We start from the raw sequence: 85,447 nt of genomic DNA, 5'->3' as shown, positions 1-85,447 counted from the left end.
AGTTTTTCAAAGGGAACGATCTTAACGTTGAGCCCAAGGCTTTGAATCGCTGAACGTACTGCAAAAACCTTCCGCAGGTTACCCGAAGTTTCCTGGAGAAACGCGTATGGATCACCGATTGCTCCGGGACAATTCAAATCGATGAAATTCTGTATCACTCTTGAGTCGTGGAGGTACATTTCTGTGTTTGCGAGATCCGTCCGAAACAACACTGGACAGGAATTCTCGATGCCAATTGCGTAGTCGCAATCAGCGTCTACAACGACAGCAAACTTGCATTGTTGATGATTCGCGACTCGCTCCTGCAATTCCATCGCAAGTGCAATTGCACGGCCTCGGTTACCGGGAGTCTGACCGTGATTAGCCAGTAGTTCGGCAGGCAGGTCAATGTCTCCGGCTTCGTAGGTGCTAAGATCGATATCTCTTCCGAAATACCACGTGATCAAACCGCGATCTCGCTGCCCCTCGACATAAACATCTCGCAGTTCAGGCTCTTGCTCATAAATCACGCTCAGTTCGTTCAATGAGCGTCTCTCGTGATCCATGATCAGTCAAATCTCATTTGATTATCAAGTCGCGCAATGCTCTCTTTGTAGTTGGCGAGAATCTCAAACGAGTGGGTCGCCATAACGAATTGAACATTGCCGTTGGCAGCTATTTGCATCAATGCGTCCAAAATCGAACGCTGCCATTTTATGTTCAATGAAATTTCAGGTTCGTCCACTATGAAAAGGGATTCCCGATCCGTTGCTACCATTAAGTTGCAGAACAGCACAAGCAGCTGCTTTTCTCCCGAGGATAGCATCCGTGCACTAAGCCGGTCCCCCCGCCTGTCGTAAATCCTGATTCCTTCAGGAACTGATACTCGAATCTTCTTCTGGTGTCCGAGAAACTTATCCAACGACTTCGCAAATGAGGTCAATAGCCGTTGAAGTTCATCAAGTGCATTCATCTTGGCTAACAAGCTATCGACATACGGTTCTAACACTTGGACAACAATAGACAATCGATTAGGGTCTGCGTGACGCAGAGCATTCAGAATTGGCTCAACGGGGACTGGCGAGGCGAGTCCAAGGTTGACAAACGATTCGCTAAATTCACCGGCGTCGTTAACAAGCTGGGTGATTCGTTTCAGCCGATTTTCATAGTCGTCTGAGCTGTCGCCTCCTGAATGGGATAGACCGCTCAGAATATTTTTGTAGATTTCGGACGTATTGTTCTCGCCGGTGTTGGATGCTTGAATCGCTTTTCGTCTCATCCATTCTTCAGCACGCTCGACCGACGCTTCTGCTGAAACCACATTTCTTTGGCTTTGGGTCTTCCCCAACGTGAAGAATCTTTCATAGGCAGAGGCATCAACTATTACGTCATCATCAATTAAGGTCCGTCTTCTCTCGGTATAACGAAATGCATCACTTTCCAGCGTGCGGCTATCAGAAAGAAAGTACGGGGTTACCCGATTGCGTTTCAACCGTTTGAAGATGTTAGATAGGCGATTGTCGTCGAGATCCCCGGTCTTCACCGAACCATCGTCACTTACCTTAACTGAAACGGACTCGATATCGCCATTCGAGAATACAGCGACCAGATCGTAAGGTCCGGTATCACACTTGCCGCGACGCGCCGAAAACGTACCGCCGTCGGTAAATCGAATTTCGAATTCCTGGAACTGCGTTTGTGCGATATAGCTTCGATGGCCTCGAGAATCCTGAACGGAAAGCATGTGAAAGAGCAATTTAAGCAGCGTTGTTTTTCCGCTACCATTGTCTCCATAGAGCAAGATGAGTCGACTGTCTTTGTTGTCGGCGGTTGCGGGTTCTAGCTCATAGGAAAACGTTCCGAACAACTCCGCCACCCGCACAGAGTGAACTTGGCTCCTAATTCGTTGGTTTCTTGATACCACTAGTGTTGTGTACCTGCCATGAATAGACTGTTTCGGTTTTTTTCGAGGGTGTGATCGAGTTGGTAGCTTATCTTCCGTTACCAACCGTGTCACGATATCCAGTTGTTGTAATCGATCCGCAGAAAAAATTAGGTGACTCTACGCGCCAACCGCCTTCTCAACCAGAACGGAGTAGGAGTATAGCGGGCGGGCAGTGCGACATGTGGCTTCTCGACGGTGGACAGCTTCAGCCGTACGCATAGCATTGTCGGTGCTGGGTGATCAAATGGCCAGTATCTATGGGCCTCGTAGAGCGGCGAGGGATGCAATTCCAAATCAGGATGGGAGATTCCTCACGGGCTCCCTCCTCTAACACCACAGGACATACGGATCCGTCCCACGGCGGTTCAGCTGGTTAATCATGCGTGGAAAATGTTTGCAAAGGTGAAGAAAAGCTACGGCGAAGAAATCACGAACTCGCTAATCGCCGGGGCTGTTCCCCGGTGGCCGACTCTGCTTGCTTGCAGAAATGTTCCAGTTTCAACGACTGCGTTCTATTCTGCCAGGTTGTGCCTGCGACGGTGCATTGCGTATCTACGTGGACTTTTGGTGATCGGGTAACCGCGTTTGGTCATAGATACACGCCTACAATCAATGCCCCTTCGGACGAAAAGCAGTGGACCTGTGCCGTTGTGTCTGGCTTTCGCCCCAGAAGTGGTGAGAACCAATAGGCGACATCGCGTTTGAGATAGCCGAGTTGGTGTTGTGTTGAATCGTAGACTGCGACAGCGTGCGGATCGTGCTCGTTTGTTGGCTCCCGAACGAGCACAATCGGATCCCCAGTGTGGAGCTTGCGGATGTAGGACTCGCGATTCCCGACGAAATCACCTACGACTCGGAATGTGTATCTGGGATCTGTTCCCGATTGCTGGATCCTTTGTGACTGATTAGGAACGGGCGCGCCGGCATCGACAGTGGCAGTCTTGGGAATGAATGCCGCTGATGGCATCACGCCAAGTACCGGTTCACCGCTGCATGCGTGTTCGGCAATCAACGCGAATCTCGCCGGTGCCTCAGAATCCATCGGCATTTTGACAAAGACGCTTTTCCCGGAGGAACGATTGAACAAGACGCCGTCGGTGTACCGGGTCACGCGCTGCACCGATGACAACGTGAACTTCTTCGACTGGAGCGCACCGACCATCGAGACTTGCTTTGTGGTCAAGTAGGCAACACCAGATCCGATTTCCTTGAGGTAGTTGTCACCTCCCAGCGGAATGCCAGCTGGCCGCTTCAGCGTCACAATCTCGTGCCAGTGCACCTTGGATTGGGCCAGGAGTTCCTCCTTCGCTCCCATCTTGAACGGAGCTGAACCAGAAACTTGCGGCACAAAGTTCCCTGAGTCCAATTCATAGGCCAAGCGACAAACCGAGATTCGCAGTTCGTCCTCCTTTGCAAACTCCAGGTCAACGCCTAGCGATATCGCCAATTGGCTTAGCTGCTGCTCTTCTCTCGGCTCCAGAATCCCGTCTTCCAGGGCTTCTTCAAACACCTCCCTGACAAGCTGTTTGCTTTGAGACGCGATCGTTCCCTGCACTTCGTCTTCGGGAATCCCCGCTGCCAATGCAAATTTTTCGATCGCCTGTCGATGTTGCGATGAAATGCGGCCGGATTCGATCGCAGACCGAATCCCGCGTTTTAACTTGGCACGGTTTTCTTGATCAGCCTTTTGTCGACGGACCTGCGCGTTCGCCCTTCGCTTCCTTTCGGCGTCACGTTGGTTGATTCTTTCGTTTACGACCACGAGTTTCAATTTGGAGACATCAACCCATTTCCCCTTGGTCAACTCGGGGCTCTTCACTTCATCGCCCGCGGCAATGTGCCCCTTTTTCACCATCTCGAGAAATTCAATGTCCGAGATCGGCCCAACATCCTCACGACCACGGAGAAGCCGCATTCTTTGGTAGAACCACGTGCTCGACAGAACGTCATCCACGACTTTGCTTTTGTTATCGACCAGCACAATAGGCTTTTCGCACTTCGGGCACTTGCCGCGACGCCCTTGTTGGGCCGCCTGATACCGAATCGCTTTTTCGCAATACGAGCAGATAAAGACCAGCATTTCCTCTGACATCGACGGACACATCCTCGTTATTCCTGACCAAGCTTGATCATTAGCTTTTCCGCCTCCAAGACATCCGACGATTCAATCTGGTGGTGATCCTCGAGGTCGGCAATGGTCCTTGAGACCCGTGCTAGCCGGTCTGAAGTCCGCGTGGTCACGGAACTTTCTTCCAGCACTCGTTTGTATTCCGCGAATCCTTCTTCGGAAAACTCACAATAATCTGCGACTGCACCACCTGGGATCGCCGCATTGCAGCTGATCATGGTGTTTGCGAATCGTTTGGTTTGCTTGTCGCGAGCGGCTTGAACGATTGTCCGCAGTCGCTTGGATTCACCATCTTTCGTTTTGGCAAAGCGTTCGTCAGTCGTCAGAGGCCGCATCGCAACCTGCAAGTCAATTCGGTCAAGTAGCGGTCCACTGATCTTTTGCTGGTACTTGTCGACTTCTTTCGCCGCACAGGTGCATCGTTCGCTGCCCGCGTATCCGCACGGGCAAGGGTTCATTGCGGCGACAAGTGTGAATTGGGCTGGGAATTCGAGGCTTGCTTGAACTCGGGTGATCTGAACGACTCCCGACTCAAGTGGTTGCCGCAACGCCTCAAGAGTCCGTCTCGAGAATTCTGGAAGTTCATCCAAGAATAGAACGCCATGATGAGCAAGCGTGATTTCGCCAGGACGAGGGACGCCAGAACCTCCACCGACCAGCGCGGGCATGGAGACGCTGTGGTGCACGTTTCGAATCGGTCGTCGCGTCACCGCATTGCCGTCGTCACCCAGCAAGCCGACCGCTGAATAGATCCGTGTCAGTTCAACCATTTCGGATTCCTGCAATCGGGGCAGGATACCGGGGATCGCCGACGCAAGCAGCGATTTCCCCTCGCCCGGCGGCCCGACCAGAAGCAAATTGTGCCCGCCGGCGGCTGAGATGACAGCCGCCCGTTTAGCTTCCTCTTGGCCACGGATCTTCCCGAAGTCGACGGGCTTATCAATCACGGGCTGAAAACGAATCGGCTCTCGCAATGCATTTCGCAACTTGCTCTTACCGCGGAAGAATTCGAGGACTTCTTCAAGCGTGTCCGCTGGATAGACCCCACAGCCCTCATGTCCCGGTTTCGCAAGAATCAGCGCACACTCCTTTTCATTGCCGCCAGGAACGATCAACGACTGTCCGGTTTGGGCTTTGAATGCAAGTGAGAGCGCGCCGGGGACACGACGGAGCCCGCCGTGAATCCCAATCTCTCCGAACAAAACAAATTTGTCCTCTTGCTCTTCCGGTAAATCGGGCAGCAGGCCGGCGACCTGAAGCATCAACACTGCCAAGGGCAGATCAAGCCAGGCACCGCCCTTTTCGAGTGCAGCAGGTGCCAGGTTCACCAAAATTTCGACCGGCGAGTTCGGGATTCCCAACTTGCGGAACGCACCGCTAATCCGCGTCACGGCCTCGATGACAGGACCACGCGTCATCCCGGTTACCTGGACACATTCTGCGACCGGCCGAGGAGATCGTAAGACCTTCGTCGCTCGGCCCTGCAGCTCAATCCGATGGCCTTCGATGCCAAATAAGATTCCACCGTGTAGCGTGTGATCCCGCCGAAGAAGATGATCGTGAAAGTTGAATCGATTCAATGCCTAACCCCAATGAAAAACAAAGAGCCCCGGATTCTAGCATGGGGTATTAGCCGAATAAATCAGGATGGTCCTTGTTGCCCGCCCGGACCCACCAGAGGAAGTAGGGCATGGGATTGGTACGTCACGATACATAACGATGTTGCTTTGAAGGGCAGCGAACAACGCATGCGCAACCCTCCAGCAAAAAATGCTGGGCGTTCAATCTGCTGAGGAGAATATCGCCGCGACCTCAGAAATCGTGCCCTGTATCGGAGATGGTTCCGATGCACCAGAAACGCAATTCTGGTGGCGGATGACACGAACGCGTTGAATCAAGCATCATCAAGTGCGCCGGGTGCTACCTCAACGTCTCGACATAATTCTCGAACAAGTTGCTTCGCAACGCATCGGCATACTTGGCGGCAAATCGCATCTCGTAGTACGCACCGCTTGCTCCGCCGTTGGGGTTGAAGTGCAAGTGGTCGTTGGTCTCGTTTCATTCGGACCCACGGGCCAAATAGATCGCGGGCTGCTGACCTTCGGTCAAGCGGACGGCACACAGCAGGTAGTCCGAACTGGAAATGAACTTGTCTGCTTTGACGAATGGGTTCGACGTCGGATCCGTTGACTTGACCTGCACGGAAAAGAACTTTCCCGATCGACTACGGACCACAAAATCGACACCGCGGTCGTCGTACTCCGAATCGTAAACCTCAAAGCCCTCAAGCGTAAAAGCCATCTTGGCGTAGGCCTCTCCGAAAGAGCCTTTTTGGATCGTATTTAAGTGCTGGTACGTTGTCTTCATGCCACTCGAAACAAAGCGAAGGAGGATTCACGAGGCAGGATCGACGTCAACTGCCACAAATCGCGAAATTACGGTTGTCGACTTAGGCTGGAAAGACACCTTGCGGCTCCAGTGAGAAAACTTGGACGACGTTCATGCAATCTTCTCACGACATCATCCAAACCGTCACCAATCGTTCGTCTCGAAACGCTTTCACGCCTCGAACTCGACCTATTCGAACCAAGCCTGGCAGGTGACGTTTCACCGCGTCGATCGAGAGCGGATCGGTTCCGCACTCGTTGATCCAGCGATGAATCTCGACGACGGTGCCGCCGTCGCGAAGGGATTCGATCGCCTCGATGATTTGCAGATCGATTCGGTGGGTTTCAAGCATGTTGCGCTGCCCCTTCTTCTTGCGTCGAGGGGCTGCCCATAAGGACGTCGGATGAGTGAATGAGCTCGACGGAATAATTCGGGCGATGGCGAATTGACGCGGTTCTTCGCGGCTGATGCAGAGTGCCAGCAGGTTTTGGTTTTGTGCGGTCCAACGGATGGGGCTGATTAGGCGCGTGGTTTGTTTACCTGTGCGGTCTTGGTAGGTGATTTGGCAGACCCAGCGATCGGGATCTTGCATCGCCAGCGAAAGTTTCTGACGGGGCGTCAGGCTCCGCTTTCTTCGACTCGTATCTCGCCGCTCGCGACTCGTTACTCTGTCCATCAGATCCTTTCTGCGTCGGGGGCGAAGCCGGCGGCGACGAGGGCGCGCTCGAGCTCGGGGCGGATTTGATCGTCGCTCAGGCCGGCTCGGCGGCGCGGGCGGACGACCCGCATGAACACGTCGTTGGGTGTTTGCGCCCGCGACGGCGGGGCTTTGGGTGTCTCGACCGGCCAACGGCTCGAAGGTTCGACTCGACGCCGTTGTTAGTCGTCCAGCAGGTCCAAGTCTCCGATGACGTCGTCGAGGAGGTTCCAGCGGGTGTTGCGGAGGGATTCGGTGTCGATGCTGAACGAACCGGCTTGGGCGTTGTAAATGCCGGCGCCGTAGCCGTTTCCGCCGTCACCCTCACCACTTCCCGTGCCGCCGCGGGATCATTCTGTGCGGCTTTGGCGACGTTGCGGGTAAATTTGCTGTCGGTGACCACCGCCGCGGCCGGACGGGTGCCGGTGCCGTCGAGCGTCGGCCCGACGTCCTGGGTGATCAGCACTACCCGTGGCTCCAAGTTCTCCGGCCGAAGGGCACGCTTCCGGACTCGGCAACGTCGCTGTCTCATCAATCGATCCTCTGAAGAGTTTAGAAAGGGGGCCCGCAACAGACTGGGCAATTCCTCCAGACGAAAACGCGACTGGTTCGACAAGCTGAAAACGGAAAAATAAAAAAGATCGACGCCGGAGCGGTACAAATGCTTCTCGCGCGCGGACCGGTGCAACTCTACAATCTTGACGACGACATCGGCGAACAGAAAAGCGTGATCGAGTCTCATCCCGAAGTTGTGAAACAGCTCAACAAACGCTTCGCCGATTTTGCGAAAGACATCGCAGCCAACAGCCGACCGGCGGCGTTCGTCGACAACCCGAAGCCGCTGTCAAAGTGAGTGGGGCGTGATGAATGCAACGCGTGGCACAGCCAGAAATTGTTTTGCCCCCATTGTTTTGCCGTTCCTCGGTTCTACTTTTTGAAACGCCCCAGCGGGGATCGGACGACGCGGAAGGCGGCCAACTGGACGCCTTCTTCGGCCAGGCGTTCGGCTTGGACGCTGGGGTTGCACGGGGGCAGCTGGCCGTCGCTGTAGACGACGCGCCACCAGGGTAGGGTATCCATCGATTGAGACAGCATTCGTCCAGCGGCGCGCGCGGCCGCCGGGCGGCCTGCGGCAGCGGCGATGTCGCCAAAACTGACGACTTCGCCGGGACGCAACCCGAGCACGGCCTTTTCCATCTTGAGCTGGAATTCGGTTAGCATGAGTGGTCTGATTTCCCTTGATTGCTCCAATCCCCAGAGGTCCCACCCGTGAAACGTCGTGATTTTGTTGCCGCCCATTTGATCGCCGCCGCCGGGGCGGCGTTGGCCCCGACTCGTTTGCTGGGCGATGACACGACGGCCGGTGACGGTCGGATTCGACAATCCATCATGGGCTGGTGCTTCAACCCGATGGACATGCTGAAACTGGCCGCCGAGTGCAAACGCATCGGATTGGAAGCGATGGAGGGTATCAATTCCAACCTGTACGACCAAGTCACCGGGATGGGGCTGAAGATTTCGCTGGTCGGCAGCCACGGATTCGCCACCGGGCCGTTGGACAGAGACAATCACGCCCTGGTCGAAAAGAAACTTCGCGAAGGAATCGACTTGGCGGTCAAATACGGTGCCCCCAACGTGATCACGTTCACCGGGATGCAAAAGGCGGGGATCAGCGACGCCGCGGCGCGAAAAAATTGCCTGGACTGCTGGAAACGCGTCATCCCCTACGCCGAAGAAAAAGGCATCGGCCTGGTCCTGGAGCATCTCAACAGCAAGGCCCACCTGAATCCCGACGGGTCGGTGCATCCGATGAAGGGGCACCCCGGATACTGGGGCGATGACATTCACCAGTGCGCCGAATTGGTCAACGCGGTCGGCAGCGAAAAATTCAAACTGCTGTACGACATCTATCACGTTCAAATCATGAACGGCGACCTGATCGCGAACTTGCAGAAGTACCAGTCGATCATCGGTCACTACCACACCGCCGGCAACCCGGGCCGACGCGAGTTGGACGGCCGCAACGAAATCAACTACCCCGCCGTGATGCGTGCGATCAAGGCGACCGGCTACACCGGCTACGTCGCCCAGGAGTTCATCCCGACCAGCGACGACCCGATCCGCTCGCTCGAAGAAGCGTTCGCGGTTTGCGATGTCTAGCGGACGACGCTACTTTTTGATCCATCCAAGCTCGTAGCGCAAGCGAGAGAGCGACTTCTGTCGAGGGGAAGTCGTGCGAACGCCAGTCCGGAAGGGCCGTCGTACATCGAGACAGTTACAAATGCCTATCGAGATCGGTTGAGCCACTGGGTGAGGATGCCACCGGAGCGTTTGCGCGAGGGCGTCGTTTGAATCCCCGACGACTCGTCGGACAAACGTGTGGAGACGGCTTGATCCTTCGACGACGTGCGGCCGAAGGTCAGCTTCTTTGACCAGCCGACAAATTTTTCGGCCAGCGACGGTTTGGGATCATCCGCGTCCCGGTCCGAATCCGATGCGTTCGATCGAGCCGTTCGAGCGACAGCCCGTTCGTCTGTCTCCATCGCCACTGGATCGTTGCCGTCGGGGCTCGCCTCGGCCCGAATCGCCTCGGCTCGTTTCGCCTCGGCCCGTTTCGACTCGGCACGCTTCAACGGCGGTTGGTGCATCGCGACCTCCATCGCCGGCGTACCGGCAGGCTGATCCGGCGATGACACGGGGCCTTGCCCGAGCACTTTGAGTGATCGGGCGATCGCATCGCGGTGGGGCAGATCTTGGTCCGTCGCCGCGGTCGGCGACGGCAACGTCGGCAAACGGTCTTCGTTCAAGTTGTCTGTGTCGATCGCGCCGAGTTGTTCCCGGAATGAACTGACCGTGCCCGTTGTGTGAGACCCCAGCGGCTGATTGAACTCCCGCGACTGCGCGGGCGAGGGCATCACCAGGTCGGTCGCGTAACGCCCCAGCGGCGGATACTGCATCGTGTCAGCGGAGGAGTCGGATTGATCGAGATGGCCGCCGATTTGATCGATGGCCAGTGAACCAAACCCATGGCCCCGCGCGGCCCCAAGAATCGCCGGCGCGTGATTCGTCTCGACCGACAAGGCGTCCAGGGCATCGTCCAGGTCCGCGGCCGGTTGCGACGGCATCGCGTGCGTTTTGCCTGAAACCGGCGGACCGGCCGAAACCGGAGGACTGATCACCAGTGAACCGTCGCTGGGAAACCGCGAGTCGCGTGTCGACGCCACGGACAGCGGCGGCTGGACGGGAAATTGACGCAACTGGGGCGGGGCGTCGGCGACCAGGGGGTTTCGGTGAAGTTCAATTCGCGGAGCCGGTGTCCGCTGGGGCACCGCCGCCGAACGGGTGGGGGCCATCTCGGCGCTGCCGGCGACCGCGGCGACGCGGCCGAGCGGCGACGGATTTGGCACGACATGTCGGATCAGGGCCGACCGCTTCACCGAGCGGACGACGTCGGCCTGGTCGGCCATCGCGGTCACCGAATCGACGCGGACGGGCACGGTGGTTCTGACCAGGTGGGGCACGTCGGCTGCGTCTGCCGACGACGTCCCGGTGGAAAGAACGCACAGCGCCGCAAGAACACACAGGGCCGCGGCAAGTTTTGCGACCGAATTGCCGCGTCGATTGCTGGTTGACATCTAACGCTTCCTTGCTTGTTTGCCGAAGTGCGAGCCGTCCCTGGATCGCGCATTGCTGCTTCCTTGGGTTCGGCCAGGCGTTGCGGCCAGCAAGAATCGAAGCATCGATTGCCGTCGAGAATCGGATCGCCCCGACCGACCAACGCGATTGACCCGATGTAAATGAACAAACGCTTGATTCGGTCCAACGTGGTGCAGCGGAGTAACCCGCAGAACCCGAACGCGAACCATGGCCAGGCGCGTTCAAGCGTTCCGGTTATTCCGCTTGATCGGCCCCGCCGACTCCATCGGCTCGACTCCATCGGCTCTACTCAATAGGCCCCACCGTCGGCATCGCTGGGCATCCGCCAATCACCGCGGGGCGACAGGCTGACCGAGCCGACTTTGGGACCATCGGGCACACAATTACGTTTGAATTGGTTGCGAAAGAACCGTGTGAGGAACTGGTTTAGCGTTTCGGCGATCGTCGCCGAATCGTACGGTTGGTCGAACGTCGCTTGGGAGGCCAGGTAGAGGATTTTTTGACGGGTGAAACCGTTGCGAACGAAGTGATACAGGAAGAAATCGTGCAATTCGTACGCCCCGATGGAGCTTTCGGTGTTCTGGCGAATGGTGCCGTCGCTGGCCGGTGGCAACAGTTCCGGCGAGATCGGCGTGTCGGCGACGCGATGCAACAGATCGCCGAGCCTGCCGTCGAAGTAGTGATCGGCGGCGTAGCGGACCAGAAACCGCACCAGCGTCTTGGGGATCGAGGTGTTGACGTTGTACATCGACATGTGATCGGCGTTGTACGTGGCCCAGCCGAGCGCCTGCTCGCTCATGTCGCCGGTTCCGAGCACAAAGCCACGGTTCATCAGCAGCATCGTCCGGATGCGTGCCTGGACGTTTTCAAACGTCAGATCGGAGGCGTCATCGGGCAACTGATTCAGTTGACGCTGTAAGGATTCCACCGACGTGCCCTCGTCGATGTCCAATCCCAGCGGACGATGATCAAGCGATCGAAAGGTGTCCAAGCACAGTTGGCGGATATCGATGCAATCGCCGGTCACGCCGGTCGCTTCGATCAATTGATCGGCACTGGTTCGGGTGTGATCGGTGGTCCCGAACCCCGGCATGGTGATGGCGTGGATTGATGTTCGCGGCCAGCCGGCCGCATCGACCGCCTTGAGCGCGACCAACAGCGCCAACGTGCTGTCCAAACCGCCGGAGATGCCGATCGCCAGCGGCGTCGATTTCGAGAGACAAGAAAGTCGCTTGATCAGACCCGCCGATTGGATCGCAAAAATCTCGGCACAGCGTTCGGCCAGTTCGCCTTCTTCTGACGGAACGAAGGGGTGCGCGTCGACATAACGCAGCAATGTTTTCGGTGCCGGATGATCTGAGGCACGTTCGCCCAATTGAATCTGTCGAAATTCAAGTTCGGTGTGTTCGGCGACATCGTCAAAGGAACCCACGACGCGGCGGTCGTGCGCCAGACGCTGTAAATCGATGTCACAGGTGACCGACGTTTCGGCGACCCATTCGGGTGATCGGCCGTCCCCGATCCGACGCGACTGGCCGATCAGGGATCCGTTTTCGGCGACCAGACAGTGACCTCCGAAAACCAGATCCGACGTCGATTCGCCCGGTCCCGACGAGACATAGGCATAGGCGGCGATGCAACGACCCGACTGTGATTTGACCAAATCGCGACGCCAGGCGGCCTTGCCGATCGTTTCGTTGCTGGCCGAAAGATTGACCAACACGTTGGCCCCGGCGACCGAGGCGCTGCTGCTGGGCGGGATCGGCGTCCAGAGGTCCTCGCAGATTTCGACCGCGATGACGGCTTCGCCGATTCGGAACAACAAATCCGTGCCGAAGGGAACTTCCTGGCCCGCGATGACGACCGTTTCGGGATCCGCCAGACCGGCGGGGCGGAAGTGGCGTCCCTCATAGAATTCGCGGTAGGTCGGCAAAAATGACTTCGGCACCACTCCGGCGATCGCCCCGTCGCGGATCACTGCGGCGACGTTCATCAACGAATCACCGACCACCAGGGGCAGCCCGACGACCACCACCCCCGGGCGGTCGCCACTGGCTCGGACGATCCGCAGCAACCCCTCGATGGCGCCGCCCAGCAAGGAATCACTGCCAAACAAGTCACCGCATGTATAGCCCGTGAGTGCCAATTCAGGCAGCACGACCAAATCCGCATCGGAGTTTCCGATCGCCGTCAGGATCGCATCGGTGTTGGCCGTTGGGTTGGCCACGGCAGTCGGTGGAGCGACGGCATGAATGCGAAAGATTCCGTGCTCAAAGGTTTCGGTCGATGTGGGCAATTCGGTTGGTCTGGGGTGAGTCGGTCTGGGGGGAATCAGGTGTCTACGCGAAGGTCACACGATCCACGCGCGAAGTTCACGGAGAACGCGCTCGACCGTCGGATCGGCGTTGCGATTTGCCGTGTGATCGGTGTTTCGATCGACGGATTCATTGTAACCTGCAGGGATCGATTCGCCCTCCCGACTCGTTTTTCGGTCGATTGCCGGGGATATTCCCAATCCGACAAGATTCCCCTCGCCACCGCATGCGTGTCGCGGTCTATAATCGCGCCTGATCGGGTTCGACTTTGCACCACCAGCCCAAGCGGCGGACCGATGGCGCGAGCGAACGATCTGTGTCTATGAATTAGAAGAAACGACTTGATGAGAGTGAACGACATGACCCGAATTCTGACTGCCACCTTTGCGCTGCTGATCACCGCCTCGATCGCGATGGCCCATTGCCAAGTTCCCTGCGGAATCTATGGGGACCAAATGCGATTTGAACAAATGCTCGAAGACGAACACACGATCTCGAAAGCTCAATTGCAGATCAATGAGATCACCGCGGGCCAAATGTCCGCCCAGTCGGTCAATCAGGCTGGACGTTGGGTGCTGACCAAAGAAGAGCACGCGACGAAGATCCAAAACACGATTTCGGCGTACTTCCTGGCGCAACGCATCAAGCCGGGCAGCGAAGGTTACACCAAGAAACTGACCGCCGCGCACGCGGTCATCATCGCAGCGATGAAGTGCAAACAATCGGCGGATCCGGAAACCGCCAAGGTGCTCGAAAAAGCGATCTTTGATTTGTACCGAGCGTACGAAGGCAAAGAGCCGGATTTCGAACACGTGCACTAGTCGAGAGCCGCACCGTGCTTTTCAGGTAGCGGAACTCGCCAAGAGTTTCGCACGGGCGCGGCGCCGAGTTTCGCACGGGTGCGGCGGCGAGTTTCGCACGGGCGCGGCGGCGAGTTTCGCACGGGTGCGGCAAGAGTTTCGCAGGGGCGTGGCGGCGCCGCACGGGGGGCCGAAAGCCTTGGCGGCTTCCGCTACACCAACACCTCTCGGATCGGTTCGCCTTCGCTAATTCTCAGCGGGCGGCCGATCGGCGTTTGTCTTTCTTCGTGATAGGGCACGCCCAGTGTGGATAGAATCGTCGCGTGCAGGTCGCCGATCGTGAGCGGATTGGCGACGTCCGCCAATGGCTTGTCGGGATCCAGTTTGGGATCGGCCGCGGTGGATCCGTAAACGCCGCCCTTGCGAATGCCACACCCGGCCAGGAAGGTCGAAAATCCGTGCGGCCAGTGATCACGTCCCTCGGCCGGATTGATTTGTGGCGTGCGTCCGAATTCGCCGCCGCAAACGACCAGCGTCGTTTCCAGCAACTCTTGTTCGACCAGTCGGTCCAACAGCGCCGCCAAGGCCGCATCCAGGATCTCACAGCGCGCCGATTGCAACGAATGGTTGGTGATGTGCGAATCCCATCCGCCCAGGGTGACCTCCACGCAGCGCACCCCGGCGGCGATCAACCGCGTCGCCGCAAGGCAACCGCGTCCGAACGGCGTGTCGCCGAATCGTTCCAGCGTCTGCTTGGATTCACCGGAAACATCAAACGCATCGACCTGCTCGCTGGACATCATGCGGAGCGCCGCTTCGGTGGACGCCTGGTGCAGGGTTCGGTTTTCGTCCATGTCACGCAGTCGTTGTCGCCGGAATCGGTCTTCCAACCATTGCAGATCCTTCATCCTGCGATCGAACCGCTCCTCCGCGATCGGTGATTTGAGATCGGGCACGGGGTTCTGCGGATCGCCGATTTTGAAGGCGTCGTAGATCGGCCCCAGGTAACCGCCGCGCGCCGGTGCGTTCTGGGGCAGGATCGAGATGTGTCGCGGGATATCCAACGCTTCGGGAAACTCGTGACACAGGATCGAACCGATCGACGGGTGCACGAGCGTGGGATCGGGACGGTAGCCGCTTTTGATGTTGTAGATCGCGCGTTGGTGATCACCTTCTTTACTGGTCACGCTTCGGATCAGCGATCCCAAATGCATTTTTTCGGCGACCCGTGGCAAGGTGTCGGCGATTTTCAGATCGGGAACACTCGTCGCGATCGCGCCCACTTCGCCACCGATGGTCGTGCCCGGATGGGGATCAAAGGTCTCCAGTTGACTCGGTCCTCCTTCCAACCAAAGCAGGATGACATTTTTGGGCCGCGAGGCTTCGGTCGCTCCGGTCGCGTCGGCCCAGGCGAGTTGGTTGGCGATGGATGAAAGCATGGCCCCACCGGCACCGGCTCCCAACAGCGTTCGCCGCGAGAGATGGGCGTGGGGGTCGCAGAGGGGTTGGTTGTGATTCATGGGGTTGATTGGTATGGCGGAAATCTTATTGGATTGAAGTCAGCGCAGGTTGGTGTTTCATTAATGATTCCAAGTGAATTCGGTGCTGTTGGCGAGCGTCCAATAAAGGTCTTCGAGGGCTTCGCCACGATCCTGACGTTGGGCCAGTCCGTTGACGAAATGGCCTCGTTCTTCGTCATCGGGATAACGGTTCAGCAAGCACAGGTACATCGTCTCGATCGCGCGAGCGTCGTCGCCTGCGAACAGGTTGATGTGTCCGGTTGCGTTCAAGACCGGGTTCAGCTCGCCGGCCTCACGCAACATTTTTCCGTTGATCATCAACAACCGCTGCGGGATCGTGATGCCGTCCTTGGAGAATTCATTTTCACCCAAGTCACCGTATCGCTGCAAAAAGTCATTGATCGAACCGAATCGAATCAGTTGAACCAACAGGGAGGAATCACGCGTGATGGCCTTGATCTTAGACGCCTGGACGATCGATCCGGCCACCTGTTCGGCACGCAATCGCGTCAACGGAAACACCGCATAGTGGTCTTCATGTTGCGGTGTGATGTCAAACGACGCACGACTTGACGTTCCAAAGGCATCGCACTGGGCAATGATTCGGATGGTTCGTCGGACGTTGCGGTGTTGCACAAAGTCATCGATGATCGGTTCCAACATCGGCGGCAACGGTTCATCCAGGGGCAGGTTGTCGACCGCCTCGGTCGGCGAGCGTCCGAACATCAACGCCCAAAACCGGGCGACGGCCGCGCGAGAGAATTGGCGATTGTCGGCATGAGTCACCCAAGTCGCCAACCGCGAGCGGGCGTCGCCTTCCGCGGGCAACAGGTCCGCCGCGTAGGGCACCGCCGGCGTCACGTCGACCTCCTCGTCTTCCTCCAGATACTGGTACTTGTAATCGGCTTGCCCGGTGCGAATGCCTTGCAACCCATTCGTTTTGGCACTGCTATAGAACGCCGCCAACTGGTGAAAATCTTGCTGCCGACCTTCACGCGCCTGCACCGGGTCGCCCAAGTTGACGTTGCCCAGAAAATCGTGGTGGCATTGCAAACAGTCGATTCGTAATCCCAGGAACGCACGGCTGGTTCGCGCGGCCAAGCGGATCGGGTCCGGATTGCCATCGTTGCTGTCAAACGTCACCGTCAAAAAGTTGACCTCCGGTCGATCCGTCCACAAACCTTCGGCGGTGATCAGGTTGCGGACGATCTGGTCGTAACGCCGATTGGCGGCCAGCTGATCGGACAACCAGTGACGGAATCGACGCCTGCGGTAAACGACAAACGGCCCCTCGTCGGCGCCCACCAAAAACCGGGTCCAACGTTCCGCCCAGTAGTCATGAAAACGCGGGTCACGCAGCAAGTTGTCCAAGTGCGTCGATTCGCGTCGGTCTTCGGGCAGCGTTTCGAGCGCACGGATCTCCTCCAGCGACACGCCGCTGCCGACCAGGGCCAACGACATTCTGCGGCACCGGGCCATCCAGTCGGCCGGATCGGCACTGGCCAAACCCAGATCGCCCAGTTGTGCGTTGCGGGCCGCATTGACCGCTTGGACGACGCGCCGAATCGATTCCTCATGCGACGGATCACTTGCCGGCGGGGCATCCGCAGTCGCCTGCTCGCTGGACAACCGAACCGGTCGGGCGTCGTGTTCACCCGAATCGCTCGCTTCACCCGAATCGCTCGCGCCCGGCGGCTCGGACAGTCCCGATGCCATGTATCCGAACGCGACCAGCACCAACAACCCGAACCAACTCCACTTGGCGACAGAGACGAAAAACTGTTTCATCGGATCGTTGGGGGCAAGGCACTTCTGGTACAACTGCTGGACGACGCGCTATTATCCACGCGGCCGCCGGAGGGGCGAGCGATTCTTGGACGATTCGCCCCGGAACCCGCGATCTTGGCCATCGGAAGCGAAAAAAACAACGATTGGATTTTACATGCCAGCCCCCACCGACCCGTTTTTCGAACCCTACGATCGTGACGACATCGCTTACGGAGATGTGCCGTCAGCACCGTTGGCGGCGTATCTGGAGCAAGTGGACTGTGGCGGCCGCGCGCTCGACTTGGGGGCCGGCGCCGGGCGTGACACGATCGCACTTGCCCGGGTGGGCTTTCACGTCACGGCGGTCGACTTGAGCCCCCGTGGTGCCCAGCGGATCCGGCAGCGGGCCGAAACCGCCGGTGTCGGCGGGCAGGTGGAAACCTGTGTGGCGAACGTCTGTGACCACGAGATCCCACCGGGGGCCTTCGACGCCATCTGCGCGACGACGGTCTTGGATCACATCCCCGCCGAGGACGCTCGGCGGGTTTGGAAACGCATGACCGCCGGGCTGTGCGCCGGTGGCGTGCTGTATGTGGAAGTCCATTCGACCGAAGATCCCGGCAGCGATCGACACCCGGGAATCGAAAGTGATGCCCCGAAAAGCGAAACCGCAGACGCGGTGATCAACTACTTCGCCCCCAATCAACTCGCCCGCTGGGCCGTGGCCGAGGAAGCCGAATTGCGGATCCTGCGTTACGAAGAACGTTTGGAATGGGATTACACCCACGGCCCCGAACATCTGCACGGCAAGGCCATCCTGCTGGCCGTCAAAACGGGCGCCCACCCAGCTTGGTACGGCCAACCCGCTGCATTCCCGCGTCGAAAGAGCGGGTGAATGGTAGGACCGGCGCCTACGCAGCGTCCGTCGGCATCGAGTGAAAACAAAACCCACTTTGGAAGCATTGATGTCAACACAACCTGCAGTCAACACAACGTGCAATGGCTTCCTTCTCCCGGGCTTTGCGGGGGGAGAAGGGCTGGTGAAAATCAATGGAACTTGGAACGTTGGGTAGGTTCGGAGACCTTCAACGATTCTGCTGGATCCCCCGATTGCAAATTGCAAACTGTTCATTGCAAATTCAAATTTGCGGGAATTGTCGCTCAAATCATTTCGCAATTTGCATGGTTCATTTTGCAATTTTCAATCGTTGCCGGTCCCCCGCGCTCACCAACCGCCCGGTTGCTCGGTGGCGGTCCGCTGGGTGTCGGCATACCAAGCCTTCAGTCGTTTCAGCATTGCGGAAGCGCGCTCCGCATGCCGCGCCGACAAGTCGGTTTGCTCGGCCGGGTCATGATCAAGCCGATACAGTGCGACGGTCTCGTTGTCGAAACTCCCCGGTGCGGCCTTGGGATGCCGAACGACCAGTTTCCACGGTCCCTCGCGCATCGCTTCGCTGCGTTCACCACGGTTGCTGAGCGATGCCCAGAATAATGGGCGCGATGGCAACGCATCGCGGTCCAACAGCAACGGCGAAAGATCGATGCCGTCCAAGGGTTTCGGCGGAGCGGCTTTTACGCCGCCGAGTGAAAGCAACGTCGGCATCACGTCCAGCGTGATCGCCGGCGCATCGCTCTGGCCGCCCGGCCGGATCTGGCCCGGCCACCATGCGATGAAAGGCACCTTGTGACCGCCTTCGTAAACCGATCCCTTGTCGCCTCGCAAACCATCGCTGCCGCTGGGGAAATCTCTTGAGGCGCCGTTGTCGCTGAAGAACAGGACCAACGTGTTTCGATCCAAACCCAGCCGCACCAATGTCTCACGAATCTGCCCCACACCTTCATCGATCGGCAACGTGATGCCACGGAACTTTTCGATCCGTTCAGCTTCGTCCTTGGGCTTCCAGCGTTTCCAGCCTTCCGACTCCGTCCGTCGCACCGGGTCACCGCGAACTTGCACCGGGTTGTGAATCGCCAAGTGCGACACGTACAAACAGAACGGCTTGTCGCGATTCTGCTTGATAAAATCGATGCTGTAGCGGTTGATCAAGTCCGTCGCATAGCCCTCCTCATCGGCCTCCGTTTTGCCGTGCCACCAGTCGTACTTGTTGTGGTCACCCACGTGGCTGACGAAATCGATGTTGCCGCTGTGGTAGCCGACGAAATCGTCGAAGCCGTGATTCTGGGGATGGTAGTCATCGGAGTTGTGGGGATAACCCTGATGCCACTTGCCGACGATTCCGGTGGTGTAACCGGCGGATTGGAGCATCTCGGCGAAGGTCGTCTCGGAGGGTTTCAGCCCTTTGCGGTGCTCGGGATGATCTGCAACCGGATGGATCACCGCTTCGATTCCCGATCGCTGTTGATAACGTCCGGTCAGCAGTCCGGCGCGGGTCGGAGAACAGACCGTGCCGGAGGAATGGAAGTCGGTCAGCCGCATCCCCTCGGCGGCCAGCCGATCGATTTGCGGCGTTTTGAAATAGGGATTGCCGAAACAACTGACGCCCGCATAGCCCATGTCGTCGACCATGATGACCACGAAGTTGGGCTTGGCAGGTTTTTGGGCCGGTGCGACGGTTGCCGCTGAAATCAGGGACAGGCATCCCAGCCACGCGATGAGTTGCTTTTTCATGAAATGCTCGAAAGTGGGATCAGGTTGGCTCCGCACGCCGTCGCGCTCACGGGGACGGGTTCGTCGCCGCCTTATTGTAGGCGGTCGCGCAGTTGTGGGTGTCTCGCCGGAGAGGGACCGTCCAGCTTAGGGCGATCGCTCCGGCGCGTACGATGGCCCTTCCGGGCGGTCGATTCAATCGCCAGCCCGTTCAGCGCGAGGACCTGGAAAGGACGTCGTACTGCTCGACTCGCCTGCGTTTACAATGGGCCGCTCGAAACGAATTCGTCTTCATCAATCGGTGCTGAAAATCTCACCCCATGGTCTATCGACGTGCCCCCCTGGCGATCCTGTTGTGCATCGCCGTCATCACAGAGTGCTTTGCCGAAACGCCCACGAACCTGCGCGACGACAATCTGGTCGCCTGGTGCATCGTGCCCTTCGACGCGAAAAAGCGAGGTCCGGCCGAGCGTGCCGAGATGGTCCGGCGACTCGGGCTGCGCCGCGTCGCCTACGATTGGCGTGCCGAGCATGTGCCGACGTTTGAAGAAGAGATCCTGCAATACAAAAAGCACGGGCTGGAATACTTTGCGTTTTGGGGATCGCACGACGACGCCTTTCGGTTGTTCGAAAAGTACGACATGCACCCCCAGATCTGGCAGATGCTGCGACCGGTCGTGGGGCAAACCCAAGCCGAACGGGTGAAAGCCGCCGCGTCACAGTTGCTGCCACTGGTCCAACGGACCCGCAAGTTGGGCAGCAAGCTCGGGTTGTACAACCACGGCGGCTGGGGCGGCGAGCCGGAGAACATGATCGCCGTCTGTGACTACCTGCGCGAACATCACGACGCCGGTCATGTCGGCATCGTCTACAACCTGCATCACGGTCACGGGCACCTCGACGATTTCACCGACGTGCTGGAATCGTTGAAGCCGTACTTGTTGTGCTTGAACATCAACGGCATGACCCGCAACGGTGACCAGCGTGGGCAAAAGATTTTGCCGCTGGGTGAAGGCGAATACGATGTCCAGCTTCTGACGGCGATCCGTGATTCGGGCTACACAGGCCCCGTCGGGATTTTGGGGCACACGCAGGACGACGTGGAGCAACGGTTGAGGGATAACCTAGACGGCTTGCATTGGTTGTTGCCACAAATCGACGGTCGCCCCGCCGGGCCGAAGCCGAAGCTCCGTACCCATTCACCGCAACAACCGCCGCCGCAATCGTCTTCAATCGGCCGGCCAGGGCTCGGCGGAACACTTCTCGATGGCAGCCCGCAGTATCGTCAACCGCCGATCACGGTCCAGTGTCGCGTCACGCTGCCCGATGCCAACGGATACAACATCCTGGTTGCCAGTGATCCCAAACGGTCGGGCGACCACTGGGAAATCTTTTCCAACAACGTTACCGGCAACTTCACCGCCTACCTGCCCGGCATGCAACCCGATCACGTCCATAGCGATGCGATGATCTGTGACGGCAAGCCCCACACCGTGACGATGATCTACCAGCCGGCCAGGGTGCGGTTGCTGGTCGATGGCAAACCGGTCGCAGACCAAGCGATCCAGTCACGCGGTCGAGAGGGAGTGGCCGGAAAGCTGGCGATCGGCCGGTTGGTCGAAGGGCGGATCGGGTGCCGCGGCACGATCCACTGGGTACGGATTTCGAAGGGCGTCAGAACGATTTCCGCCGATCCCGTCGTCGAGGTCCAGGATGATGACGCGACACGGTTGATCTGGCGTGACGAGACGCCACCACCCCGTGATGAGACGAACGAATCGCAATCCCGGCAAACGCAACCGGTTTCTAAGAACCGAGACTATTCACCGGAGCGGGTGTCCACTCTGGTTGACAATGCCCTTCGCGGCGGCGATCCACAGCGTGGTCTGCAGACGTTCGCCGATGCCAATTCCGCGTGCCTGTCCTGCCACCGCATCGGACAGCACGGCGGCACCGTCGGTCCGGACCTGACGTCGATCGGCAAGCAACGAAAGCCCGAGGAACTGGTCGAATCGGTGTTGTGGCCCAAGCGACACATCCCGCCGGAGTACCTGGCCCATCTGGTTCTGGATGAATCCGGACGCACACACCAAGGCTATCTGGTTCGCCAAGACGACGAAGCAATCGTGCTCCGCGATCCCGCCGCCGATCCGCCAAGCGAGACGGCGATCACGATCGACGAGGTCGTTTTACAACGCGAGGTCGGAACGCTGATGCCCGACAACCTGGCCGGCGCGATGTCCGACGAAGACCTGAGCGGATTGCTCAAGTTCTTGTTCGACTTGGGAACCGATCGGGGGCTGGCGATGGGCGAGATGGATTTGCTGCTTTCCCACGCCCAGGCCCACTCGCACGGGCCGGTGGAGTTTCCGATCGAACGACAACCGCTCGTGCCGGACGATTGGCCGAGCTGGCAGCACCCGGTCAATCGTGACCGCGTTTATGACTTTTACGCCAAACAAGCAAACTTCTTCCGCGGTCATCCGGCCAACCCACCGTTGCTGGCGGAGTATCCCGGTCTGGATGGCGGCGACCAAGGCCACTGGGGCAACCAGAACGACACCACCTGGGCCAACGACCGATGGAACCAAACCGAACTCGGCCAGGTGATGTGCGGTGTGGTCCGCATCGGCAAAACAACCATCCCCCGCGGTGTGTGTGTGCGATTTGGGGAACAGGGCCAACTGGCGGCTTGTTTTAATCCAGACACGTTGACCTATGACGCGGTGTGGCAAGGCGGTTTTGTCCGTTTTTCATCGCACCGACACGGGTTTCTGGACGGACTGAAGATCGACGGTGATCTGCTTCCTACACCCGAACACTCCAAACCCGAGCAGCCGTTTCAGTACCAGGGCTTCTATCGACTGGCGGATCGTGTCGTGTTCGCCTATCGCATCGGCGACCAGGACTTCTTGGACGCACCGGATGTAAAAGACGGTCGCTTCGTTCGCGTCGTCGCGCCAGCGGATTCACACCCGCTGCGCGACCAACTCAAACATGCTCCGACGCGTTGGCCGCAACGAATCGAAACCGAAATCAACTTCGGAAGCGGAACGCCCTATGCGGTGGACACGATCGGATTGCCGTTTAAGAATCCATGGAACGCGTTGATGTTTTGCGGCGGTCACGCGTTTTTGTCCGACGGTTCGGCATTGGTTTGCACGATGCAAGGTGACGTCTGGCGGGTAACCGGTTTTGAATTTCCCTCAAAGACGTCGACCTGGCGACGGTTCGCGTCCGGGCTGCACCACGCGTTGGGCATCGTGGCCGATGACGACGGAATCTTCGTATTGGGACGCGACGAAATCACTCGCCTGCATGATCTGAACGGGGACTTTGAAGCCGACTACTACGAGTGTTTCAGCAACGCGTACCAAACTTCGCCGGCCGGTCATGATTTCATTTGTGGACTGGAGCGTGATCCCGAGGGGAACTTTTACCTCGCATCGGGAAACCAAGGTTTGGTTCGCATCTCAGCCGACGGACAGCGGGCCGAAACCATCGCGACCGGTTTCCGCAACCCCGACGGTCTGGGGCTGCTGCCCGATGGAACCGTGACCGTACCGGCGTCCGAAGGCAGTTGGACGCCCGCGTCGATGATTTGCGCGGTTGAGCCCGAGCCCACCGCATCAGTCACCAAACGTGCTGCGGTCCCACACTTCGGATACCGCGGCCCGCGAGACGGAGCGACGCCGGAGCTGCCGTTGGCGTACCTGCCGCGTTCGCTGGATAATTCCAGCGGCGGCCAGGTGTTCGTCGACAGCGATTCTTGGGGACCGCTCTCACGCCAATTGTTGCACTTCTCCTTCGGCAGGGGGACGCATTTCGTGGTGCTTCGCGATCGAGTGGGCGGGCAAGCCCAAGGGGCCGTGGTGCCGCTGCCGGGTGAATTCCGATCAGGTGCCCACCGCGGACGATTCCACCCGATCGACGGCCAGTTGTACGTGACCGGCATGCAGGGCTGGGGCAGCTACACGCCGGATGACGGCTGTTTCCAACGCGTCCGATTCCGCGGCGGTGCTGCCCAATTGCCGACCGGATTTCACGTCCATGAAAACGGGATCGCGATCTCGTTTTCGATGCCGTTGGATGTCTCGGTCGCCGGCGATCCCGGCAGCCACTTCGCACAAGCGTGGAACTACCGCTACGGCCCCGGATACGGATCGCCCGAGTTTTCGACGCGTCATTTCGGCGTCCGCGGCCATGACAATTTGCATATCCACTCCGCCCACGTTCTGCCGGATCGTCAAACAATGTTCCTTGAGTTGCCGGACTTGCAAAAGGTCAACCAGTTGCACGTCGCGCTGCAATCGGCGCCTGATCAATTCCATCAACTGTTCGTTACCGTTCACGAACTCGACGAACCGTTCACTGGGTTCCCAGGTTACGTGGCGCGTCGAAAGACCCTCGCACCGCACCCGATCCTTGCGGACCTTGCCATGGCAACTCGCAGCATCCCGAACCCGTATCAAACGAAGCTTGCCGGGGCACGTGCGATCACCATCGAAACCGGAACCAACCTGTCCTACGCGACGCGAACGCTGCGGGTGGCTGCTGGCGAGCCGATCGCATTGACGCTGTCCAACCCGGACGTGGTGCCACACAATTGGGCGCTGGCCAAACCGGGAACCATCGATCGGGTGGGTGAGCTTGCCGATCGACTGATTTCGGATCCCGAGGCGGCACTTCGTCACTACATCCCCGCCACCACCGACGTGCTGGCGCACACCGACGTCGTGCTACCGGGCGAGCAGTTCACGATCTACTTCAATGCTCCGTCGCAAAAGGGGCACTACCCCTACCTGTGCACGTTTCCGGGGCACTGGAAAGTCATGAACGGGATGATGATTGTGGAGTAGTTGGAGGAGACGGACCGGCCCTTCAAAGGTTTCATCCCGGCACTGTAAGACAGCGTCAATCCTGCGGTATTCCTCCGTAACGCTCGCTTTGGCAGCCGGTCGTGCCGGTTACCCCATCACGGGGTTGTTGGCACCGGATGATTCCGCCGTCGGCCGAAGCCGCAACCCTTTGAAGAAACCCAACCATCTTTCGTCGGAAACGATCATGACAACTTCCAACACCAATCAACCGCCAACGAACCTGCTTTCGTCGCTGACCGTCGGGGATCTGACTTTGCCCAATCGTGTCGTCATGGCTCCCCTGACACGTGCCAGAGCCGGTGAACGCCGCATCCCCAATGACTTGATGGCAGAGTATTACTCTCAGCGAGCATCCGCCGGCTTGATCATCAGTGAAGCAACGGTGGTGTCACCGCAAGGAATCGGTTGGCCCAACACGCCGGGGATCTATAACGATGAAATGACCGAAGGATGGAAGCAGGTCGTCGATGCCGTTCATGCCAGCAACGGTAGAATTTTTTTGCAACTTTGGCACACCGGTCGCGCTTCGCACAGCGATTTCCACGACGGAGAATTGCCGGTAGCCCCGTCGGCGATCGCGATCGAAGGGGACGGCGTCCATACGCCCAGCGGCAAGAAACCCTACGAGACACCGCGGGCGTTGGGGACCGAAGAAATTCCCGGCATCGTCTCTGACTACCGGCAAGCCGCCGAGAGGGCAAAGCGGGCCGGTTTCGACGGTGTCGAAATTCACTCCGCCAACGGCTATCTGCTCGATCAGTTCTTGCAGTCTAAAACCAATCATCGAACCGACGCTTACGGCGGCAGCATCGAGAACCGGTATCGGTTGCTCGAAGAGGTCGTCCAGGCGGTCACCTCCGTGTGGTCATCGGATCGTGTCGGTGTTCGAATCGCCCCCAACGGTTCCTTCAACGACATGGGGTCGCCCGATTATCGCGAACAGTTCACCTACGTCGCGCGACGATTGGACGAACACAACCTCGGTTACCTGCACGTGATGGATGGGACGGGGTTTGGCTTCCATGAACTCGGTCCGGCCATGACGCTGGCTGACTTCCGCGAGGTGTACTCGGGTCGCTTGATGGGCAACGTCGACTACACGCGCGAGTCCGCCGAAACCGCGATCGCCGACGGCGACACCGACTTGATTGCGTTCGGTCGACCGTACATCAGCAACCCCGATCTGGTTGAACGCTTCGCCAACGGCTGGCCGCTGGCCGAGACGGCTGACATGTCGCTGTGGTATTCCGATGGTGCGCACGGCTACACCGATTTTCCGACCTACCGCGAAGCGGTCACCGCGTAGTGTAAGAACGTCGGAAATCTTACTGAGCGATTTGGCAATCGATCGAGATTCTCTCCCTCAGGGAGAGCCGGCGTTTGCGGAGCAAGCAGAATTCCGCTACTGCTAAATCGAGGAAATGCGTTGAAGCTGTCGGCCGTCCCCTACTCTTCAAAAACAATCGAATCAACTTCCGCGCCGAGCTCCTCCAAAGTACCCTTCAAATCATCAACCATCGACGGAGGCCCGCAGACATAGAACGGTTGGGAAAAATCATCGACTCGGCTTTCCAGCCAGGCTCTGTCGATTCGGCCGTGTTCGTAGTCGTGATGGTTTTCTTGCGTCAGGGTGCACACGACGGCGCGGCCCATCATGCGGAATAACTCCCCCTGTAAGAAAACGTCTTCGCGTGACTTGTTCGAAAAGAACAGCCGATTACCGTCTAATTGACCGCCCTGTTCCAGCTTTCGCAGGATCGCGATGAATGGTGTGATGCCGGCTCCGCCGGCGATGAACACCCCAGGTCCTTTGTACTCGATCGTGCCCCAAGGATCGCTGAAAATAACGCGGTCGTTGACTTCGATGTCGCGGCCCAGATGTTCGGTCACGCCCTCGTGCGAGGGAAACTGCTGGGTGGGGTAGGACTTAATGATGAACTCTAAACGCGGATTGTTCGGCAGGCTCGTGATCGTGAACGGGCGTGCTTTTTCTCGATAACGGACTTCGTCGATTGCCAACTCGACGGCTTGGCCGGGCCGGAAATCAAATCCCTCCGGCTTTTCCACCACGTACAAGCTGACGTTCTTGGCGAGTGGCTCTCGGTGCAGGACGCGGCCACGGTGTTCGCCGTAGTGATCCCAATTCGATGTTCCACTCTGGGGTTGTGTGTTCTGGGAATGTGTTTCTGTCGTGCTCATACTGGCTCCTGTTTGTCGTCAATTGAGAGAAGAGAAAATCGAGTGCACACACAGTGCCAAAGCTTGCGCAAGTGATTTACACGGGGCTGTCCACCAGTTGCCCCGCCGCCTTGGTTGGTGATTGATCAGTGCAGGCAAAAACCAGTCAGATCTGGGTCGCGAAATCGCATCGGGAATCGAGTGTGACCGGCCGCGTCGGCACGCGACCGTGCTACACCGTTACAGAGGGACGATCCCGGACATTCCCCCGTCGACGCCGAGGGTTTGGCCGGTGATCCATCGACTGCGCTGGGAGAGCAGGAACGCGGCCATCTCGGCGATGTCGTTCGCCGTGCCGTAGCGTCCCATCGGGTACTTTTCCGCCATCGCCTTTTTCTTCTCGTCGGTCGATAGAAGGTTGGCGGACAAAGGCGTCTCTATCAGCGCGGGCGCGATACAGTTGACGCGAATCTTCGGTGCCAATTCGGCCGCCCAAGTTTTTGCCAATGCCTGCAGCGCGCCCTTGGCGGCCGCGACGTAGCTGTGCATCGCGATTCCATGGTTCACCGCGACGGTCGAAAAGAAAACCGCGCTCCCCGATCCGGATTGCCGAAGTGCAGGGATCGCCGCCTGAAAACAGTTCATCGCCGCCACGACGTTCAGCTCAAAGTCCTGGCGAAGCAACTCCGCTTTGGCCGACTTGACCGGCCCCAAACGGATTGAACCGGGGCAGTAAACAAAGCCGGTCAAAGACGTCGGCAACTCGACTTTCGACAGGTCGCCGTTGACGACGTCGCACTCAATGTGTGTGACCCCGTTTCCCGCGAAGCGATCATCGCCCAGTCCCCCTCGGGTCCGGGAGACTGCGGTGATTTGGCAGTCTCGCTCGGTGAGAAGCCGGACCAGTTCCAAACTGATCCCATGGCTGCCGCCGATGACGAGGACATGGTCTTGATTGCTCATGTGTTCCTGCTGCGTTGTTGGGTGTCGAAGTGTTGCCGCGGCGTGACCGTTTGCGTGACGATCGCCGGCGATGGTCTCAGGAACTGTAGTCGTCTGGACAGGGACGGCGGGCTCGCATTGCGGCGCGCCTGGTAATCTGCTCGGCGCTGCGAGCGAGAAGATTCGTTGCGATTCCGATCAGAAAGCAGCCAATCGCGTAGGCAAGCGGCATGAACGAATACGATGCGTCTTTGGGGTTTAGCAGAACAAGCAGGAACAAGGCACTGGCCATAAAGGCGGTCAAGGAAACTCCAAGCCATGCCAGGTACTTCGCGTCATTCATCACAAACTCCGTTGGGAAAGGATCAGGGGTGAGAGGATGGGTCGGCGGGGTCGTCGGGATTGAAGATCGTCGCCGCAGTGTGACTGCAAACCGTGAGCCAACTGACCGGAAATCATTGGATCGCTCCTGATGAGAATGAACGGAGGAATTGAATCGGGCGCAATCCGACCAGCGTCGGTGGACATCCCACCACAATGCGAATCGCGTCGGTGAGGGTAAATCGGTGGGAAAAGAAACGCTCGATCGATGCGTCGGAGAGCACGCGATAGAAGCGTTGAAAGATCCGATATCGCTGTGCAGGGGCGACCAAACGGAACAGTAGCCGATTCAAAAAGCGCGAGTATCGCGAGCGCCAACGGTGCTGTTCGGCCAGGCGTTGGATCCGATCCGCCGCCGATTCCAAAGGTCCCGACGCAATTGCATCAGCAAACGCGACCGCCATCGGAAACGAGCACCCTGCCGACATCACGCCCACTAAGCACCGACAATTGAAGATCCATCGCTGGCGGTAACGCGAGGCTCCAATGGAAGCGGTAGGAAGGTTTTGGAGGTAAGAAGATGATTGAAGTCCAACGACGTGCATCTTCCAATTTTCTTACCAAAAATCTTCTTACCTAAATTCCGCAGGACGCTAGATACGGCCCCCTCAAGCCAAACCGACATGGTGTTCCGAGTCGAAACCCCGCGTTTCCGTCAAATTGTGACACCAACGCGTCGTAGCCGCTCACGATCCAAATCAGGGCAAAGGTCGACGCGAAAAAAAATACGCTGCCGTGCCTCGCTGTTACTTCACTACGAAACGGACCGATCCGCTGACCTCGTCAGCGACCACCCAGCGGTCGCCGTGTTTGGTTGCGGGAACCGGTGTGTCGTCGGCAAAGACACCGACGGAATCTTTGGGGGCGGGCAGATCCACCACCGCTGCCATGCCCTGGGGCAAGGACAGCGACAGATCGAACCAATCCTCGTTGGTCCACTGGATCTGAATCGCACCGCGGGAGGTGGGAACCTTGCCGCGGGCGAAGGACAGATCACCAGGACAGGGGCGAATGGTGGCCGTGTTCCAACCGGCGGTGCCGGGCTGGGCCCCCAACACGTGCCGTGGCAGCAGGTTCGCCGGTGCGGCGCCCCAGGCGTGATTCCAATCCTGATTGGGTTTGTACTTCAAGTCCCAGGCTTCCCAGGCGATCGTCGTCCCGCTATCGAGCATGTGTTTCCAGCTGCGGTCACCGTCGGCGAGAATCAGGTCCAGGGCCGCTTGAGCTTGGTTGTGGTGAAACAACGCGTCCATGAAATACTGGGCCGCGTAGGGGCTGCACCGCATGTCCGCTTCCGCCAACCAGTCGGCCACACCGGCGACGTTTTTGTCCGGGATCAAACCGAACACTAACGGGAAGAAATTCGCATGGATGCTGTGATGATCGGTGCCCACACCGTCACGGTAGATCCCGGCAGCTTCGTCAAAGAGTGTTTGGTGAAAGGAGGTTTTGGCGTGTGTGGCACGGGCCTCGAACGCCGCCGCATCGGCATCCTTTCCGATCGCGCCCGCCATTTCGGCCATTTGCTCCAACGCTTCAATGTGAAACGCATTGACGACCGTATTGATTTCGGTAAACACAAAACCATCGCGTTCGTTTTTCGGCCAATCGACAATGTCGTGTCGATTTTGATCCGACTCGCCGCTGCGAACCAATCCGTCAGCGCCGCTCCGATGAAGCAGCGTTTTTGTCTTCAGTGATTCATAGCGCTGCTTCAACCAATCGCTGTCGCCCGAGTACATCCACTCCGCATACGCCATGAACACCATGTGCGGTGCCCATTCACTCGGCCAAGTCCCGTTCTCCATCAACCAATCAAACGTTCGCGCCGCCATCGTGACGTCGTCATCGGTCGTGTAGTGACTCAGCTGATTCAGATAGGCGTCCGCCTCGTACGGGATCCGCTCGCGATCGCCGTCCACATAGACGCCCGCAAACGTCGTCGCTTTGATGCTGTATTTACACAGATCCCAAATGCGGTTCAACGTTTCGTCGGAACATTCAAAGGCACTGGCGTCGTCATTCCAAGTCGCCGAGAAAGCGGCCCGGCGACGAATGAGTTCAAACGGGAATTCAGGATCCACGCCTTCGATTTCGATCCAACGAAACGGCATCACCGAACGCCACGTCGGTGGCGTCAAGACCGCCGGAGGATTCGCATAAACCAACCCCGCCTGTTCAATGTTGCGCGAGTCGACCGGTGCCGGTACGATCCAGTTCCCACGCTGCTGGCCGAGGCGAATGGGGGTCATGCCATAGCGGACCGTGCCCGGCGGATCCTGGTCGATGCGTCCGTCCTTCAGTTTTTCCCCGAAATGAACCTTGGCCAAGCCGCGCCCCTCGGGCACCGGCATGACGATGTTTCCAAACGCGACTTTGCCGAAATCGAGCTGCGTGACTTGATCGTTGATGCGTTTGATGGCGACCGGAGCCTGCTCGGTCAACTCTGCATGTCGCTCGCCGGGAACCGCGGGCAACTCTTTGATGAACAGATTTCGGAATCGATACGTCTGGCCTTTTTCACCGTGATGCTGAATTCCGATGTAGCCCGATGCATCGGTTGCATCGCGAAAGCGAACGGTTTCCACTCCATTGACTTCGATCCGAATCAAGTCCTTCACGCAGGTCACGACGTACCGGTTCCAACCGTTGCGGTTGAGCGCATCGCGAACCCGCGGCTGTGAAAAATATTGCTTGGATTCTTCGGCGTGTTCAAGGAACTGTCCCGTGGAACGCCCTGCGGTGCTCGGCCAGATCCAACGGCGACGTGCTTCGTCATAAAGGCCGCCGGACCACCGTCGATCCGACCCGTCACACTCGGCTTGATAGCCGTAAACCTTCTTGGTGGCATCCTGGTCGACATGGCAGCGGAACATCACACCCGAATTGGCCGGGCCCTCGGGCAGATGGATCTCGACACTCAGTCGAAAATCGGAGTACTTCGTCTCGGTAACCAGAAAAAACTTCTTGTCGCCGGTCAAATGGATCTCACCGTCGACGACGTTCGCTTCACCGTGCGGATAGGGATTCCGCCAACCGGTCAGATCCTTGCCATTGAACAGCGGCCTGTAACCGCGACTTTGCATGGCTGCAAAACCGGCCTTCCAATTGGGGGCATGCACCGGTTTTGAAATCAAATCGAAATCCGGTGGTTGCGCCCCGGCAGATCCGATTGCCAGTAGTGCAACAACGAGGCAAAGCGATCGTAACGAGTTGAGTTTGGCCATAGGATTCAATCTTTGTGTCGGTCTTTGTTTGTCGCAAATGGTTTTGCCGTCGGGCGGAGGAACACCGAAAGCGTCTTGCAACGATCGCTGCAAGACGCTTGAGGTCTTTCGATGCCGCGTGCAGCGACAGCTATTCTTCCAGCTCCTCGACCTCGCCGTCTCCCTGCATTTCCTTTTCGGCTTGTTCGATCAAAGCGTTGTAGTTGTCGATCTCTTCTTGGTTTGCGTTCTGCGTGATGTTCTGGGGCCCATCGGAGCAACCTGCGATCAGGCAGCATAATAGCAAGACGACCATGGTGGGGCGTATGAAACGATTCATTGATATCCTTGGTAAGTGAGAGGTATTGGACGCCGGCCGCGGACCTGATCGAGGCAGAAGTAGCCCGAGGGAATCGCACGGCCGTGCGTCACGATCTTCCGCCGGCTACTGATTCAGCTGCTCTTCGATCACTTCGTTGAAGGCCCGACTGCCCAAAGCGCCCCACAGTCCGTAGGGGCTCTGCGCGCCGGCGACGGTCGGTGGGCTGTTGTGGTAAGCGATCTGGGGCGCATTCGGATCGCCCGCCTCGATGGAGTCCGTGATAAAGATCACCGCGCCATCGCCCATCAACACGTGGGCTCCGCCTTGGTGACGACTGGACGCCGCCAACGTGGAATCGTTGTGATCGCGACCACCGGAGCACATCGCCTTGTTGGGCGGACGCACCGTGTGAAACTGGGTGTACAAGGGGTAGCAGTCATGCCAACGGAAACCTCGGGCTTGCGTGGCATTGGCCGACGCGGTGGCGGCTGCGACCCAGAACCGCGGACGGTCAGGATCGAGGAATTGGTCGCCCCAGGACGGATTCCGTCGGCATTCTGCTCGGCCATGCCCGGGGCGATCGGAGTAGGAGTCCGAGCGGGCCAAGGTCGTGCGGGAGTCGCCATCGGCCAAATCGGTCGCGATTTCTCCACACAGGATCGTGTTGGACAGTCCATCCAGGATGTCGCGGAACTTCATGTCCTTGCAAAGCACGAACGCACCACGATGGCACTTGTTCGAACGGATCGCCTGTCCGCGGTCGTTGACCGAATAGGGCAGCGTGGCGCCGCTGGAAACTTCATCCACGTGCAACCACGGATCACGAGTGAAGACGGCGGAATCTCCCATGCACGCGGCATAGTTCGTGCGGCCGAGTGCGGGCAAGCCGACGCCCGGATCGCTGGGGCATCGCAACGTCGGAATCTCCGTCCCCCACGGCCCGTAGTCGATCCTGGCAACCCCTGGTCCCATGGCTTGCCAAGGCGGATTGCGAGGCGATCCGTCGGCGTTGCTCGCCAGCGGGTTGCTGATCTGTTGCCAGATGGCCTGTTGTTCCACGAAGGGCAAAATGCCGATCAAGAAGGAGCCGCGATGATTGATCGATGTCGTGTCGCTGGCGCGATCCCACATGTCGTGGCCGCCCTGGCGATACGTCCCACATCCCTGCAACGGCAATTGTTTGTACGCCGAATGGTAGTTGTGAATTGCCAGACCGATTTGTTTGAAGTTGTTGCTGCAACTCATTCGGCGCGCGGCCTCGCGAGCAGCCTGGACCGCCGGCAGCAAGAGGCCGACCAGAATGCCGATGATCGCGATGACCACCAACAGCTCGACCAGCGTGAATCCGGTGCGATGACGTCTCATCGAAGACTCCAGAGAATTAGAAAGAAGAAAGCGGAAGAGGGCACACGCCGACATAGGCGATGCACTGGGGTTATGTTAGGCCCCGTGTCGCCAATTCCAGCCGCCAAAGGATTGTCGTTTTGCGACACGTTTTGCCGGCCCCGTCGCTCTTTCGAGCACGGCGGCCCTTCCGCAGCGGTCGTTCTTCGCTGCGTGTGACGTTGATTCAATGACTGCAGGATTTGGCAACCGATGATGATTCTCTCCCTCGGACCGTCGGAAGAATAAGTGGCGGGGATTGATTGTGGGATAGGCTTCCAGCCTGTCGTTTTCGCCATGACAGGCTGGAAGCCCATCCCACTTATTCTTCCGACGTTCCCAGGGAGAGACGGCGTTTGCGCAGCAAGCAAACGCCAGAGAGCGCCGGCGGCTTGCGAAAGTCTTTGGGGACTTCCGCTACGATTAATTCCGTCACTTAGGCAATCGACGCCCCTCGCAGCGAGGAAAATCGCCTAAAGGCTAGACACCAATGGCCAGCGCGAACGCCCATCGCAATCCGCCTCTGGCCCGCTTAAATCTCTACCTCATCGGCGTCGATCGACAGCTTGCGGCTCATCCACACCGGCGTGGACAGGAACCAGCCGATGGTGCCCGCCAGTGCGGTCCACTTCACCGCGTCGATTCCGATTGCCCCGGCAAAATACAGCAGGCACGGGAGGGCAACGAGGCCCAGCGTGATCAGCGAAACGATTTTGGCGATGGATTGCATGAGATGACCTTGCGCTTGCGTGGAACCTTATCGGTTGACTTCAGATCGGTGCGATGCTTTCTGCGTCAACCTGCTTAAAACCAAGTACAGAACACCGCACGTGATCCAACACGGGATCACCGCATAGGCCGCGAACAAGCCTTGTTGGAAAATCAGATACAAGCCGACGGCGACCGGAAGCAGCCATGCGATCAGGACGGCGATGTTCGCCCGCGCCCCGCTTCGATCGGCGTACTCGTCTTGCATCCCAAACGTCTTCATCAGATAGAAGTCGACGAAGATCACGGCGCCCATGGGACCGAGCACGGTGCCGTAGGTGCCGACAAAACCGAGCAATTGTGCGGACAGGTTGGGGAACGCTCCGGCGATCGTTGCGATGGCACCGGCGACCATCGTCATCGCCGCCCGTGAGCGGCTCGGCAACACGCCTTGGAACGCCAGTCCGGCGCGATAGATCGTCGGGTTGGCTGTCGTCCAACCCGCGATCACCACGCACAGGATGCCGGCCCAGCCGAGCGAGTGAAACGCAAGCTGCCCGGGGTTTGCCACCACCGTTCCCGGCAAACCGACGTCTTCATCGCCCTCGGGAACCGGCATGATGGCCAGGCTGGGCTGCAACTTCAGCAATGCGGCCAGCAGCAGCGCGGCGGCGATCCAGGCCATGTAGTGACCGAGAAACATACCGATCGCCGGCGCCCAGCCGGCGGCCTTGCTGCGGGCGAATCGAAAGATCGACAGATCGGCCATCCCGAAGTGCATCGCGCCGTTGCACAACCATGCGAAAACGACGATTTGCCAAAAGCCGAAGCTCTGTTCGCCGTTGTGGGCCTGGACCGTGGCGATCGCTCCGCTCCAAAATTCGCCCTCGGTCAGGGCCGCAACGCTGTTCGCTTCCATCTGGGCCAGCGAGACGATCCCACAGGCGGCGAACACCGCGATCATCCACGGTGCCGCGATGTTGGCCACTCGGGCGACACGCTCGTACCCACCGGCGGCGACGATGGCGATGACCACGCCCACGACCGCCACCAACGCCGTGAACGAGGGATTGCTGAGTCCGAAGAAGTTGCTCGGCACATCAAAGGCGATGCCAAAGGGCACGCCCACCGCCGACGCGGAGACCGTGACCATCGCGCCGGCAAGAAAACAAAACAGCAACCCGTTGACGACGTTGTAAAACTTGACCAGCCCGCCACCGGCTATCCGCTCCAACTGGTAGTACAACGTCAAACGCTTGGCCATCGCGATCGGCACGACCAAGAATCGCCATGTCACCACGGCGAGCAAATTGCCCAGCAAAAGCCCCAGCAACAGATCGGACAGGCTGGCGCCGGCGGCAAGGAATAAGGGGCCGATCATGAATTCGGTGCCCGCGGCATGCTCTCCGGCGTACATGCCCCAAAACTTTCCGTTGCCCAGAAGCGCCGAATCCGGCACCGGTTCACGTTCAAATTCTCCGCCCGAATTCGACGTCTCTTCGCTCATAGATTCACTCGCGTTTTGATGGTTGATTCCTTGGCCCGATGGCGTCTCGGTGTTGCACGATTCATGACTTTACCCCGTTAGGGAACCTGCACCGAGGAACCGCGTGTGGGCTGGACAGCTGTTTCATACTCCCGAACGCGCTCAAGCCACTCGGCGCCGACAGGCACTCCGGTCGATTGGCAGTAGTAATCCCACACGGCCCCCAGCGGCATCGTCTTTAACTCCTCCATCAACGCCAGCCGCGTGGTGTAGTCACCGTCACGTTCGGCTTGTTGCAGCGTCTCGGTCGGTTCCAGCAACGCCGCCAGCACGGCTTTCAAGGTGTTGCGAGTTCCGATCGCCCACGCCGCAACGCGATTGATACTGGCGTCGAAGAAATCGAGCCCGATGTGAACGCGGTCCAAGTAGTCGCCGCGAACAATCTCCTGCATGATCGACTGGACTTCATCGTTGTACGTCACCACGTGATCGCTATCCCACCGCACTCCGCGGCTGACGTGCAGCAACAACTCCGGCACGTACAACAACACCGAAGAGATCTTGTCGGCGATGCCTTCGGTGGGATGAAAGTGTCCGGCATCCAGACACAACACCTTGTTCCGGGTCATCGCGTAACCCATGTAAAACTCATGTGAACCGACGACATAGCTTTCGCTGCCGATCCCAAACAATTTGCACTCCACTGCATCGAGCGTGTGAGCAGGTGCGAGTGGTTCGGTGAAGATCTGGTCGAGCGATTCGATCAGCCGTTGGCGGGGCGCTTTCCTGCTGGCCGGAGAATCTTTGTATCCGTCCGGGATCCAAAAGTTGTTGACGCACGGATTGCCTTGCGCCTCGCCCATTGCCGCAGCGATCTTGCGGCATGCCACTGCGTGATCGATCCAGAATTGGCGGATCTTTGAGTCGACATGTGCGAGCGTGAATCCGTCCGCAGCGTTTTCGTGCGAGAAAAAGCTGGGATTGAAATCCAAACTCAAGCCTTGGTCGGCCGCCCAATCGATCCACCCGCGGAAGTGTTCGACGCCGATTTCATCCCGATCGACCGGCCCATGGAATTCACCGTACAGGGCGTGAAGGTTCAGGCGGTGTTTCCCGGGGATCAGCGAAAACGCGAACTCCAGGTCCTCACGCAATTCACCCGGCGTTCGGGCACGGCCCGGATAGTTGCCGGTCACGGCAAGGCCGTTGCCCAGCGATTCTTCTCGCCCTTCAAATCCGATGACGTCATCGCCCTGCCAACAATGGACGGAGATCGGGACGGTGCCCAAACGGCGGATCGCTGCGTCCACATCGACGCCAAGATCGGCGTAACGCTGTCGCGCCGACTCGAAGGCGCGTTCAATGATTTGCTCTGAAGTGGCCAAAATCTTTCTCGTTGTAAGTGAGTTGGATGTTCGATGGATTCGTTGTTCGTGACGTCAGGCTGAAGGAATGTCGCAAGCGGACGACCGCAAGGATATCATGCCTGCAAGGAGGTGTATTCTTGACTCAATCAGCTCGGTCATGGTTTTCGGCTCGGTAGTCGCTCGGAGTCCTCGACTCCTTGCGTTGAAACACCCTGCACATGTGGCTCAGCGAGCTAAATCCCGCCGCGTAGGCAATGTACTTGATGGGCAGATTCGTCTCTCGCAGCATTCTGCGTGCGCGGTCGAGTCGACATCCGGTGATGTGTTCAAGCACGGATTGGCCCGTCGTCGTGCGGAAGTGCCGCTCCAGTGTTCGGGTCGTGACGCCGATTTGTTTGGCGATCATCGCGACGGACAACTTGCGGTGACTGTGGTTCCAAATCGTCAGCAATGCCTTGCGGGTGACCGGATCGACTTGGTCGTCCAATGCATCCGGCGTCATGCCGAAGTGCTCCGTGTCGTCGAGCACCTCGGCAGTGATCGTCAATGCCTTTGCACACAGCGAAGCCGGCTGTTGATCGGGATGCCGGGTGACAAAGTCGATGATCTTTTTGTACTGATCGACGACTTTCTCTGAACGGCTCAAACGCAAGATCGGTCGCGTGGGGGCCAGAAAGCCTCGATTCTGTAGGCTGAACAGCATTTCGCCTCCGATCGAGATCCAATACTCCGTCCAACCCGTTTCCTTCATCGGCCGATAGCGATGCCAAACGCCCGGAAACAATAGGATCATCGTTCCTGATTCCACTTCGGCATGTCCATGTTCATCCGATTCAAATTCTCCGCGACCTTGGTGCACGTAGACGAACTGAAACTCCGGCAGGACACGCCCTTGCTCCCATTTAAAATCATAAAGTTCGGGATGGTGTTGTTGCGGATAGGAAGCGTTGGGGGCCACTTCGTCCATCCCCGCCCCGGTCAGGTAGAAACCGAGGCTGATGGCCGCATCCGACACCGGCAGATAACTGAAGGCATTTCGGGTGGGGGTCTGAGGAGTCGTTGGAATCGTGCCGTCCGCCATCACACTTCATCCTTTAGGGCCGAATCAATCGCATCGCGTGGTTCGCTGGGGCGCAGTCTAGACCTTCCAAAATCGAAAAACCTTGACGATTTGCCCGGCAACTAGCACAATCGTCCCAAAGTGCTTTTCTTTCGTTCACGGCGTTCGGGCCCTAATCTTCGCGGCAACTCCCGGGCGATCACCTCTGCCAGCGGACCCAACCGGCGGGAAACAAGGATGAAAGTCCTAAGAAAACAAGACTGGTTTCATCCCGACGGGTTTCCGATCGTCGTCGAGCGTCGTGACCCCCAACAGCCGTTTGGGCTGCATTGTCACGAATTCTCGGAAATCGTCATCATCACCGGTGGGGCAGGATTGCACATCACCGGGGAAGACAGCTACGAGCTAAAAACCGGAGACACCTTCGTCATCGGTGGCGATCGGCCGCACGATTATCTCAACATGGATCAACTCAGTTTGATCAACATCCTGTTCGACCCGACCGAGTTGCCGATGATGCTTGGTGACCTACAGTCGCTTTCCGGTTACCACGCCCTGTTCACTCTCGAGCCGGCGTGGCGTCGCCGACACCAATTCACCAGTCGCTTGCAACTCAACCCGGCCGAGATCGGCGAGGCGTTGCGGTTGGTCGACAAACTGGACAACGAACTTGCCGCGCGACGCCCCGGTTTCGGAACCATGGCGATCGCCAGCATGTTGGAGCTTGTCACCTTTCTTTCTCGGTGCTACGGCGCGACGCGCAACTCGTCCAGCAAGTCACTGATCCGCATCGCTGAGACGATTTCACACATGCAACGCAACTCGGCACAGGCGATCTCGCTGGACGAGCTTGTGGACATCTCGGGGATGTCGCGGACCAACTACATCCGGATGTTTGAATCGGCGATGGGGGCGTCGCCGATCCGCTACCTGATCGGGCTTCGGATCGAAGAAGCGCGGCGGTTGCTACGGAGCACCGACCGCAGCATCACCGACATCGCCCTTGATGTGGGATTCTCCGACAGCAACTACTTCAGCCGCCAGTTCCGCAAGGCAACTGGTCATTCACCACGCGAGTACCGCAATCGCCATCGCTAGTGTCGTTTTCCCCCTGAACCGCGGATCCGCGTTCCCAGTGGTACGAAACGAGAACGGTCTGACCGTCGTGCGGCCGACCACGGTGCGCGGTTTACGCCGTGCACGCATGATCCGGTTGGTGATCGATCGGGTCGAGCGAGTCACTCTGCCAGAGATAGTTTTTCGCCAGCGGGAACTGGTGGGATCGACTTTCCAAAAAATGCATCAAATAGCCTGCAGTGTTCGGAAAGACAACAAGATCGCCGCAGCGGACTCCATGTGGAAAAACCAGATGCCGCAGCGAAAGCAGTTCGGATTCGGTGCAATAGGCGCCGACCAAGTAACCCGACTTGCTCCGATGATCGGAACGATTGCACGGCAACAAAATCGGATCGACCAGGAAATCGTCGCTCGACGTCCGACATTGCGTGCGATTCATCGACAGTCCGATCAACCAGTGCCCTTCGGCGTCCTGTTTGCGGAACTCAACACTCGCCACCGTCATGCCGCAACCGTCCATCAAGCAGCGGCCGGGCTCGCAACGCAATTCGACATTGGACGACGCGATCCGTTCCGCGATCGAAACACCGGCAACGGGAAAGTCCAGGATGCTCCGCAACCAGTCGCCTTTGGTCGGTGATTGAGAGTACGGATAAGAATTCGGCTCGCCGATGACCTCTCCGCGATGAACGTTCAGTCCCAACCCATGATTTCGATAGGTCACCTCGCTGCGTTGGCCCAGCAATGCGCTGCGGTGTTCGTCCCAAAACCTCTTCCATTGTTGTCCCGACTGTAAGTAGGACATCGGAAATCCACCGCCCATGTCAATGAAGACGGGAGAGTGTCCTCCGCGGCGGAGGCGGTTGATCCAGTCGAGAGATTCGGTCAAGGCCGCGACGCGTTGGCCCGCGTCATAGCCGTCCAAGTGGAAATGGACTCCCAGGACAGTGATCGGCAAATCGCTTAGCCGCTCGCATAGCGTTGCATCTCTGCCGACGTCGAACCCGAATCGGGTGGGCAGCTTTCGACCGTCGTGATGAAAACCACCCAGACGCAATGCAATGGAAGCCGAGCGTTCGACAGTTTTTGCGATCGAGACAATGCGATTCAATTCGTCCAGGTTGTCGACGACGATACAGATTTGACGATCGATGCACCGTTGCAGAAGTGCCTCGCTCTTGACCGCCGCCGTGCAAATCAGTTGACCTGGGTCGATACCGCGGTCGAGGCATTGCCGGACTTCATTTTCGCTGGCCGTGTCGACGCCGATTCCCGAACGTTTGGCTTGGTCCACAAACGACAGGCACTTATTTGACTTGCGGGCAAAGAAGATCTTCAAATCGATCTTCCGTTCGGATGCCACCTGACGGAGGGCATCCACGTTTTGTTCCATCGGCTCGGTGTGAATCACGTTTAGGGGCGATCCGAACTCGGCAACCCGATCAAACAACCGTTGATCACCCATGCACTCGAGCATCCAGGGTTCAAGCCGAGCATCCAGCGGCACTTCACCGTGACAGGACTGGCGTACAAATTCTTCTCGATCTGCGGGCGGCATCATCCGATTCATCTCAAATTCCATGATGATCGCTGGCCGGCGAATCAGTGAGGACGGCCATCCGGTTCGCCCAGCGATCAATTTGGTCGTGCAGCCCCCGAGACAACGTGTCGTTACCGACGACCCAGCCTTCCGTCGCCCGTCCGAAGATGGCAAGGGTGCAATCGGTGCCGGGGACAAATCCGTCCTGGTCGGTCACGATCGCGTGGGTCGGACCGTGCCGACGTACCGTTCCATCATCGAGCAATCCGGTGATGGGACCGAAGACACTGGGATCGTGGGGCCCGGCGATCACGGCATCAAGGACGCAATCATAGTTCTCGCTCTCCTGGGGCTGGCTGTCAATCTGCCCGAGCGTCACCACGTCCTGATGGATCAATGCGAGTAGTTTGCCGACGCTTTCGGCGGGTGGGCCGAAGGCGATTCGCTCCATCTCCGATGCAACCGCCCGAAATGACGGATACTGATCGTCGGCAAGCCCGCCAAAACTGACGAGCCTGACGAGCTGTGGATAGAGTCTCCGCCAGGATTCCCCCAACGCGTACGGAATGTCCTTGGGGAGCCGTCCCGTCGCGACGCCGTAAGATTGTCGCATCGCGTCGTAGGCCGCTGACGGATCCATTCGGTAACGCGACCACCCGCGGTACCAATTGAAAATGTCTCGTCCCCGAAATGTGTTTCCGCAAGACTGGTTCAGCAGACCGGCGGCCGCCTCCGAGACAACCGAAAAGATTTCACTTCGGAACCGGAGTTGACCGTGGCGCGATCGCAGTTCCTCCATTCGATTTCGATGTGGCTGCCAAAAATCATCTTCAATCGGCTCCACCCTCGCCGTCGGTTTGGCCAGCATCGGGCGGCCCGATCGGCTGCGCACATCGATCCGTCGGGGTTCGTCGCGACAGCGGCTGTAGCGAGGGAGTGGATCGCTTGCCAAAAACTCTCCCCCGCGGCCTTCGGTTAGCGAAAGCACCGCGTCGATCGCAGTCAGCCCCATTCCGCGGATGAGCACCGTGGTGCCGGAGCCAACACGCTGGTTTGAAAGTTGTGATTCGACAGGATAGATCTCCTGGGTTTTTCGCTGCGTCGAGTCAGGCTGATGATCGAGCGCCGATGACGGTCGCAAACCTTCATGTCCGGTCGCAAGCACCACAAGATCAAACGATGACACGCCTGAGTTGACTTCGACGTTCCAGCCGGTCGGACCTCGCCAAACCCGTCGAACACGCTCACCAATCACGCGGAATGACGCCGTCGGGAACCGCTGAGAGACCTCGCGAAAGCAGTCCGATAGGTACTCCCCGACAATCGCGCGGGGAATGTACTGATCCGTCATCGCCAGATCGGGGTAGCGATCAGACAACCAACGCATCAACGACTCTGATTGAGCTGAGGAAGGCTGGGGAGTGGGCCGCCAAAAATCAATGTGCTGCGTCGCATAATTCATCCGCAGTCCATGGGGCTGTTGTGGGTCATAGATGTGACCGGCCCCGGGTGATCCGGCCGGCTCGAAAACGGTCACGTCAATCGCTGACAGTTGTCGTTCCCCGATGACCCGGCTGAGCGTTTCAAGGCATCGCAGTCCGCGCGGTCCGCATCCGACGATCGCTAGTCGGACCCTTCCCCCGCCGCCGTTGTCCCGGCCCCGCGGTGCTGTCGCGTCCGGAAGATTCGCAATACTCACAATTCCACCTCAATTGACATTTGAACCTGATCCTCGTGAGCCAATCGTTTCAAGGCATGCGAGTCACAATCCAGATGCTCGCGAACCCAGTCGTCGTCGTAGATGGTGTCCAGATACCGGGTGCCGGAATCGTGGAGAATCGCGACGCAGCGTTTGCCGGCGAGTTGGTCCTGCAGATGCGATACCGACATCAACACGCCGCCGGCGGATCCCCCTACCAGGATCGCCTCTCGCTGGGCCGCGCGGCGACATCCGATCACGCAATCCAGATCGGTCACGCGATGCACTCGCTGAAATGATTGTCCGATCGCGAGTGGAGGCACCCTGCCTGCGCCTAGCCCCGGAATCTTTCGGGGGCCCGGCGATCCGCCGAATAATACGCTGCCCGCGGCGTCGACCGCGATCACGTCCACGTTGCGACCTCGGGAGGACAGGTAGTCACGACAGGCTTGTGCCGTTCCCGTGCTGCTGATCGCAACAAGAACGACGTCAAACTCCCCACCGAGAGCTTCATCGATCTCGCGAATCGTGCCTTCGGTGTGCGCCCGCGGGTTGTCAAGATTGCGATATTGGTTGGGCCAATAGCTCTCGGGCATCCGCTCCAACAATTCGCAGACCCGCGCGATTCTGGCCGCCAGAAAGTCTCCGTCGAGCGGCCGCTGCACCATTTCGATTTCGCCGCCCAAGGCTTCGATGATTTTCAAATTTTGTAGCTGAGCGCGCGGGTCAACGACACAAATGAAACGCAAGCCGTGGTACCGACAGGCCTGAGCCAATCCGATTCCCATGTTGCCGGACGATGATTCGATCACCGTATTTCCCGATCTTAGCTCTCCCCGCGCCAAGGCCTGTTCGAGCATCATCCGCGCTGGTCGATCCTTGGCACTGCCTCCTGGGTTAGAGGACTCCAGTTTGGCCAACAGCTCAACGTGATCACAGTCCAAGAATCGCGAGAGGCGAACGATCGGCGTTCGCCCAATCGCATCCAACACTCCATTCGCGATAGCCAAATTGCCTGACCCCATGTGCGTGCGAAACCTCGTCGCTGAAGGATTGATGAACCGCGGCAGCGGGATCGCACTTTTCGTGCCAAACGTTAGGAGATCTCGACACGGGGTCGCGATGCAACGTGTGCTCGACGACACACACCATAGCGAATCAAACCGGCGTCTTACCGCCGGGGCAGCCATACACCTCCGCGTTGACGAAACTGGCTTCGGGGCTCGCCAAGGAGACATACATTGGCGCGAGTTCGGCTGGCTGAGCGCGACGAAGTCCCACTGCTAGGGAAGTCTGCCAGAGAAGTGTTCCGCGATCGCTTCGCGGGGAATGGACAGCAAGTCAACCGCGATCTCCGCGGCAATCACTCTTCCCTTTGTCAGCCAAGCCGAGGCGAACGCCCAGACCGCAATCCACTCCATCCAAAACAGAAAATTAAATCGGTTCAATTGCTGCTTGAGCGAGATCGGGGCGAAGAACAGATAGGCGCCCATCGCGACCATGCTGAGCAGGATGACCAGGCCGCTGCTCCGGTAGATGAAGTTGCGTTCCCAAGGATGTGGTTCACCTTCGACCGGATCACGCGTTGATCGCGGAAAGTGGTACAGCGAATAGCATGCGAGCGTAAGAAAAAACACTCCCCCGCTGATCGTGTGCAGGTAACCGACCAACGACCGTTGCAATAAGGGATCGCTGCCCGGGTCCAGCGGGAACAACGCGACGCCGAATGCAGCAGCAGACCCCACGTTGGCGGTCCAGTTTTCGATCCAGTCGTGACCGCGATAACACAGCAAGAAAACTGCGATCGCGCACATGGTCCCGACGAAGATGTCACGCATCGCGGTATGGTAGTAGCTGCTGATATTTTCCTGGAACGGAATTCCTGCGAGCCAGCCGATCGGTCCGAGAACGATCGGCAACAGGAAGCCACTGATTCCGACAGCTCGTCGGATACCGATGAAGGAAAGAACCAACGCGTTGGCGCGGGTCGATAGTTCAGGAATCATTCAGCCGACCTTACGTATCGATCACGACGTGGACGTCGCGTTCATTTTCAATGCCGTGTGCAGCGATGCGATAACCGACCACCACGCCATTCTGCCAACCGTTGGACCGCACTCCGCCTCCGCAGTGATCCGGCACCTCGTCTGACGGAGGCGGTTAGGCGGTCGATGACCAACTCGCTTTGGAGTTTCGACGCGCCAATGGGGCTGACGTTCGTCGTAGACTCCCCTTGCGTGGCTAGCCACGCAGTTTCCAACCCACCAGAAGGCCAAGGCCGAAACACCACATGGCGGCAACATCCGGTTTGTCATTCGCGTAACCTCGCAGCACTCCGAGTAGGTCCTTCGCCGGTTCGGCGACGAAGTGCTGGCCGGCCTGCTGCAATTTGTCTGCGGCAATCTGTGCGGCCTCCGACCGGTTTTGTGTCGTGTCACGCTGTGCCGTTTGGGTCGATTCTGAACTCATTGATTCGATTCCTTGTTAATGTGAAAGGTAGGTGCTCAGCTACGCCAGCCGTTTCGCCAGGATGGCTCGGGACGTTGTGCCGAGGCGATGCCCAAGCCGACCATCACACCCGCGATCATCCCGACGGTAAAGGCGGCGACGACCGACTCGATTGGTCGCTCAGCGACCGCTTTGGCCGAAGCTTGATAACTTGCGCGAGCACGCTCAGACAAATCGTTGACGTAAGCCTCTGCCTGTTCGCGACTCTGGCCGGTTTTTTCTTCGATCAGACCGATCAGTTTCTGGAAACTGCCTTCGGTTTGGCGGATATCATCATCTGAGATCTCACCGTATTTCTGCTGTACGGCTCCGCTCACTTGGCGGAATTGCCCGTGAATTTGTTGGCTGGTAGCCATCGAATCTTTTTCCTCGCGTACGAGTTGTGATGTGGGCATCAGGTGCCCGACCGTTGCGGCTTGTCCGCAGTGCATATGACATACCAAACGCATATGACATGCCAAACGCATATGACATGCCAAACGCCAGCGATCGTCACGTCTTGCTGATCGAGACCGATGCGTGTAGACCAGCACGTCAGGCCAGTTGTTGGAATGCGTTTGATGTCGGCACTGACCCACTGGCTTAGAGACCTGCGATTGGCTGAGCGACTTTGCACCAGCCTGATCGCTTGCCGATCCGAACGGACTCGTCGCCTCGTCCACGCCCCCAAATACCAAGCTGCGGCGGAAGCGTTACGTCCCGGCTAGAATTGCCCCGCCTCGTCGGGCCTTCGTGACCGATATCGGGTAGGATCATCCGAGCGACGGATGATCGATTTTGCCCCCGGCGTGACCCGATGTTCAACTCTATTGCCCGTTGTCGTCGGTTTCTGATCGGTGCGTTTTACCCGTGGTGGGTCAAAAAGGAACCGGCACGGGGGTGGCACGTTGGGAAAAGAAGTCGTTTACGCAGAGGAGATCCGAATTGTCTCTTGTCGCCGAGGTTGCACCGACGAATCATAGCGAAGCCGATGGGTTGATCGTCGTCGGTCTTTTTTTGTTGGCGGGGTTCGCCGCGCACGTGCTGGGAAAACGCGTCCACGTTCCCCGTATCACCTTGCTGCTGTTACTCGGGTTTCTTGCCGGCCCCTCTGCTCTCGACCTCATTCCGTCGAAAGCATCAGACTGGTTCCCCCTGGCGACCGAGCTTGCACTTAGCATGATTGGTTTTCAATTGGGCGAACGATTTCTGGGCAAGAAACTTCGCGAGACAGGAAAGATTGTCCTCTCCATCTCGTTGGTTGATGTGTTCCTGGCCGTGATCATTGTTTTCGTCTGTCTGGTTGCCGTGCAAACGCCATTGGCGATCGCACTGCTGATGGCAAGCCTGGCTCCTGCGACGGCACCAGCAGCAACGGTTGATGTCGTGCGAGAATCGGATGCCAAAGGCCCGGTGTCGGACACGGCGCTCGGTGTCGTGGCCATTGATGACGCATGGGGTGTGATGCTCTTTAGCATCCTGTTGCTTGTTGCCCAAGCACTCACGGGGCAGAACGCTTCCGGCGCGATCGTCCTGGATGGCGTTCGCGAGGTCGGTGGAGGTGTTCTGCTTGGTGTCGTGCTTGGCTTGCCGATGGCTTGGCTGACCGGTCGCATTCGTCCGGGAGAGCTGACGTTGGTTGAAGCGATCGGATTTGTCTTGCTATGCGCTGGGATCGCGATGCGGTTTGAGCTTTCGTACGTTTTGGCGTGCATGGCAATGGGGGCAACCGTGTCGAACCTGGCCACACACCACGAACGTCCGTTTCACAGCATCGAGCAAGTGGAGCAGCCGTTTCTGATCACTTTCTTCTTACTGGCGGGATTTCAATTTCACGTCGCCTCGATCGGGACGATGGGGCTGGCCGGGGTGACCTATATTCTTGCACGGAGTCTGGGACGACTCGCCGGAGGGTACTTGGGAAGCAGGCTTGGCAGGGCTCCGAGTGTTGTTGCCACACATATCGGATGGTGCCTGTTGCCTCAGGCAGGCGTTGCACTCGGCCTGGGGTTGATCGTCGCCGAACGGTTTCCAGAGCTCGGCTCACAGGTCCTTTCCACCGTGATCGGTACCACGATCGTGTTCGAGGTCATCGGCCCCATCGCGACGCGATGTGCCTTGCGGCACGCCGGAGAGATACCAGAGCCCTAGAAGTCCTGAGCCTCGTCGGGCCCGGGGGTTGCGTAGGCCGGGCCGATTCGCGCGGGTCCCCTTTGCGCGGCTGGGTTCCGGTCAGGAAGTAATCGCCGTCGGGTCCGAGCGTGATGTACGGATCACGAATCCAACCGGCTTTGATGTACAGCGCTCGATCGTGTGATTGCAGCCCGGCGCGGATGGTGTCGGCGTCCATCACCGGGCCGGGTTCGCGGTCCGTCGGGACTTCGCGAAATGCCTACTTGCCGAACCGATCGGCTGCGCCCGCTTGTCGGGGTGTTTCGACGAACAGCCTTCGGTGCAATTCGGCAAGTTCCTTGGCGGGAATCTTGATCACCTTGCGGTCATAGGTCATCAAGCCGTTGATTTCGCCTTCGACATCGGTCGTCTGGGTGTAGACACCCGCGGCAATCCCCTTGCTGCGCAACTCGTTAAGCATTCGCAACGAGGTGACGTAGCGTTCTTTGTATTCGGCGGCGTTTTTTGGCAGCCCGCCGTATCCCCAGTTGCGTCGATTCGCATCCCACAGGTGTCCCTTGACGGGATAGCCGTGTCCGCCGAATTCGCCCATCACTTTGATGTAATCGTCGAAGCGTCCTCCGGCTCCTTGGTCGAACGGAAACTTCGGATGCGGGTAACTGTGTGCATCGACGATGTCACCCACCGGCCAAAAGTTTCCGCCGCTGGCGATATTGATCAATCGTGACGGATCCCGCTTGATGGTCCACTCGCCAACCTCCATGGTTTGGTGTTGCCCCCAGGCCTCATTGAACGGCACCCAGCTGACGATCGAAGGATGGCTTTCCAGCGCCGTGATCATTCGGTCCAGTTCCAGCATGAATTGCTGGTGCTGGTCGGTGGGCCAGTTCGCGTCCACGGGATCGGGTTTCAGACGTGTCCACGCCGGCCAGGCGTCGCCGACGCCGCCGCTGACGTGATCTTGCCAGACCATCATCCCCAGCCGGTCGCAGTGATAGTAGTACCGCCGCGGTTCGACTTTGATGTGCTTGCGGATCATGTTGAAACCGGCGTCCTTGAGCCACTGGATGTCGAACAGCATCGCCTCGTCCGAGGGCGGAGTCAGCAGCCCATCGGGCCACCATCCCTGGTCGAGTGGCCCCCAATGAAAGACGGTTTCGCCATTAAGCGTGAATCGCCAGTGCCCGTCGGCGTCCTTGACTTTGCCGACCGAACGGATGCCCGCGTAGGAGCCAGCGGTGTCAACGGGGCGATCATCGGGGCCGAGTAACGAGACCTCGATGTTGTACAAGTGGGGAGCAGCCGGAGACCAGAGTTTTGCGTCAGGGATGTTCAATTCGATCGTGTCGCCGCCGCGCCGGTGGGCGACGATCGAATCGCCGTCTTTGACAACCACCACGACACCGCCGTCGCCTTTGATTTTGGGAGCGACGGTGATCGTTCCCGCTTCGGCGGACGTCGTGATCTTGAGGTCTTCGATGTAGTTCCGAGGAACTTCTTCCATCCAGACCGTCTGCCAGATGCCCGAAACCTGCGTGTACCAGATGCCGCGGGCGTCCAGCACTTGCTTGCCCCGCAACTGATACTCTTCGGTCGCGTCTTCGACTCGCACGACCAGATCGTTCTTTCCGTCGTTGGTCGCATCGGTAACGTCAAACGAAAACGGGGTGTTCCCACCGGTGTGAGAGCCAACCGAAATGCCGTTGACGAAAACTTCACAACGGTAATCCACCGCCTCGAAATTCAACAGGAGACGTTTTCCGTCCGTTTTGTTTGCGTTGAAACTGCGGCGATACCAGAGGGCTTCGGACGCATCGAGCAACCGCTCTGCCCCACCAAGTTTTGATTCCAGGCAATAGGGAACCAGGATCTTTCCGTCGAACTGCGACGGCGTGTCTTTGGAATCGATCGGCGTGATGGCGTAGTCCCAGTGGCCGTTCAGGTTGGTCCAGTTGTCGCGCCGGAGCAACGGCCGCGGGTACTCCGTCCAGGCGTTGTCCGCGGTGACGGCTTCGCCCCACTTGGTGATCAAATGCGACACAAACGGTGTGGTGCTGCGTTTCGGCTTGGGCAGTTCGGGAACGTTGTCCGCGTCGACCAAGTGCACGTCGATGAATTGCCCGCCGCCGGTTTGTTTGCAGTGAACCGCCATCACATTCTTGCCGGTTGTGAGCGCCGAAGGCTTACCCGCCACGAGCGGGACGACGATGTACTTGGTCGTGAACTGCTTCAGGTCGGCGACTTGTACTCCGTTGATGTAGACTTGAGCGTCTTCATCGTGATGAATCAGCAGCGCGGGCTTGTCGGGGACCGAGGGGAGATCGAATGATTTCCGCAACCAAATGTTGTTGGTCGCCCAGGTCGTGCCGACGCGCGAACCCGGTGTGTCGCGCGTCCCAAACCCGCCGAAACCTTCCTGCCACCCCGCATCGTCGAAATCCGCTTGATGCCAGTCTTCGGCCGGCCGGCCGAGCGTGTACCGCCACTGGTCGACGACTCCCTGGCCGTGGCTGAAGGATGTGAACAGAGCCAGCAGAACGCTGGCGACGATGGATGTCCTACGTATCATTTCGCTACCTCGACGGGAATTTCAAAGCCGCCTCTTCACCGCGACGCGCTAAAGGCTTTTCAGTTTTCCATCGTACAAGAATCCACGGTCGTGACCATGAGATGACACGTTGATGTGATGAGATCTGTTGTCATCGAATCCCCGGGTTCCCGGTCGGCGGCGGTGCTTGGTCCTCTTCGCGAGGCGGGCCAAGAATCTGCTGCAAAACGGGACGCAGCGCCGCGGCCCAAATCTCATAGCCGGGTTGGTCCAAGTGCAGGCCGTCGGATGAAACCGCCGGTAATAGTCGGCCGTTGGGGCCAAGCAATTTTGCGTTGATGTTGACCCAATGAATCCGATCGTCGTTTCGGCTGGTCAATTCCAGCCGCTTGTTGATTGCTTCGATGGCGTCGCCGAGTTTGGGGTTCTGATCCCGGGGAAACATGGCGGTCAAGATGATCGGGATGTTGGGGAATCGTGATCGGAATTCTGCGATGATTGCCTGGATCCCCTCAACAACGTCGTCCACATGCTGCGACTGTGCCGGGCCGCTCCATGGCAAATTATTCGCCCCGGCTTGCAAGCAAATGACTTCTGGAGCAATCCCGTCGAGCTCTCCATTTCGCATCCGCCACAGGATGTGATGCGTGTTGTCGCCACCCCAGGCAAAGTTGGCTGCATTCCAACCGTGGAAAGCACGCTTCCAGTGTTCCAGCAGGGCGGGGTAGTCTGTGGCGCCCCAGCGCCGTGTGATCGAGTCGCCCTGAAAGTAGACGTCGATTTCTCCTTGCTTGGACTTGGCGACAAGTTGCCGATGTGCCTCACGTGAATTCGGATCGTCACGCTTCCACGCGGCATGACCATCGGCATCGCCTTGCGGCTCGGTTTTTGATCCGGCCAGCAGATCGTAGACGGCATGAAACGCGGGCTTGGGACGGCGATCGCGATCGAACAGCAATGGATGATTGACGCGTTTCCAGGGAAAGTCATTCAACCAACTTTGTCCGTCGTGCAGGTTCCAAAACGAGACACGTGCGATCACGTCGCTGTACTCGTCAAATAATTTGAACAGCTCCACATACTGGTCCGTCATCTGCTGTTGGATCTCCGGCGGCATCCCGTCCTTGTAAGGATCATAAGAAACGAGTTCATCTCGATACTTTCCGCCCTCGGCCCACCAGCGGCCGCGTTTGACCACATCGATGTCCAATTCCGATACGACCACCTGGATCTCCAGTTCACGGAGGGCATCGAAGGTCTCGCGCAGCTCGGCCAGCGAGTTGTCACCGAGTTCAAAATGCCCCTGCATGCCATACGCATCCACGGGAGCACCGGCGGCTTTGAGCTCGGTGAGAAATTCGATTAACTTTTTTCGCTTGTCCGGCTTGTGGCCGTTGTAGTCGTTGTAGATCAACAGCGCATCGGGGTCGGCGGCCCGCGCGGCCTTGAACGCGGTGACGATGAAGTCGATGCCGGTGGTGCGCGAATAGACCGAATCGCGCAGCATACCGGCGTCGCTGTCGCCGATCGCCTCATTGACGACGTCCCACATGGTTGCGACATCGGCATACCGTCCGACCACGGTATTGATGTGAGACTCGATCCGCTCGAGAAGTTTTTTACGCGAGACCGGTTGCCCCGCTTCCTCCATCATCCAGGGATCGGTGCGGTCATCCTTGGCCCAGACGAGGCAATGACCGACCATTTCCAGATCGTTCTTGCGGACAAAGTCGGCGAATTGGTCGGTCGGCCCGAACTCCCAGCGGTCTTCTTCGGGGTGAATCCCTTGCGGCTTCATGCAGTTTTCCGGGGTCAGGATTTGGAAATGCCTGCGAATCAGGGCGGCATCTTCGGGATCCTGGATCACCAGGTGGCTGACGCCGACGCCGATCTTGAACCGATCACCGACGGCGGCCTTGAGAGATTTTTCGGAAGCGACTCCTGCGGTTTCGAGCGCCGTTGGACCGAGGGGATAGGTTGTGATGAAAACCTTGTCGAGCAGCGCTCCGTCTTCGCGATACGCCATCGTCAACGTGTGGTCACCCGGTTTCAGGTTCACACTTGTCAGCTTGGCCCATTCCCAACCGGTCGTGCCCAAGCCGTTGGCGGCCGTGAACGGTCCGTCGTCGATCTTGATCCAGAAGGAGTCGTCGTCGGGTGAAGGACAGTTCACTCGCGCGAACAGGTAATACTTTGCGTCTCGCGTGATCGTAAATGGGATCGTCACCGCTGCTGATTCGCCGGCGGGAGCCGCTTGTGGACTATTCTGCCCCGATCGGACCGTTAGATACTTTCCGCCCGACGCTTGGGGATCGCGATGGACACGCCAATCGGAACCGTGCTTGGCCGATTCGACTTCGACGTCAATGCTCTCGACATCGGTCGCATCGGGCATCGGGAAGGTTGACGTCCCGGTGCTCCACCCGTCGTACCAGAACTCATGCTCCACGTCCTCGAACGGATGTTTGGTGATCGATGTGTTGACGTCCATTTTGCCGAGCAGGAACTTGTCAACGAACGCCTCCACCTCGGGGCGTTGGTTCTCGGGAAGCCGGCAGTGCGGATGGTTCCCGACGATCGAGAATCCGAACCGGTCGGGGATCCCGAAGGTCTTCCACACCTGATGTGCGGCACGACAGGAGACATAACCGGACTGATCGGCCAGCCATTCGTAGTCGGGGTTGCCGAGCACCAACAGCGCACGCGGCGCGATCATGGCCATCAATTCATGGTGATCATAAGGCAGTTTCTCGACCGCGTTGGAAAACCGGAACATGTCTTCGGTGAACCAGGCGCGGCTGGTTTTTCCGAGCGTTTCGACGTTGCCCAGTGTTTCCGAAACACGCCATGCCGCCGCGCCGCCGCCGCCAGATTCCTGAGCGATCGTCAGTGCAATCCGTTCGTCGAGCGCGCCGGCAAACAACGCCATCTTTCCGGCGAACGAGCATCCGGTGACGGCGAGGTGTTTGCGATCGATGGGAAGGTCATCTTCGACCAGTTCCAAACCGTCGATGATTCGACTGATGCCCCACGGCCACGCGCTGTAGGCGCCGATGGAGGTCTGGTCGGGGTAAAGCCGGTTGATCGGCTCTTGGCCCCGCTTTTGTGTGTGGGACATCACCTGGGCGAAATCAAATGGGATCATGGCGATCTTGCGACTGGTGAAAATGTCCGGCGGCAGGCTTCCGCTGCCGAATCCGACGCCGATCACAGCCGGAAACGGGCCGTCACCTTCAGGAAGGTTCACCTTGGCGGTCAGCGTCAATGTTTCCCCGTTCTCGGTCACCGTGACGGTCAACGTGCCGTCGTCAAACGTCGCGGCGATGCCACCCGGCCGCGGCGGCTTTTTCCCGATGCCGTAGTGCTCGATTTCGGCTTTGATTTCCGAGCGGCGACGACTCCAATCGTTGAACTCGGTGCAGCGCCCGCCTCCATCGGACCACGCAAACGGATCAGGCAGGGGCCGGACGATCGGCAGTTGCTCGTAGGTTGGCAACACCGGGGCCGCAAACTCCGCCCCCGTGTGCTCGGTGTCGTAGACCAACGGCACGTCCTGAGCCGGGGACGCTGCCGTCGCGAAGGCAGCGAGCATCAGCGACAGAAAACCGATTCTGATGTTTCTGTTCATAGAATCATCGATAAAAGGGAGGGGATTGATCGAATCGAAGGATCCAATTCAGGGGGATCACTGAGTCGGCGGCAGAATCGTGGCCACGACCGCGGTCGTCCACTCGCCATGATTGTGAACGTAGCGACCGCGCATCCACACGATCGCGGTGCGCTCGTCGCGCCACTTCGGGACGATCGGCCGCAGGTTGTCCTCTGTCGAGTTCGCCGTGACCGGACTCCATTGCCATGTGTTTCCGCCATCGGTCGATCGGCCGCGGTAGATTTCGTAGTGCCGCTGTTGATCCGCCGGACTGATCAGTGGAGCACCGGTCACCGGGTCGGCGTTGGTTGAGATGAAGACGGTCGTCGGATCGTAGGGGTGGATCGCGGCCAGTCCCGGATAGTCATCTTCGAACGGATAAAGGCGCTTACCGGCGTACGCGATTTCGCGCTGCTTCCATTGGCGACCGTCCCAGCGGGCGTAGTGATAACGCAGGTCATCGCCGCCTTGTCTGGGCGGCAGGCCGCGTCCGTCTTTCTGCACCGAGAACAGGATCACGGGGTGTTTCTCGTTGTCGAGTTCGATGTCGGTCATCCAGGCAACGTTGTCCGGATCGCCCTGAAAGACACGCGTGAAGTCCCAGGTTCGGATCTCGGTGTCCATGTCCGAACTGAGGGAGGCGACGACGGAACCATCGCTATGGCACAGTTGGCGATCGCGCACCAAGCCATGGTACAGACTGTTGTCAAAATTTCGCGGGTGATCTTCCGTCGCGACGAAGTGGATCGTGTCTCCGTCCTGGACGTACTTCAGGTAGGGGCTGTATCCGTCGCGTCCCTTCATGACGCGACCGCCATAGGTCCAGCTTTCGCCCTGATCGTCGGAATACATGTAGTTCGGGTCATGGCCGACGCCACGGTAGAAATTGTAGATCCGTCCCGAAGAGAACCGAAACAGGTTGGAATAGGTGACACTATCACCCCCGAATCTTTCGGCGCGACCGGGAGAGTTGAACACCGTCGCATCGCCCCAGGTCAATGGATCGTTGGGCGCGGAGTGCCGGATATAGATTTTCAGTTCAGCGCCGTGCTTGGTGTAGATGCACAGGTATCTGCCATCGGGCAAGGCGAGAAAGGCCGGGTTGTCGTGGTCGTCCTGCTCGAAGTGTTGATGCAGAACGGTCTTTCCGGTCTGACCGCTTTGAAGATCATGCACGGCGACTTCGACGTTGCCCCAGTTCGGGTCATTTTGCCCCGAACCCCAGCTTTTCACCGCACGGACCGAGCCGACAATCAGTTTGTCACGGTCGACGATCGCCCGCTCGTCCATGAACCACGACCAGGCGCCGTTGTCGTTCAATCGGATCAGTTCGCCGGCGACGAAGTTGGCTTCCGAGGGCGTGGACTCAGTGCGCGTGGACTCAGTGGGCGTGGACTCAGTGGGCGTCGGCGATGTGGTCTGTGCATACAACGTTCCGGTCGACAACAAGATTAGACCGACAATCGCGGACAGGGTGATTGGTTTCGACATGGGACAAGTCTCCGTCAGGCGATGGGGACGAATGGGGCAATCAAATCGACAGTGATACCATGACCTAACTACGCTTGATGCGAGCGTGGAAAACGCCGGGGATTCACCTTCTGGCGAAGGTAGCTACGTTGAAACGCTGATCTTCAATGCCTTTTGCGAAACATGACTTTGTTTAGCAATCTGTGAGCGGCACACGACAGCGTTTGCGAAAACTTCTCGGCGTCGTTCCGGTTATGTCCTTGAACGCCCGGTTGAAGCGGCTTAACGAATCGAATCCCGACTCCAACGCGATATTCAGGATCTGTTCGTCGCTGGTGACCAGCAACCGCTGCGCTTCGGCGACTCGATGGCGTGTGATCAATGTATTGAGTGTCGTTCCGAACGTTTTTCGAAAAAGCGTGGCGGCATAGTCCGGATGCAGGTCGACGCATCGAGCGATGTCCTTGATCGGCAGACGTGATTTGAAATTCCTTGCAATGTAGCACGCCATCACTTCCGCCTTTCCAAGGTTTGCCGACGCTTGACTGCGTTTGGATTCGGGATCGGGACGAATGACTTGAGGACTTTGGCGGTGGGAACGGGCCAGACGCAGCAAGCGTGCCTTCAATTCCAACAGCACGATCTCACGCGATGCATTCAGACGCGATTCATCATCGGTGTCCAACAAATCATCATGCCACTGCGCGAACTGCAACTTGTCGCAACGTGATGTCTCTGCGTCCGATTCATCACAAATGACCTTGCCGATGATCAGTTGCATTTGTAGGTCCTCCGGAAGCCCCCACTGCAAAAACCATCCGAACGGAATGGTCATCACATAATATTGCGTGACGTCATGGAATTGCACGATTTGGTGGGGAACGGCCGCCCAGAAAAGCGTCACGGTTCGCGCCGCGACGGTGACTCGTTTGCCGCCGATCAGATAGGTGAGTTCTCCCTGGTCGAGAAAATTGATTTCGATTTCGTCATGGCGATCGGGCCGCGGCATCCGTTTGGGCTCCCAGATTTCGCAGGTGAAGCCGTACGGGGCAAATTCGGGTCGTTGGGTGTCAAACTGCCGCATTTCCTCAGGATAGTGCAAGTTCCTGCCGCTATCGAGGGAGAATGTGCTGGATTCTTCTGTAAATTGACTGGCAACCCCCCCCTCCCCGATCGTGCCAATTCATCTGCAGAGAATGATATGAGTCCAAACCGCCCACCGATTGCGTGTTTCCGTTGGAGCCTCGCGATGCTGATGGCCGTTGCGTTCACACGCACCTGCGACGCGGAGTCCCTGAAGCCACGGGTGCTGGTCCTGACCGACATCTCGACTTGGGAAACCGACGACCATGAATCATTGATTCGGTTACTCGCTCATGCCGACCTGTTTGAAATCGAAGGGCTAGTGATCACGACCGGCTACAGCATCAAGACGCTTGAAAAGTCTCCCGAACGCGGCTTTATCGACATCGCGCGAGGCGTCGTGGACGCCTACGACCGGGACTTGCCCAACCTGATGAAGCGTTCGGCGCAGTCGGGCCATGCGGCCGATGATGCTCGTCAGCCGATCGGCTACTGGCCGAGCGCGGATTACCTGCGCGAGCGGACGGTGCTGGGCAGCCTGAATCGAGGCAAAGCGTTCATCGGCGACGACAACGACTCACCGGGCAGCGATCTGATCATCCGCCTTGCCGACCAGGAGGATCCGCGGCCGCTGTGGATCACGGTTTGGGGCGGCGGCAATACACTCGCCCAGGCGATCTACCGGGTCCAAAAAGACAGGGCCGAGGATCAGTATCGAGCGTTCCTGGGCAAGCTTCGTGTTTATGCAATTACCGATCAAGACCGCAACTACCGCGGTGAAGGATTGGAGGTCAGTTCGCATGGTTGGATCGACCAACAAACCGGAGACGACCTGCGGTTTCTTTGGGACGAGTGTGCGTGGAAGCAACACAATGCGATCGGAAAGAAGAATTGGGACGAGTATGCAACACACATCCAAGGGCACGGGCATTTGGGCAGTCAATATCCGAAGTACGCCTATGGAGTCGAAGGCGACACGCCGGCGTTCCTTTACCTGTTGCCCAACGGCCTGAACGACCCCGAAGATCCGACTCAGGTCAGTTGGGGCGGGCACTTCAAAGAACAGTCCGACAACCTGTGGCGAGAAGCGGATTCTTGCGCCAAGTCTTTTCAAAGATTTTACCCCGCCGCTTTTAACAACTTCGCCGCACGGATGGACTGGGCCAAGAACGGGACCGGCAACCGCAACCCGATCGTGGTGGTCGACGGCGACGACGGGGTCAGGGTGCTGATCAAATCCGCCGCGGCCGGCAGTTCGGTGACGCTGGATGCTTCGAAGACGACCGACCCCGATGATGACAAGCTGACGTTCAAATGGTGGGTGCAACCCGATGCCGGCACGTACGACGGAAGCATCGGAATTGCTGACCACGATTCGAGCAAGGCAACGATCAAGATCCCTTCCGACGCCGCCGGCAAACGATTCCATGTCATATGCGAAGTCACTGACGATGGCACGCATCCCTTGAGCAGTTATCGTCGAATCATTTTTGAGCCCGCCGTGGGAGTGCCCGCGCGGCTCTAACAATCGCCCTCCTGGTCGAAGGGGCGAGCCCAGCGAGGGCATCGACACCAAGTTGAGACTTGAAGCCATTAAACACGTGAAGACACCCTCCCTTCCAGGGAGGGTCGCGGAGGAGTGAGCGACGACGCGGGGAGGGTTTGCTGTGGCTAGGATTCACTTCAGCACGATGAGTCGACCCTCCCCTCGCTACGCTCGACCCTCCCTGGCAGGGAGGGTGAAGTCGTAAACTCCTGCTATTTCGTCAGTTCAAAAACCGCTCGACCTCAAGCTAGGTGACAGCGATCGCCAGAGCGTGGAAATGTACAAAGCGAGAAATCACTCATGAAGTCCTGTGAAAACCAGACCGTTGTCTACTTTTTGTTGCAAGTAGCACTCTGCCTGAGTTCTTTGTTCCTGGGCGGAGATGCCGTCGCGCAAGTTTCCTTCAGCAAAAACCTGCTCAAGAAGGACGATGCCTGGTTTCGCTCGAAAGAAGCCGGGGCGATTGCCGACAGCGTGATGGCGTACCAGTCACCGCAAGGCGGTTGGCCCAAGAGCACCGACCTTGCCAAACGACCTCGGTCACCAAGCGAGATCCCACAGCCTGGCGACAGTCGTGCCAATAGCCTGGACAACGACGCGACGACCGTTCCGATGCAGTTTCTCGCTCGGATGGCACACGCGACCGGTAAAGCGACGTACCGTGAATCGTTCTTACGCGGCGTCGACTACCTGTTGGCCGCCCAGTACGACAACGGCGGTTGGCCGCAGTTTTGGCCGCTGCGCAAGGGATATTATTCGCACATCACCTACAACGACGGAGCGATGGTTCGCGTGATGGAAGTGTTGCGCGAGGTCGCCGCCGGCAAGGCCCCCTATGACTTTGTCGATGCCGAGCGGCGCGAGAGGGCCAGCCAGGCAGTGGGACGTGGGATCGAATGCATTTTGAAAACGCAAATTCGGCAAAACGGAAGATTAACGGCCTGGTGCGCACAGCACGACGCAAAGACGCTCCAACCGGCGTGGGCGCGTGCTTACGAACCGCCCTCACTGTCCGGCAGCGAATCGGTCGGCGTTGTGCGTTTCCTGATGAAGATCGACGACCCTACGAACGAGATCATCGCGTCGATCGAAGGGGCCGTCGATTGGGTTCGGGAGGTGCAAGTAAACGGATGGCGTGTCGAAAGCTTCAACAATCGCGACGGTCGCTCCGACCGCAAACTGGTCGCCGATCCGGATGCGTCGCCCCTTTGGGCACGTTTCTACGAATTGGAAACGAACCGCCCCCTGTACCTCGATCGCGACTCCGTGTTCCGCTATGACTACAGCCAACTCAGTCACGAACGCCGCAACGGTTATTCCTACCTTGGCAATTGGGGACAGTCGCTGTTGGAAAAGGACTACCCACGCTGGCGTGAAAAACGCGAAAGAGATTGAAGCATGTTTCGACGACGATCCGGAAAGTGTCACCTAGGCGTCGCGACGCCCGACAGAGCGTGGGAAACACAGGCGAACCACCTTCTGGCGAAGGTCGCTACGTTTCGGTTGACGACCAACTATGGGCGTCGTCGGCGCACAGGAATTTGGCTGCTGTGTTGTGCCCTGTGTCTTGCGATCGGCTCATTCTGCGATGCCCAGGAGCAATTGACAGACACCGCGGCAGCCGGCGACCGCCACCGCGTGGTTGTCTCCACCGACATCGGCGGTACCGATCCGGATGACTTCCAGTCGATGGTTCACCTGCTGGTCTACGCCGACGTGCTGGATCTCGAAGGCCTGATCGCGTCGCCCTACGGCGAAGGCCGAACGCGCGACATCTTGAAGGTGATCGAGTGCTATGAGACGGACTATCCGAATCTGAAAACCTATTCGGATCGCTACCCGACACCGGATGCGTTGCGCGCGATCACCAAGCAAGGAGCAACCGAGCGTGCGCCTTACGCGGGGTTTGCCAATGCGACAGAAGGTTCACAATGGATCATCGACTGTGCGCGGCGGAACGATTCGCGGCCGCTGCACGTGCTGGTTTGGGGCGGCCTGGAGGACCTCGCGCAGGCACTCCACGACGCGCCGGAGATTGCGTCAAAGTTGCGCGTGTATTGGATCGGCGGCCCCAACAAAAAATGGTCGCCGGATGCGTTCCAGTACATTGTCGATCGGCATCCAACGCTATGGATGATCGAGTCCAACGCGACCTATCGCGGTTGGTTCAGCGGCGGAATCCAATCGGGCGACTGGGACAATGAACGCTTCGTCGCGCGGCACATCCAGGGACAAGGCTCACTCGGCGACTTCTTTGCCCGTCAGAAAACGGACATCAAAATGGGCGATTCGCCGTCGGTCGGTTGGTTGCTGCAGGGAGATCCCCATGACCCAATGTGTCCCGGCTGGGGCGGTTGTTATGTCCGGGCCTGGAAACGACCTTACCTGCGACTGGAACGTATGCCCAGCGAGTCGGATCGAATCGAGGTCTTCGGAGTTTTTGAGCTGGCCTTGCCGATCGGCGACGATGCTCCCCACTCGCCGACGTTCCTGAAAGTCGAAAACCAGCGGCTTTCCGGCTACGTCGCCGGTGATGGCACGATGCGATTTCGCTTCTGTCCCAAGGCTGCCAAGGCGTACCATTTTCGGATCGAAAGTGACACCAAAACACTCGACGGTTTGACCGGATCGATCACGGCTTATTCCCCCGATCCAAAGATTGCGACAACTCCCGACGTCCAGCTGCCGAACTGGTGGACCGATGATTTATCGCCCTCGGTCTCCGAAGGACCACACAGCGGTGCGAAGACGGTCAGTCGCTGGCGTGAGCAGTTCCTTGGCGACTTCGCCGACCGCATGCGGCGATGCCGATTGCCGTCGAACACCGATAACGCGGCTCATCGAGGAACGGGCAAGGGAGGTCCGTGAGGGGGCAAAACAATGGGGCAAAACAATTTAGCTGCGCCGGTGAATCCCATTGAACGCCGGTCCGACGTGCTGGTGTCCAGGCTCTGGCCGCCCCCTGTCGCTGCGTCGCTGCGACTCGGAATCGCCTAAAGGCTAGACACCAACGATTGTGCCCGTGCCATTCGGGGTAGTCATGTTTTCGACACAATCGGCCGCGCGACGCAATGCCAAAGCTCCCCTGCCCGGCGACCCTCCCATCGTCTTGCCCCTATCGTCTTGCCCCTATCCCCCTGAGTCCTGCATCTGCTTGTGCGACCCGTCGCAATTGGGCAGCTTGGCCGACAAGCCGCACACGCAATCGTGCAGCCCCTTGCCGTTTAGAATGCGTTGTTCGCACTTCTTGATCCGCGCCACCCGCGTCTTGGATTGCTTGGCGGCGGAAAAGTGAAGGAGGTAGCCGCGCTGTCGACCCGGTGTCAAGTTTTCGAATGCCGCCCTCAGCGGTTCGTTTTCGGCAAAACAAGCGGCCAATTCCTCGGGGCAATTAGGCCCCACATCGTTCTTCAACTCCACCTTCGCGCCGGCCTTCTCCAACGCAGCGGCTTTGCGAATATAAGCGACCAAGACAGGCTCGATCGCCTCAATTTCGTCAACCGACGTGAATCGGATCAGGCGGGCCGAGCGAGAATTTTCGCCGGGTTTGACGAGCAGCTTGTCGGGGTCTTTCAGCAACACCCCCTTAAAAAAGCTGAGCGTGCAGCACGATTTTAATGAACCGAGGATGACGACGTTTTTCCCGCCGAGCGTGTAGCAGGGCACCCGCCACTTGAGTTCTTCGGTCAACCCGCACTGGAGCACAATGCGTCGAAGCGTCTGAAGTTCATCGCGCCATGTCGATACTGACCGGAAGTATTCGTCAACCTTGGAATTCATCGTTCCCAACTGCGAGGGGTTGCGGAGTAAGATGACCGATTGTATCCCCTCGCGGGTTCGCGTTCCAAATCCGATCCAATCATGACCACCGTTTACCACAATCCCCGCTGCTCGAAATCCCGTGCAGCCCTCGAACTGCTCCGATCGCATCAAATCGAGTTCGACGTTGTCAAATACCTGGAAGATCCCCCGAGCGAAAAAGAACTTCAAAAGATCGTGAAGATGCTCGGGATCAAGCCGGAGCAGTTGGTCCGCAAGAAAGAAAAACGCTTCAAGGAGCTGGGGCTTGGCGATCAAAAGCTGTCCGACAGGCAATGGATTGCGATCTTAGCGGCGAATCCCTCCTTGATCGAACGCCCGATCGTCGTCCACGGGGGGAAGGCTGCGATCGGTCGTCCCACAGAAAACATCACCGAACTTCTTGGCCAATAGCGAACCAATGACAATGCACCTTACCAAGCCGATCGTTTTATTGCTCGCGTGTTTGTGGATCCAGGCGGACCTTGCACAGCAAACCCATGCAGCCGACGACACCGATTCCAAACCCAATCTGGTCTTTCTGTTCGCGGATGACCAGTGCACGTATTCTCTGGGTTGTTACGGAAACAAGGACGTCAAAACGCCTCACATGGACCAGCTTGCCCGCGACGGGGTGGTGTTCGACAAACACTACAACACGACGGCGATTTGCATGGCCAGTCGTGCGAATGTGTTCACGGGGATGTACGAATACAAAACCGGATGCAATTTCACCCACGGCAACATGCACGCCGACGTCTGGGCCAAGTCGTATCCTGTGCTGCTGCGCGAGGCGGGGTACCTGACCGCGTTTGCCGGTAAGTTTGGGATTGTCGTCGAAGGCAAGGGGTTATGTGAAGACGATTTCGATTTCTGGGGCGGCGGCCCCGGCCAGACCAATTACGCGACGGCCAAGAACAAGTCAATGCAAAAGTATGCCGACAAGTATCCCCATTCGACCTTGTCCTACGGCGCGTTCGGACAGGACGTGATTCGCGAGTCTGTCAAGCAGGACAAGCCGTTTTGCTTGTCCATCAGCTTTAAAGCCCCCCACAAGCCGGCAACGCCCGACCCGCGTTTCGATGACGTCTACGCGGGCAAGTCGTTCACCAAACCGGCCAACTTCGGCCGAGAACACGGCCAGCATCTGTCGCCGCAAAGCAAGACGGGACGCCAATACCCGCGTTTTTTTGATTGGAAGTACGACAGCGACTACGACGGTGAAATGGCCAAGTATCACCAGCAAGTCTATGCAATCGACGTCGCGCTGGGGATGATCCGAGACGAACTCAAGGCCCAGGGTGTCGCCGACAACACCGTCGTGATTTACACCAGCGACAACGGCTATATCTGTGGTTCGCATGGATACGGTTCCAAGGTGTTGCCGATGGAAGAATCCTCGCGTGTCCCGTTGATGATCTACGACCCGCGCAGCCCGGTCAGCGGAAAACAACTCCGTTGCGATCAATTGACCGGCAACATCGACTTCGCGCCCACCATGCTGGAATTGGCCGGATTGCCGATCCCCGCAAACATGGACGGGAAAAGCTTGCTCGGCTTGCTGCAGAATCCCGACCAAGGCGGGCACGATCAGCTGGCGTTTATCAATGTGTTCGGTCCGCTGTCCACACACAGCCTGACCTGCCTGACCAAACAATACAAATACACGTATTGGTGGTACGGCGATGACACGATGGAGCCCGCCGAGGAATTGTTCGACACCCAAAACGATCCGCTGGAGTTGACGAACCTTGCCGACAGCTCCGGTAGCGTGACGGTGCTCGACCAGATGCGGAAACGCTACGATCAGGAGTTGGCCAAATGGAAGGAACAAGCCGTCGATTACAATAACTACCAACGCTACGGCACCCTCTTTGACCGCACGATCCCGCTGGCGAAAAAGTCGGATCAGATGCCAGGCAATCGTCGTCGGGCAGCAAAGTAGGGGACTGCCAGTCGTGGCGCATTGAATTGCTGGTCAGACCCCTCTCTGGCCATTGCGATGGCCCACAGAGGGGAGGCGGACGCATCGGTTTTTGCTATAATCGACGCATTGCGTTTTCTTTTTTCCGGCTTGCCGATCTCATGAGTATCGCGACACACCGTTTCAGCAACGAAGAGTACCATCAACGATTCACCGAGGGTGATAAAGTTGAATTAATCGATGGATTGATCTACGACAAAATGGTGATCGGTCCCAAGCACCGCAGTGCGGTGAACAAGCTGATCAAGATATTTGTCTTGGCTGGCTATGACGTCAGTTCCCAAGGACCAATCTCCTGGCCGGGCAACGAACCCGAACCTGATTTGACCATTCTTGCGGCGGGAACGGACCCGACAGACCGTCATCCGCTGCCCAATGAGTGCTTGCTGGTGATCGAGGTGAGTGACGCATCCCTGGCCAAGGATCGCGAGGTCAAGTTGCCCGCCTATCAACAGGCCGGAATTCGAACTTGGATCGTCAATTTGCAGGACGACGTTTTTGAGATTGACGGCCGGAAAACGAAAACCGCAAGTTTCAACGATGTCACGATCAACATTGACGACATCGTCTGAGGAACAGTCTCGCGGGTGAAATGAAGGGTGTCCGACGTCCTTTTGCAGGTCACGGTTCTTTGATCCGATCGGGCGCGAAGGGGAATGGCCCTCTGCTAGAATCCGCCCGCGCAACCGCTTAAGGTGGACGGCCGTCGATCGTCGCAGACCCGCGGCGGTGCGGCTTGTTGAATTCAGATATGCCTTTCTCGCTTCGAAGAGTCGATGTTTAGAACAATCAATGATCGGGATCGTTTGAAAATGCGTCAGCAGGTCAGCCGCAGGACGATGATGTCCTTCGCGAGTTTATTGCCGACGATCGTTTGGTCGTCGCAGCAGACTTACGCGGATGCTTCATTCAAGACGGACAAGAACCCGTTTACGCTGGGCGTTGCGTCGGGGGACCCGGATCACCGCGGGGTGGTGCTGTGGACCCGTCTGGCCCCTGAACCGCTGCAGCCAGGCGGCGGAATGCCGGCGCGAGCGATTGAGGTGTCCTGGGAGGTCGCGGCGGACGAGTCCATGCGAAATGTCGTCGCGGAGGGCAGCCAGCTGGCAACCCCTGCACTAGGACATTCGATCCACGTCGAGCTGGATGGTCTGAAACCGGATCGTTGGTATTGGTATCGATTCCGGTGCGGTGATGCGGAAAGCCCGATTGGTCGTACACGCACGATGCCTCATCCTGAAAGTGAGCCAGAAGGTGTACGGTTCGCGGTGACGTCCTGCCAGAATTACGAGCAGGGTCTCTACACCGCGTATGAACAGATGGCTCGTGATGAACTTGATTTAGTCTTTCACCTTGGGGATTACATCTACGAGTACGCTGCCGGACGAAACGGCAAGGTGCGAACGCATCACGGGGCAGAGATCCAGTCACTCGATGACTATCGCGCTCGATATGCACAGTACCGATCCGATCCGTTGCTGCAGCGGATGCACGCGCAATGTCCCTGGGTCCTGACCTGGGACGATCACGAATTTGACAACAACTGTGCAAACGACATCTCAGAGGAATCGGGCATTGACCCCGTCGATTATCTCGCACGCCGAGCCAACGCGTACCAAGCGTATTACGAAATGATGCCACTGCGGCTGAAGCAGATGCCGCGTGGAAGTGACATGCGTCTTTACCGAAGCGCGGCATTTGGACGACTCGCAGAGTTTCAGGTGTTGGACACACGCCAATACCGAAGCGACCAACCCAACGGTGATCGCAAGTCGCCGCTAAACGAAGCGGCGCTCGCGAAAAGTCAGACCATGCTGGGGCGAAAGCAGCGTGGCTGGTTGAGCAAGCAACTGACTCGCTCCGCCGCTCAGTGGAACGTTTTGGCACAGCAGGTGATGATGGGGATGGTCAATCGCAGCGGTGACCCGGCGAACGAACAGTTCTCGATGGACCAGTGGCCGGGATACTCTCATGAACGGATGGAATTGATACGATTCCTACGCGATCGCCGCATTGCAAATCCGGTGGTCTTGACCGGTGACATCCATTCCAACTGGGTCAATGAACTGAGAGTGGACGATCGGCGGGAAGACGAGCCAACGATCGCGACCGAGTTTGTCGCAACCTCACTTTCCAGCGGCGGCAATGGGCCTGAAAAACCCAACAACCTGGATGCGATCCTGGCCGAGAACCCGTGCGTCAAATTTCACAATGGCGAGCGTGGCTACATCCGTTGTGACGTGACGCCCGAGCGGTGGAAAGCCGACTTCATGGTCGTCGACGACGTACTCAAGCCTGGCGGACGAACATTTGAGCGGGCCTCGTTTGTTGTCGAATCGGGGGCGGCCAAAGTCCATCCGACTTAATAGCTCCGGCGGACTCACGGTACTGCAATGTGCTTTCTTCATGCCCGCACCAACCCTTGGCAATCCGAGAGCACAGGGTCATCAAACGATGACAAACACGACGACCATGAGGGTCGGTAAAATGCGTGAATGGTCCGGCACCTTACGTCGATGTATTCTACAATCACAGTTCCGCCAAATGAACCTCCGCCGTGTGGTTGCCGCCGAATGTTTGCTCACCCATTACTTTGCAGGATACGCGTCGCGACCCTGGTTGCGATCACAGCCCTGGTGACGCCAGCCCCTGTGACATCACATGCCAAAGCGGATTCAACCGATCACCCCAACATCGTTGTGATTCTCGCCGACGACATGGGCTGGGGTGATCCGCAGTGCTACCAGGCCGATTCGCAAATCCCGACGCCGAACCTGGATCGGCTGGCCGCCGGCGGCATGCGTTTCACCGACGCCCACACGCCCTCGTCCGTCTGCACACCGACGCGGTACACGTTGCTGACGGGACGTTACTGTTGGCGGACGTCATTGACAAAAGGGGTGCTCGACGGATTTGCACCGCCGCTGATCGGGGATGGCGAAGACACGTTGGCGTCGATGTTAAAGCGTCAGGGCTATCGCACCGCCTGTGTCGGCAAATGGCATCTGGGAATGCAGTGGCACGACAAAGGCGGAAACGCGGTGGAGCGTCGAGGCGTCGGCGTTCGCTTTCGCCCCGGGGACGAAATCGATTTTGAGTGCGACATCAGCGGCGGCCCGAACGACCTAGGGTTCGATTCCTATTTCGGCATCTCGGCATCGCTGGACATGGCACCCTACGTCTTCATCCGCGACCGCCGCGTCGAGACGTTGCCCACCGAAAGGCATCAAGAGATTGACGGCACGATCTTTCTCAATGGAGTTTCAGGTGTGAAGTCAGCAGGATTTGACATTCACGACGTGTTGCCCCGATTCGGCGATGAAGCCGTGAACGTGATCGAGTCGCATACCGATCGCGATCAGCCGCTGTTTCTCTACCTGCCACTCAGTTCGCCCCACCTTCCGATCGCCCCCTCGGCCGGCGCCAAAGGCAAAAGCAACGCAGGCGACTACGGCGACTTCGTCTGGGAGACCGATCACGTCGTCGGGAGGGTTCTCGATGCACTTGAGCGTGCCGGAATGACTGCCAACACGATGGTCGTGTTCACCAGTGACAACGGCGGTCTGTGGCACTGGTGGGATTTTCGAGCCGACGACGATGGCGGGAAGGCCCCGATCACGCCGCGCGGACAGTACGTGAAGGACTTTAACCATCAGAGCAATGCCCACCTGCGCGGCACCAAGGCCGACATCTATGAAGGCGGACATCGCGTTCCGTTCATCGTCCGCTGGCCGGCACGCGTCAAGGCCGGACAGGTGAGCAGCCAACTCGTCGAACTGACCGACGTGTTTGCGACCGTTGCCGACATCACCTCCAGCGACACCCTCGGCGATTCGGGCAGGGACAGCATTTCGTTTCTGCCCCTCTTAGGCGGAGAAGCCGGGGAGCCGCGTTCCTTTTCGGTGCATCACTCAGTGTCCGGAGTTTTCGCGCTTCGGCAAGGAAATTGGAAACTGATCGAAGGCCGCGGAAGTGGCGGTTTCACCCGGCCCAAGCATGCCCGAGAATTCGAGGACAGCGTTCCCGGCCAACTTTACGATCTTCACACCGATCCGCGTGAGCAGCACAACCGCTGGACCGAGCAAGCCGAACGGGTCGATTCGATGCGGGAGACCCTGCAACGCATTCGTGGACGCGTGCATCGGTAACGTACGACTTTGAGGAGCCCCCCAAAAATGAACGATGACAGCAGCACGCCCCACGTCTCCAATCGCCATTTTTATGACCGTATCAGTCATGCCTACGATGCGATCTCGGATTCGAACGAGCACGAGGCGCGCGAGATTGGCGAGCGACTGTTGAATGTTTCAGCGGGCGAAAGAGTGTTGGAAATCGGATACGGAACGGGGAATTCGATCGTGCATTTTGCCATTGCGGCAGGTGCGACGGGCAAGGTGGTCGGACTCGACGTCTCCGAAGGCATGCGGCGCGTCGCACAGGCCAAAATTGATGAGGCCGGAGTTGCGGATTCGGTCGAGCTGTGTGTCGGCGATGCCGTCGCGTTACCGTGGCAGGACAATTCGTTCGACGCGGCGTTTTTTAGCTTTACCTTGGAGCTATTCTCCGAGGAGGACATTGTGACGGTGTTGCACGAGGTTCACCGCATCCTCAGGTCTTCCGGGCGGATCGTCGTCGTGGGCATGGCGACCGTTCGTGACGATGAGCAGGTGAGCTTTCTTGAAAAGACGTATCAATGGATGCATCGACACTTCCCGCATATCGTTGATTGCCGCCCGATCGACGCCGTCGCGTTGCTTCAAACGAACGGTTTTGAAGTGATATCCGAACAACGAAGTGAGATCTGGACGATGCCGGTCGCCGCGGTTCTGGCATCGAAGAAGAGGGGGCATCAATGAAGGTCGTACTTATTCATTTTGTAGTGTAGTGTTCGGACGCTGATCCCGAGCGATTTGGCGGTTTGTTCACGATGATGGTCATTGGCCGCCAACGCATCTTCAATGGCTGATTTCTCCGCCGCTTCGGTCGTTTCCGCGAGTGTCCTGGCAGCGTATTGCGGCTTGCCGTCACCCTTGCGAATCTCTGTCGGCAGGTCAGAGGTCGAGATCACCTCAGTTGTCGACGTCACGACGACGCGTTCGATTACGTTTCGTAGTTGACGAACGTTGCCGGGCCACCGCGCATTGACCAGCAGTTTCATCGCGCTGGAGTCGACGGTCCTGGGCGGACGATGATGGCGATTGCAGAAATGGTCCAGAAAGTACTCCACCAACAAGGGGACATCACCCCGTCGGGACCGAAGCGGTGGGACGTGGATGGGCACAATGTTCAACCGATAGTAGAGATCTTCGCGAAACGTCCCCTCGGCCAGCATCGTTGAAACATCACGGTTGGTGGCAGACACGATTCGTGCGTCCGAATGCAACTCCACTTCGCCCCCGACGCGCGTGTAGCACTGTGATTCCAAAACGCGAAGTAAGTCGATTTGGCTTTTGGCTGGGATTTCGGTGATTTCGTCCAGGAACAGCGTGCCGCCGATCGCCTGTTCGAAACAACCTGGTTTTTGACGCGACGCCCCGGTAAACGAGCCTCGTTCGTGCCCGAACAGCTCGCTTTCGAGCAGTGATTCGGGCAGTGCTCCCAGATTGACGGGGACGAACGGCCCCGCCGAACGGGGACTCTGGTCGTGAATCGCTCTGGCGATCAGCTCTTTACCGGTTCCGCTCTCGCCTTGAATCATGACGGTCGCATCGGTGGAGGCGACCTGCCGAATTTGAATCAACAACTCTTCAATCGCTTGGCTGTTACCGACGATACCGCTGATCTCGCCGGCGGCGGCCAGCTTTTCTTTAAGTGCGTGGTTTTCATACTGCAGCCGATGGTGGTCGACTGCTCGGCTGACCTGTTGACGAATCAGGTTCAAGTCGACCGGCTTACTGATGAAATCGAAGGCACCGCGTCGCATGGCTTCAACGGCCGTCTCGATGCTGCCGTGGGCGGTGATGACAATGGTCGTCGTGCCAGGCCGTTTCTGTTGGACCAACGAAATCAAGTCCAATCCGTTCCGATCACCGGGCATTCGCACATCGGCGATGACAAGCTGGAAATCGCCAGCGTCAAACTTGTCCAGCGCTTCGTTGACCGTTCCTGCCGTCTCGATCCTGTCAGCAACCTTGGCCAGGCCTCGGGCCAGCCCCGAGCGGAGATTGGGTTCGTCGTCGACAATCAGGATGTGGAATTCGCTGTCCATTTACGTCGTGCCCACCTCGTGGCGTTCAAACCGTTCACTCAACGGTTCTTCATGCTCGTCCCGTATCAAGTGGCGGCCATCGGCGAATTTTGCGAACAGGTAATACAACCCCGGGATGACCAACACCCCAACGATCGTCCCAAGCAACATCCCCCCCACCGCCGTGGTGCCGATGGTGCGGTTGCCGATCGCACCTGGTCCGGTCGCGCGGACCAGCGGAATCAAACCGGCGATGAAGGCGAACGAGGTCATCAGGATCGGGCGGAACCGCAACTTGCCACCCTCGATGCCTGCGTCCTGAATGCTCAGTCCCTGTTGTCGCCGCTGGACGGCAAATTCGATGATGAGGATCGCGTTTTTGCCAAGCAATCCGACCAGCATCACCAAACCGATCTGGCAATACACGTCATTGGCAAGTCCCATCGATTTGAGGAACAATAGCGAACCGAACAAACCGACCGGCAACGACGCCAAGACGGCAATCGGGATAATGAAGCTCTCATACTGTCCCACCAAAACCATGTAAACGAACACCACCACAATCACGAAGATGTAAATCGCGGTGTTGCCGGCCTTGGCTTCGTCATAGGCGAGCCCCCGCCAATCGATGTCGAATCCGTTGGGCAGTGTTTCTGCGGCGACTTCTTTGATCGCGGCAATTGCTTCCCCACTGCTGTATCCTGCCGCCGGTGCGCCCTGGATCGGTGCGGTCGGGTAAAGGTTGTAGCGACTGATTTCATTCAGCCCCTGCTTCTTTTCGATCCGCATGAACGCGGAATACGGAACCATTTCACCCGTTTCATTCTTGACAAACATGTTGTCGAGATCTTCCGGGTAACGGCGAAACTGTGGCGCGGCCTGGACATAAACCTTGTAGAACTGTCCGAATCGCACGAAGCCCTGTTCCCACGTGCTGCCGATGACGATCGACAGATTGTCCATTGCATCACGGATCGACACGCCTTTCTGCATGGCGACATCGTTGTCGATGATGATCTCGTATTGCGGATAGTTCGCGGCGAAGAATGTAAACAGGCCCTTGAGTTCCGGTCGTTTCCCGAGTGCCTCCATGAACTTGTCGGTTTCCTCGCCGAGCGCCGTGTAGTCACCGCTGTTGGTCTTGTCCAGCAGGTTCACCGAGAACCCCCCGGCAGCACCGAAACCGGGAACGGCCGGCGGTTCAAAGAACTCCAACTTGACATTGGCGATGTCCGTACCGCGTTCCTCCAACGCCTCGATGATCTGCTTCGACGTCAGCTCGCGCTCCGCCCAAGGTTTCAGGTTGATGATACAAGTACCTGCGTTCGACCCACGACCTTCGGTGAGCACCTCGTAACCGGCGATGGACGATACCGAGGTGATTTCGTCCATCGTCTTGCAGATCTTCTGCAGTTCGTGACACTTCGCGTTCGTGTACTCCAACGTTGATCCGGGAGGCGTTTGGACGATGCCATAGATCATCCCTTGGTCTTCCAGTGGAATAAACCCGGTCGGCAAGACTTGATTGACGACCAGAATGCCATAGGCAAACACGCCGATCACCGCTGCCGTCACGATGCGGCGTGTAATGATGTGTCGAAGTAGCCCCGCGTACCCGCCGGTGACCTTCTCTACGCCACGATCAAAGACGTGCAGGAACACACCGATCGGGCTGTGTCGCTTCGGGCTGCCGTCGAACCCCGAGAAGGTCGCTCGGAATGAGAATGCCGCGAGCGCTGCAATCACCGCAGCGATGATCTGCACTCGCATTTCGGGCAGTGCCAGCTGTTCGGAAAGGACTTCGTGAACGATCCCGACGTGAAGCAGAAAGTAGGCCCCGGCGCCGACGGCGGCACCGAGCAGCAGGCACAAAAGACCGCGAAGCACGAACGCGTACCGCCCAGCGATCTTGTTCATTCCGCGGTTGAGTGCCCCGACGATTCCACGTTCGCCCTTGTCGTCAAGCGGTTTCAGAATCATCGCGCACAGCACAGGCGTCAGTGTCAACGCCACCACGCCTGAAATCACGATTGACATTGCCATCGTCAACGAAAACTGCCGATAGAAAACGCCGACCGGCCCGGTCATGAACGTCACGGGGATGAACACGGCAGTCATCACCAATGTGATCGCGATGATCGCCCCGCTGATTTCACGGACGACTTCCTGAGTCGCTTGATAAGGTCCGATGTGCTTGGCATGCATCTTCTCATGAACCGCCTCGACCACCACGATCGCGTCGTCCACCACCACCCCGATCGCGAGGACCAGCGCGAACAACGTGATCAGGTTGATCGACATGCCGAACATCAGCATGAAGAAGAATGTGCCGATCAACGAGACGGGAACTGCCAAGGTCGGAATCAGCGTGCTGCGAAAGTCGCCGAGGAACAGATAGACGACCAGCGAAACGAGGATGAATGCCTCAAAGAGCGTGTGCAACACCTTTTCGATCGACGCATCCAAAAAGTTCGAAACGTCATACGTGACGGCGTAGTCCATTCCGGGCGGGAACGAAGTCTGCTTGATCTCTTCGACCTTTTCCTTGACCTTCTCGATCACCTCGGCCGCATTCGAACCGGGCGTTTGTTTGAGCACAATGGCGGCGGCCGGCAAACCATCGATGTCGCTGTAGAGATCGTAGAAGGACGAGCCGAGCGAGACGGTGGCGACATCGCCCAGACGTAGGATTTCGCCTTCGGGCGTCGCGCGCAGAATAATCTCGTTGTATTCGTCGGGGGTTTTGTATCGGCCGACCCAAGTCAAAACGTATTCCAGCGTTTGCGAAGTCGTGCCCGTGGCTTGGCCCAGCCGGCCCGGCGAACCGATCATGCTCTGCTCGTCAAGTGCCTTCATCACGTCTTCGGCATCGACCTTGTAGGCACGCATGCGGTCAAGATCCAATTCGACTCGCATCGCATACGAGCGGTTTCCGAGAATCGTGGCGCGGCCGACGCCCGGAATTCGTTTGATTTCGTTGAGGATATTGACCGTCGCGTAATTGTAGAGGTAGTTCTGGTCGACGTTGGGATCGGTGCTGAACACGTTCACGTACATCAACATGCTGGTCATGTTCTGCATCACGATGATGCCTTCACGCTCGACAATCGGCGGCAGGTTGTTTTTCACCATCTGGACACGATTGTTGACATTCATGACCGCGACGTCGGGATCGGTGCCGGGTTCGAACACGATTTGAATGGTGCCTTCGCCGGCACTGGTCGCGTCGCCCATCATGTAGCGCATGTTGGGTACACCGTTGATGGCTTGTTCCAAAATCACCATCGTCGAATCGATCAGGATTTTGGCGCTGGCACCGGGGTAGGAAACCGACACGCGAACGCTGGGTGGCGCGACCGAAGGGAATTGCGAGATCGGCAACACGTTGATCGCCAAACCACCCATGAACAGGATGAGCAACGAGATGACGATCGCCAACGCGGGCCGATGCAGAAACTTCTCAAACATGGTGGTTGTGGCTTGCCTCAGTCATTCGGAAAGCCGGCGTGACTTTCGACTGAACATGTGTGGGCGAGGAGAGATTGGTGAGCGACCAAACGACACGACGTGCTGCGGACCCTTCCGGAGGATGCGCCCGCCGGCGAGACCTATTCCGCGTGGTACTTCAAGTTCGACAGCACGGTCTCGGGCTGTTCGAATTCGTACTCAATCGTTTCGCCGTCACGAACTTGACGGATCCCCTCCAGGATGATCTTCTCCCCGGCTTCTAGGCCTTCAGCCACGATAAAGACATCGTCCTTTTCGTTTTGAATGACGATCTCGCGTTGGTGCACCACGTTGTCGACATCGACCACATAGGCATATTTTTTGGCCAGGATTTCGTAGGTTGCACGCTGCGGAATGACGATCGCATCCTTTTCGATTCGGTGGATCAGCACCGTGCCCGTTTGGCCGTGACGCAAAAGTCCATCAGGGTTCGAGAAGTCCGCGCGAAACGCGATGTTCCCCGTTTCGCTGTCGAAGTCCGCTTCGATCGCCGCAATCTTGCCGGAGTGGTCAAAGATGGTGTGGTTGGCGAGTTTGAGCTGTACATGCAAGTTGTCAGGATCCTGCCCGGCGTTCATCGCGGCGTGGTATTCCAGATAGCGAGCTTCGGGAACATTGAAATAGACCCACATCACGCTGTTGTCGGACATTGTCGTCAACATCGCACCTTCTTCGACAAGACTGCCTTCCTGTTCGTGCAGCCGATCGACGATGCCGTCAAAGGGCGCCTTGATGTCCGCAAAATCCATCTCTGCCTGGGCCAATTTGACGTTGGCAAGCGCTTTGGCGAGTTTCGCTTTGGCGAGCTTCAATTCCTGAGGCGACACGATGTTTTGTTGCACCAGACTTTGCGTGTTGTCGAGTTCGACCTGGGCCAACTGGGCCTCCGCCGTGTCGGCATCCAAGCGCGCTTCATACAAAGTCGGCAGGATTCGAAACATCGACTGGCCCTTTTCGACCTTTTGCCCCTCGTTCACGCGAATCTCTTTCAAGTACCCGCCTTCGAGGGCACAGATTTCGATGTGGCGACGAGAGTGGATTTGGCAAACGTATTGCTGTGTCAACGTGACGTCTTTGGCGACCGGACTGGTCACGACGACCTTGTGTTTGGCATGATGCTCGCCGCCGGCGTGCGCCCCTGCCGGGTGGTCGTCGGAGTGCTCCTCATTCGTGCCGTGGGAGGCATGCGTTTGATCGGCGCGCTCGTCTGCCGAGACGTGCGACTCGGAGTGTTCGCTGTCAGTGTTCTTCAGCTTCTCGACGCCAGCCATCGAGAGTGAACCGATCGCGAACAGTGCTGCTATCATCAAGTTGACACGCATGGATGAGGATTTCCTGGGATGCCTATAGGGATTGTGTGTGAAAACCGTCCGCCGCAATCGAGCGTCCCCTTTCGATCAAAACCGAGGGATGAACCGGTAGCGGAAGCCACCAAGACTTTCGGCGATGCCCCTTGGGAACCGGGACTCTTGGCGAGTTCCGCGACCCTGAATCGGAAGGTTGTCGGAGCATGAGAGATTTCCTGAAGCATCACTCGTGCCAATCTCGCGCCGGAGACATCGGTCCCTGCCGGCTCCGGCTGCGTTTCACACGGTTTTCTGTGCTTCAAAACGGAATTGACAATCTGGCAAAGAAATGTGCACCTCCCGGGCGACATCTGCAACTCCTTGCGTCGTTGCGGCAAATCCCTGCATGTGCCATCGGGAACTTGTGGTGAACGCCCGCGTTCTCGCTCCCACATGGGCCGCTCGCTCGCACGTCGCTACGCGACCTTGCGCGTGAAATGGCCGATGGATTCGACGATCGTGTCCGTCGCATCGTCAAGTGAGAGATCGCCGACGTTGATAATCAGGTCGTACAAGTGCGGATCCGACGCTTTCTGGTGAAAATGGTCTTTGATGTAAACGTCACGATCGCGATCCGTTTCGACAATGAACCGACGAGCTTCTCGTTCATCAAGCCCTTGCATGCGCATCACCTGATCGACGCGAAAGTCCATCGGAGCGACGATGCGCACCGAGAGACCACGATCGCGAGGCAGGATAAAACGGGCGCCGCGACCGACGATGACCACCTTTCCGTGCGAGGCCGCCAGCAACAGCAGCTTGGTGACACGATGTGTGTACGTCGATTCGGAAAATCCGAGTCCACCGATCCGAGACGTGATGATCGAACTGAGCCAGTTTTCGTGACGCTCATCGACACGCTGAATCAAGCAGCGCGGAGTGCCGTAGTGCTGCTGCATGTAGTCGACGATCTCTTGATCGAGTAAATCCCATTGTAAACGCTCGGCGACCTTTTTAGCGATCTCGCTGCCGCACGCACCCGTTTCTCGGGACAATGCCAAGTACGGTCCGACTTGGTTGGGGAGGTCGCGTCGGGCCAATCGGCGGTGAGTTTTCTCGGCTTGCACCCATTTAAAAATATTGCTTTCTGCTTTGTGTTCGATGGCGGGGACGTGTAGTGTCATTGGTCAGCTCCTTCATGGGGGGACGCGGTTCGGTCAGTCGACGCTTCCAGACGAAGCACGTGACGGGCCATCGCTGAGAACGACGGCCGTTAAAGAGCGGCGCCGGCGACAGGCCTTCCGCAAACCACGTCTCTGTAGGGCTTTGCATCCATGCAGCGACGTGATCGCCGACCGGGCCGCTCGGAATCGCAATGAAGCAACGTCTTGCAGACAGATGACAACCCCTGCACCGCTTGTCTTGTGTCGTGAGGTCCGGGCGGAGGTGATCGGCAAAGTCAACGCAACGGGAATGTTCGAAAGAACCGTTCTGCAAATGCTGGCACAATTCCATCAAGTGGATTTGATCGAGAGTCGAGACTAACCGGCTAGTCGATAGGCGTGGTATGCATTTTGCTCGGACGAAGGTGGAGCAAAACGAATCGAAGTCGCACGCTCGCTCGGCAGGACGCCACAATGCGAAGGCCATCAGGGAAGAACATGAACCGGAACCGCACGCAATCGCTTGCTCTACCGACCCAGGAAAGAAGTCGTCGGGATTGGGCAAAGAGTATTCCCGAGTCCGCGGGACGGAGTATTCCCGAGTCCGCGGGACGGAGTATTCCCGAGTCCGCGGGACGGGGACCGAAATCCACGTCGCGACGCGATGGCCGATCAAACACGCGAAGCAGTCACGCGATCCTTTCATCACTGTTGTGCGGCGCATTGCTGGCCGTTTCCGGTTGCGGAATCCCCGGTCTGCGATGCGCCCAGCCCGGCCCCGTGATGCCGTCGGTGTACAACTGGAACAACGGGACCCCGTTTTGGCATTCCTCGTCGCCCGACGATGTGCTGAACAAAAATGCGCAGCAAGAGTGTGAGACGCCCCAAAAACCAGGTACGTTCGCAGGGTTCATTCGAGCCGCCAGTTTCACGCAACCGGCTGTCCGGGACGAAGATCAAGCCGATGACAGTGCCAAGGACATTGCTTCTGATGCCGAGCAGATCGAATCCGATTCCCCAGCCCGTGACGACGCAACGACCGATTTCGATCCCACATCGCCCAGCGATCCCGACTACGGCTTGATCGACACCGACAGCGGACCGAGCGATCGCAGTTTCGGAATCGCGCCACTTGAAAATTCTGCCCAGCTGCCACAGGCTGTCTTCTACAACGATCCGTATTTGCTGAGCCTGATCGCGGAGACGTTGTCGGGGAACCAGGAGCTGAGAATCCTGTCCGAAGAAATCCGTATCGCGTACAACGAAAGCTATGCCCGCAGCGGCGAATACCGCCCCTTCGTAACGCTTGGCGGCGTCGCTGGACTTGAAAAACCCGGCCGTCACACACGCGCAGGTGCCGTCGAAGAACAACTCGAAGTTGCCCCCGGGACCGGGTTTCCCGATCCGCTCGGGGACTTCGGATTCGGCGCAAACGTATCGTGGGAAATCGACATCTGGAAGAAACTTCGCAATTCGCAACGCGCCGCCGCGATGCGTTACCTCGGAACTCAGGAGGGACGAAATTACATTGTCACCCGCGTCGTGGCCGAAGTCGCCGAGAACTACTATCGATTGCTTGCCTTGGACAACCGTCTACAGATTTTGCAATCGACGATCGACATTCAACAACAGAGCCTGAAGGTCTCCAAAGCCAAGAAAGCGGCCGGTCGAGGAACCGAGTTGGCCGTTCAGCGTTTTCAAGCCGAGGTGCAGAAAAACCTAAGTGAACGATCACTGATTGCCCAGGAGATCGTCGAAGTGGAAAACCGCATCAATTTTTTGGCCGGTCGCTATCCACAGCCGGTCGAGCGGATCACTGGTGACTTCGTGGAATTGAACTTGAGTACGGTTGGGGCCGGTATTCCGTCGGAGTTGTTGCAGAACCGAGCCGACATTCGTGAAGCCGAGCGGCAGGTTGCGGCCGCAGGCTTGGATGTGAAAGTAGCCCGAGCACGATTCTATCCCTCGCTGAGCTTGACCGCCGGACTCGGCTGGAACGCGTTCAGCACCGGATATCTGTTCCGCACACCGGAATCATTGATCTACGGGGTGGCCGGAGAACTGGTCGGCCCGCTGATCAACAAGCGTGCGATCAAGGCCGACTACTGCAGCGCCAATGCCGCGCAGCTGCAAGCGATCTACAACTACCAACAAACGGTGCTGGAAGCCCACATTGAAGTCGTCAACCAAATCACCAAGGTGGAGAATTACCGACGTAGTATCGACGTCAAGAAGCGGCAACTGGCGGCCCTTCAAGCCTCTGTCGACGCGGCCAACCAACTGTTTCAAAACGCGAGGGCGGAATACGTTGAAGTCCTGCTGGCACAGCGTGAATTGATGGAAGCCAAAATGGTTTTGGTCGAAACCAAGAACGAACAACTCTCGGCAATCGTCAACGCCTACCAGGCCCTGGGCGGAGGCGGCTTCTGAGCAAGGTGTGATGCAGTCGGTTGCAGAATCTGCAGGTTGCTGCATACACGAGTGTCGGTTGATGCCCGCACAAACAGGCAACGGAGCTCAGACGCTGATTGGCACATCGGTTGCGATCGGACTCTGCCAAGATCATCGCGGATCGAGGCCCAGGCGGACCCCGATCGGGTGGATTGCGATCGGGTTTTGTCACCGCTGCGATTGCGTGGCACGATGGTCTTACCGATCTCAGCTGAGGAGACTTCTCCATGTCACGAATCTACCGACGCCTCGTTATCCTGGCATCCTTGGTCACCGTTCTCTCATCGGCAGGCCTCGCCAACGCATCGCACTATCGAAGTGCCGTCGAGCGACGTCAGCATCCCGGACGCGGCTTCGTCAAAGACACGGGCCATCATGTGCAAGAAGTACGATTGCTCCGTCGCTAATCGGCGGGGGCGACTTGTCGTACAAGGTTACCGCGTCGTTGAAAGCCCTGGCGTCAGAACGTAACGACTCTGCCTGATCATTCGCGGTTCTCCACATGCCATTCCCCAACGTCTGCGGCACGCTGAGCTGCACGTCGCTCGTGCTCTTGCTCTGGTCATCTTCGTGGTCAATCGGCGAACAGCCGTACCCACCGAGTCCTCTCGTCCAACGGATTCAATTTGACTGGGCAACGCACCGAGCGGTGCAAGGAAGCGATAATTTTCAATTGACGTGGATCTGGATCTCTTTGTCCAGATCTCGGCTTCGCCAAACATGACAATGGAAACTCCGCATGTAGGTTTGCGGTGGACATTACGGAAGCTGATCGCAGGTGTAGGTCGCAAGCCCGAGTTGCCGGACCGTTGTGAAGATCCTGCGCAGCGCGTCGGGGGTCACGAAGTGTCCTGGACCGGATTCGGAGATGCGATGGGCGTAAAAGACGATGATCTCGTCGTTGTGGGCCGCGCGAGCAAGAGCGGCATCAAGTTGCTCGAACGTCCGGTCGGGCCGATCGGGAGCGTAATCGATTCCCTTGGCGTGCAAACATCCGCGTCGCGCGATGTCCTTCGCGGGAATGAACAGGTCGTCGACTTCACTAAGACGTTCCAGCGGTTGGGTTTGACGCCCGGTGCGGACGTGCCGAAAAACACCCAGCAGCGCCGAGTCGGTCGCCGCGTTGTTGCGGCTCATCGGGTACGCAAACGAAGTCACCTTCACGTCAGCTTCGGCTAATTGATCCAACTGGGGATCGATCTCTTGCCTTAGAAACTGCTCGGACGAGTTCTGCCGGAAGTACTCCACCGCCTTGAGGTGATGGACGCTGTGGGATCCGATCGCGTGGCCGTGTTTTTTCAGCTGATTGATGGCGGCCAGCGCGGGTGCGTCGATCGGCCCGCTGATGAAGAACGTTGCCTTGACCGAAAACTCATCGAACAGCGGAATCGCTCGCACCCAATCGTCAAAGTTGCGATCATCAAACGTGAACACCACACCGCCTTCGGTCAGATTTGTCGCAATTGACTCGCGATGCCGAGCAGAGGGCGGTGATTTGTCGTCTTGCGCGGTGGCGACAACTGAAGCCGACGCTGCGGTCAAGAGTACCAGATTACAGACCACTCTGGTGACCGTGATTCGTCGAGACAGCATCGGTGGATCCCTCAGAGACTATGGTATTAACTTGACCGCAGTGCAGTTAAGTCCAAACGTGAGACTTGCGATCCAAGAATGTACCCGATTGATAGGAACAAATGATTCATGACAACGATTGCCCGCCTTGGAATAGTTTTTTTGTATTGCGGTGTCCTATCCTTGCCGGCAGATGCCGATGATTCGATTCGCTGGTCACTCGATACGGTTGCATCGGATGACATTGCGATCCATGGTTCAGCGCGTCCGGCGAGCGGGGCCAGCGGAAAGAGTCTGGTGCTCGATGGCGGATCGTTGATCGAAACGAAAGGAGCGGGGAATGTGTTTTCCGCAGACACGTTCACGTTGTCGATTTGGGTGAATCCCTACGCAATCGATCGCGACCAGCAGATCATCGCCGCAAAGAACCGCTATTCGCTGGGGGAACGTGAGTGGTCGTTGATGCTGGACCGCGACGGGTGCTTCCGACTGTACCTGTGGCAGGATCGCTGGCTGACGATTGACGGACCGCAGCCCCAACCGGGACATTGGCACCACGTGGGGTTGGTACTCCATCGGGATCGTGCGGAATTGTTTGTCGATGGAGCGATCACCGGAGCAGTCAAGCTCGGCCGCCCGATCCGATCGACCGCGGCACCGCTGACGCTCGGCGGCGTGAACGACGATGGCCATCTCCGCCAAACGTTTCTCGGGGCGCTCGACGACGCGAGGATGGTGTCTCGGGCGCTGCAGCCTGCTGAAATCGCGGCGTTGTATCGGCCGGTGACCGCGACACACGAGATTCCCGAACAGGCGCCGCTGTTTGAGTTGTGGGACGAGTCGTCGCGGCTGGCGAAGGCGGCCGAGTTGCCCGAAGTGTCCGACGTTGAATTTCATGTGATCAAAAAATGGGACCAACCGGGAGACGGTTACAAGTTTCTGCACGGTGTTTCACTCGCCTGGCACCGAGGGAGGTTGTTCGCGTCGATCGGTCACAATCAAGGCGAAGAAAACACCGTCACCGAAGAAGCTCAGTATCGTGTCAGCGACGACGCCGGAAAGACCTGGGGGCCGCTGAAGATCATCGACGCCGGCGAAGAACCCGACTTGGCGGTCAGCCACGGTGTGTTCCTGTCCCACGACCAAACGCTGTGGGCCTTTCACGGCGCCTATTACGGACGGATGGAGCACATCCACACGCGTGCGTACCGGCTGGACGAGACGAGCGGCGACTGGGAACCACTGGGCGTCGTGCTCCAGCGCGGTTTCTGGCCGATGAATCAACCCGTGCCGATGGACGATGGCAACTGGATCATGCCTGGATTTCTTGGGAAACGCTACTCGGGCGACGCGGTGTTTCCGGCAGCGGTCGCGATCAGCCATGGCGACGACTTTACCAAGTGGGACCTGGTTGCGATCCCCGTCGACGACACAGTCAAGCGGATGTGGGGCGAATCGTCGCTGTTTGTCGATGGGAAGACGGTGGTCAATCTCGCCCGCTACGGCGGCGCGGCGGTGGCACTGGCGGCGACCAGCAATGATTACGGTCGCACCTGGTCGGCGTCTCGGCCGAGCAACCTTCCCATGGCGACTTCCAAACCGGCCGCCGGCGTGTTGAGCACCGGGCAGCGCTACCTGGTCTGTACGACGGCCAAGGACAACGGAGGAAAACGATCACCGCTGACGATCGCCGTTTCACGGCCCCACGAAAACACCTTCAGCCGCGTGTTCGTTATCCGCCGATCCGTGCACCGCGATCAACCGGGAGAATCCGCCGATCAGTTGAGTCTGTCGTATCCCTGTGCGATCGAGCATGACGGCAAGCTGTACGTCGGATTCTCCAACAACGGCGGCCGAAGGGGGAACCTGAACAGTGCGGAAATGGCGGTGATCCCGGTTGAGGCCCTTGGCGTCAGATAGGCTGGACGCGGCGTCGGGGGGATATTGGTCAAAAAATGGGTTGGTCAAAAAATGAAGGCAGTAGGTCGGAGTCGGCGTGTGAATCGGCCGACGGCTCACCAGTCACCTTTTGCCCCCACCCTCCTCCAGCCGGCCCATTTTTTGACCACTAAATTTTTTGACCACCCCGTTCCCCAGCCCTGTGACCGACGCGCCATGCGTTGCGGAGCTGGTATCATGCGCCGACGCACCGATTCCCCCCGCAAACGTTCCAAAGGTCAATTTTTCGCCATGATCCGATTCATCGTATTGGCCATTTCGTTGACCGTTTCGGTCGCCGCAACTCGCGCGGCCGAACGTCCCAATGTGGTCCTGGTTGCCATCGACGACCTCAACGACTGGGTGGGGTGCCTGGGTGGGCATCCCCAAGTGAAAACGCCTCAAATTGACAAACTGGCCGCTCGCGGTGTGAATTTCACCAACGCGCATTGCCAGGCACCGATCTGCAACCCGTCACGGATCAGCATGCTGCTTGGCAAGCTGCCGTCGACGACCGGACACTACTTTCTGGCTCCGGGGTTTCGGGATGTGGACGTCACGCGAGACGCGGTGACGATGTTCCAACACTTTCGCGCTGGCGGTTACCGTGCCGAGTCGATGGGCAAGATCTTTCACGGGCCCGCCGATGCCGCCTCGTTCGATCATGTCCAGCGCTCACGCGGTTACCGACGTACGCCGGGACAAACCGAAAAGCTGCGGTATCGCGTGCCGGGGTCGCATCCCGCCTGGGACTGGGGCCAAGTCGACTTTGCCGACGAAGACCAACGGGATTATCACACCGCCGCGTGGGCGGCCAAGCGGATCGGGGAATTGGCCGAACGCGACGAGCCGTTCTTCCTGGCGGTCGGCTTTCACCTGCCCCACGTGCCGATCTACGCCAGTAAAAAGTGGTTTGACATGTATCCGCTAGAAACGCTCGCGATGCCGCCGGTGCCCGATGAGGATCTGGAAGACGTGCCGCCGATCGCGGTGCAGTTGAGTCTGAATCCGACGGCTCCGCGCTCTCAATGGATGAAAGAACACGGCGAAGACAAACATGCCGTTCGAGCGTATCTGGCATCGATTTCGTTCATCGACCATCTGGTCGGCATGGTGACCGATTCGGTCCAGGCTGCGGGGCTCGGTGACAACACCATCGTGGTGCTGTTCAGCGATCACGGGTTTCACCTGGGCGAAAAGAACAAGTGGGCCAAACGCAGCCTGTGGCAGCGAACGACCCGCGTGCCGTTGATCATCGCCGGGCCGGGAATCGAAAAGGGCGTCCAGTGCGATGCGCCGGTGGGATTGATCGACGTCTACCCGACGTTGGTGGAAACGTGCCAGATGGCGGAGCCCGACGGGCTGGACGGCCACAGTTTGGCCGGATTGTTGAACGATCCCTCCTCGCCGTGGGATCATCCTGCGATTTGCACCTTCGGCCCCGGCAACCATTCGATTCATTCGCGGGACTATCACTACATCCACTATCGCGACGGATCGGAAGAATTGTACGACCATCGCACCGACCGGGATGAACACCACAATCTCGCGGACGATCCAGAATTGGCAAAAATCGTCCAGCGGCATCGCAAATGGATTCCCGCCCACGACGCCCCGATGGTCCCGGGCAGCCGAGGCAGCGATTCGCCGCTGTACGGTGAATCCGAAGGACTGCGAAAAGCGATGAAGCGAGGAAAGTAGGATCACGGCGACCGAGATGAACGATTGGCAATTGGAGCAGGACGGATTTTGTCTGCTCAACAGCGCCGTGCCCGCGAAGACGATCGTTAGCCTGATCGATGCTTGTCGACGTGCCTTTGACGATGACCCCCAGGGCGTGCGGGCTCGATCCAGTCGCGGCCACGTCTACGCGGCGCGCAACTTGATCGAGTCGATCGAAGCGGTGAAAACCGTTTGGCAGGCCGATCCGCTGCGTCCGTTCTTGCGCGAACAGTTGGGCGCAGATTTTGGATTGGTCCGAGCCCTGTTCTTCGACAAGCCACCGGACCGAACGTGGAGCTTGGCGTGGCACAAGGACACGTCGATTGCGGTGAAAGACAACTCGATCGAATCGGCATCGTTTTCCCGCCCGACCACAAAGGCCGGCGTGCCGCATGTGATCGCGTGCGATGATGTTTTGAAGCAGATGCTGACCCTGCGGATTCACCTGGACGCGGTCACCGATGAAAACGGACCGCTACGGGTGATTCCGGGATCACATCGATCCAGTGACGGCGAAGGCCAAGGCATCGATACTGCGGTTGACATCCATGCGGCCCCCGGTGACGTGCTGGCGATGCGTCCGCTGATCAGCCACAGCAGCGGCCCTTCCAAGCCGGGCACGACACGTCACCGGCGGATTCTGCACCTGGAGTTCGCCGGATCGGCGACGTTACCCGATAGAATGCAGTGGCATGATTTCGTCCGCGGCGATTGAATCGGCGGGTGGACAGCATTTGGGGTGGAATTGATACTATGGGACTCGTGCATGCGTTGGACAATCGCATCTCCGCGTACGATGGCTCTTTCGGGCCGTCGCCTTTCGCTGCAACGCAGCGGGGGGGGAAATCGCCTAGAGGCTAAACACCAACGTGCGCTGGAGTGCGTCGCTGCGACGGCCGTCCTACAACAACCTACGGATCATGAAAAAACACGAATGGCGTGAGAAGACCGAAGAAGGCGAAACGCGTTTGGTCACCGCCATGCGACACGGCGGCGAGTGGAAGCTGCAATCACGGCTGAAATCGGAGACCGAGTGGACGCAGTTTCCGGTCATCGAGCTGGAGGATCTGGAATCCTTGCGTGAAGTGCTGTGGAACAAGTACCAGCGTAATCGCGTCCCGCACGACCAAGTCTTGGAAGTCGACGCCCTGATCGAAGCCGCCAAACAGCGCGGGTAGGTTGGCTCTTCCCGAGCCTCGTCGGCAGGCCTCCGCACGACGATCTGGAAAGGACATCGTCCAACACAGCACTCAATCTACGTCACTTGGCCTGTTTGACCAAGTGGATCGCCCGGACGTCGAACAGGGCACCTTTGGCGATTCGTTTGGCATCGATTCGCAATTGATAGGTTCCTTCCTTTGCCACCGTCACGTCGCCCAGGTGGTTCCAGCGAAAGTTTTGAAAGTGTCCGGTGTCGATCGTTTGAAACGGCAACTCGGCGACGGTGGACGTTCCGTCGCGAATGCTGATCAAGGCATCGCTGCCCCCCTGGCCTTCGCCACACCCTTGCAACACCGCGATGCTGTAACGCCCCGGTTCGTCCAGCTTGAATTCCCAAGTGGCATAGTCGGCCGGGATGGTCCAATAGCCGACGGTGTTCTTGTACCACTGGGGTTCATACCGCAGTTTTTCGCCAAAGGTGGACGCGTGGTGGGCGTGCAGCATCACCGACGCGTCTCCGGCCGGTCGGGTCGGCGAGACTTCGTCGGGTAAGACCGGATCGCCGTCAAACACCATCTTGATCAACGCTTTGGGAGCGACGGCCGCCTTCCAGGAAAATCGCCAATGATCCGGTTCGGGGACAAACACCAACTCGGTTTCCTGGCCACCGTCCCAACCGAGTGATCGGATCGGGGCGCAAAGCCGCGGAAGGTTGGCGCGGCGTGCCTGGATGGAAGACGGCGTCGGCTGCAACCACAACGTTTGCTCGTCTCGGTAGACGTTCAGGTCGTCACCGCTGAGCGCCGGCATCCACTTGGCCTGATCGGGTAGAGCGGCAGGGCGTGATGGCGGCGAAGCGGATGATTGGGCGAGGGCGGATGAACTGAGGTTGCACAGGGTGATGAGTGCGGCGATCGTGATGATCGAGGCTGGAGTTCGCTGGGTGACCATTGTGAATTGTAAGCGAGGGTGTGAAAGTCGTTTGGAATGTGAGAGAGGCTTCCAGGCTCGCCGGGTGCTGAAATGACAGGCTGGAAGCCTATCCACGGACGTCTACGCTAGGATTTCGTTGACGACCCGTGCGGGTTCAACGCCGGTCAATCGCGCATTAAGGCCTTGGAATTTGACGGACAATCGGTGGTGGTCGATGCCCATCAAGTGCAACAGCGTGGCATGAAAGTCGCGGACGTGGACGCCATCAGAGACCACGTTGTATCCGAACGGGCAGGTCTCGCCGTGGCTGATGCCGCCCTTGATACCGCCGCCAGCCATCCACATGGAAAAACAACGCGGATGGTGGTCGCGTCCGTAATTGGTTGCCGTCAATGTGCCCTGGGAATAGTTCGTCCGTCCGAACTCGCCGCCCCAGATCACCAACGTGTCCTCCAGCATCCCCCGTTGTCGCAGGTCTTGCAGCAGCGCCGCGGACGGCTGGTCCGTGTCCATGCATTGTCGCTTCATGCCACTGGGAATGTTGCCGTGATGGTCCCATCCCTGGTGATAAAGCTGGATGAAACGAACACCGCGTTCGGCCAACCGTCTTGCCAACAGACAATTCGCGGCAAACGACCCTGGCTTGGTCACGTCGGGTCCGTACATGTCCAAGACACTTTGCGGTTCTTCGCCCAGATTGGCGACGTCGGGGACACTCGATTGCATCCGATACGCCATCTCGTATTGTTCGATCCGCGTCGCCAAGGCGGGATCACCCAATCGGTCCTGTTCCAAT

The 85,447-nt window shown here is 58.3% G+C and carries 66 protein-coding genes (1 of these 66 only partly in view); 25 read left to right on the top strand and 41 right to left on the bottom strand.

Annotated features, from left to right (window positions below; all coding sequences use genetic code 11):
- The 6 genes from H1B37_RS10745 to H1B37_RS10720 form a co-directional block, all read right to left on the bottom strand.
- A partial coding sequence (locus H1B37_RS10745) for a hypothetical protein (protein WP_182866634.1) occupies positions 1-524 on the bottom strand: 524 nt, incomplete at its 3' end.
- Between the two features lie 23 nt (positions 525-547).
- Complete coding sequence (locus H1B37_RS10740; protein ID WP_182866633.1) at positions 548-1,846, bottom strand: AAA family ATPase; 1,299 nt, start codon at positions 1,844-1,846, stop codon at positions 548-550.
- Positions 1,847-2,513: 667 nt separating this feature from the next.
- On the bottom strand, positions 2,514-4,004 hold the full coding sequence (locus H1B37_RS10735) for an HIRAN domain-containing protein (protein ID WP_182866632.1): 1,491 nt from the start codon (positions 4,002-4,004) through the stop codon (positions 2,514-2,516).
- A gap of 29 nt (positions 4,005-4,033) precedes the next feature.
- Positions 4,034-5,632 (bottom strand): YifB family Mg chelatase-like AAA ATPase, encoded by a 1,599-nt coding sequence (locus H1B37_RS10730; RefSeq protein ID WP_286177613.1) that lies wholly within the window; start codon positions 5,630-5,632, stop codon positions 4,034-4,036.
- 478 nt (positions 5,633-6,110) lie between these two features.
- Positions 6,111-6,419, bottom strand: a complete 309-nt coding sequence (locus H1B37_RS10725; protein ID WP_182866630.1) for a DUF4365 domain-containing protein — start codon at positions 6,417-6,419, stop codon at positions 6,111-6,113.
- Positions 6,420-6,564: 145 nt separating this feature from the next.
- Positions 6,565-6,792: a hypothetical protein gene (locus tag H1B37_RS10720; protein ID WP_182866629.1), complete on the bottom strand. Its 228-nt coding sequence runs from the start codon at positions 6,790-6,792 to the stop codon at positions 6,565-6,567.
- Between the two features lie 389 nt (positions 6,793-7,181).
- On the opposite strand from H1B37_RS10720, the gene H1B37_RS33360 reads away from it, so the two are divergent.
- Together H1B37_RS33360 and H1B37_RS10715 are read left to right on the top strand one after the other, a co-directional pair.
- The gene (locus H1B37_RS33360; protein ID WP_220498147.1) at positions 7,182-7,772 is read left to right on the top strand and encodes a hypothetical protein; all 591 of its coding nucleotides are present in this window, start codon (positions 7,182-7,184) and stop codon (positions 7,770-7,772) included.
- 26 nt (positions 7,773-7,798) lie between these two features.
- Positions 7,799-7,990 carry a hypothetical protein gene (locus tag H1B37_RS10715; protein ID WP_182866628.1) on the top strand — a complete coding sequence of 64 codons (192 nt, stop codon included), beginning with the start codon at positions 7,799-7,801 and terminating at the stop codon, positions 7,988-7,990.
- A 74-nt stretch (positions 7,991-8,064) separates the two neighbouring features.
- Here H1B37_RS10715 and H1B37_RS10710 read toward each other — a convergent pair whose 3' ends face one another.
- Positions 8,065-8,358, bottom strand: a complete 294-nt coding sequence (locus tag H1B37_RS10710) for an MGMT family protein (protein ID WP_286177612.1) — start codon at positions 8,356-8,358, stop codon at positions 8,065-8,067.
- Positions 8,359-8,406: 48 nt separating this feature from the next.
- Here H1B37_RS10710 and H1B37_RS10705 point away from each other — a divergent pair, with 48 nt between their 5' ends.
- Complete coding sequence (locus tag H1B37_RS10705) at positions 8,407-9,297, top strand: TIM barrel protein (RefSeq protein ID WP_353620817.1); 891 nt, start codon at positions 8,407-8,409, stop codon at positions 9,295-9,297.
- A 125-nt stretch (positions 9,298-9,422) separates the two neighbouring features.
- On the opposite strand, the gene H1B37_RS10700 is transcribed toward H1B37_RS10705, so the two are convergent.
- Positions 9,423-10,772, bottom strand: a complete 1,350-nt coding sequence (locus H1B37_RS10700; RefSeq protein ID WP_182866626.1) for a hypothetical protein — start codon at positions 10,770-10,772, stop codon at positions 9,423-9,425.
- Positions 10,773-11,083: 311 nt separating this feature from the next.
- A complete protein-coding gene (locus H1B37_RS10695) occupies positions 11,084-13,090 on the bottom strand; it encodes an NAD(+) synthase (protein ID WP_182866625.1) in 2,007 nt (668 codons plus the stop codon).
- Positions 13,091-13,453: 363 nt separating this feature from the next.
- Here H1B37_RS10695 and H1B37_RS10690 point away from each other — a divergent pair, with 363 nt between their 5' ends.
- Positions 13,454-13,930, top strand: a complete 477-nt coding sequence (locus H1B37_RS10690; RefSeq protein WP_286177611.1) for a superoxide dismutase [Ni] — start codon at positions 13,454-13,456, stop codon at positions 13,928-13,930.
- Between the two features lie 191 nt (positions 13,931-14,121).
- Here the strand turns inward: H1B37_RS10690 and H1B37_RS10685 are convergent, their stop codons facing one another.
- Both H1B37_RS10685 and H1B37_RS10680 read right to left on the bottom strand, forming a co-directional pair.
- On the bottom strand, positions 14,122-15,429 hold the full coding sequence (locus tag H1B37_RS10685; RefSeq protein WP_182866624.1) for a DUF1501 domain-containing protein: 1,308 nt from the start codon (positions 15,427-15,429) through the stop codon (positions 14,122-14,124).
- A 60-nt stretch (positions 15,430-15,489) separates the two neighbouring features.
- On the bottom strand, positions 15,490-17,217 hold the full coding sequence (locus H1B37_RS10680) for a DUF1549 domain-containing protein (protein WP_182866623.1): 1,728 nt from the start codon (positions 17,215-17,217) through the stop codon (positions 15,490-15,492).
- A gap of 154 nt (positions 17,218-17,371) precedes the next feature.
- Here H1B37_RS10680 and H1B37_RS10675 point away from each other — a divergent pair, with 154 nt between their 5' ends.
- Positions 17,372-18,091 carry a class I SAM-dependent methyltransferase gene (locus H1B37_RS10675; protein WP_182866622.1) on the top strand — a complete coding sequence of 240 codons (720 nt, stop codon included), beginning with the start codon at positions 17,372-17,374 and terminating at the stop codon, positions 18,089-18,091.
- 330 nt (positions 18,092-18,421) lie between these two features.
- Here the strand turns inward: H1B37_RS10675 and H1B37_RS10670 are convergent, their stop codons facing one another.
- Positions 18,422-19,825: a sulfatase-like hydrolase/transferase gene (locus H1B37_RS10670; RefSeq protein ID WP_182866621.1), complete on the bottom strand. Its 1,404-nt coding sequence runs from the start codon at positions 19,823-19,825 to the stop codon at positions 18,422-18,424.
- Between the two features lie 299 nt (positions 19,826-20,124).
- Here H1B37_RS10670 and H1B37_RS10665 point away from each other — a divergent pair, with 299 nt between their 5' ends.
- Together H1B37_RS10665 and H1B37_RS10660 are read left to right on the top strand one after the other, a co-directional pair.
- Positions 20,125-24,663, top strand: coding sequence for a DUF6797 domain-containing protein (locus H1B37_RS10665; RefSeq protein WP_182866620.1), 4,539 nt, complete (start codon positions 20,125-20,127; stop codon positions 24,661-24,663).
- A 205-nt stretch (positions 24,664-24,868) separates the two neighbouring features.
- The gene (locus H1B37_RS10660; protein WP_182866619.1) at positions 24,869-25,990 is read left to right on the top strand and encodes an alkene reductase; all 1,122 of its coding nucleotides are present in this window, start codon (positions 24,869-24,871) and stop codon (positions 25,988-25,990) included.
- A 140-nt stretch (positions 25,991-26,130) separates the two neighbouring features.
- Here H1B37_RS10660 and H1B37_RS10655 read toward each other — a convergent pair whose 3' ends face one another.
- The 11 genes from H1B37_RS10655 to H1B37_RS10605 all read right to left on the bottom strand — a co-directional run bounded on the left by H1B37_RS10655 (position 26,131) and on the right by H1B37_RS10605 (position 37,738).
- Positions 26,131-26,883: an FAD-binding oxidoreductase gene (locus tag H1B37_RS10655; RefSeq protein WP_182866618.1), complete on the bottom strand. Its 753-nt coding sequence runs from the start codon at positions 26,881-26,883 to the stop codon at positions 26,131-26,133.
- Positions 26,884-27,102: 219 nt separating this feature from the next.
- Positions 27,103-27,825, bottom strand: coding sequence for an SDR family NAD(P)-dependent oxidoreductase (locus H1B37_RS10650; RefSeq protein WP_182866617.1), 723 nt, complete (start codon positions 27,823-27,825; stop codon positions 27,103-27,105).
- A gap of 76 nt (positions 27,826-27,901) precedes the next feature.
- Complete coding sequence (locus tag H1B37_RS10645; protein ID WP_182866616.1) at positions 27,902-28,147, bottom strand: hypothetical protein; 246 nt, start codon at positions 28,145-28,147, stop codon at positions 27,902-27,904.
- A gap of 112 nt (positions 28,148-28,259) precedes the next feature.
- Positions 28,260-28,613 (bottom strand): lycopene cyclase family protein, encoded by a 354-nt coding sequence (locus H1B37_RS10640; protein WP_286177610.1) that lies wholly within the window; start codon positions 28,611-28,613, stop codon positions 28,260-28,262.
- 318 nt (positions 28,614-28,931) lie between these two features.
- On the bottom strand, positions 28,932-31,412 hold the full coding sequence (locus H1B37_RS10635; protein WP_286177609.1) for a family 78 glycoside hydrolase catalytic domain: 2,481 nt from the start codon (positions 31,410-31,412) through the stop codon (positions 28,932-28,934).
- Positions 31,413-31,542: 130 nt separating this feature from the next.
- On the bottom strand, positions 31,543-31,731 hold the full coding sequence (locus tag H1B37_RS10630) for a hypothetical protein (RefSeq protein ID WP_182866614.1): 189 nt from the start codon (positions 31,729-31,731) through the stop codon (positions 31,543-31,545).
- A gap of 105 nt (positions 31,732-31,836) precedes the next feature.
- Positions 31,837-33,078, bottom strand: a complete 1,242-nt coding sequence (locus tag H1B37_RS10625; RefSeq protein WP_182866613.1) for a DUF1559 domain-containing protein — start codon at positions 33,076-33,078, stop codon at positions 31,837-31,839.
- A 550-nt stretch (positions 33,079-33,628) separates the two neighbouring features.
- Positions 33,629-33,826 carry a hypothetical protein gene (locus tag H1B37_RS10620; RefSeq protein ID WP_182866612.1) on the bottom strand — a complete coding sequence of 66 codons (198 nt, stop codon included), beginning with the start codon at positions 33,824-33,826 and terminating at the stop codon, positions 33,629-33,631.
- Positions 33,827-33,853: 27 nt separating this feature from the next.
- Entirely contained in the window at positions 33,854-35,311 is a 1,458-nt protein-coding gene (locus H1B37_RS10615; RefSeq protein ID WP_182866611.1) for a purine-cytosine permease family protein, read from the bottom strand.
- A 77-nt stretch (positions 35,312-35,388) separates the two neighbouring features.
- Positions 35,389-36,675 (bottom strand): L-rhamnose isomerase, encoded by a 1,287-nt coding sequence (locus H1B37_RS10610; RefSeq protein ID WP_182866610.1) that lies wholly within the window; start codon positions 36,673-36,675, stop codon positions 35,389-35,391.
- A 124-nt stretch (positions 36,676-36,799) separates the two neighbouring features.
- On the bottom strand, positions 36,800-37,738 hold the full coding sequence (locus H1B37_RS10605; RefSeq protein ID WP_182866609.1) for an AraC family transcriptional regulator: 939 nt from the start codon (positions 37,736-37,738) through the stop codon (positions 36,800-36,802).
- A 216-nt stretch (positions 37,739-37,954) separates the two neighbouring features.
- Here H1B37_RS10605 and H1B37_RS10600 point away from each other — a divergent pair, with 216 nt between their 5' ends.
- Complete coding sequence (locus H1B37_RS10600; RefSeq protein ID WP_182866608.1) at positions 37,955-38,815, top strand: helix-turn-helix domain-containing protein; 861 nt, start codon at positions 37,955-37,957, stop codon at positions 38,813-38,815.
- Positions 38,816-38,906: 91 nt separating this feature from the next.
- On the opposite strand, the gene H1B37_RS10595 is transcribed toward H1B37_RS10600, so the two are convergent.
- The 6 genes from H1B37_RS10595 to H1B37_RS34360 form a co-directional block, all read right to left on the bottom strand.
- Complete coding sequence (locus H1B37_RS10595) at positions 38,907-40,376, bottom strand: Y4yA family PLP-dependent enzyme (protein WP_286177608.1); 1,470 nt, start codon at positions 40,374-40,376, stop codon at positions 38,907-38,909.
- Positions 40,366-42,033, bottom strand: coding sequence for an FAD/NAD(P)-binding protein (locus tag H1B37_RS10590; RefSeq protein WP_182866607.1), 1,668 nt, complete (start codon positions 42,031-42,033; stop codon positions 40,366-40,368). Before H1B37_RS10590 ends, H1B37_RS10595 begins: the two co-directional genes overlap by 11 nt.
- Entirely contained in the window at positions 42,030-43,058 is a 1,029-nt protein-coding gene (sbnA, locus tag H1B37_RS10585) for a 2,3-diaminopropionate biosynthesis protein SbnA (protein WP_182866606.1), read from the bottom strand. Before sbnA ends, H1B37_RS10590 begins: the two co-directional genes overlap by 4 nt.
- 258 nt (positions 43,059-43,316) lie before the next feature.
- Positions 43,317-44,039, bottom strand: coding sequence for a hypothetical protein (locus H1B37_RS10580; RefSeq protein WP_182866605.1), 723 nt, complete (start codon positions 44,037-44,039; stop codon positions 43,317-43,319).
- 235 nt (positions 44,040-44,274) lie between these two features.
- Positions 44,275-44,502 carry a hypothetical protein gene (locus H1B37_RS10575; protein ID WP_182866604.1) on the bottom strand — a complete coding sequence of 76 codons (228 nt, stop codon included), beginning with the start codon at positions 44,500-44,502 and terminating at the stop codon, positions 44,275-44,277.
- A gap of 35 nt (positions 44,503-44,537) precedes the next feature.
- Entirely contained in the window at positions 44,538-45,203 is a 666-nt protein-coding gene (locus tag H1B37_RS34360; RefSeq protein ID WP_220498146.1) for a CsbD family protein, read from the bottom strand.
- A gap of 262 nt (positions 45,204-45,465) precedes the next feature.
- Here H1B37_RS34360 and H1B37_RS10565 point away from each other — a divergent pair, with 262 nt between their 5' ends.
- A complete protein-coding gene (locus H1B37_RS10565; protein ID WP_220498145.1) occupies positions 45,466-46,671 on the top strand; it encodes a cation:proton antiporter in 1,206 nt (401 codons plus the stop codon).
- Positions 46,672-46,912: 241 nt separating this feature from the next.
- Here H1B37_RS10565 and H1B37_RS10560 read toward each other — a convergent pair whose 3' ends face one another.
- From H1B37_RS10560 to H1B37_RS10545, 4 genes are all read right to left on the bottom strand, one after another.
- The gene (locus H1B37_RS10560) at positions 46,913-49,222 is read right to left on the bottom strand and encodes a glycoside hydrolase family 2 protein (RefSeq protein WP_182866603.1); all 2,310 of its coding nucleotides are present in this window, start codon (positions 49,220-49,222) and stop codon (positions 46,913-46,915) included.
- Between the two features lie 130 nt (positions 49,223-49,352).
- On the bottom strand, positions 49,353-52,829 hold the full coding sequence (locus H1B37_RS10555) for an endo-1,4-beta-xylanase (RefSeq protein WP_286177607.1): 3,477 nt from the start codon (positions 52,827-52,829) through the stop codon (positions 49,353-49,355).
- Positions 52,830-52,886: 57 nt separating this feature from the next.
- Complete coding sequence (locus H1B37_RS10550; protein ID WP_182866602.1) at positions 52,887-54,341, bottom strand: BNR-4 repeat-containing protein; 1,455 nt, start codon at positions 54,339-54,341, stop codon at positions 52,887-52,889.
- Positions 54,342-54,513: 172 nt separating this feature from the next.
- Positions 54,514-55,404: a helix-turn-helix domain-containing protein gene (locus H1B37_RS10545; RefSeq protein WP_182866653.1), complete on the bottom strand. Its 891-nt coding sequence runs from the start codon at positions 55,402-55,404 to the stop codon at positions 54,514-54,516.
- A 165-nt stretch (positions 55,405-55,569) separates the two neighbouring features.
- Here H1B37_RS10545 and H1B37_RS10540 point away from each other — a divergent pair, with 165 nt between their 5' ends.
- From H1B37_RS10540 to H1B37_RS10530, 3 genes are all read left to right on the top strand, one after another.
- Positions 55,570-56,928, top strand: a complete 1,359-nt coding sequence (locus H1B37_RS10540) for a DUF1593 domain-containing protein (protein ID WP_220498144.1) — start codon at positions 55,570-55,572, stop codon at positions 56,926-56,928.
- Positions 56,929-57,249: 321 nt separating this feature from the next.
- Positions 57,250-58,344: a pectate lyase gene (pelA, locus tag H1B37_RS10535; RefSeq protein WP_182866601.1), complete on the top strand. Its 1,095-nt coding sequence runs from the start codon at positions 57,250-57,252 to the stop codon at positions 58,342-58,344.
- Between the two features lie 3 nt (positions 58,345-58,347).
- The gene (locus H1B37_RS10530) at positions 58,348-59,817 is read left to right on the top strand and encodes a nucleoside hydrolase-like domain-containing protein (protein WP_182866600.1); all 1,470 of its coding nucleotides are present in this window, start codon (positions 58,348-58,350) and stop codon (positions 59,815-59,817) included.
- Positions 59,818-60,078: 261 nt separating this feature from the next.
- Here the strand turns inward: H1B37_RS10530 and H1B37_RS10525 are convergent, their stop codons facing one another.
- Entirely contained in the window at positions 60,079-60,729 is a 651-nt protein-coding gene (locus tag H1B37_RS10525) for a DUF1801 domain-containing protein (protein ID WP_182866599.1), read from the bottom strand.
- 81 nt (positions 60,730-60,810) lie between these two features.
- Here H1B37_RS10525 and arsC point away from each other — a divergent pair, with 81 nt between their 5' ends.
- The 6 genes from arsC to H1B37_RS10495 all read left to right on the top strand — a co-directional run bounded on the left by arsC (position 60,811) and on the right by H1B37_RS10495 (position 67,587).
- On the top strand, positions 60,811-61,161 hold the full coding sequence (gene arsC, locus H1B37_RS10520; protein WP_182866598.1) for an arsenate reductase (glutaredoxin): 351 nt from the start codon (positions 60,811-60,813) through the stop codon (positions 61,159-61,161).
- Between the two features lie 7 nt (positions 61,162-61,168).
- Entirely contained in the window at positions 61,169-62,692 is a 1,524-nt protein-coding gene (locus H1B37_RS10515) for a sulfatase family protein (protein ID WP_436298270.1), read from the top strand.
- Positions 62,693-62,832: 140 nt separating this feature from the next.
- Positions 62,833-63,303, top strand: a complete 471-nt coding sequence (locus H1B37_RS10510; RefSeq protein ID WP_182866597.1) for a Uma2 family endonuclease — start codon at positions 62,833-62,835, stop codon at positions 63,301-63,303.
- Positions 63,304-63,507: 204 nt separating this feature from the next.
- Positions 63,508-65,097, top strand: a complete 1,590-nt coding sequence (locus tag H1B37_RS10505) for an alkaline phosphatase D family protein (RefSeq protein WP_286177606.1) — start codon at positions 63,508-63,510, stop codon at positions 65,095-65,097.
- A gap of 270 nt (positions 65,098-65,367) precedes the next feature.
- Positions 65,368-66,879 (top strand): sulfatase family protein, encoded by a 1,512-nt coding sequence (locus H1B37_RS10500; protein WP_182866596.1) that lies wholly within the window; start codon positions 65,368-65,370, stop codon positions 66,877-66,879.
- Between the two features lie 27 nt (positions 66,880-66,906).
- The gene (locus tag H1B37_RS10495; RefSeq protein ID WP_182866595.1) at positions 66,907-67,587 is read left to right on the top strand and encodes a class I SAM-dependent methyltransferase; all 681 of its coding nucleotides are present in this window, start codon (positions 66,907-66,909) and stop codon (positions 67,585-67,587) included.
- On the opposite strand, the gene H1B37_RS10490 is transcribed toward H1B37_RS10495, so the two are convergent.
- The 4 genes from H1B37_RS10490 to H1B37_RS10475 all read right to left on the bottom strand — a co-directional run bounded on the left by H1B37_RS10490 (position 67,581) and on the right by H1B37_RS10475 (position 74,895).
- The gene (locus H1B37_RS10490) at positions 67,581-68,939 is read right to left on the bottom strand and encodes a sigma-54-dependent transcriptional regulator (RefSeq protein WP_182866594.1); all 1,359 of its coding nucleotides are present in this window, start codon (positions 68,937-68,939) and stop codon (positions 67,581-67,583) included. The genes H1B37_RS10495 and H1B37_RS10490 overlap by 7 nt on opposite strands.
- Complete coding sequence (locus tag H1B37_RS10485; protein ID WP_182866593.1) at positions 68,940-72,386, bottom strand: efflux RND transporter permease subunit; 3,447 nt, start codon at positions 72,384-72,386, stop codon at positions 68,940-68,942. It abuts the gene before it with no gap.
- A 140-nt stretch (positions 72,387-72,526) separates the two neighbouring features.
- Positions 72,527-73,747: an efflux RND transporter periplasmic adaptor subunit gene (locus tag H1B37_RS10480; RefSeq protein ID WP_220498143.1), complete on the bottom strand. Its 1,221-nt coding sequence runs from the start codon at positions 73,745-73,747 to the stop codon at positions 72,527-72,529.
- A 440-nt stretch (positions 73,748-74,187) separates the two neighbouring features.
- A complete protein-coding gene (locus H1B37_RS10475; RefSeq protein ID WP_182866592.1) occupies positions 74,188-74,895 on the bottom strand; it encodes a cytidylate kinase-like family protein in 708 nt (235 codons plus the stop codon).
- 214 nt (positions 74,896-75,109) lie between these two features.
- Here H1B37_RS10475 and H1B37_RS10470 point away from each other — a divergent pair, with 214 nt between their 5' ends.
- The 3 genes from H1B37_RS10470 to H1B37_RS10460 all read left to right on the top strand — a co-directional run bounded on the left by H1B37_RS10470 (position 75,110) and on the right by H1B37_RS10460 (position 77,732).
- Positions 75,110-75,256 carry a hypothetical protein gene (locus tag H1B37_RS10470; RefSeq protein ID WP_182866591.1) on the top strand — a complete coding sequence of 49 codons (147 nt, stop codon included), beginning with the start codon at positions 75,110-75,112 and terminating at the stop codon, positions 75,254-75,256.
- Between the two features lie 116 nt (positions 75,257-75,372).
- The gene (locus tag H1B37_RS10465) at positions 75,373-77,304 is read left to right on the top strand and encodes a TolC family protein (protein WP_286177604.1); all 1,932 of its coding nucleotides are present in this window, start codon (positions 75,373-75,375) and stop codon (positions 77,302-77,304) included.
- Between the two features lie 248 nt (positions 77,305-77,552).
- A complete protein-coding gene (locus H1B37_RS10460; protein WP_182866590.1) occupies positions 77,553-77,732 on the top strand; it encodes a hypothetical protein in 180 nt (59 codons plus the stop codon).
- A 352-nt stretch (positions 77,733-78,084) separates the two neighbouring features.
- Here H1B37_RS10460 and H1B37_RS10455 read toward each other — a convergent pair whose 3' ends face one another.
- Positions 78,085-78,918: a polysaccharide deacetylase family protein gene (locus tag H1B37_RS10455; protein WP_182866589.1), complete on the bottom strand. Its 834-nt coding sequence runs from the start codon at positions 78,916-78,918 to the stop codon at positions 78,085-78,087.
- 108 nt (positions 78,919-79,026) lie between these two features.
- Here H1B37_RS10455 and H1B37_RS10450 point away from each other — a divergent pair, with 108 nt between their 5' ends.
- The 4 genes from H1B37_RS10450 to H1B37_RS10435 all read left to right on the top strand — a co-directional run bounded on the left by H1B37_RS10450 (position 79,027) and on the right by H1B37_RS10435 (position 83,735).
- Positions 79,027-80,817 carry a LamG-like jellyroll fold domain-containing protein gene (locus H1B37_RS10450; protein WP_182866588.1) on the top strand — a complete coding sequence of 597 codons (1,791 nt, stop codon included), beginning with the start codon at positions 79,027-79,029 and terminating at the stop codon, positions 80,815-80,817.
- Positions 80,818-81,087: 270 nt separating this feature from the next.
- Positions 81,088-82,536, top strand: a complete 1,449-nt coding sequence (locus tag H1B37_RS10445; protein WP_182866587.1) for a sulfatase — start codon at positions 81,088-81,090, stop codon at positions 82,534-82,536.
- A gap of 16 nt (positions 82,537-82,552) precedes the next feature.
- Positions 82,553-83,272 carry a phytanoyl-CoA dioxygenase family protein gene (locus H1B37_RS10440; RefSeq protein ID WP_182866586.1) on the top strand — a complete coding sequence of 240 codons (720 nt, stop codon included), beginning with the start codon at positions 82,553-82,555 and terminating at the stop codon, positions 83,270-83,272.
- 205 nt (positions 83,273-83,477) lie between these two features.
- Positions 83,478-83,735: a hypothetical protein gene (locus H1B37_RS10435; RefSeq protein WP_182866585.1), complete on the top strand. Its 258-nt coding sequence runs from the start codon at positions 83,478-83,480 to the stop codon at positions 83,733-83,735.
- Positions 83,736-83,817: 82 nt separating this feature from the next.
- On the opposite strand, the gene H1B37_RS10430 is transcribed toward H1B37_RS10435, so the two are convergent.
- Both H1B37_RS10430 and H1B37_RS10425 read right to left on the bottom strand, forming a co-directional pair.
- Positions 83,818-84,669 (bottom strand): carbohydrate-binding protein, encoded by an 852-nt coding sequence (locus H1B37_RS10430; protein ID WP_182866584.1) that lies wholly within the window; start codon positions 84,667-84,669, stop codon positions 83,818-83,820.
- A gap of 102 nt (positions 84,670-84,771) precedes the next feature.
- On the bottom strand, positions 84,772-85,447 hold the end of the coding sequence (locus tag H1B37_RS10425; RefSeq protein ID WP_182866583.1) for a DUF1501 domain-containing protein. 776 nt of this gene lie beyond the right edge of the window; 676 of the gene's 1,452 nt are visible here — the last part of the coding sequence; its start codon lies off the right edge, out of view — the gene reads right to left on this strand; its stop codon occupies positions 84,772-84,774.

The sequence above is a fragment of the Stieleria mannarensis genome (assembly GCF_014154935.1).
Classification (GTDB): domain Bacteria; phylum Planctomycetota; class Planctomycetia; order Pirellulales; family Pirellulaceae; genus Stieleria; species Stieleria mannarensis.
The sequence above is the reverse complement of the archived record's forward strand: the minus strand, read 5'-3'. Positions and strand labels throughout refer to the sequence as shown.

Coding starts and splice junctions, on each gene's coding strand:
- H1B37_RS10465 (WP_286177604.1), top strand. CDS start 75,373: ATGAACCGGAACCGCACGCAATCGCTTGCTCTACCGACCCAGGAAAGA.
- H1B37_RS10660 (WP_182866619.1), top strand. CDS start 24,869: ATGACAACTTCCAACACCAATCAACCGCCAACGAACCTGCTTTCGTCG.
- H1B37_RS10640 (WP_286177610.1), bottom strand. CDS start 28,613: ATGTCGGCAGGGTGCTCGTTTCCGATGGCGGTCGCGTTTGCTGATGCA.
- H1B37_RS10490 (WP_182866594.1), bottom strand. CDS start 68,939: ATGGACAGCGAATTCCACATCCTGATTGTCGACGACGAACCCAATCTC.
- H1B37_RS10605 (WP_182866609.1), bottom strand. CDS start 37,738: ATGGCGGACGGCACGATTCCAACGACTCCTCAGACCCCCACCCGAAAT.
- H1B37_RS10615 (WP_182866611.1), bottom strand. CDS start 35,311: ATGAGCGAAGAGACGTCGAATTCGGGCGGAGAATTTGAACGTGAACCG.
- H1B37_RS10495 (WP_182866595.1), top strand. CDS start 66,907: ATGAACGATGACAGCAGCACGCCCCACGTCTCCAATCGCCATTTTTAT.
- H1B37_RS10600 (WP_182866608.1), top strand. CDS start 37,955: ATGAAAGTCCTAAGAAAACAAGACTGGTTTCATCCCGACGGGTTTCCG.
- H1B37_RS10445 (WP_182866587.1), top strand. CDS start 81,088: ATGATCCGATTCATCGTATTGGCCATTTCGTTGACCGTTTCGGTCGCC.
- H1B37_RS10630 (WP_182866614.1), bottom strand. CDS start 31,731: ATGAATCGTTTCATACGCCCCACCATGGTCGTCTTGCTATTATGCTGC.
- H1B37_RS10580 (WP_182866605.1), bottom strand. CDS start 44,039: ATGATTCCTGAACTATCGACCCGCGCCAACGCGTTGGTTCTTTCCTTC.
- H1B37_RS10435 (WP_182866585.1), top strand. CDS start 83,478: ATGAAAAAACACGAATGGCGTGAGAAGACCGAAGAAGGCGAAACGCGT.
- H1B37_RS10555 (WP_286177607.1), bottom strand. CDS start 52,829: ATGAACAGAAACATCAGAATCGGTTTTCTGTCGCTGATGCTCGCTGCC.
- H1B37_RS10635 (WP_286177609.1), bottom strand. CDS start 31,412: ATGGCCAAACTCAACTCGTTACGATCGCTTTGCCTCGTTGTTGCACTA.
- H1B37_RS10720 (WP_182866629.1), bottom strand. CDS start 6,792: ATGCTTGAAACCCACCGAATCGATCTGCAAATCATCGAGGCGATCGAA.
- H1B37_RS10560 (WP_182866603.1), bottom strand. CDS start 49,222: ATGATACGTAGGACATCCATCGTCGCCAGCGTTCTGCTGGCTCTGTTC.
- H1B37_RS10530 (WP_182866600.1), top strand. CDS start 58,348: ATGTTTCGACGACGATCCGGAAAGTGTCACCTAGGCGTCGCGACGCCC.
- H1B37_RS10700 (WP_182866626.1), bottom strand. CDS start 10,772: ATGTCAACCAGCAATCGACGCGGCAATTCGGTCGCAAAACTTGCCGCG.
- H1B37_RS10510 (WP_182866597.1), top strand. CDS start 62,833: ATGAGTATCGCGACACACCGTTTCAGCAACGAAGAGTACCATCAACGA.
- H1B37_RS10685 (WP_182866624.1), bottom strand. CDS start 15,429: ATGAATCACAACCAACCCCTCTGCGACCCCCACGCCCATCTCTCGCGG.
- H1B37_RS10645 (WP_182866616.1), bottom strand. CDS start 28,147: ATGAATGACGCGAAGTACCTGGCATGGCTTGGAGTTTCCTTGACCGCC.
- H1B37_RS10460 (WP_182866590.1), top strand. CDS start 77,553: ATGTCACGAATCTACCGACGCCTCGTTATCCTGGCATCCTTGGTCACC.
- H1B37_RS10650 (WP_182866617.1), bottom strand. CDS start 27,825: ATGAGCAATCAAGACCATGTCCTCGTCATCGGCGGCAGCCATGGGATC.
- H1B37_RS10575 (WP_182866604.1), bottom strand. CDS start 44,502: ATGAGTTCAGAATCGACCCAAACGGCACAGCGTGACACGACACAAAAC.
- H1B37_RS10515 (WP_436298270.1), top strand. CDS start 61,169: ATGACAATGCACCTTACCAAGCCGATCGTTTTATTGCTCGCGTGTTTG.
- pelA (WP_182866601.1), top strand. CDS start 57,250: ATGAAGTCCTGTGAAAACCAGACCGTTGTCTACTTTTTGTTGCAAGTA.
- H1B37_RS10725 (WP_182866630.1), bottom strand. CDS start 6,419: ATGAAGACAACGTACCAGCACTTAAATACGATCCAAAAAGGCTCTTTC.
- H1B37_RS10455 (WP_182866589.1), bottom strand. CDS start 78,918: ATGCTGTCTCGACGAATCACGGTCACCAGAGTGGTCTGTAATCTGGTA.
- H1B37_RS10430 (WP_182866584.1), bottom strand. CDS start 84,669: ATGGTCACCCAGCGAACTCCAGCCTCGATCATCACGATCGCCGCACTC.
- H1B37_RS10485 (WP_182866593.1), bottom strand. CDS start 72,386: ATGTTTGAGAAGTTTCTGCATCGGCCCGCGTTGGCGATCGTCATCTCG.
- H1B37_RS10710 (WP_286177612.1), bottom strand. CDS start 8,358: ATGCTAACCGAATTCCAGCTCAAGATGGAAAAGGCCGTGCTCGGGTTG.
- H1B37_RS10625 (WP_182866613.1), bottom strand. CDS start 33,078: ATGAGACGTCATCGCACCGGATTCACGCTGGTCGAGCTGTTGGTGGTC.
- H1B37_RS10470 (WP_182866591.1), top strand. CDS start 75,110: ATGACAACCCCTGCACCGCTTGTCTTGTGTCGTGAGGTCCGGGCGGAG.
- H1B37_RS10525 (WP_182866599.1), bottom strand. CDS start 60,729: ATGAATTCCAAGGTTGACGAATACTTCCGGTCAGTATCGACATGGCGC.
- H1B37_RS10475 (WP_182866592.1), bottom strand. CDS start 74,895: ATGACACTACACGTCCCCGCCATCGAACACAAAGCAGAAAGCAATATT.
- H1B37_RS10735 (WP_182866632.1), bottom strand. CDS start 4,004: ATGCTGGTCTTTATCTGCTCGTATTGCGAAAAAGCGATTCGGTATCAG.
- H1B37_RS10505 (WP_286177606.1), top strand. CDS start 63,508: ATGTTTAGAACAATCAATGATCGGGATCGTTTGAAAATGCGTCAGCAG.
- H1B37_RS10540 (WP_220498144.1), top strand. CDS start 55,570: ATGCTGATGGCCGTTGCGTTCACACGCACCTGCGACGCGGAGTCCCTG.
- H1B37_RS10690 (WP_286177611.1), top strand. CDS start 13,454: ATGAGAGTGAACGACATGACCCGAATTCTGACTGCCACCTTTGCGCTG.
- H1B37_RS10670 (WP_182866621.1), bottom strand. CDS start 19,825: ATGAAAAAGCAACTCATCGCGTGGCTGGGATGCCTGTCCCTGATTTCA.
- H1B37_RS10665 (WP_182866620.1), top strand. CDS start 20,125: ATGGTCTATCGACGTGCCCCCCTGGCGATCCTGTTGTGCATCGCCGTC.
- H1B37_RS10480 (WP_220498143.1), bottom strand. CDS start 73,747: ATGCGTGTCAACTTGATGATAGCAGCACTGTTCGCGATCGGTTCACTC.
- H1B37_RS10715 (WP_182866628.1), top strand. CDS start 7,799: ATGCTTCTCGCGCGCGGACCGGTGCAACTCTACAATCTTGACGACGAC.
- H1B37_RS10550 (WP_182866602.1), bottom strand. CDS start 54,341: ATGTCGAAACCAATCACCCTGTCCGCGATTGTCGGTCTAATCTTGTTG.
- H1B37_RS10440 (WP_182866586.1), top strand. CDS start 82,553: ATGAACGATTGGCAATTGGAGCAGGACGGATTTTGTCTGCTCAACAGC.
- H1B37_RS10545 (WP_182866653.1), bottom strand. CDS start 55,404: ATGCGGCAGTTTGACACCCAACGACCCGAATTTGCCCCGTACGGCTTC.
- H1B37_RS10620 (WP_182866612.1), bottom strand. CDS start 33,826: ATGCAATCCATCGCCAAAATCGTTTCGCTGATCACGCTGGGCCTCGTT.
- sbnA (WP_182866606.1), bottom strand. CDS start 43,058: ATGGGGTCAGGCAATTTGGCTATCGCGAATGGAGTGTTGGATGCGATT.
- H1B37_RS10595 (WP_286177608.1), bottom strand. CDS start 40,376: ATGGAATTTGAGATGAATCGGATGATGCCGCCCGCAGATCGAGAAGAA.
- H1B37_RS10655 (WP_182866618.1), bottom strand. CDS start 26,883: ATGAGCACGACAGAAACACATTCCCAGAACACACAACCCCAGAGTGGA.
- arsC (WP_182866598.1), top strand. CDS start 60,811: ATGACCACCGTTTACCACAATCCCCGCTGCTCGAAATCCCGTGCAGCC.
- H1B37_RS10450 (WP_182866588.1), top strand. CDS start 79,027: ATGACAACGATTGCCCGCCTTGGAATAGTTTTTTTGTATTGCGGTGTC.
- H1B37_RS10675 (WP_182866622.1), top strand. CDS start 17,372: ATGCCAGCCCCCACCGACCCGTTTTTCGAACCCTACGATCGTGACGAC.
- H1B37_RS10680 (WP_182866623.1), bottom strand. CDS start 17,217: ATGAAACAGTTTTTCGTCTCTGTCGCCAAGTGGAGTTGGTTCGGGTTG.